The organism is Corallococcus silvisoli, from assembly GCF_009909145.1.
Classification (GTDB): Bacteria; Myxococcota; Myxococcia; order Myxococcales; family Myxococcaceae; genus Corallococcus; species Corallococcus silvisoli.
Map to the genome: position 1 here is coordinate 229,000 of NZ_JAAAPJ010000013.1, position 89,242 is coordinate 318,241.

Annotated in this window: 71 protein-coding genes, 1 tRNA gene and 1 pseudogene (1 of these 73 cut by a window edge); 37 read left to right on the forward strand and 36 right to left on the reverse strand. The window is 71.1% G+C overall.

Annotated elements, in window-relative coordinates; all coding sequences use genetic code 11:
• From GTY96_RS25725 to GTY96_RS25740, 4 genes and pseudogenes are all read right to left on the reverse strand, one after another.
• Nucleotides 1-43: the beginning of a putative metal-binding motif-containing protein gene (locus tag GTY96_RS25725; RefSeq protein WP_161666104.1), read on the reverse strand. Its footprint begins 1,433 nt before the window's first position; 43 of the gene's 1,476 nt are visible here — the first part of the coding sequence; its start codon is at nt 41-43; its stop codon lies off the left edge, out of view.
• An 11-nt stretch (nt 44-54) separates the two neighbouring features.
• Nucleotides 55-1,542, reverse strand: coding sequence for a putative metal-binding motif-containing protein (locus GTY96_RS25730; RefSeq protein ID WP_161666105.1), 1,488 nt, complete (start codon nt 1,540-1,542; stop codon nt 55-57).
• Between the two features lie 144 nt (nt 1,543-1,686).
• Nucleotides 1,687-2,028, reverse strand: a pseudogene (locus GTY96_RS25735) (RluA family pseudouridine synthase); the annotation flags it as partial.
• Between the two features lie 522 nt (nt 2,029-2,550).
• Nucleotides 2,551-4,134, reverse strand: a complete 1,584-nt coding sequence (locus GTY96_RS25740; RefSeq protein WP_161666106.1) for a CARDB domain-containing protein — start codon at nt 4,132-4,134, stop codon at nt 2,551-2,553.
• 790 nt (nt 4,135-4,924) lie between these two features.
• Here GTY96_RS25740 and GTY96_RS25745 point away from each other — a divergent pair.
• The 5 genes from GTY96_RS25745 to GTY96_RS25765 all read left to right on the forward strand — a co-directional run bounded on the left by GTY96_RS25745 (nt 4,925) and on the right by GTY96_RS25765 (nt 11,618).
• The gene (locus tag GTY96_RS25745) at nt 4,925-6,463 is read left to right on the forward strand and encodes a sensor histidine kinase (RefSeq protein WP_328701005.1); all 1,539 of its coding nucleotides are present in this window, start codon (nt 4,925-4,927) and stop codon (nt 6,461-6,463) included.
• The gene (locus GTY96_RS25750; protein ID WP_143905562.1) at nt 6,460-7,812 is read left to right on the forward strand and encodes a sigma-54-dependent transcriptional regulator; all 1,353 of its coding nucleotides are present in this window, start codon (nt 6,460-6,462) and stop codon (nt 7,810-7,812) included. Before GTY96_RS25745 ends, GTY96_RS25750 begins: the two co-directional genes overlap by 4 nt.
• A 178-nt stretch (nt 7,813-7,990) precedes the next feature.
• On the forward strand, nt 7,991-9,562 hold the full coding sequence (locus GTY96_RS25755) for a SulP family inorganic anion transporter (protein WP_143905564.1): 1,572 nt from the start codon (nt 7,991-7,993) through the stop codon (nt 9,560-9,562).
• Nucleotides 9,559-10,257, forward strand: coding sequence for a carbonic anhydrase (locus tag GTY96_RS25760; RefSeq protein ID WP_161666108.1), 699 nt, complete (start codon nt 9,559-9,561; stop codon nt 10,255-10,257). The genes GTY96_RS25755 and GTY96_RS25760 overlap by 4 nt, the downstream gene beginning before the upstream one ends.
• A gap of 287 nt (nt 10,258-10,544) precedes the next feature.
• Entirely contained in the window at nt 10,545-11,618 is a 1,074-nt protein-coding gene (locus GTY96_RS25765; RefSeq protein ID WP_161666109.1) for an energy transducer TonB, read from the forward strand.
• Between the two features lie 1,124 nt (nt 11,619-12,742).
• On the opposite strand, the gene GTY96_RS25770 is transcribed toward GTY96_RS25765, so the two are convergent.
• Complete coding sequence (locus GTY96_RS25770) at nt 12,743-13,876, reverse strand: RHS repeat-associated core domain-containing protein (protein WP_201756383.1); 1,134 nt, start codon at nt 13,874-13,876, stop codon at nt 12,743-12,745.
• A 188-nt stretch (nt 13,877-14,064) separates the two neighbouring features.
• Between GTY96_RS25770 and GTY96_RS25775 the strand changes: the two genes are divergently transcribed.
• Entirely contained in the window at nt 14,065-14,298 is a 234-nt protein-coding gene (locus GTY96_RS25775; RefSeq protein ID WP_255442211.1) for an IS3 family transposase, read from the forward strand.
• Nucleotides 14,299-14,474: 176 nt separating this feature from the next.
• Here GTY96_RS25775 and GTY96_RS25785 read toward each other — a convergent pair.
• Nucleotides 14,475-14,551: transfer RNA gene (locus GTY96_RS25785), tRNA-Pro, on the reverse strand.
• A 254-nt stretch (nt 14,552-14,805) separates the two neighbouring features.
• Here GTY96_RS25785 and GTY96_RS25790 point away from each other — a divergent pair.
• Nucleotides 14,806-15,201, forward strand: a complete 396-nt coding sequence (locus GTY96_RS25790) for a response regulator (RefSeq protein WP_143902245.1) — start codon at nt 14,806-14,808, stop codon at nt 15,199-15,201.
• Between the two features lie 14 nt (nt 15,202-15,215).
• Here GTY96_RS25790 and rpe read toward each other — a convergent pair whose 3' ends face one another.
• The gene (gene rpe / locus GTY96_RS25795) at nt 15,216-15,869 is read right to left on the reverse strand and encodes a ribulose-phosphate 3-epimerase (RefSeq protein ID WP_161666110.1); all 654 of its coding nucleotides are present in this window, start codon (nt 15,867-15,869) and stop codon (nt 15,216-15,218) included.
• Between the two features lie 172 nt (nt 15,870-16,041).
• Here rpe and GTY96_RS25800 point away from each other — a divergent pair, with 172 nt between their 5' ends.
• Complete coding sequence (locus GTY96_RS25800) at nt 16,042-17,550, forward strand: HD domain-containing phosphohydrolase (RefSeq protein WP_161666111.1); 1,509 nt, start codon at nt 16,042-16,044, stop codon at nt 17,548-17,550.
• A gap of 15 nt (nt 17,551-17,565) precedes the next feature.
• Here GTY96_RS25800 and pyk read toward each other — a convergent pair whose 3' ends face one another.
• From pyk to GTY96_RS25820, 4 genes are all read right to left on the reverse strand, one after another.
• Nucleotides 17,566-18,996, reverse strand: a complete 1,431-nt coding sequence (gene pyk / locus GTY96_RS25805) for a pyruvate kinase (RefSeq protein ID WP_143902250.1) — start codon at nt 18,994-18,996, stop codon at nt 17,566-17,568.
• 99 nt (nt 18,997-19,095) lie between these two features.
• A complete protein-coding gene (locus tag GTY96_RS25810) occupies nt 19,096-19,911 on the reverse strand; it encodes a hypothetical protein (RefSeq protein WP_143902852.1) in 816 nt (271 codons plus the stop codon).
• A 151-nt stretch (nt 19,912-20,062) separates the two neighbouring features.
• A complete protein-coding gene (locus GTY96_RS25815; protein ID WP_161666112.1) occupies nt 20,063-21,523 on the reverse strand; it encodes an NFACT family protein in 1,461 nt (486 codons plus the stop codon).
• 128 nt (nt 21,524-21,651) lie between these two features.
• Nucleotides 21,652-21,855, reverse strand: coding sequence for a hypothetical protein (locus GTY96_RS25820; protein WP_014399699.1), 204 nt, complete (start codon nt 21,853-21,855; stop codon nt 21,652-21,654).
• Between the two features lie 347 nt (nt 21,856-22,202).
• Between GTY96_RS25820 and GTY96_RS25825 the strand changes: the two genes are divergently transcribed.
• The gene (locus GTY96_RS25825) at nt 22,203-23,519 is read left to right on the forward strand and encodes a glycoside hydrolase family 1 protein (RefSeq protein WP_161666113.1); all 1,317 of its coding nucleotides are present in this window, start codon (nt 22,203-22,205) and stop codon (nt 23,517-23,519) included.
• Here the strand turns inward: GTY96_RS25825 and dusB are convergent.
• A complete protein-coding gene (dusB, locus tag GTY96_RS25830) occupies nt 23,498-24,511 on the reverse strand; it encodes a tRNA dihydrouridine synthase DusB (RefSeq protein ID WP_143902256.1) in 1,014 nt (337 codons plus the stop codon). The two genes, GTY96_RS25825 and dusB, sit on opposite strands and share 22 nt — an antisense overlap.
• 97 nt (nt 24,512-24,608) lie before the next feature.
• Here dusB and GTY96_RS25835 point away from each other — a divergent pair, with 97 nt between their 5' ends.
• From GTY96_RS25835 to GTY96_RS25845, 3 genes are all read left to right on the forward strand, one after another.
• Nucleotides 24,609-26,036 carry a site-2 protease family protein gene (locus GTY96_RS25835; protein ID WP_143902258.1) on the forward strand — a complete coding sequence of 476 codons (1,428 nt, stop codon included), beginning with the start codon at nt 24,609-24,611 and terminating at the stop codon, nt 26,034-26,036.
• A gap of 112 nt (nt 26,037-26,148) precedes the next feature.
• Complete coding sequence (locus GTY96_RS25840) at nt 26,149-26,718, forward strand: RNA polymerase sigma factor (RefSeq protein WP_201756384.1); 570 nt, start codon at nt 26,149-26,151, stop codon at nt 26,716-26,718.
• A complete protein-coding gene (locus GTY96_RS25845) occupies nt 26,718-27,491 on the forward strand; it encodes a DUF1109 family protein (RefSeq protein ID WP_143902260.1) in 774 nt (257 codons plus the stop codon). The genes GTY96_RS25840 and GTY96_RS25845 overlap by 1 nt, the downstream gene beginning before the upstream one ends.
• A 9-nt stretch (nt 27,492-27,500) precedes the next feature.
• Here the strand turns inward: GTY96_RS25845 and GTY96_RS25850 are convergent, their stop codons facing one another.
• On the reverse strand, nt 27,501-27,941 hold the full coding sequence (locus tag GTY96_RS25850; protein ID WP_143902262.1) for a peroxiredoxin: 441 nt from the start codon (nt 27,939-27,941) through the stop codon (nt 27,501-27,503).
• Nucleotides 27,942-28,118: 177 nt separating this feature from the next.
• Here GTY96_RS25850 and GTY96_RS25855 point away from each other — a divergent pair, with 177 nt between their 5' ends.
• Complete coding sequence (locus GTY96_RS25855; RefSeq protein ID WP_235685854.1) at nt 28,119-30,230, forward strand: chloride channel protein; 2,112 nt, start codon at nt 28,119-28,121, stop codon at nt 30,228-30,230.
• 108 nt (nt 30,231-30,338) lie between these two features.
• Here GTY96_RS25855 and GTY96_RS25860 read toward each other — a convergent pair whose 3' ends face one another.
• A complete protein-coding gene (locus GTY96_RS25860) occupies nt 30,339-30,914 on the reverse strand; it encodes a hypothetical protein (protein WP_161666114.1) in 576 nt (191 codons plus the stop codon).
• A gap of 222 nt (nt 30,915-31,136) precedes the next feature.
• On the opposite strand from GTY96_RS25860, the gene GTY96_RS25865 reads away from it, so the two are divergent.
• Nucleotides 31,137-34,697, forward strand: a complete 3,561-nt coding sequence (locus GTY96_RS25865; RefSeq protein WP_161666115.1) for a hypothetical protein — start codon at nt 31,137-31,139, stop codon at nt 34,695-34,697.
• 183 nt (nt 34,698-34,880) lie between these two features.
• Here the strand turns inward: GTY96_RS25865 and GTY96_RS25870 are convergent, their stop codons facing one another.
• Nucleotides 34,881-35,441: a peroxiredoxin gene (locus GTY96_RS25870; RefSeq protein WP_161666116.1), complete on the reverse strand. Its 561-nt coding sequence runs from the start codon at nt 35,439-35,441 to the stop codon at nt 34,881-34,883.
• A 60-nt stretch (nt 35,442-35,501) separates the two neighbouring features.
• On the reverse strand, nt 35,502-36,776 hold the full coding sequence (locus GTY96_RS25875) for an amidohydrolase family protein (RefSeq protein WP_143902858.1): 1,275 nt from the start codon (nt 36,774-36,776) through the stop codon (nt 35,502-35,504).
• Between the two features lie 357 nt (nt 36,777-37,133).
• Between GTY96_RS25875 and GTY96_RS25880 the strand changes: the two genes are divergently transcribed.
• The 3 genes from GTY96_RS25880 to GTY96_RS25890 are packed head-to-tail and all read left to right on the forward strand — an operon-like array spanning nt 37,134 to nt 41,088.
• Nucleotides 37,134-39,299 carry a protein kinase domain-containing protein gene (locus GTY96_RS25880; protein ID WP_235685870.1) on the forward strand — a complete coding sequence of 722 codons (2,166 nt, stop codon included), beginning with the start codon at nt 37,134-37,136 and terminating at the stop codon, nt 39,297-39,299.
• An 8-nt stretch (nt 39,300-39,307) separates the two neighbouring features.
• On the forward strand, nt 39,308-40,330 hold the full coding sequence (locus GTY96_RS25885) for an extracellular catalytic domain type 1 short-chain-length polyhydroxyalkanoate depolymerase (RefSeq protein WP_161666118.1): 1,023 nt from the start codon (nt 39,308-39,310) through the stop codon (nt 40,328-40,330).
• Nucleotides 40,297-41,088, forward strand: a complete 792-nt coding sequence (locus GTY96_RS25890; protein ID WP_328701008.1) for a carbohydrate deacetylase — start codon at nt 40,297-40,299, stop codon at nt 41,086-41,088. Before GTY96_RS25885 ends, GTY96_RS25890 begins: the two co-directional genes overlap by 34 nt.
• 1 nt (nt 41,089) lies before the next feature.
• Here GTY96_RS25890 and GTY96_RS25895 read toward each other — a convergent pair whose 3' ends face one another.
• Nucleotides 41,090-42,994: a hybrid sensor histidine kinase/response regulator gene (locus tag GTY96_RS25895; RefSeq protein WP_143902272.1), complete on the reverse strand. Its 1,905-nt coding sequence runs from the start codon at nt 42,992-42,994 to the stop codon at nt 41,090-41,092.
• A 200-nt stretch (nt 42,995-43,194) separates the two neighbouring features.
• On the opposite strand from GTY96_RS25895, the gene queF reads away from it, so the two are divergent.
• Nucleotides 43,195-43,560, forward strand: coding sequence for a preQ(1) synthase (gene queF / locus GTY96_RS25900; protein WP_143902274.1), 366 nt, complete (start codon nt 43,195-43,197; stop codon nt 43,558-43,560).
• A gap of 21 nt (nt 43,561-43,581) precedes the next feature.
• On the opposite strand, the gene GTY96_RS25905 is transcribed toward queF, so the two are convergent.
• Entirely contained in the window at nt 43,582-44,586 is a 1,005-nt protein-coding gene (locus GTY96_RS25905) for a serine/threonine-protein kinase (RefSeq protein ID WP_235685872.1), read from the reverse strand.
• A 352-nt stretch (nt 44,587-44,938) separates the two neighbouring features.
• On the opposite strand from GTY96_RS25905, the gene GTY96_RS25910 reads away from it, so the two are divergent.
• The 5 genes from GTY96_RS25910 (at nt 44,939) to GTY96_RS25930 (ending at nt 50,818) form a co-directional block, all read left to right on the forward strand.
• Nucleotides 44,939-45,526: a sll1863 family stress response protein gene (locus GTY96_RS25910; protein ID WP_161666119.1), complete on the forward strand. Its 588-nt coding sequence runs from the start codon at nt 44,939-44,941 to the stop codon at nt 45,524-45,526.
• A 143-nt stretch (nt 45,527-45,669) separates the two neighbouring features.
• Nucleotides 45,670-47,190 carry a Ppx/GppA phosphatase family protein gene (locus tag GTY96_RS25915; protein ID WP_143902279.1) on the forward strand — a complete coding sequence of 507 codons (1,521 nt, stop codon included), beginning with the start codon at nt 45,670-45,672 and terminating at the stop codon, nt 47,188-47,190.
• Between the two features lie 152 nt (nt 47,191-47,342).
• Nucleotides 47,343-48,566, forward strand: a complete 1,224-nt coding sequence (locus GTY96_RS25920; protein WP_161666120.1) for a zinc-dependent alcohol dehydrogenase — start codon at nt 47,343-47,345, stop codon at nt 48,564-48,566.
• Nucleotides 48,567-48,639: 73 nt separating this feature from the next.
• On the forward strand, nt 48,640-49,197 hold the full coding sequence (locus GTY96_RS25925; RefSeq protein ID WP_143902283.1) for a helix-turn-helix domain-containing protein: 558 nt from the start codon (nt 48,640-48,642) through the stop codon (nt 49,195-49,197).
• A gap of 136 nt (nt 49,198-49,333) precedes the next feature.
• A complete protein-coding gene (locus GTY96_RS25930) occupies nt 49,334-50,818 on the forward strand; it encodes a hypothetical protein (RefSeq protein WP_328701009.1) in 1,485 nt (494 codons plus the stop codon).
• Nucleotides 50,819-50,900: 82 nt separating this feature from the next.
• Here GTY96_RS25930 and GTY96_RS25935 read toward each other — a convergent pair whose 3' ends face one another.
• The gene (locus GTY96_RS25935) at nt 50,901-51,605 is read right to left on the reverse strand and encodes a hypothetical protein (protein WP_143902287.1); all 705 of its coding nucleotides are present in this window, start codon (nt 51,603-51,605) and stop codon (nt 50,901-50,903) included.
• Between the two features lie 254 nt (nt 51,606-51,859).
• On the opposite strand from GTY96_RS25935, the gene GTY96_RS25940 reads away from it, so the two are divergent.
• Complete coding sequence (locus GTY96_RS25940) at nt 51,860-52,402, forward strand: hypothetical protein (RefSeq protein WP_161666122.1); 543 nt, start codon at nt 51,860-51,862, stop codon at nt 52,400-52,402.
• A gap of 175 nt (nt 52,403-52,577) precedes the next feature.
• Nucleotides 52,578-53,357, forward strand: a complete 780-nt coding sequence (locus GTY96_RS25945; protein WP_161666123.1) for a hypothetical protein — start codon at nt 52,578-52,580, stop codon at nt 53,355-53,357.
• A gap of 15 nt (nt 53,358-53,372) precedes the next feature.
• Here the strand turns inward: GTY96_RS25945 and GTY96_RS25950 are convergent, their stop codons facing one another.
• Nucleotides 53,373-53,975, reverse strand: coding sequence for a 2OG-Fe(II) oxygenase (locus GTY96_RS25950; RefSeq protein ID WP_201756385.1), 603 nt, complete (start codon nt 53,973-53,975; stop codon nt 53,373-53,375).
• 87 nt (nt 53,976-54,062) lie between these two features.
• Between GTY96_RS25950 and GTY96_RS25955 the strand changes: the two genes are divergently transcribed.
• Nucleotides 54,063-54,677, forward strand: a complete 615-nt coding sequence (locus GTY96_RS25955; protein ID WP_161666124.1) for a DUF4230 domain-containing protein — start codon at nt 54,063-54,065, stop codon at nt 54,675-54,677.
• Between the two features lie 29 nt (nt 54,678-54,706).
• On the opposite strand, the gene GTY96_RS25960 is transcribed toward GTY96_RS25955, so the two are convergent.
• A complete protein-coding gene (locus GTY96_RS25960; RefSeq protein ID WP_161666125.1) occupies nt 54,707-55,948 on the reverse strand; it encodes a tetratricopeptide repeat protein in 1,242 nt (413 codons plus the stop codon).
• Between the two features lie 1,115 nt (nt 55,949-57,063).
• Nucleotides 57,064-59,106, reverse strand: coding sequence for a hybrid sensor histidine kinase/response regulator (locus GTY96_RS25965; RefSeq protein WP_161666126.1), 2,043 nt, complete (start codon nt 59,104-59,106; stop codon nt 57,064-57,066).
• A 170-nt stretch (nt 59,107-59,276) separates the two neighbouring features.
• On the opposite strand from GTY96_RS25965, the gene GTY96_RS25970 reads away from it, so the two are divergent.
• Both GTY96_RS25970 and GTY96_RS25975 read left to right on the forward strand, forming a co-directional pair.
• The gene (locus GTY96_RS25970; protein ID WP_143902301.1) at nt 59,277-60,068 is read left to right on the forward strand and encodes a DUF2270 domain-containing protein; all 792 of its coding nucleotides are present in this window, start codon (nt 59,277-59,279) and stop codon (nt 60,066-60,068) included.
• Between the two features lie 274 nt (nt 60,069-60,342).
• Nucleotides 60,343-60,762 carry a hypothetical protein gene (locus GTY96_RS25975; protein ID WP_161666127.1) on the forward strand — a complete coding sequence of 140 codons (420 nt, stop codon included), beginning with the start codon at nt 60,343-60,345 and terminating at the stop codon, nt 60,760-60,762.
• A 22-nt stretch (nt 60,763-60,784) separates the two neighbouring features.
• Here GTY96_RS25975 and GTY96_RS25980 read toward each other — a convergent pair whose 3' ends face one another.
• Together GTY96_RS25980 and GTY96_RS25985 are read right to left on the reverse strand one after the other, a co-directional pair.
• Complete coding sequence (locus tag GTY96_RS25980; RefSeq protein ID WP_161666128.1) at nt 60,785-62,704, reverse strand: HEAT repeat domain-containing protein; 1,920 nt, start codon at nt 62,702-62,704, stop codon at nt 60,785-60,787.
• An 84-nt stretch (nt 62,705-62,788) separates the two neighbouring features.
• Nucleotides 62,789-64,960: a hypothetical protein gene (locus tag GTY96_RS25985; protein WP_161666129.1), complete on the reverse strand. Its 2,172-nt coding sequence runs from the start codon at nt 64,958-64,960 to the stop codon at nt 62,789-62,791.
• A 373-nt stretch (nt 64,961-65,333) separates the two neighbouring features.
• On the opposite strand from GTY96_RS25985, the gene GTY96_RS25990 reads away from it, so the two are divergent.
• Nucleotides 65,334-66,341, forward strand: coding sequence for an isocitrate/isopropylmalate dehydrogenase family protein (locus GTY96_RS25990; protein WP_143902308.1), 1,008 nt, complete (start codon nt 65,334-65,336; stop codon nt 66,339-66,341).
• Nucleotides 66,342-66,398: 57 nt separating this feature from the next.
• Here GTY96_RS25990 and GTY96_RS25995 read toward each other — a convergent pair whose 3' ends face one another.
• From GTY96_RS25995 to GTY96_RS26005, 3 genes are read right to left on the reverse strand one after another with little or no spacing between them, the layout of a single operon-like run.
• Nucleotides 66,399-66,776, reverse strand: a complete 378-nt coding sequence (locus GTY96_RS25995) for a translation initiation factor (RefSeq protein WP_143902310.1) — start codon at nt 66,774-66,776, stop codon at nt 66,399-66,401.
• A gap of 20 nt (nt 66,777-66,796) precedes the next feature.
• Nucleotides 66,797-68,197: a vitamin K epoxide reductase/DsbA family protein gene (locus GTY96_RS26000; RefSeq protein ID WP_161666130.1), complete on the reverse strand. Its 1,401-nt coding sequence runs from the start codon at nt 68,195-68,197 to the stop codon at nt 66,797-66,799.
• The gene (locus GTY96_RS26005) at nt 68,194-68,520 is read right to left on the reverse strand and encodes a cupin domain-containing protein (protein ID WP_143902314.1); all 327 of its coding nucleotides are present in this window, start codon (nt 68,518-68,520) and stop codon (nt 68,194-68,196) included. The genes GTY96_RS26000 and GTY96_RS26005 overlap by 4 nt, the downstream gene beginning before the upstream one ends.
• Nucleotides 68,521-68,558: 38 nt before the next feature.
• Between GTY96_RS26005 and ygfZ the strand changes: the two genes are divergently transcribed.
• Nucleotides 68,559-69,638, forward strand: coding sequence for a CAF17-like 4Fe-4S cluster assembly/insertion protein YgfZ (ygfZ, locus tag GTY96_RS26010; RefSeq protein WP_161666131.1), 1,080 nt, complete (start codon nt 68,559-68,561; stop codon nt 69,636-69,638).
• Between the two features lie 431 nt (nt 69,639-70,069).
• On the opposite strand, the gene GTY96_RS26015 is transcribed toward ygfZ, so the two are convergent.
• The 3 genes from GTY96_RS26015 to GTY96_RS26025 all read right to left on the reverse strand — a co-directional run bounded on the left by GTY96_RS26015 (nt 70,070) and on the right by GTY96_RS26025 (nt 71,140).
• Entirely contained in the window at nt 70,070-70,342 is a 273-nt protein-coding gene (locus GTY96_RS26015) for a hypothetical protein (RefSeq protein ID WP_143902318.1), read from the reverse strand.
• A gap of 286 nt (nt 70,343-70,628) precedes the next feature.
• Nucleotides 70,629-70,859, reverse strand: coding sequence for a hypothetical protein (locus GTY96_RS26020; RefSeq protein WP_161666132.1), 231 nt, complete (start codon nt 70,857-70,859; stop codon nt 70,629-70,631).
• Nucleotides 70,856-71,140, reverse strand: coding sequence for a hypothetical protein (locus GTY96_RS26025; protein WP_161666133.1), 285 nt, complete (start codon nt 71,138-71,140; stop codon nt 70,856-70,858). Before GTY96_RS26025 ends, GTY96_RS26020 begins: the two co-directional genes overlap by 4 nt.
• A 108-nt stretch (nt 71,141-71,248) precedes the next feature.
• Here GTY96_RS26025 and GTY96_RS26030 point away from each other — a divergent pair, with 108 nt between their 5' ends.
• Nucleotides 71,249-71,548 carry a hypothetical protein gene (locus tag GTY96_RS26030; protein WP_161666134.1) on the forward strand — a complete coding sequence of 100 codons (300 nt, stop codon included), beginning with the start codon at nt 71,249-71,251 and terminating at the stop codon, nt 71,546-71,548.
• Nucleotides 71,549-71,638: 90 nt separating this feature from the next.
• Here the strand turns inward: GTY96_RS26030 and hppD are convergent, their stop codons facing one another.
• Genes hppD through GTY96_RS26045 form a run of 3 tightly spaced genes read right to left on the reverse strand, consistent with a single transcriptional unit; the run spans nt 71,639 to nt 74,475 of the window.
• Nucleotides 71,639-72,802, reverse strand: coding sequence for a 4-hydroxyphenylpyruvate dioxygenase (hppD, locus tag GTY96_RS26035; protein WP_161666135.1), 1,164 nt, complete (start codon nt 72,800-72,802; stop codon nt 71,639-71,641).
• Nucleotides 72,803-72,838: 36 nt separating this feature from the next.
• Complete coding sequence (gene maiA, locus GTY96_RS26040) at nt 72,839-73,498, reverse strand: maleylacetoacetate isomerase (RefSeq protein WP_161666136.1); 660 nt, start codon at nt 73,496-73,498, stop codon at nt 72,839-72,841.
• The gene (locus tag GTY96_RS26045; RefSeq protein WP_143902329.1) at nt 73,495-74,475 is read right to left on the reverse strand and encodes a fumarylacetoacetate hydrolase family protein; all 981 of its coding nucleotides are present in this window, start codon (nt 74,473-74,475) and stop codon (nt 73,495-73,497) included. The genes maiA and GTY96_RS26045 overlap by 4 nt, the downstream gene beginning before the upstream one ends.
• Before the next feature lie 486 nt (nt 74,476-74,961).
• Between GTY96_RS26045 and GTY96_RS38375 the strand changes: the two genes are divergently transcribed.
• Nucleotides 74,962-79,923, forward strand: coding sequence for an ATP-binding protein (locus tag GTY96_RS38375; protein WP_161666137.1), 4,962 nt, complete (start codon nt 74,962-74,964; stop codon nt 79,921-79,923).
• 7 nt (nt 79,924-79,930) lie between these two features.
• Here GTY96_RS38375 and GTY96_RS26055 read toward each other — a convergent pair whose 3' ends face one another.
• Together GTY96_RS26055 and GTY96_RS26060 are read right to left on the reverse strand one after the other, a co-directional pair.
• On the reverse strand, nt 79,931-80,959 hold the full coding sequence (locus GTY96_RS26055; RefSeq protein WP_161666138.1) for a class I SAM-dependent methyltransferase: 1,029 nt from the start codon (nt 80,957-80,959) through the stop codon (nt 79,931-79,933).
• A 129-nt stretch (nt 80,960-81,088) separates the two neighbouring features.
• Complete coding sequence (locus tag GTY96_RS26060; protein WP_143902335.1) at nt 81,089-81,391, reverse strand: hypothetical protein; 303 nt, start codon at nt 81,389-81,391, stop codon at nt 81,089-81,091.
• A 202-nt stretch (nt 81,392-81,593) separates the two neighbouring features.
• Between GTY96_RS26060 and GTY96_RS26065 the strand changes: the two genes are divergently transcribed.
• The 5 genes from GTY96_RS26065 to dapB all read left to right on the forward strand — a co-directional run bounded on the left by GTY96_RS26065 (nt 81,594) and on the right by dapB (nt 87,680).
• The gene (locus GTY96_RS26065; protein WP_143902337.1) at nt 81,594-81,971 is read left to right on the forward strand and encodes a SpoIIAA family protein; all 378 of its coding nucleotides are present in this window, start codon (nt 81,594-81,596) and stop codon (nt 81,969-81,971) included.
• Between the two features lie 121 nt (nt 81,972-82,092).
• Complete coding sequence (locus GTY96_RS26070) at nt 82,093-83,727, forward strand: trypsin-like serine peptidase (protein WP_161666139.1); 1,635 nt, start codon at nt 82,093-82,095, stop codon at nt 83,725-83,727.
• Nucleotides 83,728-83,923: 196 nt separating this feature from the next.
• Nucleotides 83,924-85,576 (forward strand): sensor histidine kinase, encoded by a 1,653-nt coding sequence (locus GTY96_RS38600; RefSeq protein WP_161666140.1) that lies wholly within the window; start codon nt 83,924-83,926, stop codon nt 85,574-85,576.
• A gap of 11 nt (nt 85,577-85,587) precedes the next feature.
• The gene (gene serA, locus GTY96_RS26080; RefSeq protein WP_143902343.1) at nt 85,588-86,841 is read left to right on the forward strand and encodes a phosphoglycerate dehydrogenase; all 1,254 of its coding nucleotides are present in this window, start codon (nt 85,588-85,590) and stop codon (nt 86,839-86,841) included.
• 35 nt (nt 86,842-86,876) lie between these two features.
• On the forward strand, nt 86,877-87,680 hold the full coding sequence (gene dapB / locus GTY96_RS26085; protein ID WP_161666141.1) for a 4-hydroxy-tetrahydrodipicolinate reductase: 804 nt from the start codon (nt 86,877-86,879) through the stop codon (nt 87,678-87,680).
• Nucleotides 87,681-87,701: 21 nt separating this feature from the next.
• On the opposite strand, the gene GTY96_RS26090 is transcribed toward dapB, so the two are convergent.
• Nucleotides 87,702-89,105, reverse strand: coding sequence for an FAD-binding oxidoreductase (locus tag GTY96_RS26090; protein WP_161666142.1), 1,404 nt, complete (start codon nt 89,103-89,105; stop codon nt 87,702-87,704).
• Nucleotides 89,106-89,242: the final 137 nt, after the last annotated feature.

Consider the following 89,242-nt stretch of genomic DNA (forward strand, 5'->3'; position numbering starts at 1 on the left):
TCAACAACGACACGCTGCCCAACGACTTCACGACCCATTGCATGTTCACAGACCTCAAGGAGCGCAGTAGCGGAGCGAGTGAAGGGTGTAGGCCCTGGGGGTTTCCGTGGCGGTCATCAGGAGCGCGCCCATCCACTGGCCCGGGAGCTCCTGCAGCCGAACCCAGTCGCCCTGTCGCTCCATGGGCATGCGCGCGGGTCCGGGAGTCCACTCCGTCACGACGCCCGAGGGGCTCCGGCCCCAGAGCCGTCCGTTCCACGGATAGAAGGCACTCAAGCCAGGAGTATAGGCGGCGCTCAAGGAGATCCAGGCCATCTGGAGCCCCCGGGAGGTCATCGTGGCGCCAAGCACGCCGGTCTGGCTCCACGACGTGGGCGTCAGCGTCTCCGACATGCTCGGGCCGAACAGGGATTGCACCAGGTGGACCCGGGGAAGGTGTCCGTCGGGTTCGCGGTAGAGCATCACGGGCTCCCCGACGCCGCCCTCTTCCGTGGGAGGCTGCCACAACAACATGGGAAGGGCTCCATGCGCCAGCGGGAGGAGCTTCTCTCCTTCATCCGGCGAGAGCTCTCGGTCGAAACGCTTCAGCCAGACGCGCCCCCAGAAAAAATCGCCCATGTTCTCGTTCGCCGTCATCAGGAAGCCGCCCGTCTCCAGTCCCACCACCGAGGGTGAAGAGAGAAGGAGCCCGCTCGACTGGAACAGCGCATGAGGTGGCGTCAGGGCCTGTCCGCTCGCATCCACGGTCATGCCCCGCACCTCGTAGGATTCGAAGGTGCGGGTCCAGACCACGGCGATCCGCTCCCCATCCAGGGATGGAGCCACACGCGTGAAGACAAAGGCACTCGGTTCCTCGAAAAGAACCAGGCCCTCCGGTGAGCCGATGGGCGTCCCCTGTTCATCCAGTGGCACGAAGCGTCCCTGCGTGACGCCGTCCGAATTCATCGCGGTGAAGAAGAGCGCGACACCGCGCGAGGTGCGCACCAACTGGGCATTCGTGATGCGCACGAAGTCAGGAGGCAGTGGAATGAGCGATGAGCTCCGCAGGGCGAGGGCTTCATCGAACCGGAGCACCTGGATCCCCTCCGAGCTGTCGACGAAGACCATCAGGAAGCCCCCTGCCACACGGAGGCTGTCCACGGTGTTGTCAGCGGGTGCCCACTTCATCGGAGCGACGTCCGACCAGGTCGCGGGATCCGCGACGCCGTCGCAGTCGTTGTCCAGGCCGTCGCAGCGCGTCTCTGACGCCTCGTAGTCCGCGCCATAGGAGCGTGCCGTGCATACCGGCTCGTAGGCGCCATCCACCAGCGCCCGTTTGGCACCCGCGCACACGCCCTGGGTCCGTTCGCACGGCAGGGCCTCCGCCACGCCGCTGTCGGGCATCCCCGCGTCGTCCGTGACGCCCGCGTCGTCCGTGACGCCCGCGTCGTCCGTGACGCCCGCGTCCACTTCCGTCCCAGCATCCGGCGGCTTCGTGGAGGATCCACAGCCCACGAGCAACAGGGCCACCACCAACGACACACTGCCCCACCACGATTGCATCGTCCCCTGACTCCCTGCGCCGACCAAAACAGAATTCAATGCAAAAACCAGAATTTACACTGGTTCTTCCCCAGCGTCCAAAGCCTAGCATGGCCGCCGCGGTCGCTAGAATGGATCCATGCAGGCGTGGGCCCTCCGGAATCCCTATGACCCTCGCAGCAACGCCAGCCCGCGCAGGAAGTCCTCTGGCAATGGCGACTCCACCTGGATGATCTGGCCCGTCGCGGAGGAAGGCACCTCCAGCCGCCACGCGTGTAGGGCCCGCCGTCCCACCGCGAGCGCCGCCGGATGCTTGCGCGCCTCCTCCGTGCCGTAGCGCGAATCCCCCAGCACCGGGAACCCGGCCTCCGACAGCTGCACGCGGATCTGGTGCGTGCGCCCCGTGTCCAGGTTGATGTCCAGCAGCGCCCCTTCGCGGAACCGCTCGCGCACCGTGAACGTCAGCGCCGCCCTCCGCGCGGAGGGCACGCGGGTGGTGAAGCGGCGCTTGCCGATACCTAGGGGCTTGGGGGGCTGCTGTTCATGGTGGATAGCGCGAGCAAGCACCCGACGGGTGGAGACCTTGTCCACGGGGTCATGCGGGTTTGCGGGACCCGCGCGTCGGTCAATGCATTCTTTGTCAACTGTCTCAGGCGTCACCTTGAGATCATGAACATGACCACCAGACCACCCGTGCCTACGGTCTGACGGTGCTGACCCTGGATGAGTCCCGTGCGCGGCGAGCGCTGATCGAGCACCGGCTGGTGATGCGAAGCGCGGATCTCTTCAGGACGGGCGGCGCGGCCGAACCCGGTGGCGCCGCGCTCGGCGGCCCCAGGCCGGGCATGTCCGAGCCCGGTGGCGTCAAAGAAGCCCTCCAGCTTCGATCTCCGAGGGCGCTCCTCCCGGGCCGCCCTGCGCTGACAACACCTGACGGAGGCGCGGGCCGGGCGGGGCCGCGAACGCGTCCCCGCCTCCTTCTGGCGGCACGTGGCCCCCCCTTGCCGCCATCGGCCGCGCGCCATCCGCTCAGGGGCTCACGGTGAAGGTCCGCGTGTAGCTGTTGTTCGCCTCGTTGCTCTCCTGGACGGTATTGCCATCATCCACGCGCATGGTGAGGGTGTAGGTGCCCGCGGGCAGGGGATTCAGCTGGATGTCCGTCACCCCCTGGCCCGACAGCGACAGGAGACCGGTGGAGGACGCGGTGACCAGGGAGCTGCCCTGCAGCGTGAGCAGGACGGTGAAGGGCCCCGCGTCGGCGTTGCCGAAGTTGGCCCAGGCCAGGTCGATGTAGACCGACTGGGCCGTCGTGATGACGGCGCTGTTCGTGCTCGTCCCGGGCTGGTTGGACACCACGATGGGCGCGGACCAGCCGGACGGCGTGAAGGGGGCCAGGTCGGGCAACGGGCAGGACGAGGTCACGATCCGCTGATTGCCCGGGTTGGAGGTGCCCACGCTCACCCAGGCCGCCGGTCCCGCGGTCACGTCCTCCAGGCTGTTCGACGTCCCCGAGCTCCGGCTCACCCACGACCCGGAGCCGGACGAACTCGCGATCTGTCCCCCCTGGCCGACGACGACCCAGACGCCATCCAGATACGCGCCACTGAACCAGGCCAGGGTGCTGGGCGTCGCATCCAGGGACCACGACTGCCCCGTGGTGGACTTGTAGAGCCTTCCATCCGAGGTGCCCGCCACGAACTGCCCCCCGCCGGAGGCGACGAACTTGAAGGTCGCGCCGGGCACGTAGGCGGCATAGGACCAGGTCGTCCCATTGGACGAGGAGTAGACGTCGCCCTCCTGGCCCGTCACGACGAACACGCCACTCCCGAACGCGACGCCACGGCTCGCGGTGGTCGCTCCCGACGCGGGGATGGAGTTGACGACGTTCCAGGAGAGCCCTCCGTCCGTCGACGCGATGATCAACGAGTACCAATGGAAGCTGGCGTCCAGGTAGGACCCCGTGACGACCCAGGCCCCGTTGCCATAGGCCACGTGGCCGAGCACGAAGCCCGAACCGAAGGACACGGTCCCCGTGACGGGCCCGCTCAACAGGGAGATGCGCCCTTCGGTTCCCACCGCGACGAAGGTCCCGTTCCCGTACGCCACGTCCAGATAGGAGAAGGGGCTTGAAGCGGTGGACAGGTCGCTCCAGGCCGTCCCATTGCCGGAGGTGAGGATCTCCCCGCTGTTTCCCACCGCCACATAGAGGCCGTCGCCGTAGGCGACACCGCCCAGGATCCTCCCGGGCGCCACCTGCGGCTGAACGGCCCAGGCATTCGGCTGGCAGGCCGCGAGCGCCGCCAACGCCCGCTCAGCGGTGGGCGCCGAAGCGGTGCCCCCCGTCAGGTCCACCGCCATTCCACGGGAGGTGACAAGCCTTGCCTCATCCCGCACGCGCAACGCCTGCTCCGACAGGCGTGACTGGGAGGGCGTTTCGACCTCGGCCGCGGAGCGCTCCAGGGCGGCTCGGGGCCACGCGGCCCACTCCGCGGGCGCCGTGCTCCGGGGCTCGCTCGCTGTGAGGTCGGGTTCGGCTCCGCAGCCCGCCAGGGAGATGACGGAGAGCAGCGATAGGATGGACAATCCATGACGTCGATAGGGAATAGAAGACATGGGGGCTTCTCCTGATATGGGAAAGGGGCGGGTGGGAATTCAGACATGGGGGGTTTGGTAAGGGCAAGCATGACTCCAGGCATGGCAAGAAAAGCCCTCATTCCAAGACGGGGTCCGGCCTGACTTGGGAGCCCGGCTCCCGGGACAGGAGGACCGGTCGCGCCGGGTCCTCTCCCCCGGAACGTTCGAGGTGACACCTTCCGGTGGGGGCGCGGTGTTCCCTTCGCGCACCGCATCTATCGAGGGGAAATCACCATGTCCTTGTTCGTACCCGCGCAGGTTCCCGCCGAGCATCTGGGGTGGCTCAGCGGCAAGCTGCTGGGGGTGACGCTCACCAGCCGCACCCACGCCCTGGGCCACGCGCTCGTGGGAAGCCTGCGCGCGGAGGTCCGCTCGTCATGCATTGCCCTCGCGGCCTGCGACGCTGGCCCCGGCACAGGGTCCTCCCCAGAGCGCGGGGTGTTGAGCCCAAGCACCCACAACAGGGCTCCTCTCCGTCCTCTACTTGTCGGCCCTGGTACGCGGTCACCCACTTCGCGGGCGAGCCTTTCAACTCCAGCGCCACCTTCTGGGTGCGCTCGGAGTCATACAACGCCTACTCGCAGCGGGGGCCTTCACCGCGGCCACACGGAGCGGGCCGAAATATGTTGAAGATGGGCACATGTCGCCGCCCCCGGCCCATCCCTCCCTGACCTCTCTCGTGCCTCCGCCGGGAGAGCTCCTCCGCACGCAGCAAAAAGCCGGCCGGTCCGCCGTGGTCGGGCTGATGCTCCTCTGGTGCGCCGCCTTCGTGAGTCCCTTCGTGACCTACCAGGCGGACGTGAAGGCGGCGGAGGGCGAGCTCCTCATCCACCTGTCGGACCGCGCGGGCCTCCAGGCCCAGGCGCTGGGCGCTCACCTCGGACTGCTGCGCTCGGAGCTGCAACGGCTCGCGGAGCACCCGTCGCTCAGACCCGAGGACGGAGTAGCAGGCCCCGAGCTGGCGCTCCTCGAGAATGCCTTCGGCCACACGTCGCTCTTCTCGGGGGGCGTCGCGCTGGTGTCCGCGACCGGCCAGCGCATCTGGAGCGACCCGGTGAACATGCCGCTCGGGCGCACAGCGCTCACCTCGCGCCCCTGGTTCCGGCGGATGATGGAGAAGCAGGCCGCCTCGGTGGGACTGGTGGACGAGGAAGGCGGAGGGCTCATCGCGGTCGCGGTCCCCATCGTGCGCGACGACCATGTCGTGGGCCTCCTCGTGGGTGAGCTCGCGACGGCGAGCGAGCTGCTGCCGCCCCATCGCGGGACGAACGAGTCCATGGTCGCCCTGCTCGGCGAGCGCGGCCGGCTCCTCCTCCCGGCGACGCCCCCTCCCCTCCTGCGTCAGGTGGATCTCGCCGCGCACCTTCGCCCGCTGGTGGACGCTCCAGGGGCCGTCACGCTCGGAGGCGCGCGGTTCCTCGGCGCGGCGGCGCTCGTTCCCGGAACCGAGATGCTGCTCGTCGTGCTCGAGGACGAGGCGCGGGACCGCGCGCTGCTCAAGCGCCGCTACCTGGGCCAGCTCGGGACTCACACCGCGCTGCTCGGCGGAGTGCTCCTGCTCTTCACCGTGCTCCTGCGCCGCTCCTACCGTTCGCTGATGGCCGCCGAAGAACACCTGCGGCGCCAGGAGACGATGGCGGCGCTCGGCACGGCCTCCTCGCTCATCGCCCACGAGGTGAAGAACGCGCTCAACAGCATGCAGGCCGCGCTCAGCATGATTCGCGCGAAGGGAGGGGAGACGGCCCTGCCCGTCCAGGCGCTGCGTTCCCAGGCGGACCGGCTCGGACACCTCGCCCGCTCCCTGCTGAGCTTCGCCTCCCCCCAGTCCACGCAGCAGCGCAGCTGCGAGATGCACCTGCTCGTCCAGGACGCGCTTCAAGCCGTGAGGCTCCTGCCGGAAGCAGCGGATGTCGCCGTCGAGACCTCCCTGCAGGAGGGGCTCTTCGTGAAGGGGGATCCGACGCTGCTGGTCTCCGCGGTCGACAACCTCATCCGCAACGCCGTCGAAGCGGGCGCCGTGGCTCATGACACAGGACAGCAGCCGACGCCTCGCGTCGAAGTCCGGCTCCTGCGCGAAGGCGCGGAGGTGGTGCTCCTCGTGGAGGACAACGCAGGAGGCGTGCCCCCGGCCTTCGAGCCCAGGCTCTGGGAGCCCTTCGCGGTGGGCCGCTCGAGGGGCATCGGGCTTGGGCTTCCGATGGTGCGCACGGCCATCCGCGCGCATGATGGAGGAAGCGTTTCCTATACACGCGTGCCCGGAGGCAGCCGCTTCACGGTTCGCCTCCCGCTCGAGAAAATGGCTTCATGAGCACCTCCCTGCTGCTCGTCGATGACGACAGGACCTTCTCCTCGCTCGCGGCCTCCATGCTGAGCCAGGAGGGTTTTCGCGTCCGGGTCGCGCGCTCACTGCATGAGACCCGCGTCGCGCTCGCCGCCGAGGCGCCAGACCTGGTGCTGCTGGACCGCAGGCTGCCGGACGGAGATGGGCTCGACTTCCTGCCCGAGCTGCGCGCCCAGCTTCCGGCGACCATCGTGCTGATGGTGACCGCGCACGGCGACATCGAGAGCGCGGTCGAAGCCATCCGCGCGGGTGCCCGCGACTACCTGAGCAAGCCGGTCGAGATCGACGACCTGGTGATGCGCGCACGCCGCGCGGCGAGCGACCTCCAGCTCCAGGAACGGCTGCGTCAGGCCGAGAGCGTCCTTGAAGGACGGCATCGGATGGCGGAGCCCCGCTCGCCGGCGATGCAGCGGACGCTCGTGATGCTGGAGCGGATCGCCACCACGCCGCGCAGCCCCGTCCTCCTGCTCGGGGAGACCGGGACCGGGAAGGCGGTGCTCGCCCGCCACCTCCACGCCCTGCGCCAGAAGCAGGGAGCCTTCGTGCAGATCAACTGCGCCGCGCTTCCGGACACGATGATGGAGAGCGAGCTCTTCGGACACGAGCGCGGCGCCTTCACGGACGCGAAGACGGCCAGGCGCGGGCTCGTGGAGCTCGCGAACGACGGGCTCCTCTTTCTCGACGAGGTGGGTGAGCTGCCGCTCGCGCTCCAGGCCAAGCTGCTCACGTTCCTCGACAAGGGGGCCTTCCGGCGGCTCGGTGGGATGACGGAGCTCACGAGCACCGCCCGCATCGTGGCGGCCACCAACAAGGACCTCGAAGCGGAGGTCGCCGCCGGGCGCTTTCGCGAGGACCTCCTCTTCCGGCTGAGCGTGTTCCGGGTGGACGTGCCCCCCTTGCGTGAGCGCCGTGAGGACGTGCTGCCGCTCGCACGGACGCTCGTGCAGGAGCTCAGCTCGGAGCTCGGCCGGCGCCCGGTCCCCTTCTCACCCGCCGCGGAGGAGCGCCTGCTGAGCTATCCCTTCCCCGGCAACGTCCGGGAGCTGCGCAACGTGCTCGAGCGGGCGCTCGTGCTCGAGGGCGGGCCCACGCTCGAGCTCCAGGCGCTCGCCAAGGGGGGCGGCGCGCAGGCCCCGATCGACCCCAACGCGTTCTTCGTGTCGGGCCCACCCCGGCCGCTCGATGAAGTGGAGCGGCTCTACGTCCGGCACGTGCTCGAGCAGCTCGGAGGCAGGCGCGTGGAGGCGGCCCGCGCACTGGGTCTGTCCTACCCGACCTTCCTCCGCCGCATGGAGGAGAGCCCGCCCTCGGAGTGAAGGAATTTAAAATTCGTTCATCGCCCGGACCGACGGATTCACGTTTCTTTCATCGCCCGGTCTGGAAGCGCCACGCCCCCGACGGAAGGGGCCCGGGGCGGTCTGGCACAACGCTTGCGTAGCCCCCTGTCACGTCGAGCCCCGGTTGCGGCCCGGCGGATGACAGGGAGCGCGTGCAATGACTTCGGATGTAAAGGCTGCAGAGGCGAAGCCGTCGTTGAAGGCGATCCTCGCTTCGGATTTGCCAGCTTCGCTGGTGGTGTTCCTGGTGGCCCTGCCCCTCTGCATGGGCATCGCGCTCGCCTCTGGAGCGCCCATCATGGCGGGACTCATTGCCGGCGTCGTGGGAGGCCTGGTGGTGGGCTTCCTGGGCGGCGTGCCGCTGCTCGTGAGCGGCCCCGCGGCGGGCCTCGCGGTGATGGTCTTCGGCTTCATCCAGCAGCTGGGCTTCGCCGTGACGTGCGCGGCGGTGGCGGCGGCGGGACTCGTGCAGGTGGCGCTCGGCGGCCTGAAGGTCGCGCGCTCGGCGCTGGCCATCTCGCCGGCCGTGATCCACGGGATGCTCGCGGGTATCGGCATCCTCATCGTGCTGGGGCAGGTGCACATCGTTCTCGGTGGCTCTCCGCAGAGCAATGCCTGGAACAACCTGCGTGAGCTGCCCGGGCAGATCCTCAACCTTCATGGAGCGGCCACGCTGCTGGGCCTGCTGACGCTGGGAGTCCTCATCGCGTGGGGGTTCCTGCCGAACGGGCGGCTGAAGAAGGTCCCGGGGCCGCTGGTGGCGGTCGTGGGCGGGACCGTGGTCGCGGCGGTGATGAACGCGGACGTGGCGCGGGTGCAGCTGGCGGCGGATGCGCTGGCGGCCATCAAGCTGCCGTCCCTTCCGGAGGGCTCCATGTGGGGCGCCTTCTTCGTCGCCGTGTTCTCCCTCGCCCTCGTGGCGAGCGCCGAATCGCTCCTGAGCGCGGTGGCGACCGACAAGCTCCACACGGGCCCGCGGGCGAACCTGGACCGCGAGCTGCTCGCGCAGGGCGTGGCGAACACCGTCTCCGGTCTGCTCGGCGGCCTGCCCATCACCGGCGTCATCGTGCGCAGCGCGGCGAACATCAACGCCGGCGCGAAGACGCGCTGGTCGGCGGTGCTCCATGCGGTGTGGATGCTCGCCTTCATCACCCTGCTGGGGCGCCTGGCGGCGTACGTGCCCCTGACGGTGCTCGCCGGCCTGCTCGTGCACGTGGGCATGAAGCTCGTGAACCTGGCCCACATCCGGGAGCTGCGGCACCGCGGTGAGCTGCCCGTGTACCTCATCACCGTGTTCGGCGTCGTGGGCATCAACCTGCTCGCGGGCATCGGTCTGGGACTCGGCGCGGCCATCCTCCGGCTCCTGTGGCAGCTGGGCCAGGTGCGCGTGGAGATCCGCGCCGCCAATGGCATTCATCAGGTCTGCATCAGCGGAGCGCTGACGTTCGTCGGGGTGCCGAAGCTGTCGACGGCGCTCGCGAAGGTCCCCGCGGGCTCCCGGGTGGAGGTGGACGTGGCGGTGAACACGCTCGACCACTCCGGCTTCGAGGCGCTCGAGAGCTGGGCGGACACGTATCGCAAGACGGGCGGCACCGTGACCATGGAGCCGCTCGAGGACGTCTGGACCCGGCGCAGCGCGCGTGCGGGCCCGGCGCCGGGCTCCGCGGCGCCAACCCCTTCCTCCCCCGTTCATCACGTTTCGACTCTCTCTCCCGGAGGTGTGCAGTGAAGAAGCTCATCAGAGGCCTGCTCGATTTCCAGCGTCACACGCTGCCCTCGTACCGCGCGACCTTCGCGAGGCTCGCGAAGGGGCAATCCCCTGACTGCCTCTTCATCAGCTGCTCGGACAGCCGCGTGGTGCCGAACCTGCTCGTCTCCACGGACCCGGGCGACCTCTTCACCGTGCGCAACGTGGGAAACCTGGTCCCGTCGGCCACGCCCGGCGGTCAGCCCTCGGCGGACCGCGGAGAGGCGGCGGCCATCGAGTTCTCCCTGGGCTTCCTGCCCATCGAGGACGTCGTGGTCTGCGGCCACTCGGGCTGCGGCGCGATGAAGGCCATCCTGGCCGGCGGCGCCGTGGACGGCGCTCCGAACCTCGAGAAGTGGCTCGCGCACGGAGCGCCCTCGCTCAAGAAGCTGCGTGAGAACAACTCCCAGGTGGGCGAGGGGCTGCCCGACGCGGATCGCCTCTCCCAGCTGAACGTCCTCGAGCAGCTCGAGCACCTGAAGACCTACCCCATCGTGCGCGACCGGCTCGCGGCGGGGACGCTGCGGCTGCACGGCTGGTGGTTCGACATCGGGGCGGCGCAGGTCCACGCCTACCGGGCGGACCTCGGCCGCTTCGTGCCCATCGACGAGACCGAGGGCGACCGCCTCCTGATGACGCTGTCCGACGAGCAGTCCGCGCTCCGCGCCGTCCAGTAAGGCGGCATCGAGGCAGGCAACGTCGAGCCTCGGCGAGCCCGCGTGCAGCGGGGGTCGCCGGGGCTTCGCTTCAACCCCTTGCCAGCCACCTTTCGCCCTCGGCGGCAGGGGCTGGCAAGGCGGCGAGCCGCTTCAGGGGCCCAGTGCCGTGATCGCCACGAAGCGCTGGACCTCCTCGGGCTCCGTTGCATGGAAGGTGATGGGAATGACGCAGCCTCGCGTCATCACGGCTTGCTCATGGACGCCTCATTCGTCCGGCACTGCCTCGTGGTCTAGAGTACGGACCCATGCGTTGGCGCTGGCTGTTCATGTCCCTGGTACTTGGAGTCACCGGATGTGCCCATCCGGGCATCCCGACCCTGCCCGCGAGCCATGGGCATCTGATGTCCGTGATGGAGGACTTCCAGTCGAAGAGGGGCCTCCCGTCGACAGGGCTCTGGGACCTGTCGATGGGGGACGAGGCCCCGCCCGGGCCGCCGCCCAAACTGGATCCAGCGCAGGCGCCTCGCGTCTTCGAGGAGGCGGTCAAGACGCTGCGTGGTACCCCCGGAGAGGATGCCGTCCTCCGCGCATTCCAGGACGTCTCGGCCGCGTGCGCCGCGGAGCTCGCCGAAGCTTGCACGTTCGCGTCCGGGGCGCTCACCCGTCCGGAGCCGATCTCTCCGGCGGCCTTCAGGTATCCCGAAACGTTGGTCGGGCAAGGTGCGTTCGCATTCATGGTCTTCCAGTGCCACATCGACACGGATGGCCACGTGCGTGACTGCACGGTCGTGGAAGGGGCTCGGCTTCCCGGCATCGAGCAGAACCTCGCGGCGCTTCAGTCGGCGCGATACCGTCCCGCGACCCTCTCGGGGCATCCCATGAGGACTGACTACACCTTCTACGTGCGCTTCATCCCGAGCGGGCTCACGTTGACCCGGCAACAAGAACAGGACTGGGCCCGGCTGCGGGTGCGCCAGAATCCCGATAGCCGTTCGGCATGGCTCAACCTGGCCCGGAAGCTCGCGGAGCAGGCTCCAGGAGATCCGCTCTATCCCCAGGCCGTCGCCCGCACCTGGTTCCTGGCGCCCAGGAATGGGTGGGCGGCCATCGAGTCCGCGTGGCAGTTCGTGCAGTCAGGCCAGTATGCGCCGGCCCTCCGTGCGGTGCGTCCCTTCGTGCGACGCAGCCACAATCCCTATGTGCTGGAGACCGCCGCCGCCGCGCAGTTCGGGCTGAAGCAGTGCACCGCCGCACTGGCCGAACAACAGAAGGCCGTGGAGCTGCTGCCCGCGGAATGGCCCGCGCCCGAGAAGGAACGTTTCCAGGCCAGGCTCCAGGACTACCAGTCCGCCTGCGCCACGTCCCTGGCTGCTCCCTGACGCAATGTGCCCAGGCGGGTGCTTCGGGAACTGCCGCCTCCCGTTGGGCGCGAGCTTGGCACGGGCTCTGGGCCGAGGCCGGATCCTTCGTGCGCAGGAGCGCCGCGCACGGCCGCCGGGCTTCGGCCCGGCTTGGACGCTCAGCGGGCTGCCTCCGAAATCGCGGCCCGCAACTTCTCCGGCGCTCCCGGGTTCACAGGGGAGAAGTAGCGACAAGAGCGGCCACCGGGTCAAGGCCATCAACCTCACGGAGCAGGCCATCGCCGCCGTGCGCGACGGCATCCCGTTGGACACCCCCCATTGAGCGCGCCCCGCACCGCGGTTGCTCGATCCCGCGCGAACAGCTCTTCGAACGGCCTGCTGTCCTCGATGGCGCGGTTCGCGTCGCGCAGTCTTCACGGCGCGCGACAACGCCGTGTCAGCGTTCCCCCAAGCAGGTGAGGAGGAGGCGAGCGCGGGAAAGGAGGCAGCGGCCAGAACGGAGCGGATGAAGCAGAGAACGCCGCGAGTGGACGAGGCCGAATTGCTGAGGAGGACGTTCGACTTCGACGTGTTCGCCTGCGTGAAGTGTGGAGGCCGCAGGAGAGTGCGGGCATACCTGACGGCCCCCGGTGAGGGGCGCGCCATTCTGGAGCACCTGGCATTGCCCTCGCGGCCTGCCGTCTGGCTCGACCGCTTGGGCCGGCATGTGCCCCGAGCCGCAGCACAGCCTCTGCTCCGGCACGGCGCACAGCCCGCGGCCCCCTCCAGCGGCCCTTCTTGGCCCCTCTTCACCAGCCCGCCGCCCTCACCAGGGCTCCTCTCCGTCCTATACTTCCTATACTTTGGATCAACAATGCAGCGTGGCGTTGCTGGTCGTGATCAATGGGCCTCTACGCAAATCGGCTCGTCTGCGTCTTCAAGATGGAAGCACGACTGCCCGCCTGGGCAATCCGCGTCAGAAGAGCAAGGAACTTCACAGCTGTGAACTGCTCTGAAACGTCCTTTGTCTATCTGCCTGTGGACTGTCGTGATGCATTTACGACCCACAGGGCAATCGTCTGATCGCCTGCAAGACCCTTCGTCGAAGACGCCACTCGCATCAAGCAGAAGCGCTGAGCAGAGAAGAAAGACCAGTACAGCGCCTATGGACGCCGCCCTCCGCAGCCATTGCCGGTGGAATGCCATGATGACTCCTTCCAGCACTTCTCAACGGTGTCCTCAGTGTCGTCCCAGCCCGGGCTCCATTTGCCGAACGGGGTACCCCAGCCGTCCTTGGCGGAAGGCGCCGTGATGCCAATAGTCTGACACATATGGATGGCCTCGTGTATGAGCATTTGCGCGAGCTCTTCGGTATTGTCGAACGAATACCCTGGCACGGTCGTGTTTCCGCAGAGCCAACGTGCCAGCCCGAGTTGCGTCCGGTCCGGATTCAGGCCACCACGAATCCCGCCAGTCATGTCGAAGATGCGGGCGGTAGGTGGTGTCGACTCATCCAACCACGGGCAGATATCACACGGAAGAGCACATTTTGTGCAGCTTTGCTGGGAAGAGACTCCTCCGGATTCCTTTTGACATCCCGCCTTTACCTTTGCTCGTGCGAGTGCCTCACTCCAGTTCTTGCATTCGCCTTCAGGCCGGATGAACAGACCGGTCGGATCCGAGTTCCTTACTGGATTGTTCCCCGCATATGAGTACGCAGCCCAAGAACCCGACCTGGCATCAACAGCCATCATCGGCTCCGGCTGCAGGTATCGCCCGATACTCGGGTCATAGTAACGGTTCCAGTTCTCAAAGAGGTCGGTCTCCACGTCATGGTACTGCCCCGGGAATCGCAGGGGCGTCCAGAAGGGGGACGCGCCCGTCTGGACCCGGCGGTACTCATAGCCGGAGATGACGGCGCCCTTCTGCGTCTTCGTGCCCACCCCTCCGCAGCTGCAGTACTCCGCGACGATGGTGCAGAACTTGTAGCCCGTGTTGTTGAGGGCGGCGCGGACGCCGGACGCCCCAGGGGTGAACCAGGATGTCCAGGAGCGTCCCTTGTCCCAGGGCGTCAGCGTCGCCAGGTCCGTACCGGTGGATTCATCGCGTAGGGACACGGTGTCGTTGCGGCCCTGACTGTACTCGTCCGTGCACTGCTCGAAGTCACTCCACAGGTCCAGAGCATCGAAGAGGACGCGCTGCTGGAGAGTGGTGCCCGCGACGGCAGGCTGCTTCATCACGGTGCCGAAGGGGCCGGAGGTTGCGATGGTGTACGGGTGCGGCGTCTCAACGTCCACGCTGACGCGGTTGACGTGGCCGAAGGCGTCGTACTCTCCGGTTCCTGAGACACGGCCCTGCTCGTCCAGCGTGAGGACGGGCTTGCCCAGATAGTCGGTGATGAGGTGGTAGATGCCGCAGGCGGCGGCCTCGCCTCCGCGAGTGCAGTCCGCCGTATTGTCGGGGAGGAGGAGACTACCAGCGTGTCTTGGAACGGCACGGCCTGCGCTGCAGCATGAGCCGTCGGGGCAACTGCTACGACAACGCGGCCATGGAGAGCTGGTTCAGCACGCTCAAGAACGAACTGGGTGAGGCCTTCGAGAGCGCCAACGACGCGAAGGGGAAGCTGTTCGACTACATCGAGGTCTTCTACAACCAGCAACGCATGCACTCGGCAATCGTCTACGCTTCGCCGGCCCAGTTCGAACGGGCAGCGGCATAGTCAACCTGTCCACGAGAGCGGATCACGCCCACCAGAACCTCTCCACGACCCAGCGCTACATGCACCTGAGCCCAGCGGCCAAGTCAGCGGCCATCCGAATGCTGGAGGGCATGAAGCCGGAAGCCCCAAAATAGAAACGGGCTGGAGACCCAGAAGGCCTCCAGCCCGTCACTGAATGGTCGGGGAGACAGGATTTGAACCTGCGACCCCTTGGTCCCGAACCAAGTGCTCTACCAGGCTGAGCCACTCCCCGATATCCGTGCCGCGCCGGGAACTGCCCTCGGGCCGACGAAGCGTGGGCGGATCTATCCGAGCCACTTCCTTGAGTCAACGCCCACTTTCAAACCGCCCTTCCCCACCCCTCCACCCCCTCCCCGGTCCCCCGACTGTTGTCCTACCTACCCTTCAGGACGGGACAATGTTCACCCTCTTCACAAGATCCGGGCCTTCCTGTACTTCCAAGGTGTAGCACGTTGATCCGCCCCTGTTCCCCCACAGAGGACCCTGATGCCTCCAACTGTCCTCATCTCGGATGATGAGCCCCTCGTGGTGTCCGCCCTCGCGCGGGAGGCCAAGCGCTCTGGCCTCGTGTGCGTGTCCGACACCACCTCCGAACATGTGTTGGAGCTGGCTCGCAAGCACCAGCCCGCCGTCATCATCCTGGACATCAACCAGCACCAGGACGGGCGCGATCTGCTCGCGCAGCTCAAGAAGGACCCCGCCACCCGCGACTGCAAGGTCATCATGCTGAGCGGCGTGGAGGACCAGTTCACCCGCCACGTGTGCTTCGAGCTGGGCGCCGACGACTACGAAGTGAAGCCGTGCGACCCCACCTTCATGACCCGCATCGCCCGGCTCGCCACCGCCGCCGCGCGCCCCCCCGCGCCGACCGAAGCCGCCTGAAGCCGCCTGAAGCCTCAGGGCCGCAGCGACTGGATGGCCTGGGCGTAGTCCTTCGCGCCGAACACGTAGCTGCCCGCCACCAGCACCGTCGCCCCCGCGTCCACCACGCGCTTCGCCGTCTGCGCGTTGATGCCGCCGTCCACCTCGATGTCCACGTCCAGCCCCCGCGCGTCCAACATCGCGCGCAGCCGGCGCACCTTGTCCACCGTGGACTCGATGAACGACTGCCCCCCGAACCCCGGGTTCACGCTCATCAAGAGCACCATGTCCACGTCCCCCAGCACCTCCTCAATCGCCACCAGCGGCGTGCCCGGGTTCAACACCACCGACGGCTTCGCCCCCAGGTGACGGATCTGCTGGAGCGTCCGGTGCAGGTGCGGGCTCGCCTCCTGGTGCACCGTCAGCACATCCGCCCCCGCCTTCACGAAGGCCTCCACGTACTTCTCCGGCTCCACGATCATCAGGTGCACGTCCAACGGCTTCGTCGCCACCCGCTTGATGGCCTCCACCACCACCGGCCCCAACGTGATGTTGGGCACGAACCTGCCATCCATGACATCCACGTGAATCAAGTCCGCGCCAGCGGCCTCGACGGCGCGGACCTCTTCGGCCAGACGGCTGAAATCACTGGAGAGCAGCGACGGGGCGATGCGGACGGGGCGTTTCATGGCGGCGCTTCATAGCCGCTTCCCGGAAGCCAGGGTACTCCTGCCCGGCTGGACAGAAGCCTGGCGGACAGAGGTGGACCCAGGGGGTGGTGGGTGGGGCGACCAAGACAGGGCGCGTGCTACAACCCGGTGCGCCCGCGGCCATCCGCCGCATCCCACGGAGCCCGCCCCGGTGCTTCCCCAGTCCGTGCCCGCCTCCCCCAACCTGTCCCGCCGGCTCGCGAAGCTGACCTCCATCCTGGATGTCGCCAAGGCGATGAGCGCCGAGCGGGACCTCGACCTGCTGCTGCCCCTCATCCTCTATGAGGCCACCAAGGTCGTGGAGTCGGACCGCTGCTCGCTCTTCATCCTGGACCGCGAGCGCAACGAGCTGTGGAGCAAGGTGGCCCAGGGCTCCAAGAATGAAATCCGCCTGCCCATGGGCAGCGGCATCGCCGGGCAGGTCGCCCACACCGGCGCCGTCATCAACATCCCGGACGCCTACGCCGACCCCCGCTTCAACAGCAGCTTCGACATCTCCAGCGGCTACCGCACCCACACCATCCTCTGCGTCCCCATGCGCGACGCCAACGGGGACGTGACGGGCGTCATCCAGGCCCTCAACAAGCGCGGCGGGCGCGTCTTCGACGCCGAGGACGAGGAGCTGCTGCTCGCCCTGGGCGCCCAGGCCGCGGGCGCCATCGAGAACGCCCTCCTCCACGAGGAGATCAACCGCCTCTTCGAGGGTTTTGTCTCCGCGTCCGTCGTCGCCATCGAGGCGCGAGACCCCACCACCGCGGGGCACTCCGGCCGCGTCGCGGACCTCACCGTGTCCCTGGCCCAGGCGCTGGAGCACCACACCATCGGCCCCTATGCGCTGACGCGCTTCTCCGCCGTGGAGATCCAGGAGCTGCGGTACGCGTCGCTGCTGCACGACTTCGGCAAGGTGGGCGTGCGCGAGAACGTGCTCGTCAAGGCGGAGAAGCTCTACCCGTATGAGCTGGAGACGCTGCGCGCCCGCTTCCAGCTGGCCCGCAAGGACCTTCAGCTGCGCAGCTCCCGCCGCAGGCTCGCGTCCGTGGAGGCGCGCGGCGTGGCCGCCCTGCCCGCCATCCACCAGGAGGAGGACGCGCGGCTCGCCCAGGAGCTGGCGCAGCTGGATGAGGTGATGGCCTTCCTGCTCACCTGCAACAGGCCCACGGTGCTCGCGCAGGGCAACTTCGAGCGGCTGCTGGAGCTGGGCAAGCTCACGTACACCGACGCGCACGACCAGGGGCAGCCCCTGCTGCTGCCCCATGAAATCCAATCCCTCTCCATCACCCGCGGCACCCTCTCCCCGGAGGAGCGCCGCGAAATCGAGAGCCACGTCGAGCACACCTACCGCTTCCTGTCCCAGATTCCCTGGACGCGCGCCCTGCGCCGCGTGCCGGAGATCGCCTACGCGCACCATGAGAAGCTGGACGGCACGGGCTACCCGCGCGCCATCCCGGAGATTCCGGTGCAGTCGCGGATGATGTCCATCTGCGACATCTACGACGCGCTCACCGCGAGCGACCGGCCCTACAAGAAGGCCGTGCCGCACGGGCTGGCGTTGGACATCCTCAACAAGGAAGTGGGGGCCGGCCAGCTGGACCGGGACCTGTTCGCCATCTTCGTCGAGGCGGAGATTCCCCGCCGGGCCCTCAAGAAGGGCCCGGCGTAGGCACGTCACATCACATCAGGCGCTGATGGTGTGCAGCCGGAGGCTGTTGATCTTCCCGGGCTGGCCCACCGGCGCGCCGAACACCACCACGATGCGGTCGCCCCTGCGAGCCAGGCCCCGCGACACCAGCTCCTCCTCCACGCGGCGGAGCATGGTCTCCGTCTCCTGGATGGGCTCCAGCACGCGCGGCACCACGCCCCAGAGCAGCGACAGGCGGCGGCGCACCTCCTGGTTCGGGCTGAACGCGACGATGGGCACCGTGGGCCGGTAGTGCGCGAGCAGCCGCGCCGTCACGCCCGACAGCGTGAAGGCCGCGATGAGCGTGGCGCCGCTGGCCTTCGCCGCCTCGCACGCGACGCGCGCGATGACGTCCGGGAAGTGCAGCGGCAGGCCCAGGGGCGCGTCGATGACGCGCGGCAGGTACTGGGCGCGGGCGGAGGACTCGGCCGCCAGGATGATGCGCTCCATCATCTGCACGGAGTCCAGGGGGAACTTCCCGCTCGCCGTCTCACCCGACAGCATCAGCGCGTCCGCGCCGTCGTAGACGGCGTTGGCCACGTCGCTGGCCTCCGCGCGCGTGGGGCGCGGGTTGTCGATCATGGAGTTGAGCATCTGCGTGGCCACGATGACCGGCAGGCCGCGCAGGTTGGAGCGCCGGATGATGTCCTTCTGGACGGCCGGCACTTCCTCCGGGGGGATCTCCACGCCCAGGTCGCCGCGGGCCACCATCACGCCGTCCGTCTTGTCGAGGATGGCGTCCAGCCGCGCGATGGCCTCCGGCTTCTCCAGCTTGGAGATGATGGGCACCGTGCGGCCCACCTCCGCCATGGCCTGGCGCGCGGAGTCCAGGTCCGACGGCTGGCGCACGAAGGACAGCGCGATGTAGTCCACGCCCGCCTTGAGGCCGAAGATGAGGTCCTCGCGGTCCTTCGGAGTGAGCGCGTCCGCGCGCACCGCCACGCCGGGCAGGTTGATGCCCTTGTTGTTCTTCAGCGTGCCGCCGTGGATGACCTCCGTCTTGATGAGCTGCTTCTTGTCCGTCTCCACGACGCGCAGTTCCAGCAAGCCGTCGTCCAGCAGGATGCGGTCGCCCGGGTTCACGTCCGCCGCCAGGTGCGGGTACGTGGTTGAGACGATCTCGTCCGTGCCCTTCACCGTCTCGTCGGTGGTGATGTGGAAGGTGCCGCCCGGCTTCAGCTCCGTGCTGCCGGTGATGAAGCGGCCCGTGCGAATCTTGGGACCCTGCAGGTCGCCCAGGATGCCCACCGCCTTGCGCACCTTCAGCGAGGCCGCGCGCAGCATGTCGATGTTCGCCTGATGCTGCTCGTGGCTGCCGTGGGAGAAGTTGAGCCGGGCCACATCCATGCCGGCCTCCAGCAGCGCTTCCAACATCTCCGGGGTCTGACTGGCGGGGCCGAGGGTGCAGACAATCTTTGCTCGTCGCATAGGAGCGCGAACATCCGGCTCCACCGCGTTTCGGTCAAGCAGTCCCAAGAGGAGGCCGAGCAGGTAAACCAGTAAATGTCCAGGCGGCTCGGCGGACGATCAACCGCGCAACAGCGCGCCCAGATTCTCGCGCTCCCAACGCAGCGCGGCGGCGTAATGCGGGTACGTGCGCTCGCGCTCACGGAAGGCGCGCGGGTGATGCACGCGGCGGCCGGTGCGGTTGCTGCTGGGGAACAGTTGATGAAGCATCTCGTGGAAGACGATGAACTCCACGAAGAAGGCGGGCACGTCCGGCTTGTCCAGCGCGGGGTGGATGCGGATCTCCCGCGTCTGATGGTCGTAGACGCCCAGGCGGATGGACTTGCGGCGGCGGCGAGGGGGCATGCGGCCCCAGCCGATGCGCGCCTGGATGGCGTTCTGGAAGTGCGCTTCGTTGACGCCGTTGAAGAGCGCGCGCAGGTCGAAGCAGCGGCCGAGCGGATTCAGCTCCGCGTCGGATTCGCGGCGGAGCTGGCGGATGAGCGGCTGCTGGCCTCGGATGTATTCGTCCAGCAGGCCGCCCGCGGCGCGGTGGCCCCGGCCGGCGTAGTCCGCCACCGCGCGCACCACCTGCTCCGGCGCATCCAGGAACATGTGGTGCAACCGCAGCTGGAGCACCTGCGAGCCCCGGCGGAAGGACACCATGGTGGAGCGGTTGTCCGTCACGGCCAGGCGCACGGGCATGCCCAGGTTCGCGCTCAGGCGCCACGCGAGCGACTCCGCGCGCGACCACAGCTCCTCGCGCGACGCGGTGAGGACGCGCGGCGCCTCCTCTGGAACGCGGTTGCGCGGCGGCAGGGGCGCGGGCCCTTCCGGCACGCGCTGCGCGGGAACGGAGGCGCGTTCCGCGGACGAGCCACGCGGGAACAGGGACATCTGGCGGAAGGCTTCGGGCGTCACGCGGGGGGCATCGTACCCGGCACTTCTCCGGACTCAAGGCCAGGGGCTGGACGCCCGTCCGCCCGGCGACCACGCCCACACGCAGCGCGTGACAAGCGGGGTTGATTCCCTCCCACCCCTTCCGACTTCAGGGCAGGGCCGGGTCGCCCCCGTGACGCGACTTGAGCAGCCGCTCCAGCCGCTCCGGCTCCATGCGCACCACGAAGGTCTTCTCCCGCGCGTACGTCACCTGCCCGGGAGCGGCGCCCTTCAGCTTGCGCACGAACTTCACCGGCATGTAGCTGACCTCTCCGCGCGGCTCGCCCTTCGCCCCCGAGTGGTGCAGCGCGAGGTGCGCCGCGTCCAGCAGTACCTCCTGCGCCACCTCCGCGTGCTTCTCCACCGGCACCACCACGTGGCTGCCTGGCAGCCCCCGGGCGTGCAGCCACAGGTGCCAGGGACGCGCCACCTTGAAGGTGAGCGCGTCGTTGTCCTCCGCGCCCCGCCCCACCCAGATGCGCGAGCCGCCGTGGCCCACGTACTCCTTGAAGGGGAGGCCCTCCTTCGGGCCCTCCTCTCCCTGCGTCACCTGGAGCACCTCCGCCTGCGCGAGCAGCGCGGCGTCATCCATCGCTTCAATCTGCTGGAGCGACAGCTGCGCGTGCGCGACCTCGCGCCCGAGCGTCGCCTCGCGGTGGCGGGCCGCCTCCACGCCGCGCAGCAGGCGCCGGTACTGGTGGAAGTGCCAGTCCGCCTCCTCCTTCGGGGTGCGCTTCGGGTCCAGCTTCACCTGGACCTCCTCCACGCCCTGCTCCGTATAGGCGGTGAGCGTCACCTGCGAGGCGCCGCGCTTGAGCCGGTGCAGGTTCTGCGCGAGCAGCTCGCCCACCTCGCGGTGCTTCTCCGCCTCCGGGCCTCGCTGGGCCTCCGCGCGCACCTTCTCCAGCGTGCGGGAGGAGCGCTTCAGCCGCGCCCGGTACGGCTGCGCGAGCCTGCGGCGGATGGCATCCGCGCGGCTGGTGCGGTCCTTCTGCCCGAGCACCCGTTCGGCGGCTTGCAGGTTCGGGAGCGGGTCCGCGTCCACGAGGGCCAGGCGCGAGGGCTGCGCCCTGCCCTTCGCCAGCGCTTCGGCGGACACGGGCTCCGGCGGGGACCACTGCGCGCCGGGGTAGAGGTTGCGCCGCGCGCCGAAGCCCTCGCCGGAGAGCATCAGCACGCGCTCGTTGTCGCTCAGCAGGAGCAGCCCGCCCGGGGCGCCCACCTCCAGCACCAGGCGGCGGCGCACGGCCTCGCGCTCGAACTCCAGCACCACGGCGCGGGAGGCCTCCAGGTAGCGCGCGCCCTGGAGCTTGAAGCCGGTGAGCTCCTGGCGCAGCCAGCGCTGGAAGGGGGCGGGCTCTCCCGGCGTGGGGAAGCGGTCCTCCGCGACGGACAGGCGCGACAGCTCCCCTTCCGCGCACAGGCACAAGACCACCGATCTGCCGGGGACGCGCAGCTCCAGGTAGGCCAGCCGGGGCAGCGGGCACCATGCCTTCTGGGCGACCGCGCCCACCAGCCGGGCCGCGACCTCCGCCACGACCTCCTCGAACTCAACCGGACGCAGCGACATGGACGGGCCCCTTCCGGACGGCGGGCCGCAAGGGCTTGGAATCCCTGGCCCGCAAAAGAAAAACGGCCCGGCGGGTTTCGCCGAGCCGTTCACTGGACGTCAACCGACGTCCGTCATGACGCCGTACTTCAGGCTTCCGGGGTCGCCGGGGCCGCAGCGGCCTTGCTGGCGCTCTTGCGGGTGGTCTTGCGCGCGGACTTCTTCGCGGCGGCCTTCTTGGCCGGGGCCTTCTTGGCCGTACCGCGCTTGGCGGCAGGGGCCTTGCGGGCAGTCTTCTTCGTCGCGGTCTTCTTCGACGCGGCCTTCTTCGCGGTCTTCTTCTTCGCGGCCATCGGAATCCTCCGTTCAGTGTTGAGGCCCGCGAGGACGCGAGCCCTGCACCCACTTTGGACTGAACGTGAGTGCTTGAAATGAATGGTACGGGCGACATGCCAGTGTGTCAACGCATGGTGATGTATTGCAGTGCGCGGCGAGGCCGATTTTTGGCCTCCGGGCGCTTCGAACCGTTCGTGGCGGTCATTTCGGGGGTCCGGCGCGTCGCGCGCGGAGCCGAATTTCCGGCTCCGGACGCATTTCGGGGGTCGGCGCGGCGGGTCCGGGTGTCCGCTGCCGAGCAACCCGCGCGCACGCATCGCGTCGCTTCCCGTCGTGGAGGCGAAGTCCTACGGTGCCGCCCCGCATGCGAGCTGCTGACCCGCTGACCTTCCCCGCGTCCTTCACCTTCGGCGTCGCCACGTCCGCGTACCAGGTGGAGGGCGGCATCGAGAACGACTGGGCCGCCTGGGAGCGGCAGGGGAAGTTGAAGGAGCCCGGCGCGCGGTGCGGCCGCGCGGTGGACCACTGGAACCGCTACGAGGAGGACTACGCCCTGGCGAAGGCGGTGGGCGCGGGCGCCTTCCGGCTGTCGCTGGAGTGGGCGCGCATCGAGCCCGAGCGCGGCCGGTTCGACGGGGCGGCGCTGGAGGCGTACCGCGAGCGGCTGCTGCGCCTGCGCGCGCACGGACTGCGGCCGGTGGTGACGCTCCATCACTTCACCCACCCCACGTGGTTCCACGCGTCCACGCCCTGGCACCTTCCGGAGAGCCTGGAGGCCTTCCGCCGGTACGTGCGCCAGTGCGCGCCCCTGTTGGAGGGCCTGGACGCGCTCGTCATCTCCTTCAACGAACCGATGGTCCTCTTGTTGGGCGGCTACCTCCAGGGCCTGATGCCTCCGGGCATCACGGACGGGGCGAAGACGATGGCGGCCCTGGAGAACATGGTGCGCGCGCACGCCATCGCGCGCGAGGAGCTGGGGCAGCGTCTGGGCCGGGTGGAGCTGGGCATCTCCCAGAACATGCTCGCGTTCACGCCGGACCGCTGGTGGCATCCCCTGGACCGCTCGCTGGTGCGGTTGGCGGCCCCCGCCTACAACCACGCGTTCCACGAGGCGCTCTTCTCCGGCCACCTGCGCGTCTTCATGCCGGGGGTCGCGTCCACGAACGTGCGCATCCCGGAGGCGCGCGACTCCGTGGAGTTCGTGGGCGTCAACTACTACACGCGCGCGCACCTGCGCTTCATGCCGCGCCCGCCCTTCATCGACTTCAAGTACCGCGACCCGGACGGGCGGGGGCTCACCGACATCGGCTGGGAGCGGCGCCCGGAGGGCTTCCTCCAGCTGCTCCACGAGGTGAAGCGCTACGGCAAGCCGGTGTGGGTGACGGAGAACGGCGTCGACGACCGGGCGGGCGCGGCGCGGCCGGAGTACCTCCACTCGCACCTCCAGCAGGTGCTGACCGCGCGCGCGGAGGGCGTGGACGTGCAGGGCTACCTTTATTGGAGCCTGCTGGACAACTTCGAGTGGCTGGAGGGCTGGGGCCCGCGCTTCGGCCTCTACCACGTCGACTTCGACACGCTGGAGCGCCACCCCACCCCGGCCTGCGACTACTTCCGCGCGGTGGCCACGGGGCGCGTGCTGGTGCCGCCCGCGGCCGTCGCTCAGCCCAGCGCGGCCCGGTAGTCCACCTCCGGCTCCTCTAGTGGGGCCGTGGGGTCGGTGTCCGCGCCCGCGAAGAAGCGGCGCACGCTGTCCTCCACCGCCTCCGGCGAGTCCAGCCCGTTCACCTCCGCCCGGAAGTGCGCCGCGCCCTTCAGGCCATGGGCGTACCAGGCCAGGTGGCGGCGGAAGGAGCGCACCGCGCCCAGGGCGTCCCCGACGAACTCCGCGTGGGCCTGCGCGTGCTCCAGCACCAGCGCGCAGCGCTCCTGGGGGGACGCCGGCGGGCCGCCCACCAGCTCCCGGAAGAGCCACGGGTTGCCCAGGGCGCCGCGGCCAATCATCACGAAGTCGCAGCGGGTGACGTCCAGCATGCGGTGGGCGTCCGCCACCGTCTTCACGTCCCCATTGCCGATGATGGGCAGCTCCGGGAAGTGGCGCTTGAGGTCCGCGATGTGGGACCAGTCGGCCTGCCCCGAGTAGCCCTGCTCGCGCGTGCGCGGGTGGAGGGCGAGCCCCGCGCACCCGGCCTCCTGGAGGGCCTCGGCCACCTTCAGATAGTTGAGCGTGCGCGCGTCCCAGCCCGAGCGGATTTTACAGGTGACGGGCAGGCCGGTGGCCTCGCGGATGGCCCGGACGATGGCCGCCGCGCGGGGCACGTCGCACAAGAGGCCGCTGCCGGCGCCGTTGCGCACCACCTTCTTCACCGGGCAGCCCATGTTGATGTCGATGAGCTGCGCGCCCGCGGCCTTCCCCACTTGCGCGGCCTGGGCCATGGCCTCCGGTTCGCCGCCGAAGATCTGGAGCGAGTAGGGCTTCTCCACCCGGGCGTCGTAGCGCAGGTACTTGAGGGTGCGCTGGTTCTGGCGCATCAGCCCCTGGGCGCTGACGAGCTCCGTGGGGCACAGGGCGGCGCCCAGCCGGAAGGCGATGACTCGGAACGGGCGCTCGCTCACGCCCGCCATGGGCGCGAGGATGTAGGGGTTGGGGAGCGTGTAGGGACCCAGCTTCAGCATGGCGGCGACACCCTATACCCGACGGAGGGAAACAGAAGCGCGCGGGGCGTGAGAACGGCCCTGCGCGAGTGGGGGGCAACGATTAAGGTCCCCCTCCATGTTCCGTTTTCGGCTCGGGAGCGTCCCCGTCCACGTCCACACGAGTCACCTGCTGTTCTCCGCGGTGCTCGCCTACAACTCCCTGCCGGTGCCGGGGCGGCACTCGGGTGCCGGGTGGCTGGGGGACCAGCTGGCCGACCCCTCGTCGTCCGGCCACATGGGCGCGGTGGTGGCCTACGTGCTGTCGTGGATGTTCATCGTCTTCGTGTCCGTGCTGGTCCACGAGCTGGGGCACGCGGTGGCCTTCCGCTTCTATGGATACCGGCCGAGCGTGGACCTGGTCTTCATGGGCGGCGTCACCCGGCCCAACACGGACGCGCCGCTGCCCTGGCACAAGGACGTGGTGAGCAGCTTCGCGGGCCCGCTGGCGGGGCTGACGCTGGGCGTCTTGTGCTGGGCGGTGCTGATGCAGGTGCGGGGCCGCTCGGAGATGGCGGACTTCTTCCTGGGCAACTTCTTCTTCGCGAACATGGCGTGGGCGGTGCTGAACCTGCTGCCGGTGCCGCCGCTGGACGGGGGCCACATCAGCACGGCGCTGGCGACGCGGATGTTCGGGCGGCGGGGCTTCATCGTGTCCCACGTGCTGGCGCTGGGCCTGTGCGTGGGCGTGGTGCTGCTGGCCATCAAGAGCGGGGCCCTGTTCATGGGCGTCCTCTTCGCCATGTTCGGCTTCCAGGCGTTCCGCGTGCTGGCGGAGGTGATGCGCGCGCGCAACGAGGCGAAGGAGGAGGAGGGCCCCCAGGCCCAGGGCCTGCGCGAGGCGCAGCAGGCGCTGCGCGAGGACCGGCTGGACGACGCGTGGCGGCTGGGCACCCAGCTGCTGGAGACCCCGGGCCTGTCCGCGGGCCTCACCAGCCGGGCCCATTACCTGCTGGGCTGGGTGGCGCTGAAGCAGGGCCATGGGCGGCCCGCGCTCGACCACTTCTCCCAGGTGCAGGGCCAGCCCGTGGAGATGCACGCGGTGGCGGCGGCCTTCTCGCTGGTGGGCGACGACGCCCGGGCGGTGGGCTACTGGAAGCAGGCGTGGGGGGAGTCGCAGGACCGCACCGTGATGCACGAGTACGCGGGCGCGCTCATCCGCCTGGGCCAGGTGACGGAGGCGCTGCGGCTGCCCCGCGTGGACGCGGCGGCCGCGTTCCGGTGCGCGGAGCGGGCGCTGTTCATCCGGGGGGCCTATTCGGAGGCCGCGGCGGTGAGCGAGGCGGCGCTCGGCCACGTCCCGGACGCGGGCATCGCGTACGACGCGGCGTGTGCCTTCGCCAGGGCGGGCAACGTGGCGGACGCGGTGCGCCTGCTCCAGCGCGCCGAGGCGCTGGGCTTCCGGGACGCGGCGTACGCCGCCTCCGACGAGGACCTGTCGCACCTGCACGGTCACGCCGCGTTCGAGGACTGGCTGACGCGCTTGCAGCCCACCGCCACGCCCTGACTCAAGGTCCGGTGCCCTGGACGCATGTCCGGGGCTAGAGTCCGCGCCCCCCTCCGTGAGCCCTTCGCCCCCTGTCGTGAAACCCTCCCCCGAGCCCATGCGTACCGGAGGCATGCCGGCATCCTCGGGAGGCGAGGCCGACTCGGACGAGGTGCTGATGGAGCGGTTCTGCCAGGGCGACGCGCCCGCGTTCGACGCGCTCTTCCAGCGCTACGCGCGCCCCATCCAGGGCTACCTGTCCCGCCTGACGGGCAGCCCCGCCACCGCCGAGGACCTGGTCCAGCTCACGTTCCTGTCCCTCGTTCGCTCGCGCGGCCGGTACCAGGTGGGGTCCCGCGTCCGTCCCTGGCTGTACGCCATCGCCACCAACGCCGCGCGGGACCACGCCCGGCGCCACCGCCGGCCGGAGGACCTCACGCCCGAGGGCGAGCTGCCCCTCACCGTCGTGGCGGACACCCCGGAGCCGCGCGACGTGGGCCTGGAGCGGGCCGTGCAGCACGCCCTGGCGCGGCTCCCGGAGGGCCAGCGGCTGCCCATCCTCATGCACCGCTTCGAAGGCATGGGCTTCGCGGAGATCGCCGAGGCGCTGGGCCTCACCGAGAGCGCCGTGAAGGTCCGCGCCCACCGGGGCTACGCGCGCCTGCGCGAGCTGCTGGCCCCCCTTCATCAGGAGACCGCGTGATGACGCCCGAGTGCGAACGCGTCCTGGACTGCCTGACCGGCCCGCTGCCTCCGGAGCTGGCGTCACACACGGCCGGGTGCGCGGACTGCCGCGCGCTCGTGGAGGGATTCCAGGACCTGGGCTCCCCGCCACCGCCCCTCCCCGTCGACGAAGCGAAGCTCGAACAGGCGCGGCGCCGGTCGCTCACGGAGCTGGCCGCGCACCCCCGTCCCACGCCGTGGTGGAAGGAGGTGGCGGTCCTGCTGGCCACCTATCTGGGCGTGGGCGCGGTGGGGCTGCTCGTGGTGGGCCGGCACGGGATGCTGCTCAACTCCGCGTCCACGCTGAGCATCGCGCTCGTGGCGCTGCTCATCGTCGCGGGCGTGGGCGGCGGGGCGATGGTGGCGCTCGCGCCCCGGCAGCGGACGTGGCCCCTGGGGCTCGTCGCGGTGGGCGCGCTGGCCGTGGCGCTGGCGCAGCTGGCCGGAGGCTCCGGCGTCCAGGTGAGGCCCCTGCTCACCAGCACCCTGGGGTGCATGGGCACGGAGGTGGCCCTGTCCGTGGTGCCGCTGGCCCTGGCGCTGGTCCTGCTCTGCCGCTCCGCCTTCCAGCCCATGCGGGCGCTGGCGGCGGGCCTGTCCGCCGCGGGGGTGGGCACGCTGGTGCTGCACGTGCACTGCCCCGACGGCGCGGCGGACCACCTGATGCTGGGCCACGTGCTGCCGTGGCTGGCGCTGGCGGGCGTGGCGGTGTTCGTCCGCTCGCGCCTGCCGTCCCGCACCTTCGCGCCCTGAGGCGGCGCCCTACTGGAGCCGGGCCAGCGCTTCCTGGGGGAAGGCCCGCGCGTCCACCTTGGCGTGCCATTCCTTGATGCGTCCGTCCGGCCCGATGACCACGCCCACCCGGCGCGCGTTGGCGGCCGAGGCGTCATCCGCGGCCCCGTAGGCCAGCCCCACCTTGCGATCCACGTCGCACAGCAAGGGGAAGTTGAAGCCGAACTTCTGGGAGAAGGCCTGGTTCTCCGCCGGCGTGTCGAAGCTGATGCCCAGGATGGCGGTGCCCTTCTGCTCGTACTGGGCCTTGTGGTCGCGGAAGGAGCAGCCCTCCGCGGTGCAGCCCGGGGTGTCCGCCTTCGGGTAGAACCAGAGCACCACGTTGCGGCCCCGGTAGTCCGACAGCCGGTGCGTCTGGCCCGTGGAGTCCTGCACGGTGAACTCCGGCGCCACGTCTCCCTGCTTGAGCATGTGGGATGCCTCCTGCTTCGGGTGGAAACCGGGGCCGTCGTACCACGCCCCGGGGGCAGGCGGCCGGGCACCGCTCGGACGATGTGTGGAGTGGAGTGCAGGCGGACGGCGCGGACATCACGCCGGCATCAAGAAGCTTGAAACCCACCGCCCTCGTCCGTTTAGTAGGTGCTCCAAATGAACAACTCCGACGAACCTCCGCCTGCCCAAAGGCAGCGCGTGGCCGCGCTCACCGCGTGGGCACGGCAGAACCTTTCGCGCCTCATCCTCGTGTTGCTGGGCGCCTCCAACCGCATCCGCCTGCCCACGCCGTCCGTGTTGCCCATCGCGGGGGCGGTGGTGGGCCTGTACAGCGGGCTGGCGGCGGGCATCTTCTCCAACCTGATTGGCGTGATGAGCGGCATCACGTTCAGCGCCGCGGAGCTGTCGGTCACGTTCCGGCCGCAGCGGCTGCGCACGCTGATGGAGTCGCTCGCGTCCGCGCGCTGGCACCTGGAATACGCGCTCGTGGGCGTGCCGCTGGCGCTGGGCGCGCTGCTGCTGGCGCGGGTCATCGAGCCGGGAGGGCCGCGCGACGAGGTGAAGCGGCGCCTGCGGCTGCTGTCGCTGCTGACGCTGGGCGCGCTGTCGCTCTACTACCCGCTGGTGGGGCTGGCGGCCGTGAACGCGGTGTTCGGCCACGCGCACAACCTGCCCGCGGCGCTGCCGCACCTGCCCTGGTGGCTGATGCTGCTGGCGCCCACGGTGGGCGGGCTCGCGGTGGGGCGGCTCTTGCGCGACCGGCCGGAGACGCACGGCCACGGCCTCCCGGAGGTGGTGCGCGCGGTGAAGAGCGGCGACAACGTGGTGCCGGCGGACCGGGGGTTGCTCAAGCTCATCGCGTCCGCCATCACCATTGGCAGCGGCGGGTCCGCGGGCCGGGAGGGCCCCATCGTCTATGGCGGCGCGGCGTTCGCGTCCAGCGTGGGGCGCGTGCTGGGGTTCAGCCGCAAGGAGCTGTCCATCCTGCTGGCGTGCGGCGCGGGCGCGGGCATCTCCGCGTCCTTCAACGCCCCCATAGCGGGCGCGGTGTTCGCGATGGAGATCATCCTGCGCGAGTTCGAGCTGCGCGTGTTCTCGCCCATCATCCTGGCCAGCGTCGCGGGCACGCTGGTGAGCCGGGGCGTGCTGGACGAAGCGCCCATGCTCAACCGGGTCAACTACGAGCTGGTGAGCGGCTCGGAGGTGTTCGCCTACGCGGCGCTGGGCATCGGGTGCGGCCTGCTCGCGTTCGCGTTCGTGAAGCTGCTGCACGGGGTGGAGCACTTCTTCCATGGGAAGGCGGGCGGGACGCTGTCGCCGTGGCTGGGGAAGAAGCCGCTGCCGGTGCGCGCGGCGCTGGGCGGCCTGTGCACGGGCGTGCTCGTGTTCCTCAGCCCCACGGTGTGGGGCAGCGGGCACGACTTCATCAACCTGGCGGCAGCCGGACAGCTGCCCTTCCTCTTCCTGGTGACGGCGTGCGTGCTGAAGCTCCTGGCCACGTCCCTGACCATCGGCTCGGGGGGCTCCGGCGGCACGTTCTTCCCCGCGGCCGTCATCGGCGCCATGGCGGGCGGCGCGTTCGGCACGCTGGTGCACTACTTCTTCCCGCTCTCCACCGGGCCCAGCGGCGCGTACGCCATCGTGGGCATGGGGGGCGCGGTGGCGGCGCTCACGCGCGGCCCGCTCACCGGCATGATGATGCTGTACGAGCTGAGCGGCAGCCATGAAATCATCCTGCCGCTGATGGTGACCTGCACCATCGCGTCCGCGCTGTGCCACTACCTCACGGAGCGCACCTCGCCCAAGGTGCAGAGCGACGAGGACCTGCTCACGGGCACGCACGTGCGGGCCCTGATGACGGAGGTCCCGGCGGTGCCCGCGGGCACGCCCCTGCGCTCGCTGACGGACCAGCTGCTCACGTCCGAGGCCGGCACGCTGCCGGTGCTGGACACGGAGGGCCACCTCTACGGCACGGTGCAGGTGGAGCAGCTGCGCGAGGTGTGGCGGGATGAATCCATGTACCCGCTGCTCGTGGCCAGCGACCTGGCGCGCAAGCTGCCCGCGCTGGCCCCGGATTCGGACCTGGCGCACGCGCTCCAGGTGATGGACCAGGAGGACGTGGACGCGCTGCCCGTGGCCCCCGTGTTGGGACTGGCCCCGTGCGGCCTCATCACCCGCGCCGCCGTCCGGCGCTTCCTCTTCGCCCAGCACACCCGCGCGCACGCCAGGGGCGACTACCCCATCACCCCGACCGAGGCGACGCACTGACCCTGGAGCCAGCGGGCCGACCGGCCCCAGGTCCCCACAAAGGCAGACACCCACGGCGGGAGCGCCTCCCGCCCCCGCCGTGAGAGGGATTGACCGCGGAGGCGGGCGTTACTGGATGACCAGCGCCAGCTGGAGCTGACACGTCGTGGGGTCGATGCCCGACTGCGAGGGGATGAAGCCGCACGCCACGCCCTGGGTGCCCTGGGCATAGAAGTTGATGTTCGCCTGGCACGCGCCGCCCACGAACGCGGTGGAGACCGCGTAGGTGCAGGTCTTGGCCGCGCCGTACGGGTCCGCCGGGTTGGTCGTGTAGGAGATGACCTGGCTCCACGGGCCCGTGACCTCCGCCTGGCCGGCGCCCACGAAGTTCGTGGGGCTGGACCCCATGGACGCGGGCAGCGGAACGGGGACGCTCACCCCGGTGAGGGCCGTCCCGTTGTTATAGACGACCACGTTCGTGAAGTTGGCGAACAGGAACGTCTGGTAGGTGTTCGCCGCCCGAGCCTGGGCCCCGGACAGCCCCGGACGCGACGGAACCTGGACCGCGCGGTCCAGGCTGGTCACGAAGTCGCGGGCCACCTGCTGCGAGTCGAACGCCGGCTCCGCGGCGGCGGTCAGGCCGGCCAGCAACGAGGCGACACCCAGGGCAGGAACGGCAAAGCGCTTCATTCCATGACGCAGCATGTGGGTTTCTCCAATGTCTGGGGTTGTGTCCCCCCCGGGCCACGACGCCAGCCTTCCGGCAGGGGCGGACAAATGACTAACATGCCAATCATTTGAATAGCAACCCAATAGCCGCAAAACCAACAATTCAATCTAGAGCAGATGTGTTTGCCCAAGGCGGAGGCGCCCGGCCGGGCTGGAGGGTCTGTCAGGAATCGGGGGGAGCAGGCATCCTTGGGCGCCATGTCCGAACCCCAGCTGTCCGCGCTGCGCGCCGAGCTGTCTTCGACCTTCCATGATGCCCGGGTGCGTCAAATGGTGGCCCTGGGCCGCCAGGCCCGGACGGACCCGGGAGCCCAGGCGCTGCTGGACGCGCTGGCGCGTGGGGACGCCTCCGAACGGCGGCTGGCGTTGGCGGCCCAGTTCACGCGCCGCGACGGCGAGGCGGTGCTGAGGGCCACGAAGGACGACTCCTTCCGGGTGCGCTCGCTGGCGTTCGAGCTGGCGTCCGTCGTCTGCGATGACGCGCAGGCCCTGGAGGTGCTGCGCATGGCGCACGGCATGCGCCGCGAGCAGTCCGTGCTGCGCCAGCTGCTGAAGCGGGGCCGCCGGGCGGTCATCGACGCGTACGTGGACGGGCTGGCGGAGCGGGGCGAGCACGCGGCCCTGGCGGACGCGGTGCCGCTGGCGTCGGAGGCGGCGCTTCGGCGGCACCTGGCGCGGGCGCTGGAGCGGCCCAGCCACCGGTTCTGGGCGAGGCTGGCGCGGGGGGCGCCCGCGGTGCTGGGGGAGGTGATCCTCGAGCGGCTGCGGGCGGTGACGGGCGAGCCGGATCCGGTGACGCGGTGGCAGGTGCGCAGCTCCCTGGCGGGGCTGGCGGAGCAGACGCCCGACGCGGCGGAGGCCATCGTGGCGCTGCTCCTGGAGCGGGGCATTCCCCCCGACGAGCAGGCCCTGCGGACGCTGGTGCGGCTGCGTCCGGTGCGAATGGTGGCGCTGCTGCGCCGCCACCCCACCGCGTTCCTCCCGCACCTGCTGTTCGTGAAGGCCTCGGCGTCGCTGGACGCGGAGTCCCTGGCGTGGGTCGTCCAGCGCGACCCGACGCTGCTGGGCCAGGCAGGCGCCGTGCTGAAGAAGGTGACGGATCCGCTGCGCCAGACGCTCACCGAGGCCTGGGCCGCGTCCGTGGACCGGGCCCCCTCCTGGGGCACGGAGCTGCTGGCCCGCATCCAGGACCCGGGCGAGCGCGAGCGCGTCTACCAGCGCTGGACGGTGGGGGCGCGCAACAGCGACGGCATCATCGCCCTGGAGCGCCTGGGCCACCTGCCCCCGGCGCTGCGCGAGCGCGAGGCGCGGCGGCACCTGCACGACGTGGTGGCGCTGGGCACGCGCGCGGAGACGCGCCTGCCGTACGCGCGGTTCCTGCCCTGGGAGGAGGCCCTGGGCGCGCTCCGGGGCGCGCTGGGGCATCCGGATGCCGCCATGCGCGGCGTGGCGCTGGGCGCCGTGCTGGCACTGCCCGGCCTGCGTCCGGACGAGCCCTCCTGGGTGGCGCCCGCGCTGGCGCTGGTGCTGGCCCGGAAGAACGAGCAGGACCCGGTGCGCGGGACGATGCTCCAGGCGCTGGCGGCGTGGCCCCGGCGCATGTGGCGGACCGAGCACACGGAGGCGCTGGGCCGGATGCTGCGCGACGCGCTGGACGCCGCGGACCTGTCTCCGATGACGGCCCAGGCGGCGGAGCGGCTGCTGGTGCGGGCCTTCGGGGCGGACCCCGCGTGGGGCGCGCAGTGGCTGGGCACCTTCCTCAAGGAGCGCGGCCACCTCCAGGACGCGAGGCTGGGCCTCCGGTTGACGGACGAGGAGGTGCGCCGGGCCGCGCCGTTCCTGCTGACGCTGGCGAAGAGCTGGGCGGAGCGCGAGCGCGGCGGCCCCCTGCTCCAGCTCGCGGCGAGCCTGGGCCAGCGCGCGGCGCTGGTGCCGGGCCTGTCGGAGTGGCTGGTGTCCATGCGCGACACGACGCCCGACGGGCGGCTGGCCCTGGCGTTGAGCCAGTGGCTGTCGCGGGAGGACCGGCCGCGCTTCGAGGCGACGCTCGCGGCCACGCTGCGGCGCTGGAGGGACCGGGGCTGGGACGACGAGGTCGTCGCGCTGGCGGTGGCGGAGAAGCGCGGGCAGGACCTGCACCGGGAGCTGGTGGCGGAGCTGGAGCGCGTGGCGCTGCGGATGGGCACCCCCTCCGAGACCGCGCTGTGGGTGCTGCGCCACCGCGCGGTGGCGGACTTCGACCGGATGCTGCCCGCGCTCCTCAAGCGGGACGAGAGCGCCATCGTCATCCCGGTGGTGCGCGAGTACCTGCACCGGCGGCGGCAGGACCTGCTGGGCCCGTACCTGGCCGCGCCGGTCATCACCGGCCAGTTCGCCACCGGGGCGACGCGCTGGCTGCTGCCGTTCGACTCGGGGTTCTTCCGGTGGACGGCGGAGCAGAACCGGGCCTATTCGGGCGCGCTCGCCAGGCTGTGCGCGGACCCGGAGCGGGACACGCCCGCGCTGTTGGCGGCGGTGACTCGCATGGCGGCGCTGGACTGGGCGCCCATGGACGCGCTCCAGGCGATGGTGGACGACCCCCGGCCCGCGGTGCAGGAGCGGACGCTGCGGGTGCTGGCCCGGTGCGACCAGGGCCAGGGGGTGCCCACGCTCTTGCGCTGCCTGGAGGACGGGCGCGCGCGCATCGCCATCTACGGGCTGCGCCGCGCGTTCAACGGCATGCCGCCCTCGCGGGTGCTGACGCTGCTGGCGGACGTGCCGCTGGCCAAGGTCACCGTCGCCAAGGAGGTGGTGCGCCTGCTGGGCGAGCTGCGCTCGGACGCGGGCTACGCGCGGCTCCTGGAGCTGGACGCGCTGCCCCTGCACCGCGACGTGCGCATCGCGCTCCTGCGCGCGCTGTGGGACCACCTGGACCGCGAGCCCACCTGGACCGTGTTCGAGCGCGCGGTCTCCGGCGAGGACGCCATCATGGCCTCACGCGTGGGCGACATCCCGGCGAACCGGCTGACGGAGGCGCTGGACGCGCGGCTGTCCGCGCTGCTCGCGAAGGTGCTGGCGCGGCCGGAGCCGGACGCACGCATCGACCTGCTGACCCGCGCGGCGTGGCTGTCCGTGAAGGACCGGGAGCGCGTGTTCCTCGCCGCGTGCGGCGCGCGGCTCGCGTCGCCCTTCGACGACGAGGTGCGCGCCGCGATGGGGGCGCTGGTGTCCCGGGCGGATGAGCGCGACCTGCCGCTGATGGAGCGGATGTTCGGCGCGGTGGTGGCGGACCGCCGCGCGCTGAGCGTGGCGTTGGACGCGACGCTCCAACGCCGGGAGTGGATGCGGCCCGTGCCCCTGGCGATGCTCCAGCACCTGGTGACGGACCACCTCGCGCAGGACCCGTGTCTGGCCACGCTGCGCGTGCGCTGCGCCGCGGTCGCCCTCGCGCCCCCGGCCTTCGCCAGCCACCTGGACGCGATGGGACAGGACGGGGCGCTCCACGTGGACGCGCTGGCCGCGGCGCTGACGGCGGTGTCGACCCTGCCCGTGGAGACGTTGGAGGCCGTGGGCACCCGGCTGGCGCGCAGCCCCAGTCCGGAGGCGCGGCGCGTGGCCCTCGCCTGCCTGGTGCGGGACGCGCAGGGCGGGCGCGGCTGGACGGAGGAGCGGCTGGCGAGGCTCGCCATGTTCCAGCGCGACGCCTCACCGCTGGTGGCCGGCGCCGCGCAGTTCGTGTTCCCGCCCCGGGAGATGGCGCAGGCCCCCCAGGCGAAGTGAGGCGCTGCCTCGCGACGGCGCGGACGCCCACGAGCGGCAGTGAGGCGCTGCCTCGCGGTGCCACGCGACGGCGCGGACGTCCACGAGCGGCAGTGAGGCGCTGCCACGCGACGACTCGGTCGTCCACGAGCGGACCGGGGCCCCTCCCCGAAAAGCTGGGGCCCTGGCGTCACGCCACCGCGACTACTTCGACGGCGCTTCGGCCTGGGTGGGCGGCGTGTTGCCCGCGGGGGCGGACGCGGGCTTCGCGGCGCCGCCCTTGCGCAGCGGACACGCGACGATGGCGCCCGTGGGGTCGATGGCGTCCTTGCCCTCCTCCACCTTGAGCACCTTGCGGCCCTCGCCCACGACGAAGGTGTAGCGCTTGGACACCGTCACCACCGGCATCTTCACGTCGTACGCGTTCACGACCTTGCCGTCGGGGTCCGGGATGAACGCGAAGGGCGCCTTCAGCTCCGTCTTGAAGCGCGTCAGCGTCTCCGCGTCGTCCGTGGAGAAGGCCAGCACCTGCCCCTGGGCCTGCTCCACTTCCTTGTAGCGGTCGCGGTACGCGGTCAGCTCGCGCGTGCAGCCGCCGGTGAACGCCTTGGGGAAGAAGGCCACGATGACGGGCCCCTTCTTCACCATCTCCGACAGCGTGTAGGTCGTCCCCGCGGTGTCCTTCACCGTGAAGTCCGGGGCGGTCTCGCCCACCTGGGGAATCGCTGCGCTGAGCCAACCGATGACGAGCAGGGAGTTGAGCATGCCCGGGACTTAACGGGCCCCGGGCACGGCCACAAGCCTGCCTCCCGGCAGGGCCCGGGCCTACGACATCCGCGCCCACACCGCGGCGGCGGCCTCGCGCGACTGCTCGGCCACCACGGTGGGGTTCACCGACAGGGGCCGGCGTGCCCAGACGCGCCACACGCCGTCCACCATCACCGCCTCCACGTGGCGGCTGCCCAGCCCGTGCACCACGTGCCACGCCAGCGTCTCCGCGGTCAGCGGCGTGGGCGCCTGGTAGTCCAGCACCAGCAGGTCCGCGAGCGCGCCCTCGCGCATGGGGCCGATGGCCGCCTCGAACACCTGCGACGCCAGCCGGTGGCCGTTGGCCAGATAGCGCAGCACGTCGATGGGCTGCCCCGCCTCGCGCGAGCGCAGGTACGCCGCCTGCGCCTCCGCGAAGAGGTCCGGCGACGTGCCATCCGTGCCCAGCGACGCGCGCGCCCCGAACTTCAGCGCGGGCGCGTAGCCCACCTCCTGGCCCTGGTTGGAGCGCGGCGTGTGCAACAGCCACGTCCCCGTGGCCAGCACCTGCGCCAGGTCCGCCCACGCCAGGTGGCCCGCGTGCGCCGCCATCGCCCGGGGCGACAGCAGGTTGCCGTTGAGCAGCCGGGTCACGGGCGGGTTGCCGTGCCGCTCGGTGGACAGCCGCTCGTCCAGCGGATCCTCCGCGAGCGGGAAGTGCAGCCCGGCGCCGGTGGTGTTGAGCGCCTCGCCCAGGCCCTGGAGCGCGTCGTCGCCCAGCGTGAAGCAGGCGCTGGCGCCCACCTGTCCGCGGAAGCGGCCGCGGGCCTTGCGCGCGAAGCTGACCGTCTCCTCCAGGCCCTCCTCCCGGCCCACCGCGCCCATGCGGTCCGTCACCGCGTAGGACAGCACGCCGCGCACGCCCACTTCATGGAGGCCGCGCGCCGCGCGCAGCAGCGAGCCCGTCACCGCGCGGGGCGAGGCGTGCAGGTCGAACAGGGTCGTGGTGCCGCACTGGATGGACTCCAGGCCGCTCGCCGTGGCGGCCACCTGCACCGCGTCCAGGTCCAGCGCGTTCTCGAAGGGCCAGCGCACCTGCTCCAGCAGGGCCTGGTAGGACGCCGGGGTCGGCCGCACCAGCCCGCGCGACAGCACGCTCGCGAGCCGGTGGTGGGCGTTGACAAGCCCCGGGAAGACGAGCTTGCCGGACAGCGCGACCACCTCGTCGTCGGGGCCGGGCGCCAGGTCCTCGCCCCGGGCCACGATGCGCTCACCCTCGATGCGCAGGTCCACCCGCTCCACGGACGCGGGCTCCAGTTCGACGACGAAACCACCCTTGAGGACGGTGCCCAACATCCCTCCCTGCATCCGCGACGATTCGCGAGGTTCGTGAAGGCGGCCCCCTCCCCTTAGGGGTCACGCTTAAAGCCGCGCACGTTAGCACTCCCGCCCCGCCGGACGTCATCGGGTCCACGCTTCGTTCCACCCACACCCGTCGTCACAACCGCGCCAACACGGCGCGCATGCCCCGAGGCGAGGGTTCTTCGGTGCCGGAACATCCGCGCGAGTTGGGAACAGCCGGGCAGGCGGGCCGGCAGGACGTTGGGCACCGGGGGCGCGGCCCCGTAGACTGCCGCCACCTTGGCGTCGGACCCCGACATCTCCTGGGCAGGCCGCTACCGCCTCAGCGCGCGCATCGCGACGGGCGGCATGGCGGAGGTGTATCTGGCGCGGGCCATCGCGCCGGACGGCCAGCGAGGCCCGGCGGTGGCGGTGAAGCGGCTGATGCCGCACCTCGTCGCGGACCGGCGCATCGTGCAGATGTTCCTCAACGAGGCGCGCATCACCGCGCAGGTGCGCCACCCCCACGTGGTGTCCATCCTGGAGCTGGGCATGGAGGGGGGAGAGCCCTTCATCGCCATGGAGCTGTTGGAGGGGCGCTCGTTCGCGGAGGTGCGGCAGGAGGCCGCCGAGCGCGGCCAGCGCGTTCCCCTGGGCATCACGCTGCGCGTGCTGGTGGACGCGTGCCGGGGGCTGGACGCCGCGCACCGGGCCGTGGACGAGGCGGGGCGGCCGCTGAAGATCGTCCACCGCGACTTCACGCCGGACAACATCCACGTGGGCGTGAACGGCGCGGTGAAGGTCATCGACTTCGGCATCGCGAAGGCGGATGCGCTGGGCTCCGGGACGGAGCCGGGGACGCTGAAGGGCAAGTTCTTCTACATGTCGCCGGAGATGATCGCCGGCCGCAGCGTGGACCACCGCGCGGACCTCTTCGCCGCGGGGGTGATGCTCTATGAGCAGCTGTGCGGCCGGCGGCCCTTCACGGGCATGTCCACCGACGAGGTGCTGACGCGCATCTCGGAGGGCCGGCCGAAGCCGCCCACCGCGTTCGACCCGTCGGTGCCGCAGGCGCTGGAGTCGGTGTGCCTGATGGCGCTCGCGAAGGACCCGGCGGACCGCTTCGACAGCCTGCAGACCTTCATCGCCGCCATCGAGCTGCTCGGTGGCCCCGCGGAGGTCGCCACGCCGGCGCAGGTGGCCGCGTACCTGGACACGCTGTTCCCGCCCGACAGCGACCCCAAGCGGCTGGCGCTGCGCCGGGCGAGGCTGGCGGATCCGTCCAGTTCGGGCACGGACGCCACGCAGGGCGCGGACGTGCTGCCGCCCTTCGGCGTGCGGGGCATCCCCTCCTGGCCCGTGCCGCCGGCCATGGTCCACACCGTGTCGCTGCGCGGCGGCTCCCGCCCCGGAGTCCCCGCCCCCCAGGGTCTGACGGGCGAGGGCACCGGACCCGCCCCCGCGGACGCCGGAGGGCCCGGCCCGGCACCCGCCTCGCCGACGGAGGCCGGCGCCACCGCGCCCCCCTCCCCCGCGTCGCGTCCGCCCCGGAAGTCCTCCCGCGCCCCGAAGGTGGAGGGCGGCCCGGCGGCGCCCCGGTCGCGCCGGGCCCTCTTCATCGCCCTGGGCGTGCTCGCGCTGGGCGGGCTGGGCGCGGGAGCCGCGTGGTCCCTGCGGCGCCCGGACGTCGCCCCCACCGCGCGGCTCGCCGCCGCCGAGTCCGCCACGACGAAGGAAGCGAAGGTGGCCGCGCTGGACGGGCTGGCCCGGGACGTGCGCGCCACGGCCCCCGAGCTGGCCCGCGCGGGCACCCTGCTGTTGAACGCGGGCGCCCACCCGCAGGCCCTGGCGCTGGCGGAGGCCTACACCGCGCGCTTCCCGAAGGAGGCGGAGGCGCACCTGCTCGCCGCGCGCGCCGCCACCGAGCTGCGCATGGGCAAGCGCGCCGAGCGCGCCATCGACGAGGCCACCCTGCTCGCGCCCAAGGACATCCGCGCGCCCCTGGCCCTGGCCGACCTGCGGGCCCTCCAGGGCGACGTGCCCGGCGCGCTGACGGCGCTCGCGAAGGCGTACGCGCAGGCGCCGGACTCCGCGCAGGTCGCCCCCCGCTACGGCCAGCTCCTGTCGCAAGGGGGCCGGCTGGACGAGGCCGCCGCCGTGTTGTCCACCTGGACGCGCCAGCACGACGACGCCGCGTCCCTCGCGGAGCTGGGCTTCGTGCGCTTCCGCCAGGAGAAGCTGGACGACGCGGTGGCGCTGCTCAAGCGCGCGCAGAAGAAGGCCCCCACGCTCGCGGTGGCCCACTCGTACCTGGGGGCCGTCCTCTTCCGTCAGGGCGACCTTCGCGGCGCCGAGCGCGAGTACCGGGAAGCCGAGCGGCTGGCCCCGGACGACCCCCGGGCCCTGACCGCGCGCTGCCAGCTCCACGTCCACGAGGGCGATGCCGCCCGGGTGGCCGAGGTGAAACGTACGCTGGCGGAAAGGTTCCCCGACCGCGCGTTGGCCCTCGCGGCCGAGTGCGGCTCGAAGAAATAGCTTCCCGCATGCGCCGTCCCCTGCTCCCCCTCACCCTGGCCAGCTTGCTGCTGGCCGCCACCGCCTGCGACCCCGCCTCGGGCGCCTCGCCGTCCGCCGACGCGGGGACGCCCCCGCTGGACTCCAGCGCCGGAGACGTGGCGCCCGCGGACCGCACCGCCTGCGCGGGCCTCACCGTGACCGCTGGCACCTACGACTGGACGGTCGAGCACGACGGCCGCACCCGCGCCTACCGCGTCCACGTCCCCGCCGGCTACGACGCCACGAAGCCCACGCCCGTCGTCCTCAGCTTCCACGGGTTCAGCTCCAACGAGCTGGAGCAGGAGCAGCTGACCGGCCTCTCCCCCCTGGGCGACGCCGAGGGCTTCATCGCGGTGTACCCGCGCGGCCTCAACTTCCAGGAGGTCTACGGCCGGGGCGACCTGGACTCGCGGAGCTGGAACGCCGACGCGTGCTGCGGACCGGCGCAGCTTGGCAAGGTGAACGACGTGGGCTTCGTGGACGCGCTGCTCGCGGACCTGGACACGCGCGTGTGCACGGATCCCCGCCGCGTCTTCGCCAACGGCTTCTCCAACGGCGGCTTCTTCTCCTACCGCCTGGCGTGTGAGCGCGCGCAGCGCATCGCCGCCATCGCGCCCGTCTCGGGCATGGAGGCCGTAACGGACTGCCACCCCTCCCGGCCCGTGCCAGTGCTCCACTTCCACGGCACCGCCGACGCGACCATCTTCTACGACGGGGGCGACAACCTCCTCGCGGTCGGAGGCAAGCTCTACCCGTCCGCCCCCGAGTCCGTGCGCCGCTTCGCCGAGCGCAACGGCTGCACCGGCCCCCAGCAGCAGACGTATCAACATGGCAACAGCACCTGCGTGGCGTCCACCGGCTGTCAGCCGGAGAGCGCCACCGCGAGCCTGTGCACCGTCACCGGCGGCAAGCACGCCTGGCCCGGCCAGCCGCTCTACAATGACGGCACGCTGGACCTGGACGCGTCGCGGGAGATGTGGCGCTTCTTCCAGGCCCGTCCGCGCCCCTGAAGGAGTCCGCCACGCCGCCCCGTGCACTCATCATCAACGCCGATGACCTGGGCTACGACCCGGGCATCACGCGGGGCATCCTCCAGGCCCTGCGCGAGGGCGCCGTCTCCTCCGCCACCCTGATGGTCAACACGCCCTGGAGCGAGGAGGCCGCGCGGCAGGCGCGGGGGTTCGCCATCGGGTTGCACCTCAACCTGGACCGGGGTCCACCCGTCGGCGCTGGCTTCCCGCGCCAGGGGCTCACCGGGGACGGAGGCTTCGCGGGAGCCCGGGTGGACGCGCTCCCCGCGGACGCGGTGGAGGCGGAGGCGTTCGCGCAGCTGGAGCGGCTGGAGCGGCTCCTGGGCCAGCCCGCCACGCACCTGGACGTGCACAAGCACCTGCACCGGCACCCCCAGGTCCTGGAGGGCGTGTCGCGCGTCGCCCGGCGCGCGGGGCTGCCGGTGCGCTCCCTGGACGCGGACATGCGCGCCGCGCTGCGGGCCCGGGGCGTGGCCACGAATGACGCCTTCGCCGGCGAGTCCGGCGAAGCGGCCTGGTGGACCCAGGAGCGCTTCGCCTCCGCGCTGGCGGCGCTCGCCCCCGAGGGCGTCACGGAGTGGATGTGTCACCCGGGATACCCGCCCGAGGTCGTCACCAGCCGCTATGCCGCGCAGCGGGAGGTGGAGCTGGCCACCTTCCTCCATGCACGCACGCGTGAAGCCCTGGTGCGCGCCGGAGTGCGCCCCACGGACTTCCGCGTCCTCCACGCCGGATGACTTACGCCGGGGTGACGAGCGGGGCCTCCAGCTCCACGGGCGTCAGGGCCCGGCGCCGCTCGCGCGTCAGCACGTCGCGCACGCCCGCGAGCAGCTCCGCGGGACGGTAGGGCCTGGAGCACAGCGCGGCGTCCTCCTGCGCCCACCACGGCCGCGCGTCCCCCGCGAGCAGGATGGGCACCGGCCGCGCTCGCGGCAGCGTGGCGAACGTCTCCAGGAAGGTGCCCACCTGCGGCTGCGTGGCGCTCGTCGACAGGACGATGAGGTCCACGGGCAGGTGCGTCGCCTTGCGCAGGGCCTCCGCGCCGCTCTCCACGGTGAACACCTCGAAGCCCTCGGCGCGCAGGGTGCGCTCCGCCGCGGCCTCCTGGCCCCGGTCCTCGTCCAGCACCAGCACGCGCCGGGGCAGCCTGCGCACCTCGTGCGCCGGCATGCGCGGCAGGTCCAGCGTGAAGGTGGAGCCCTCGCCCTCCAGGCTCCGCAGCGCCAGCGTGCCCCCGTGCATCTTCACGATGGAGTGGCTGATGAACAGCCCCAGGCCCAGCCCTCCGAAGTTGCGGTGCGACACGTTGCGCGCCCGGTAGAAGCGCTGGAACACCAGCGCCTGATCCGCGCCCGGGATCCCGATGCCGTGGTCCTGCACCTGGATGCGCGCCGCGTCCGCCGTGCGCCCCACCCGCACCGCGATGGGCGTCCCCGCCGGGCTGTACTTGTGCGCGTTCTCCAGCAGGTTCACCAGCACCTGCTCCAGCCGGTCCCGGTCGCCCAGCATCCAGACGCCATCGGGAGGGACCTCCACCGTGAAGGGGCGCTCGAAGGCGTGGCGGAAGTGGTCCACCACCTCCGCCACCAGCTGCCCCACCTCCAGCGGGGCCGAGTCCAGCGCCAGCCGCCCCAGCTCCAGGCGGCTTGCGTCCAGCAGGTCCTCCACCAGCCCCGCGAGCCGGTCCACCTGCCGCTTGGACTTGAGCACGCTGGCGAGCGCCACCGGCTGCCCCGCGGAGAGCCGGCGCTCCATGGAGTACAGGCCCAGCTTCAGCGGCGTGAGCGGCGTCTTCAGCTCGTGCGACGCGATGGACATGAACTCCTCGCGCACGCCCAGGGCCGCCTGGGCCTCGCGCAGCAGGCGCGCGTTCTCCACCGCCACCGCCAGCTGGCTGGCCGCCGCGCTCCACATCTCCAGCTCGCGCACGGAGAAGGACGCGCCCTGTTCCTTGTAGATGAGCAGCAGCCCCACCGTGCGGCGCGGCGCGCACAGCGGCACCGCCGCGAACACCGACCCCTCCGCGTCCCCGGAGCCGCGCTGGAGGCCCAGCTGCGGCTGGCGCAGGGCCAGGGCCTGCCGGTAGGGGTCCTCCGACGGGTCGAACGCATCCTGGGGCGCGTCATGTCCCTCCAGGTCCGACACCGCCTGGCGCTTCAGCGTCGCGTCGTCCTGCTCGTAGAGGAACACCTCCGCGCGGCGCACCTGCGCGCACCGCACCAGCGACACCACGGCGGCCGAGCAGACGCGGTCCACCTCCAGGGACTCCCCCACCGCGCGGGCAATCTCCCGCACGGCCTGTGAAAAGGCGCCCTCGTCGTCCACGCCGGAGGGCTCCATCACCAGCCAGGCCCCGGAGGCGCCGCCCGTCCGGGTGGGCCTCACCTGCACGCGCACCTGCCGGAGCGCGCGGGTGATGACGTGGCCTGAGTGCGCCCGGCCCTCGCGGAGGGCGCGCTCCAGGGCGTCCAGGCCGCGGCCCCGCTCCAGCGCGTCCAGCAGCGGACCTCCGGGCGCCAGCGCCACGCCCGTCTTGGCCGCGAAGCCCTCCTCGCACCACTGGACGCGGAGGTCGGAGCCCACGCGCAGCAGCGCTTGGGGCAGGCACGAGAGGACATCCTCGACGTCGTTGGGTGGCAGCATTCGCGGGGCGGGGACACGCTTCAGGGGTCGCCGGAGGGAGATAGGAATCCCCGAGCATGTTCGCCAACCGCCCCTGGACGTTCTCTTGTCCTGGAGTCCCCCTGCCCGTTGGAACCCGAACAGAGCCGGCGCCGGGCAGCCAGGGAGGCGACGTCCCGCGGGGCGGTGACAGCGGGCGAACGTGTGCTATGCGACAGCGCATGTCCTCTCAGCCGTCCAAGGAAATCCAGACCTTCCCCAACCCGGCCGCCGATCGCGACTATGAGATCGCCTTCGACGTTCCGGAGTTCACGTGCCTGTGCCCGCTGACGGGCCAGCCGGACTTCGCGCGCTTCACCATCAAGTACGTGCCGGATCAGCTGTGCGTGGAGCTGAAGAGCCTGAAGCTCTACATGTGGTCGTACCGCAACGAGGGCGCCTTCCACGAGAAGGTGACCAACACCATCGCGGACGACATCATCAAGGCCATCCAGCCGCGCAAGCTCACCGTGGTGGGCGACTTCTTCGTGCGCGGCGGCATCGGCACCCTCGTCACCGTCACGCACGACAAGAAGCAGCAGGCGTAGTCAGCCCGCCCGGCCCCGTCCTCAGCGGGTCAGCTGCTCCAGGAGCGGCGCCCACTGGGACTGGGACAGGTAGAGGCCGGTGCCGGCCGCGGCGGCGAGCGCGGCCAGCACCCACTTGAGCGGGCTCCGGGAGCGCGCGGGCTTGGGCGTGGAGAAGACGTCCAGCACGCCCAGCTCCTGCTGGGTGAGGTGGGCCAGGGCCTCGGTTTCGGTGAGCTTCTCGCGGTAGCGCAGGAAGGCCACGAGCAGCGCGGGGTGGGACACGCGCACCTCGTGGGCCAGGAACAGGTCCAGCTCGCGGCGCATGGCCGCGGCGTCCGGGAAGCGGGCCTCCGGCTTCACCGACAGCGCGCGCTTCACGATGCGCGCGAGCGGCGGCGGCACCTGCGGGGCCACCTTCTGGAGCGGCGTGAACTTGCCGTCGCGGATGCGGGCGAACACCTCGCCGGCGGACTTGCCCACGAAGGGGCGGACGCCGGAGAGGGATTCGTAGAGCAGCACGCCCAGGGAGAAGATGTCGGTGCGCGCGTCGATGGGCGCGCCCGTCACCTGCTCCGGGGACATGTATGACGGCGTGCCCACGGCCATGCCCTGCTGGGTGAGCGCTTCGAGGCTCACGTCCTTGGCGATGCCGAAGTCCATCAGCTTCACCTCCCCCGTCTTGGTGAGCATGACGTTCGCGGGCTTGAGGTCGCGGTGGATGATGCGGCGAAAGTGCGCGTGGTCCAGCGCGCTGGCGATGCGCGCGCCGATGACCGCGGCGACGTCCGGCGGCAGCGGGCCGTCCTTGATGAGCGAGTGGAGCGTGGGGCCGTCCACGTACTCCATGACCATGAAGAGGCTGTCGTTCTTCTCCACCAGGTCATACAGGGTGACGATGTTCTGGTGGCGGAAGGCGGCCAGCGCCAGCGCCTCGCGGCGGAAGCGGGACAGGGCCTCCTGGTCGCGCTGGCCTTCGGGCAGCAGCTCCTTGATGGCCACCTCGCGCTGAAGCAGCTCATGCAGGCCGCGATACACGAGCGCCATGCCACCCCGGCCCAGCTCTCCCAGCACGCGGCAGGCGCCTATCTTGCGGTGACGAACGGCTTTCTCATTCTTCTCGGCGGCGACGGTCACGGGCCGAAGGGTACCGATTCACGTCTCATGCGTCGATGGGCCCTCCTCCTCGCGGAGCCGTTCGCACAGGTGTGATGGAAAGACGCGGTGTCGCTGTCTCACGCCAGGGGGCCTACCTGTCGTGCGCGGGCTGGGGCCCTGGCCGTCCTCCCGGGATCCGCGCCGCTTCCCCGACGGAGCGCTCCGCCTCCCGCCCTCCCGGTCCTGCAGTCCCCCGCGAGCGTTCCCATGCTTCTTCCATTCAACTGATGGGGAGGACGCCATGTCGGAACGGGATGAATACATCCAGAAGCTGGAGGCCGAGCAGCAGGAGGCGACCGCTCGCTTCCGGGAGATCCAAGCCCAGGCGGACCTCGCGCAGAGCGAGGACGAGCTGCAGGTCCTGACGGGCGCGCGCGCGCTCCAGAACGACGTCGACCGTGAAATCCAGGCGCTCCGCGCCGCCGACCAGCGCGACTGGGAGCGCGTGAAGGAGCGCGCGGAGAAGGCCCGGCTGCGCTTCAGCGCCTACGTGGACCGCGCCGGCCTCCAGTGGAACCAGCTCCGCGACGGCTACCGCCGCAAGCGCGAGGCCGAGCTGGACGAGCTGGGCGCCCAGGTGGACGGCTGGGAAGCCACCCACCAGCGCGGCTCCGCGGAGACGTCGCTGCTCACGCGCCGGGAGCTCGAGTTCGTGAAGCGCGGCCTCCGGAGCTCCGGCGACCTGCTCCGGAACATGCGCCATTCGCGCGGGCAGGCCTGGAAGCAGGCCCGCGAAGAGTACGAGTCCGCCTGGCGCGACCTGCGCGAGCACTACCGCCGCATCCGCGCGGAAGGCGGCTCCGACGCCGATCAGGCCCCGCCCCCGTAGCACCTGGCAGGCGGGGAAGCGCGCCGGCCCCTGCATCTTCCAGCGCCACGCGGTTGTCACACGGCTACGCTAGGAATCCCCCACCCGGAGGGGATACGGCCCGGAAGGACCGTGCCCCTCCCGGGCGTTCAGCCCGCGAGCCCATGCCCCCTTCCGCCCGTCCGAACCTGCCCCCCGTCCTCGCCGCCATCGACGTGGGCACCAACGCCGTCCGCCTGGAGCTGGCCCGCCCCGACGCCGAGGGCTCGCTTGAGACGCTCCACCAGGAACGGGACCCCATCCGCCCCGGAGAAGGCGTGTTCACCACCGGCGTGATGCCCCCGGAGACCGCGGACCGGCTCCTGTCCACCCTGCGCCGCTACGCCGCCCTCTGCCGCCGCCACAAGGCCCAGGTGCGCGCCGTGGCCACCAGCGCCCTGCGCGAGGCGCGCAACCGCCAGGACATCGTGCGCCGCGTGCACGAGGAGGCCGGCCTGGAGCTGGAGGTCGTCAGCGGCAAGGAGGAGGCGCGCCTCATCTGCCTGGGCGTGCTGCACCGCAAGCCCGTCAACAGCCGCTCGCTCCTGGTGGACATTGGCGGCGGCAGCACGGAGGTCGCCATCGCCACCGGCGAGAAGCCCGACGAGCTCTGGAGCCTCGCGCTGGGCTCCGTGCGCCTCACGGAGGTGTTCGACACGTCTCGCACGGTGACGCCCAAGCAACTGCGGCTGATGCGCGGCTTCGTGGACGAGGTGCTGCACAAGACGCTCCCGGAGGAGCTGCCCGCGATGCCCCGCGTGGCGCTGGGCTCGTCCGGCACCATCCAGGCCGTGGTGGGCTTCGCCGCCGCGGAGAACGGAGGCAACGCCACCGTGCGCCAGCTCACCCAGACGGTGGAGTCCCTGGCCCGGATGCCGCCAGAGCGCCGCCGCAAGCGGTTCGACCCGCGCCGCGCGGACATCATCGTCTCCGGCGCCGTCATCCTGGAGGGCGTCGCGCGCCACCTGGGCGTGGAGTCCGTCAGCGTCGTCAACCGGGGCCTGCGCGACGGCCTGCTGGTGGACCTGCTCTACCGCCAGGACGAGACGCGCGACGACCACAGCCTCGCGGACGCGGCGTTCGCCATGGGCCAGCGCTTCCACTTCGACGAGAAGCACGCCCGCCAGGTGGCCCGCATGTCGCTGGCCCTCTTCGACGGGCTGGCCGCCCTGCACCAGCTGCCCCTGTCCGTGCGCCCCCACCTGGAGGTCGCCGCGCTGCTGCACGACATCGGCACGGCGGTCAGCTACGAGCGCCACCACCGGCACACGTACTACCTCATCCACAACGCGGACCTGCCGGGGTTGGCGGACCGCGAGCGCGACATCATCGCGCGCGTCGCCCGCTACCACCGGCGCTCCCAGCCGGAGCTGTCCCACTCCGGCATGGCCGGGCTCACCCCGTCGGAGGCGCGCCGCGTGCGCAAGCTGGCCACGCTCCTGCGCCTGGCGAACGCGCTGGACCACAGCCACCACCAGCCCATCCGGGACTTCAAGGTCACGGACGGCCGCGAGGCCGTCACGCTCCACCTGCACGCCCGCCAGCCCCTGGACCTGGAGCTGTGGAACGCCGAGCGGGAGGTCGCCGCGTTCCGCAAGGTGTTCGGCAAGCGGCTCGCATTCCAGGTCCACTCCGCCGGGCGCTAGGGGCGCTGACCTCCCGCCTGTCCTCCGGAGGGGGGAGCACCGTGGGCCCTGCCCGGGGCCCCCGCCGTGGCCAGAGTGCACGGACGGGTCCCGCGCGGCACGCGCCAGGGACCGTTCCGTCTTTCAAGGCCCTGGCGGGCAAGGAGCGCACCATGAAGGCCGTCGTATTCCACGGCATTGGGGACATCCGGCTGGACGAGGTCCCGGAGCCGAAGCTGCAGGAGCCCACGGACGCCATCATCCGGCTGAACGCCAGCGCCATCTGCGGCACCGACCTGCACATGATTCGCGGCACCGTGCCCGGGATGAGGCCCGGCACCATCCTGGGCCACGAGGGCGTGGGCGTCATCGAGGAGCTGGGCCGGGACGTGCGCAACTTCAGCGTGGGCGACTGCGTGGTCATCTGCTCCACCATCGCGTGCGGCAACTGCGCGTACTGCCGCGCGGGCTATTACTCCCAATGCAACGACGCCAACCCCAACGGCCCCTCGGCGGGCACGGCCTTCTTCGGCGGCCCGGAGCTGACGGGCCCCTTCGACGGCATGCAGGCGGAGAAGGCGCGCATCCCGTACGCGGCCGTCACGATGGTGAAGGTGCCCGAGGGCGTCACGGATGACCAGGCCCTCCTCGTCTCCGACATCTTCCCCACGGGCTACTTCGGCGCGGAGCTGGCGGAGATCAAACCCGGCGACACCGTGGCCGTGTTCGGCTGCGGCCCGGTGGGCCTGTTCGCCATCGTGAGCGCGAAGCTGCTGGGCGCGGGCCGCGTCTTCGCCATCGACAGCCACGAGGACCGGCTGAAGCTGGCGCGGTCCCAGGGCGCGGAGGTCATCGACTTCGAACGGGAGGACCCGGTGGAGACGCTCAAGCGCTTCACCCGAGGCATCGGCGTGGACCGCGCCATCGACGCGGTGGGCGTGGACGCGCAGCACGCGCACTTCGGCCCCGCGGCGAAGAAGGCCAAGGCGGAGAAGCCCGAGTTCAAGCGCGAGGTGGCGCAGGTCGCCCCCAAGCAGAACCCGCACGGAGACAACTGGGTGCCCGGCGACGCGCCGTCCCAGGCCGCGCAGTGGGCGGTGCAGGCGCTGGCCAAGGCAGGCACGCTGTCCATCATCGGCGTGTACCCGCAGACGATGAACGCGTTCCCCATTGGCGAGGCGATGAACAAGAACCTCACCCTGCGCATGGGCAACTGCAACCACCGCAAGTACGTCCCGAAGCTGCTGGAGCTGGTGCGCTCCGGCGCGGTGGACCCCACCGCCATCCTGAGCCACGTGAAGTCCATGGCCTCCGCCATCGACGCGTACCGCAACTTCGACCTGCGCAAGCCTGGCTGGGTGAAGGTGGAGCTGGAGCCGGGCGTCACGCTCCAGTAGCCCGTCCCGCGCGCCAGGTCCGGCGCTCCCATGGGATGGCATCCACGCCAATCCGTTGGCAGGATGCCGGCCCATGAGCGACGAAGACCTCCCGGGCAGGCTGGCGCGCAACCTCCGGACCCTGCGGGAGACGCGGGGGGCCACGCAGGTGCAGCTGGCGAAGCTGGCGGGGGTGCCCCGGGCCACCTGGGCGCACCTGGAGTCCGGCGCCGCGAACCCCACCCTCTCCGTGTTGCACCGGGTGGCGGGCGCGCTCCAGGTGTCGCTGGAAGAGCTGCTCGCCCGGCCCAAGGCGAGCGCCCGGCACTACCCCCGGGACAGCCTGCCCATGCGCCAGCGCGGCGGGGCCTTCCTGCGCAAGCTCCTGCCGGATCCCCTGCCCGGCATGGAGTTCGACCGGATGGAGGTGCCACCCAAGGCGCGCATCACCGGCGTGCCCCACACGCCCGGCACGCGCGAGTACCTGGCCTGCGAGGCCGGCACGCTCACGCTGGTGGCCAGCGGCGAGCGCTTCGTCCTGGAGGCCGGCGACGTCGTCGTCTTCCGGGGGGACCAGAAGCACTCCTACGAGAACCCGGGCACGCGCACCGCGGTGGGCTACTCCGTCGTCCTGCTCGCGCCGTCCCGCTGAGCCGTGAAACAAGCACGGGCTCGGAGTAGAGGCTTGCATCACCGGGCGTGAGGGTGTCAAAGGACCCGGGCACTCCACCTTGGGACACACCATGACCTCCGGAAAGAAGTCCCGTCGTCGCCTCACGAGACACGCCGTGGCGTTGCTGGCGCTGGGAGGGATGGCCTGCGGCGGCAAGGACGTGCGCCCCCCCGACACCGAGAACCCGGTGGCCGGGGACCCCTGCGCGCCGAGCACGGCGGGGGAGCCGGCCAGCGGGACGTGCGCGCCGGTGCGGCTGCAGTGCGCCCAGGACCTGGAGGGCTTCAAGACGGACCGCTACGTCTGGCGCGACCGCGACTGCCACGTGCGCTCGGTATCGCTGGTGCGCAACGACGCGGCGGACCCCGCGGGCTGGAATGGCGGCTACATCCGCCGCTACACGTATGAGGTCGCCAACGCGGAGCGCGTCTGCGACGGCCAGAATCCGCAGGTGCCCGGCTGGGGCATGGTGACCAGCCACCTGAACGGAGGGCAGACGTGGGGCGCGTGGACGCAGGACGTGCGCGGCACCGGTCGCGTCGTCTTCAAGGGCGCGCACCACGCGCTGCATGAGCTGAAGTGGCCGCTGTCGCTGGACGGGAACGTGGTGCGGGTGACAGTGCAGTACCTGTTCGCCACCGGCCAGGACCACCCGCTCTACGCCATCACCCACGACGCGTCCGGCTTCCCCGCGGACCGGATTGAAGCCGACGTGCGCTCGCCCTACGGCGACCTGGGCTTCGACGGCAACGCCAACACGGACATCGCGGGCCTGGGCTGGGGTGACCGCTACCGCTTCGTCACGCTGGGCTCGCCGGTGACGCTGACCACCGGCTGGGACTACCGCGAGCCCAACGTGGTGCCCTACACGCGCATGTGGACCGACGCGCCGGACGCGGAGATGGGCGTGGTGCAGACGCAGACCTGGGAGCAGAAGGCCGCGGGCGGCTACTGGCTGTATGGACAGTGGGGCACGCGCCACGCCAACGGCCCCATGCCGGAGGACTACAACTGGGCCTACCAGCTCAACCAGTACGAGCTGCCCTTCGTCACCAACTCCCACCGGCTCGCGTGGGGCAGCAACTTCGGCGCGGTGGGCCGCGCGCAGTACCCGCGGCTCGGGGACGACGGCACGATGCTCTCCGGCCATCCGTACCAGAGCTACTCCGTCTTCATGGTGCTGGGCACGCACGCGGCCAACCCGGTGCTGTCGCGGGTGGCGGAGGTGGAGGCCTGGCAGGGCGTGAAGCTCACCGCCTCCGAAGGCACCGTGCGCACGCGCGGCCCGGGCGGCGTGGGGCGCACGGACGCCGTGGCCTATGACGTGGCCGGCTACAACCCCGTCTATGCCACGTGGGAAGCGGACGCCGCCGCCAACCGCGTGACGCTGACGTTCGACACCGCGGGCCGCACGCTCACGCACCCGATGCTGGTGGTGCACGGCTACACCGCCACGGACGCGCCGAAGCGCCTCACGCTGGACGGCCAGGCGCTCACCGCGGACGCGGACTACTTCGCGTCGGTGGACACGCAGGGCCAGGCGCTCTGGCTCACCCTCCAGCGCGACCTGAAGGGCTCCGCCACGCTGCGGGTGGAGTAGGCACGCCCTTCCGCGAACGGGACGGGCCCCTGGCACTCCACGGTGCGAGGGGCCGTCCTTGAAGTCCTCAGGCCATCAGGCGTCAGTCGGCGGCGCCGCTGCCGCCGTAGCCCTGCGGGGCCTGGGAGCGCAGCCGCTGCCACTCGGCCCGGGCGTCCTGCTCCACGCGCTTCTGCTCCTCCACGCGGTGGCGCGCGCTCTCCACGTCGCGCTTGGCCGCGGCGACGGCGGACAGGTAGTTGGACTCGGACAGGTCCTTGGCGCGCACGTCCCCGCTGCGCGCCAGCGCCTGGTACTGGGTCAGGTTGAGCTGCGTGTCCGCCACCTTCAGCTCCGCGTCGCGAAGCTCCTTCTGGGCCTTGAGGGTGTCCGTCTTGCGGTCGTGCCAGGAGACCTCGGCGCGGGCCGCGTCACGCCCCGCCTCGGCGCCCTGCAGCCGCGTCCTCGCCTGCGCGATGGGGCGCTGCTGACCGGTGGCCTCGGCGGCCTTCACGGCGGCCTTCTCCGCTTCCATGCGGCTGTCCGCGGCGTCGCCATTGCGGCGGGCCACCTCCGCCTCGCGCTCCGCGTCGCGCACGGCCACCTCGGCGCGCGTCACGTTGTCGGCGGCCTGGGTGCGGGCCATCTGCGCGTCACGCACATCGCCCAGCTGGTCCTCGGGGATGCGCGCCATCACCGAGTTGTCCACGCGGGCGGCCTTCGCACCGCCGCAGCCGGCGAGGAGCACCATCGACGCCCCCATCGCCAGACCCACCATCCAATGCCGCTTCATCCTGTTCTGGAACATGCGCTCACTCCCCCGTACGAAGATGACTTGGGGAGAAGCTAGACACGCCCAGGCCGGGAGGCAGGCGCCACGGACCTCGCCGTCCCCCTGGAATCCACCCCGGCGCGGGGGCTGGCCGAGGAGCAGGCAGCCTGCCCTCCTCCCACCTGGCGCCATTGCGGCGCGCCCCCTTCGTGCGCGGGTCATGTCCCATCCCGATGGGGTCGCGTGTCGGAAGGTCGCGGCGAATTCGCGCCACCAGGGAGAGGGACGACATGAAGCGAGCCAGCTGGGGAGTCGCGTTGGGAACGGGCTGCGCGTTGATGGTCGCGGCTTGCGGATCCGGGGTGGAGGAAGACCCGCTCCCGGGTGACCAGACCGTGACGATGCGCATCTCCCTCGCGGGAGACGCCTGCGGGGTCGTGGCGGCGACAGCGACCGTGACCGCGCCGGACTTCCCGCCCATCGGACCTGAGTCCCTGTATGTCTGGAACGGGTACATCGAGGGGTACGTGAACCCCGTTCCCGTCGGGCGGCAACGGCTGGTGGACGTGCGGGCCTACAACCGAGACGGGCAGGAGGTGTACGCCGGGAGCACCGCGGTGGACGTGTACGAAGGCGAAGTGTCGTACGCGCAGATAAGGCTGCTTCGCAACGCGGAGCTCTGCCCGGGTGGGATGGGGAGCATCTACCTCACCGGAGTGCTGGAGAACGGCACCGGTTCGTCGGATGGCGGGCCGGTGTACGACGCGGGACCCGGACCGTCCTTTGACGCGGGCACCGTGTCCGACGGCGGCGCAGCGTTCGACGCGGGGTAGGCCGGGGCCGAAGCCCCGGATGTCTTGAGAGCCTCTCTCTCCCTGGAGCGCGTCACGCCACTCCAGGGCGGTCTTCCTCCAATCCTTTGTCAGCCTCTGGAGGAGGACCTCGTAGGTGCGCGGGCGCCATTCATTGTCTGTCAGGCGCACGCAAATCCAAGAGAGGAGGTTCATCATGAGACGAAGCATTCTTCATGCATTCGCGCTGTCGACGTGTGTCACGGCGCCGTGGGGCGTGGCCTGCACTCCGCCGGATGAGACCGTGGGCGGGCCGCCGGAGTTCGCTCAAGGCGCGCAGGGGCTGTCGCGCACGAACAGCCAGGCCCCGGCCGTGGATGGGGCCGTCGGAGATCACATGGACAGCCTGCTGGAGGCCTGCGACATCGATGATCCGGCCACCTGCGCCTTCCTCTTGCCGCTGCTCCTCGCGCGAGGCGCCCACGCCACGGAGGTGTTGGACGCTGACCCGGCGCTCGTCGTCGGCGTCGGTGCCTGCACGCACGGCGCGTGCACCCAGGGAGGGCCGCTGACCCAGGGTTGCAGCAGCTGCGCCAACACGGTCTGCAATGTCGACTCCTATTGCTGCACCATCACCTGGGACAGCATCTGCGTGAACGAGGCGAAGCAGCTGTGCGGCACGACGTGCGCGATAGGGGGGAGCTGCGCACCCGCGACGTGCGCGGCGAAGGGGGTGATGAGCTGCGGCAGCACTCCGGATGGGTGTGGAGGCATGCTCAACTGCGGCACGTGCGCCACCGGCTCCACGTGCACCAACAACGTCTGCATGGCACTCGCCTGCGTCCATGGCGAGTGCGCCTCGGGGCAGGCGCTGGCTCAGAACTGCAGCAGCTGCGTGAACACCGTCTGCGCCGTGGATGGCTATTGCTGCACCACCGCCTGGGACACCATCTGCGTGAACGAGGCGAAGCAGATGTGCGGCAAGACCTGCAACTGAGGGTGAGCCCCTTCTCTACTGCCCCCTGCCGTAGAACCAGGCGGTGAGGGCCAGGCGGGCGGCGTGCACGGGGAGGACCTCGTGCTCCAGCCGCTCGCTCAGGAACACCACCAGGCGGTCCAACACCGGCGCCACGTCCACCGGGGCGCCGGTGTCCTCCGGGAAGAGGCGCAGCACTCCGCCGTGCTCCGGCTTCCAGTCCGCGTTGGCGTACCAGATGGCGGTGAGCCGCCGGTTGGACTGGCCGGGGAACGCGTCGCGGTGACGGGCGTAGTGCGTACCGACAGGGTAGCAGGCGAGCTGCATGTCGAAGCGCCCCAGGCCCAGGTACGCGCCAGAGGACACGGCGTCGCCCAGGGCCTGGAAGCGGAGCCACAGCGCTTCGAGTTCGGAGGCCGCGCCGGGCATCACCCATTCGATGTGGTCGCCACGCTCGGCGGCGTCGAGCGAGCGGTCCGCGCCGCGCCGGATGCCCGCGGGCCGGAGGGTCCCTGCGTCCACGCGCGCGAGCGCCGCGGCCCGCGCCGCGAGGGCCTGTGCATCTCCGAGGAAGCCGTCCCGCACGAAGAAACCATGCGAGCCCAGGGCTTCCACCTCCACATCTGTTAGCGCCACCATGTTCCCCTTCCGGGCGCCCGCCAGGAGCCCTGGCCGACACGCTGCCCCAGGACGCCCCCGTTTAGGAAGCGAGTAGACTTCCCACCCATGGCGAACGTCTCGCGAGCCCTCTCGGTTGTCGCCGCCGCCGCGCTGGGCGCGCTGGCGGCCTGGGCGCTGCTGCGTCCCGCGTCCCCCCGGCTGCCAGACACGGCGGCGGTGGTGGAGCAGATGCGGGAGGTGGCGCGGCTGGAGACGCTGGACGTGTCGCTCTACAAGAAGGTCGTCTTCACACCGGAGCCCCAGGCCACGGACGCGCTGTGGAAGGACGTTCTGCTCTGGGCCAGCTACACGCTCCAGAACCCGCACGGCCGCGCCATCGTCTTCGCGGACGCGCATCTGGGGTTCGACTTCCAGCGCTTCGACTCCCGCCACCTGCGCGCCGTGGGCACGCGCGTGGACGTGCTCCTGCCTCCCATGCAGGTGACGGTGGCGCTGCGGCCGGGAGAGACGGAGATCATCGACTCCAACCTGGACAGCGCGCAGACAGCGCAGTTGCTGGAGAAGGCCCGCCTCGCCTTCGAGAAGGAGGTCCAGCAGGATGCGCGCCTCAAGGACAAGGCGCGGCAGTCCGCGGAGCGCTCGCTGCGGGGGCTGCTGCTGACCCTGGGGTTCCGGGAGGTCCACTTCGTGGAGACCTTGCCGGTGGGGAGCGCGGGCTGACGGGCCGCGGGCCTTGCATCAGGGAGACCTCACGCGACGCGAAGGGTGTCCCCGTCCAACACATACAAGCCGGGGACGCCGTCGGGTGCGTGCCCCAACGAGGCGAGCCGTCGCACCGAGTCGCTGTCCGAGTCCCGGCACAGGAGCGCCATCTCGCGCCGTCCCAGGCTCACGCGCAGCGGCCCTCCGCCCGTCGCGTCGTCCAGCCTCCGGCGCTGCGCCTTCGTGAGCAGTCGCGCGCCGTCATGCCCGTCGCCACCCATCACGGCCCACACCCCGGAGAAGGCCTCCGCCAGCCGCACCTCGCCCTGGTCGATGACGACGGGCCGCACGTCGGCGGGACGCGCCTCCAGGTGGTGCCAGGCCGCCGCGTCCACCGCTTCGGGCGTGAGCCCCACTTCGCCCAGCGCGGAGGCCGGCAGGTAGCGCACGAACTCCGCGTCCTCCAGCACGTAGAAGACCTCCAGCCCCGCGGGGCCCGGGCGCAGCAGCGCGCCCTGCGCTCCCGCCACGAAGCCCGCGGGCCGCAGCACCGGGCGCAGCGCGTCCAGCGACACCCCCGAGGACAGGCCGCCCAGCCGCGCCGCCAGCGCCTCCACGTGCGCGGTGAGCCCGTGCGCTCCCGGTGACTCGCGATACGCGGCGTAGAGCGAGCCCACGTCCACGCGGCCCACGCCTCCGGAGGACAGCTTCACCAGCAGGTCCCGGCCCTGGCGCCGGAAGCCCACGCCCGCGCGGCCCAGCGCGGCGGTGAGCGCGGCGGTGAACTCCGGACGCAGCACCTGCTCCTCGGGCGCCGGGGGCGGAGGCAGGTCCGCGGCCTCCAGCTCCGCGCGCAGCAGCTTCGCCTCCGCGTCGAAGGGGTCACGCTCCACGGCCTCGGCCACGTAGGCGCGGGCCCGCGCGCCTTCGCCCTGTCGCAGCGCGAGCACCGCGAGCACCTTGAGCGCCTCGGGATCCCCAGGGCTCAGGACCAGCGCGTCCCGCAGCTCCACCTCCGCCTCGCGGTGCCGCTCCAGGCCCAGCAGCGCCCGCGCGAGGCCCAGGCGCACCTGGAGGTCCTTCGGGAAGTCGCGGCGCAGCGACTGCATCCAGGGAAGGGCTTCACGCTCCGCGTCCGCGTTGACCAGCGCGTGCGCCACCGTGAGGCGCAGCGTGGGCCCGGGGCTCCTCGCGGCCTCGGCGCGCAGCGCGTCCAGCTCCGCGCCGCTGAGCACGTCTCCCGCCTCCACCTTGCGGCGCAGGCGCTCCAGTTCCGCCGGGGAAATCACGCGCGGACTCTAATGGTCCGAGCCGGGAGCGCCCAGCCCCGCCTTCCCCTCCCCTGTCTTCACGGCGACGGGGAGAGGTCGTGGAACCCGCCGGGCCTGACCCGGCGAGAGGAAGTCGTGGCGCTCCAATAGCCAATGCGCGTCGTACCGGTGGGCCCACTCCAGCAGAGCCTGCCGGGGTCCCTCCACGATTTCACAGGTGCACCCCCAGAGGAGTTGCTCCTTGAGGGACACCGATGCGTGGATGCCGACCACTGGGCATGACTTCTCCGTCGAATGGACGGGGCTCGTCTATCGGACAGAGGGCAACCAGTGTTTGAATCGCGGATATGACTCCACGACACCACAATCGTTGGCCAACAAGGACCTCGCGAATAGGACATCAGCGCCTTGCAGATGAGAACATGAAGCCCGAATGGCCTTTGCTGGTGCTTCTGATTCTCCTTTCATCCTGTGCTGCGAGCCGTGGTCCCAAGATGGCCCAAGCACATGTTCAAGATGGAGGGAGCTGCAAGAGTAGCGACGTCTGCGAGGAGGGGCTGGAGTGCATGTTCTGGCCGCTGACAACACCGGGGTCGGCAGGTACGTGTCAGCGGGCGTGCAAAGAGACTTCGGATTGCCCGAGCGGAGAGCAGTGCGGCGGGGGATTTCTTATGGATGGGCCGGGGGATTTTTGCACCCCTCCGTTCGTCAACTAATGGAGATGCGTTCAGACATGCCTCATTGGCACAACCTCCAGCTTTCGCCCCACCCACGTTCCCAGAGGGGGCTCAGGCCAGGGAGCCGACCCCAGGGTCTTGCCACAGCTGCCATACCCTCCACGCAGTAGCTCTTCGCGGCAATCCAGGGTCATTGAATCACCCCGGTCATCGGCTCCGAGGCCCGTCCGCGGAGCGCGGACCTGCTCACGACATCGGCTTCATCGTCCTCGGCCGCGGCAGCATGCGCCTGCGTCGCCGCTGTCCTGACGTTCATCAGAGGCTGCAAGCCTGGATGCCAGGGAAAACAAAACACATACATGCGCATCCGAGCACAGCCCATGTCTGGGCAGAAGACCTGACAGCGCTTCAGGGCGCCGGGCGAAAGAGTGAAAGGCCGCCGAAGTCTCACGCGGCTCAATGCGTAGCGTCGTGTGGGGCTGCTCCCTCGGCGAGCTCTTCCTCGGTGCGGCTCCGTGAGAGGAAGTCATCCAGCGCGCCCACGTCGATGGGCTTGCGAAACACCGCGTCCACCTGCGCGAGGCTCGCGCGGTTCTGCCCGCGCACGTCCATGCCGGTGACGATGGCGAGCAGGGTCTGCGGCGAGCGTCGCCGCAGCTCGCGCGCCAGCTCCCAGCCGGTCATCTCCGGCATCACGGCGTCCAGGAGCGCGGCGTCGAAGGGCTGTTTCTCCCAGATGCGCAGCGCCAGCTCCGGGCTGTGCGCCACCTGTACGTCATAGCCTTCCTCACCCAGGACCTCGGCCATCATCCGGGCGTTGTCCAGGTCGTCGTCCACCACCAGCACGCGGCGCGCGGGCCGCATCAGGCGCGGCACGCCGCCCGGAGCCAGCGGCGGCGGCGCGGGGGCCCCGGGGACTTCGGCCCGGGCGTCGCTGACGCGCGGCAGCCTCACGATGAAGCTCGCGCCCGAGCCGTCCCGCCGGTTCTCCACCGTCAGCTCTCCTCCCCAGCGCTGCACCTGGGAGCGCGCCACCGCGAGGAACAGGGAGAACTGCGGCGCACCCGGGTCCCGGCGCAGCGGGTCGAACAGCCGCGCCAGTTCATCCTGGGCATAGGGCGGGCCGGCATCCTCCAGGCGCAGGTCCAGCCAGCCCTCGCCCTCCGGGCGCGTGCGCACCACCAGCGTCCCGCCGCCCTCCATGCGGTCGCGCGCGGACAGGAGCAGGTTGACGATGAGCTCTCGGAAGAAGCCCGCGTCCACCTTCACCTCCCAGGGGAAGCCCAGCTCCAGCTCCGCGTGCACGGGGTGCTCGCGCTGCTCCAGCTCGCCCCGGGCCAGCTCCAGCGCCTCGCGCACGGTCTGGTCCACCGGCACGTCGGCCAGGCGCTCCTCGGTGCGCTGCACGTTGAACTCCTGGAGCCGCGCGACCAGCTCGCCAATCTGGCGCACCGTCTTGTCCAGTGCCTCCACGTGCTCGGGTTTGTATTCGCGTTGCAGCAGCGTGATGCGCAGCCGCAGCACGTTGAGGAAGTTGTTGAGCGCGTGCGCGGCGCCGCTCGCCAGCTGGCCCAACGCCTGCTGGCGGGTGCGTCGCAGCAACTGCCCCTGGAGCCTGCGCACCTCGTCGTGGGCGTTCTCCAGGGCCTTGGTCTTCACGGCCGCCTCGGTGCGGTCGCTGAAGGTCTGGATGACGCCGGCCAGGCCCTGGTCCTCTTCCCACACCGGCGTGGCGCTCATCTCCAGCGTGGCGTCGCTGCCGCCCGGGCGCTCCACCATCATCATCACGCCGCGCACCGGGCCCTTCTCGCGCAGCGCGCGCAGGAAGGGCATGTCATGCACCTTGAACGGCTCGCCGGTGGGGTGCCGGGCGTTGACCTGCGTGAGGACGGGCCCCAGGGACGCGGTGGCGCGCGCGCCCACCACCGCGCGCATGGGCACGCCCATCAACCGGCTCACCGGCGGCGAGGCGAAGGACACCATGCCGTCCGTCTCCGCCAGGAGGATGCCCACCTCCACGTGGTTGAGCACCGACTCCATCACCGCCGCCTCGCGGAAGCGGACCTCCTCCGTCTTGAGCACGCGCGCATAGGAGGCCTGCGCGGACGCGTCCGCCTCCCAGATGAGCTCCGACACCAGGTCCGCCACGTCCGCGTCGATGACGCCCCCGTTGCGGCGCGCGTACACGTAGAGCAGGACCTCCTGGAGCGACTTGAACTCGCGCGTCAGGTCCTCGGGCTCGAAGTTCTGGTCGTACCGGAAGGCCCCGTGCGAGCGCACCACCTCCGGCCACAGCCGGATGGCGTCTTCCCCTCGGTCCTCGAGCAGGCGGACAAGCTCGTCCAGCAGGTGGCGCAAGGGGGCGCGCAGGTCGCGGCCGGGGACTTCGACTTCATAGGTCTCCGCCCGCAGGCGCTTGGCCCACAGGCGGGTGATGCGCTCGCCCTCGTCGGAGAGCAGGCCCGACAGGGCGTTGATGGCGATCTCGGAGGAAGGCACGTTCAAGGGCGCACGATGCGCACTCCTCGGGCGTCCAGCCACCCGGGCCCTTCCGGGAGCCTGGGAGTGTCTGGCTTCGCACGGACGTGGGGCCGCCGGTGGCTTCGAGCGCCTGGCGGCCTGTCAGCCCTGGCCGGAGGAGGCGGTCGTCCCCACCTTTCCGGGCACGGATGAGCGGCAAAGAGCGCAGGCAGAACGACCTGGAGCAGCCCGAGGTCTCCCAGCAGGCCATGGCACAGCTCTTCCGTGGGGAGCTGAGCCGTTCGGACACGTGGCGCACGCGGCTGGACACGACGACGAACTGGGCGCTCACGACGACGGCGGCGGTGATCTCCTTCGGCTTCGCGACACCGGGGAGTTCCCACGTCACGTTCCTGGTGGGCATCTGGATGGTGGTGTCCTTCATGCTCATCGAGGCGCGGCGCTATCGCTATTACGACTTGTGGAACCGGCGCGTGCGGCTGTTGGAGGACGGCTGGTGGGCGCCGATGTTGCGGCGTGAGCCGGTGGATCCCGACGCGCTGCGCGAGCTGGCGGCGGAGATGTCCCGGCCGCAGATCCAGCTCTCGCTGGGGTCTGCCATCGCGACGCGGCTCAACCGCGCGTACGGGCCCATCCTCATCGTCCTGCTGGTGACGTGGTTCTTCAAGGTCTACAGCCATCCGCGTCCGCCCACCGACCTCGCGGACTTCGCGGAGCGGGCGCACGTGGCGTGGATCCCCGGGCCGGTGGTGATGGTGTCGCTGGTGCTGCTCACGCTGGCGGCGGGCTATTTCTTCACCGCTTCGTTCTTCATCCGGGCCCCGCTGGGAGAGCTGCGCACGCGGCCCCGGGGGCGCCGGGCCGCGCTCTGGGAGAGCTTCTACCGGCCCTACGCCATCCAGCGCCGCAAGCGCCCACGCACCACGACGGGCACGCGCCCCCCACAGCCCTCGCGCCCGCCGTCACCCTTCAATCACTGACTCACGGCGCGGAGGCGCCCGCGGCGTGGATCAGTGCCGCCAGCCCAGGACCTTGAGCTCGTTGACGGACGCGAGGCCCCACTGCCGGTTGGAGTTGTTGACGCGGATTCGGAGCAGGGACGTGGTGACGGCGTTGAACTCGACGGTTCGTTCTTCCCGGAGGGGCGTGTTCGAGCCCCAGGAGCTTGATCGGGCTCCTGAAGTCGGAACTCGACAAGGACCTGGGTGTCGTCACGCCCGTGGAAGAAAGTTAGCGTCCCTTCGCGGGAACACCATGAACCAGTTCGCTCTCCTGCTCATGACCCTTTCGCTGACGGGGTGCGATCTCTTCCACCGCCCATTCCGACCGACGCATGCGCCTCCAGCGGAAGCCGCGGCGTTCCAGTTCCCACTGGGGTTTCCCCCTGGAGAGCACACCTTCATCCCCAGCACCCTCGCCGCCGCCGTCCAACTCGCGATGGACGACTTCCTGCCTCGCGACGCGAAGCCCCCGCGAAACGCCTCGGCGGATGAACTCTGCTTCATGCGCCGCGAGTCCTATGACGTCCTTGCCAAGAGCCTGTCCGATGGGGTCGTCCTCGTGGCCTTCACGCCCGGCAAGGGCGTGTGTGTCACGGAGGGCCTGACGTTGGACGTGGGCGCCACCTACGCCGTGGACGTGCGGGGATGGCGGATCCCCGCCGTCCAGCGATAGCGCTCCCGTCACACCGGGTGCGTCAGCCCCCAAGCTGCGCGCCCACCTGCGCCATCAATGACAACACATGGGCGCGCGTGGGGCCCTGCATGCCCGGACGCAGCGCGAGCGCCTGGAGCATCTGGAAGACCGGCGCCCCGCCATCCAGGTGCTGGGCCGCCACGGCCACCAGCGCGGCCTCTTCGCCCGCCGCCAGACGCCCGGCCACCACCCAGGCCCGCAGGTGCTCCAGCGCGGAGGCGTCCAGCGGCCGCGTGTTCAGCGCGTCCAGCAACGCCCGCTGCACGCCCCGGTCCGTCTCCGTCTCCAGCGCGTCCAGCATCAGGCGCGTGGCCAGCTCCTGTGGCGCGCGGCGCAGCGCATCCGCCGCGGCGGACCGCACCTCCGGAGACTCCGCGCGCAGGTGCGGCGACGCCACGTCCACCAGCCGCTCCGCCCCCGTCCCGCCCAGGGCTCGGAGCGCGTGCGCCCGCGCCTCGTCACCGGTGGCCTGCGCCAGGCCGTTCTCCAGCGTGCGCAGCGCGTCGCGCGCCTCCGCCGAGTCCGGCCGCAGATGCGAGGACCACGCCCCCAGCGCGTAGGACGCCGCGCGCTCCACCGGCACGTCATGCTCCGCCTTCGCCCGGCCGAGCAGCCCGTTCAGCATCACACCGGTCTCCGGCTCCGGCTTCGTCAGGAACCCCGCGCGCTGAACCATCATCACGTACGCGCCCGCGTGCTCCCGGGCCTGCGGCGACTGGAGCAACGTGCGAAGCGTGGCCTGCGCCTGGGCATGGCCCGCCCCCACCAACAGGTCCAACATCAGCTCCCGCATGCCCGGGTGCGCGCCCGGCTTGAGGAACAACCGCGCCAGCTCCTGGCTGCGCCCCGGCTCCAGCTTCAGCGCCGCCACCGCGCGCCGCGCGAACACATCCAACCCCGCGATGGCCTCCGGACCGCTGGCGTTCTCCAGCGTCTCCAGCAGCTCATCCACCGTCATCCCATCCGCCTGCCCCTTCAACGCCGCCATCTCCGGGTCCACTTCAAAGGCAATCTGCGACGGCGTGCGAATCACCCCCTTGTCCTCCCCCGAGGGCGGCAGGGGCCGCATCTCCCGCGACTGGTACGTCAACCGCAATCGCAGCCGCCGCGACACCAACGTGCGTCCGTCCACCCCCATCGCGTCCAGCACCTCGTCCTGCGTGACCGCCACGAGGTGTCCGTCCCCGTCCCGGTCGAAGCTCGTGAGCGACCCCAGCTCCTGCTTCGCCACCGTCGCCCCCCCCGCGGCCCGCAGCATCTGGTAGCGCGTCCTCCGGCGCGTCAGCCTCGCGGCATCGTCTCCCTCGAACGCGAACGCCGCCTCCACGTCCCCCGTCTGCGTGGACTCGGTGGCGGTCCACGAGGCCGCGTCGCGCAGCTCGGAGGGGAACAGCTCCGCCGCCAATGTCTGGGCGAACTGGCGGAACAGCGGGGGCTCCGCTTCGGAGAAGCGCACCGCCTGGAGCCCGCCGCGCGCATCCAACTCCAGCCACGCGCTGGCGGTGGCCGGCAGGTGCGTCTGGACGGCCGCCGCGTCGGGCAACAGCGGCTGGCCCGCGAGCAGCGCCTCGTGCCGCTCCAGCCGCTGCAACGTCAGCCGCAGCCGCGTGCCCGTGGCGCGCGACTCCAGCGCCTGGAGCGTGAGCTCGCCATCCAGGTGGAACGCACCTTCGAGCAGGCTCGGCCGCGAGGCGTCCGGGCCCGTCATGGGCAGCGCCACGCGCGTCAGGTCATCCCAGACGAGATGGAAGGTATGCGCCTCGCCCACGCGCCAGCGGGACAAGGGCAGCCGCCGGGAGGACTGGGCGGTCTCGACCGCCGCGGCGGATGGGGAGGACGGAGACAGCCAGACGGGCAGCGCCCCCAGACACAACAGGGCACCCAGGCCAGCCACGCCACGAACGAGGGTCGAGCGACGCATGAAACACTCCAGCGAATCAGTCGGGAAGAAAGGGGAACCACGCCCGGGGCCGTGGGAGGCGGCCCCGGGGTCCTGCGGGTGCGGCTAGTACAGCTGCGCGAGCGGCAGGGCGTACTGGTCGTTGAAGAGGCGGGTGGTGGTGCCGAAGCCCGTCCAGGACACGATGGGCAGCTCCGCCTTGATGAAGAGCGCCTCCACGAAGACGGCGATCCGCCCATCCAGCGTGCGCAGCGTCATGTCCAGGCTGCTCCCCAGGGTGAGGAACAGCGTGTTGGGGTTCGTCGGGTGCGTGGGAGAGCTCAGCGCGACGCCGATGCGGCCCTGCAACGGCAGGTCGAAGCGCACGAGGAGCACCTGGCCGCGCACGCCCACCTGGAAGCCCGGGACGCCGATGGCCACGGACGCGAAGCCGTTCGCGGCGGTGTACGGCCCCACGTCGCCAATCAGGTCCAGCGTGATGAGGTTGCGCGTGCAGTCACGGCCGAGCGCCCCACCCAGCGACGCGTGGAGGCCCACCTCCACGGACATGCCGCCCGTGACGGTGACGGGGATGATCCACACCATGAACGTGGCGGACACCTTGGCCGCGTCCTTCTCCACGATGGGCTTGTTCTCAATGAAGGTGAAGCGCGCCGGGTAGGAGCGGTCGAACGTGTAGACGGAATAGCCAAACAGGCGCGCGCTCAGCTGCGCACGGATGGAGGAGGTCTCCGTGGAGGCGCGGCCCTCCAGGTGCGCCACTTCCTTGCGCACGGAGCTGAACACGTTGGCGTAGATGTTCAGCTCGCTGAAGATGCTGGCGTTGGTGTCACACCAGTTGCCATTGAACGCGGTGCCGGGCGTGGTGAGCTCCCAGCCGGCCCGGAACGAATAGCCGCCACCGAAGCGGTTGTCGCCCGAGTAGCCGCTCGCGGAGAAGTCCTTCGAACGGCGCTTGGTCATCGTCGCGGGCTGCACCGGCTCCTGAAGCGTCGCCAGGTATTCCAGCAGCGCCTTGAGGTAGGTGGTCATCGCGACGGGGCTCACCGTGTAGTCCTTCAGCTCCAGCCCCTTGATCTTCAGCCGGTCCGCGTTGCGGATGAAGCTCTCCGCGCCGAAGTCGTTGCCGGTCGCCGTCAGGCACTGGCCCAGGTTCAACTCACGGCGGGGCACCATGACCGCGTCCACCATCGCCTTGTAACGGCGCGGGCTCCAGTCACACGCCGTCACCCTGTCCGCGACGAGGCACCCCTCCGCGTCCGCCTTCACCAGCGACTCCTCCAGGGCCTGGTCCAGGCCGTACAGGCGCTCGGCGGCCTTCACGTCCAGCTCCGCCGTGCTGAGGTCGCGGCCACGCAGCGCCTCCGCCGCGCGCTGCCACCCGAGGTAGACGGCCTCGCGCTGCGTGAGCAGGGCCACGAAGGTCTCCTGCCGCTGCTGCGACTCGTTGAGCACGTCGTCCGCCACCTTGGCGAGCGACTTGCTCATGGCCTGGTGCCACGCGTCCGACGGCAGCACCGCCTGGCGGGCCTCCACGTTGTTCGCCTTCTTCGCCGCCTCCGACGAGAAGGAGTAGGCCTTGGTGCCCTTGGGGTACGCCCCCGGCACGAAGCGGAAGTACGCGTTCTTCTCCACGCGCGTCTTGCCGTCCCAGAGGGGCGCCAGCTTCTGGCCGTCCTTGCTGTACAGCGTGCGCTCCGCGATGCCCTTGGAGCCGTAGGCGAAGTCGAACACCGCGCGGAAGTTGTCGCCGAACGCGCCCGCGTCCTGCTCGAAGCGGCTGTAGTCGTAGTACTTCTCGTGCACGTACTCCTGGCACGAGCGCGCCACGATGCCGTTGCCGTCCCACTCCTCGCGCTGCTTGTTGTACGCCTGCTCCGCCTTGGTGAGGTTCTTGTAACCCTTGCGCGCCAGCACCTGGCCGCGCTGCACCTGCCCCAGCACCGTCTCATCCGAGCCGGAGAAGAGCGTGTCGGTGACGGGGTCGTCCTGCACCGCCACCTGCTCCACGCCGCCGCCCATGCTGTCGGGCACGAGCGCGTTGCGCTTGGGCGCTACCTCGTAGCGGGCCTTCCACTCCGACTCCAGCAACCCCTGGCAGGACCCGTCGTTGACCTTGCCGCACTCGGAGGCGCGGTAGTCCACGTCGGTGCACTGGGTCAGCGTCGGCTGGGGGCAGTCGGCCGCCAGCGCCTGGGGCGCCGCCAGCGTCACGGTGGACAACACGGCCCACCGCACGGGGCGCGGCAGCCGGAAGGGAGTTCTGCGCAAGCTCATGGAAACCTCATCCTGGGGAGTGCGACGGGCCAGGACGGCCCGCCGGTCGCGGGAGCCCCTGAGCACGTGGCGTGCCGAGCCTTCCCGGCGCGCGCTCCAGAGAGGACGCAGTCAGGCGATGAGGACGCCCAGACCACACGAGGCATCACACGCGTTGCTCGCGAGGCAACGACAGACATCCAGACACCGCCAGCCCGGGATGCCCCCGGCGGCGAGCCGTGTTTCACGCGAGGGGGAGCACGTCCTACCCCTCCCCGCCCGCCTGGCGGCCAGGGGAGAGGGGCCCCCGGGCTGATGGGGGCCATGCCCTTGGGTGAAGCCGGGCCGCTTTCGTCCTTCCGGCCCCCCCGGATTTGTGGTGTGAACCGCCCCCATGGCGAACACGCGCACTGTGACGGTCATCAACGGCGACGGCATTGGCCCGGAAGTCTCGGCGGCCACCATTCGCGTCCTCGAAGCCCTCAAGGTCCCCCTGGAGTTCGAGTTCAAGGACGCGGGCGCGGAGGTCGTGGCCAAGTTCGGCACCAACCTCCCCCACGAGACGGTGGAGGCGGTCCTCCGCAGCGGCGTGGCCCTCAAGGGCCCCACCGGCACCGTGGTGGGCGGCGGCCTGCCGTCCGCGAACGTGGGCCTGCGCAAGCGGCTGGACCTGTACTCCTCCCTGCGCCCGGTGAAGAGCGTCCCCAACGTCAAGACGCGCTACGAGAACGTGGACGTGGTGGTGGTGCGTGAGAACACCGAGGACCTGTACGCCGGCCTGGAGCACATCATCGTGCCGGGCGTCGTGGAGTCCCTGAAGATCATCACGGAGAAGGCCTCCACGCGCATCGCGCGCTTCGCCTTCGAGTACGCCAAGAAGAACGGCCGCAAGAAGGTGTCCGCCATCCACAAGGCGAACATCATGAAGCTGTCGGACGGCCTCTTCCTGGACTGCTGCCGCAAGGTCGGCCGCGAGTTCCCTGAGATCGCCTACGACGAGGTCATCGTCGACAACCTCTGCATGCAGCTGGTGAAGGACCCGACCCGCTTCGACGTGATGGTGCTGGAGAACCTGTACGGCGACATCGTCAGCGACCTGTGCGCGGGCCTGGTGGGCGGCCTGGGCATGGTGCCGGGCGCCAACATCGGCGAGCGCACCGCCGTCTTCGAGGCCGTGCACGGCACCGCCCCGGACATCGCGGGCAAGGGCATCGCGAACCCCACCGCGCTGATGATGTCCGCGGTGATGATGCTGGAGTGGCTGGACCTGAAGGAAGAGGCCCGCCGCATGTCCGGCGCCATCCAGAAGGTCTACGGCGGCGACGTGAAGGTGCGCACCGGCGACCTGGGCGGCAGCGCCACCACGCGCGAGTTCACCGACGCCATCATCGCCGCGCTGTAGTCCTGGCGGCGGTTCCCCGGGTGGAGGCCCTCCACCCGGGACGTCCCACCGGCGCCGTCAGCCGACGATGACCTTGCGGACGCCCCGCGCTTCCAGGAGCGCGGGGAGCCGTTCGCGCTGGTCGCCCTGCAACACCAGCGCGTCCTCCTCCACCACGCCGCCGCAGCCCAGGCCGCCCTTGAGCGCCTTGAGCCAGGTGTCGAGCTGGGCCGCGGGCAGCCCCAGCTGCTCCACCACCGTCACCTCCTTGCCGCCCCGGCCCTTGCGCTCCATGCGCACCACGGCGCGCGCGGGGCCCTTGGGTTCGGGCCTCTCCCGGGGAGGCGGCGGAGGCGGCCCCGCGGGCAGCGCCTCGCGCTGCGCGGACAGGGCGGCGAAGGGGTTGTTGAAGGGCCCCGGCGGCGGGGCCTCCTCCTTCTTGTCGCGCTTGCCCATGGCGTGCGGCGCCCCCTCCCTTACGGGTGGGCGTGGCCCTCGTGGCCGTTGCCCGCGCCGCGCGCGCGGGGGGGCGGCAGGGTGGCGAAGGCGGGGGCGTTGGTGTTTCCGGCCGCCAGCACCATCGCGTAGATGAACGCCGCGGACGGGGGCACCTCCCGGCCGTTCACCAGCACCAGCGGCGTGCCCTGGATGTTGTACTTCAGGGCGTACTCGACGTCCTGGCGCAGCTTGCCGATGGTCTCCGGCGCGGACATGCACGCCTCCAGCTGCGGGCGCGCCACGGAGCCGGAGCTGGCGATCTCCATCACCTTGTCGGTGTCCAGGAAGGCCTGCGCGGCGAACAGCTTCTCGCGCAGCGTCCAGAAGTCCTTCGCGCCCTCCAGGCACACCGTGGCGCGAGCGGCGGCGCAGCGCACGCTGAGCGCGTCCGGCCCGCGGTTGGGGATGGCCGGGTTGCACTGGCCATCCAGGGGGAACTGGCGTGCCTCCACGGACAGCATGCCCGCGGGGGCGTGCTTCTTGATGAGGGCCAGCTCCTCCACCAGCGCCTTGCAGTGGGGGCACTTGCTGTCGGTCCACTCCAGCACCTTCACCGGCGCGTCCGCGGGACCGAAGAGCGTGCGCGGCGAGTAGGCGGCGATCTTCGGCGTGGCGGCCCGGTACATGGCGAGCACGTCCGAGATGAACTGCAGCTGATCCGGCGGGAGGCTGGCGAGGAACGCCTCCAGCGTGGCCGGCGGCGGGGGCGCGGACGGCACGTCCGGGCTGGAGGTGCCCGGCGACGTCGCCGGAGTGGACGCCACGGGCGGCAGGAAGGCGCCCGCCTTCGGCGCGTGAGGGGTGGCCCGGCCGGGCATCTGCATGGCGACGAAGGCGACGATGGCGAGGCCCACGGTCCACTTGAGCGTGTCGCCCCACTCACCCGCCTGGGGCAGCAGGGCGCCGGGCAGGCCACGCCACGCGACGCCCGCGAAGGCCAGCACCAGCGCGTAGGTCCCCATGCAGGTGGGGCACACCACGCCCAGGCGGGCGCTGACGATGGCGAAGACGGCCACGGACCCCACGCCCGCGAGCGCCAGCAGGCGCAGGCCGTTGGCGGCGGGACGCACGGTGCGGCCCGCCTTGGCCCACGCGAGGTACAGCGCGGCGAGCCCCACGGCGGTCAGCCCCCACACCAGCCCCAGGCCGGCGATGGGGACGCCCAGCGTGTCGTGCACGGCGCTGGCGAAGTCGGAGTTCCAGACGGTCTCGCAGTTGACGTGCTCGCTGATGCCGCAGCTGGTGGAGCCGCCGGCGCGCAGCGTGAGCAGCTCCACCCATTGGTACACGGCGAGAGCGCTGGTGAGGATGCCCAGGACCAGCAGCGCGAGTGCGCCACGGGTGGGGACGGGGGCCGGGGTCGGGGCCTTCTTGCTCATGCGTGCTCCGGAGGCGGGGTCATCAAGACGAGGAGGCGGGCGTTGTCCGGGCCGTCATTGACGACGCCGTGTTCGGAGCCCGCCGGGGCGAAGAGGGTGGCACCGGCGCCATGCGTGGCTTCCTCGTCGCCGATGCGGAAGCGGCAGCTTCCCTCCAGCACGAGGTATACCTTGTCGGACGTGGCATGCCGGTGGGGCTTCTGCGCCTGGCCCGGGGCCAGGCAGTAGACGTCGAGGAAGAAGCGACCGGACTGGAAGACGGAGTGCTTCTGGAGCTTCTCGGGGGAGAAGCCCTGGAAGGCCGCAAGCTGCTTCACATCCATCGTGGCATTCGCTCCTGCGCCTCTATATAGCGACGGGCATGGAACCGCTGACGCTGCATTTTGTTCACGAGCAGGCGGGTGCCCGCTTCATTCCGGTGGGTGGCCGTGAAGTGGTGGCCGGGTATGGAGACGTGGGCGCGGAGTATGGCGCGGCGCGCGACGCCGTGGCACTCCACGATGCGTCCTACCGCGAAATCCTCCGGATAACTGGGGAGGATCGCGCCTCCTTCCTTCACGGCATGGTGACCCAGGAGGTGAAGAACCTCCCGGTGGGCTCGGCCGCCTACGCCGCCTTCATCACGGTGAAGGGCGCCATGGTGGGGGACGCGCGCATCCTCAAGCGGGCGGACGACCTCCTGTTGGACCTGGAGCCCGGCCTGGGCGCCAAGGTGCGGGAGTTCCTGGACAAGTACCTCATCTCCGAGGACGCGGAGCTGCACGACGGCACCCCGGAGCTGGGCTGGCTCAAGCTGCTCGGTCCCCGGACGGCCCAGGTGCTGGCCGCTGTCCCGGGGGGCCCCCTGGAGCCGCCGGCGCCGCTCTCGAGCCGCCGGGCGACGGTGGCGGGGCAGGATGTGTGGCTGGTGGGGACGGCGCTGCCGGGCGGGCTGTCCGGGGTGGACGTGCTGGTGCCGCGCGCAGGGTTGGAGGCGGTGTGGACGGCGCTCGCACAGGCGGGCGAGGCGCACGGGCTGAAGCCGCTGGGGTTCGACGCGCTGGAGCTGGTGCGGGTGGAGGCGGGGGTGCCGCGCTACGGGCAGGACATGGTGGACACCACCATTCCGCTGGAGGCGAACCTCACGAACGCCATCGCGTACAACAAGGGTTGCTACATCGGGCAGGAGGTCATCGCCCGGGCCACCTTCCGGGGGCACATGAACCGGAAGCTCGCGGGGCTGCTCCTGGGCGAGGCGGACGTGGCGCCCGGCACGGAGCTGCGCCGGGGGGAGAAGAAGGTGGGTTGGGTGACGAGCGTGGTGCGCTCGCCGGTGAAGGGCCAGCGGGTGGCGCTGGGGTACGTGCACCGCGACTCACTGGAGCCGGGCACGGAGCTGACGCTGGCGGGGGACGCGGGCACCGTCACCGTGGCCGCCCTGCCCTTCATCGCCACGCCGTAGGGCGGGACTTCGCAGCGACCGCCCAGGGAGGAACAGGCCCGGGCGCGTCGCGGTCATTGTCTACCGCACCGACAATGACTCACGAAACCCATCCATCATCCTCCAAAACACCTCCCACGCCTCCTCCTCGGTTTTCGTGGACCTGAGGACAGCGGAAACCGGGCCACAGGCCGCACTCCACCCTTGCGTCCGGTAGAGATACCTCGCGAACTGCTGAGTGAAATCAGCAACAATCCCTTGCACCCCCTGATCGCTCAACGCCATGGAATAGCCACGCAGAAAACTCTCCAGGCTTCGCAGCTGATCACCGCGCCGAGAATTATCCACAGCAGAAACCAGCTCCGGATATTTCCGAGCCTCATCAAGCACGCTAAAGATATCTCGCATAGGCGACTCAAACATAGCTCAGCCTGATGCACCGGCCGAAGCCATCAAGAGCCCTCCGCTTCCCCGAGCAGCCAGACCTCCGTGCCCAAGGGCACATCCTGCTTCGACAGCGTCTGGAAGCAGAGCACGTGATGAACATGCCGCACCCGGGCCCCGCCCGAAAGAAGCGGGACCTGAGCCAATGCGTCGGCATGCAGCACGCCACCCTCTGGCCTCCGCAACGCCACGTGGAGCGACACCTGCGACCGCTCCCCCAGGTCCACGTCGGGAACAACGAGGAGTCCACGCCGCTCGATGGCGAAGGACTGCTCGACCACCAGCAGCAGGCGGGCCCCGTGCGCCGGAGGCTCTCGGAGCGTCGGGGCGTCGACCTCGCTGGCGGTAATGCGACAGAGCCGGACAGCGTCCGAACATCCATCGCACTGGATGCCGACAGAGGTCCGTCCTGAATGGAGGGTGTATTGAATCTGGAGCGGTGCACCACAGCGCGGACAAAGCACCGTGTCGGGAAGTGGCTCCCTCAGCGCAACCTTGCGCTCCAGCTCCTCCCAGTCCCGGGGCTGCTCTGGCGATGTCATGAGGAGCCAGGATACCAAGGCGCCGTCAACGAGGCTTCTCCGGTGGGGCCTCGCGTGCCCGGCGACGTCCCCGCTCCACCAGCGAGAACACCCCCGCGAGGAGGAGCAGCAGCAACGGACCCGTCAGAGCGCCCAACACGACACCCGCCAGCAGGCCGCCCACCGCCCACCCGACTCCAGACGCGAAGCCCCACACCGCGCCCATCGCGCCTCCGACCACGGCGCCCGTGAGGATGACGGGTTCGATGAGGTTCATCCGGGATTGGCGTCGCAGTAGACGTACTTCGTCCCGGGAGAGCAGCCCGCGGTGGCGCACTGCGGATCCTTCGCCGCCTTCTGGTCCGCTTCAATGAGCGCCTGGAGGTCGTCGCCGTTCGCGCACGACAGGCAGGTCACCTTCGGCTCCGTCCCTCCGCAGCAGCCGCAGCCACAGGCGACGTAGGTGGCGCCGCAGTCCAGCGCCTTCGGCCGCTTCTCAGCGGTCTGACATCCCGACCCCATCAGGCCCGCCAGCAGCAGCGGCAAGAGCATTCGCATGGGGAGAGCCTAGACGACCCAAGCCCTCTTGAGAGGATGGGTACTGGATGAGTTCCCAGACACAAGCGAGACAGAGTAGCAACTCACAAAATCCGACCAAGACAAAACATGCAAAAGCACATCATCTGCGGACTTCTGTCGTTGGAACCGCTGGCGGTCTGTGGCGGCGTCGAAGCGGACCAGGACGCGGACATGGGGGAGGAAACCCCACTCTCGACGCGTGAGGACGCGCTGGACCTCTGCACTGCCACTTTCAACGTCCAATACTACAGCGATGCCACCTATGCGACGCAGGTGGGCATGGAGATTTGTCTGGTTTGTAATCGCCAAGTCGGCCGGAAAGGCGTCAGGACCCAGTTCGCCAAGTGGCTCATGCCCCTGGAGGTATGCGCGCCCTACGCGCCCTAGCAGGGGTCCAGGGCAGCCCGAGCGCGACCCATGGCCCGCAGGCCCGCATGCGTCGCGGGAGGACAGCCCCCCGCGACGCGAGGCGCGAGGCTAGACGCGCCCTTCCGCCTTCTGCGCGCGCTCGATGCTCTCGAACAGGGCGCGGAAGTTGCCGCCGCCAAAGCCCTGGTCGCCCTTGCGCTGGATGATTTCGTAGAAGAACGGGCCCGCGTCCGCCTGCTTGTAGAGGCTCGCCGCGTCCTTCATGAAGATCTGGAGCAGGTAGCTGCGCTCCTTGTCCCCGTCGATGAGCACCTCCAGGTCGCGCAGGACGCTGATGTCCTCGTCGATCTTCTTGATGCCCATGCGCTGGATGCGGTCCGGCAGCGCGTCGTAGTACGAGCCCGGCGTGGGCATGAACTGGATGCCCGCGTTCGCCCGCATGTCCTTCACCGACGTCAGGATGTCCTTCACCGTGATGGCCAGGTGCTGCACGCCGTCACCGCGGTGGTCCTCGTTGAAGAGGTTGATCTGGCTGGCCTTGAAGAACGGGCGGTAGGGCTCGTTGTTCGCGAACTTCACCCCGCTCTTCGGGTCCCACATCACCTCCGACTTCAGGCCGCTGCCGTGGTCCCGCTTCTGCTGCGACGCCACGTCCTCGGTGTGGAACTCGATGTGCCAGAACGCCTCGAAGCCCATCACGTGCTCCATCCACAGGAGCATCGGCTTCATCGTCTGGAAGTTCGACGTGACGTGGTCCACCCGGCCAAAGCCGTACTTGTTCTGGCCACCCTTGGGCTGCGCGTGCACCTGGAAGCCCGGGTAGATGGACTTGTAGTTGTCCCGCTGCAGGAAGCGGAACGTCGTGTCACCGAACGGCGTGGTGATGGAGAAGAACGCCAGCTTGCCGCCCGCGGGGTCCGTGAAGCGCTGGATGTCCGTGATGAACGTGGCGCCGCGCGACTCCAGCAGCTTGAACGTCTTCTCCACGTCCTCCACTTCGAAGTTCAGCGTCCCCACCCCGTCCGGGTGCTTGCGCAGGTAACGCCACGCCCGGCCGCCCTCGCCCACCGGCTGGCTCACCACCACCGCGATCTCCCCCGCCTGGAACAGCGCCGACTTCTGCTTGCCGTGCGCGTCCAGCTCCGGCCCGGACACCGCCACCTCCGCGAAGTCCAAGCCCTTCGTGTAGAACTGGCGGCTGCGCTCCAGGTCGTGCACGTACCAGTGGATGCTCTCCAGGGCCTTGATGCCCAGCGATTCCTGCTTGCCCATGTCGCTGACTCCTCGTGATGAAGAAGATGGTGGGGACTACACCGGCTGCGCGTCGGGCTGCCGGTCTGGCTGCGCCGCCTGGAAGGCGGGAAGTTCGTTGCACGCCGCCTCGATGCGCAGCAGCGTGGGATAGGGCTTCAGATCTACACCGAAGCGGCGGGCCCCGTAGAGCTGGGGAACCAGCAGGACGTCCGCGAACGACACTGCGTCCCCCACACAATAACGCCCCACCGTCGCCTGCACCGCCGCCTCCAGGGCCGTCAGCCCGTGCGCGTTCCAGTGCGCCGCCCAGGCCTTCTCGTCGCTCTTCAACACGTCCCTGACACGCAGCGTCACCGACGTGTTCTGCAGGGGCTGCATCCCCGCGTTCACCATCTCCGCCAGCATCCGCGCCTTCGCGCGCAGGTACGCATCCGCGGGCAGGAGGGCAGGCGAGGGCACGCGCTCTTCCAGGTATTCCAGGATGGCCATGGACTCGGAGAGCGTGCGCGCCTGCCCGTCCGCTTCCGTCCACTCCAGGGAGGGGACGCGGGCCATGGGGTTGAGGGCGCGGTAGGCGTCCGAGAACTGCTGCCCGCCATCCTTGAGCAGGTGCACCGCGACGTATTCGAAGGGGAGGCCCTTCCAGTTCAGCGCGATGCGCGCGCGCCAGGACGCGGACGAGCGCCAATAGCTGTGCAGCCGCAGGTTTCTCATGGCGCCTTCACCACCGTCTGGGAGATGCGGCCGAAGAGGCTGTGCCCGTCACCATCCCGCATCTCGATCTCGATGGTGTCCCCGGGTTTCATGAAGGGCGTCCTGGGCTGGCCCGAGTCGATGGTTTCAATCATCCGGCGCTCCGCGAGGCAGGAGATGCCCCGCTCCCGGTCCGCGTTGGACACCGTGCCGCTGCCCAGCACGGTGCCCGCGGTGAAGGCGCGCGTGCGCGTCAGGTGCTGGATGAGGTCCAGGAAGGAGAAGTGCATCTCCGGGCCCGCGTCCGTGTCACCCACCAGCTGGCCGTTGAGCGTGCTGCGCATGCGCAGGTGCACCCGGCCGTCCCGCCACGCCGCGCCCAGCTCGTCCGGCGTCAGCGCGAAGGGACCGAAGGCGGTGGCGGGCTTGCTCTGGAAGAAGCCGAAGCCCTTGGCCAGCTCCTCCGGGATGAGGTTCCGCAGGGACACGTCGTTGGCGATCATCACCAGCTTGATGTACCGGCCCGCGTCCGCGGCCTGCGTGCCCATGGGCGTGTCCCCCAGGATGACGCAGACCTCGCTCTCGAAGTCCAAGCCCCACGCCTCGTCGCGCAGGGGGATGTCCTGGGTGGGCGCCAGGAAGTCGCCAGAGCCGCCCTGATACACCAGCGGATCCGTGCGCAGCGTGGCGGGCGGCTCCGCGTTGCGCGCCTTGCGCACCAGCACCACGTGGTTGATGTACGCGCTGCCGTCCACCCATTCGTAGGCGCGCGGCAGCGGGGCGTGGAGCGCCTTCACGTCCAGGGGGCGGCTCTGCACCGTGCCCGCCTCCAGCTGCTGCGCCAGGGCGCGCAGCTGCGGCTCCTTCGCGTCCCAGTCATCCAGCGCCGCTTGCAGCGTGAGGGCCACGTTGGTGGCCAGCGCGTAAGCGGAGTTGTCCCGCTTGACGACGATGAGCCGCCCATCGCGGGTTCCGTCCTTGAGCGTCGCGAGCTTCAATTCCGGGCTCCCTCGGCGGTCTGTAGGGGGAGGAAGCGGAGACCGCCTGAACCCATCGGCTTTTCCGCCGGGCCCTCAGGCGAGTCAAGCGCGCCCATTGAACGCGGCGCGGCATTCCGTTTCCCTCCAGCAACGCTGCTGGCCGCTCGCATTCGCGCGGCTGTCGGCGCGCGACCGGAGCGCGGACTTCCTCACGGCCGCCGTGGTGGAAAACCACGATGTCCATGAAGGCCCGGGTGCGCGCTTGACGCCCGCACGGAGAGCGAGGCCTCGGCAGGCTGGCTGCTCCACGAACGGACCAGGGGCCCTGGGGAAGACCGCGGCGAAGCGCGGACGCTCCGACTGTTCAAATCCCAAGCAGCACCCGCGGGGCATGGGGCGCGGCCCCTGGCGGTGACCCAGGCGGCAACCCAGCTTGTGGAAAGGGACGTCCGGCCGACCGCGCCGCGTGGGAGCGGCAGGGTGGAGGGCTCGCGAGGGTACGGCATGGCGCAAGGCTTCCAACAGGCCGGCGACACCCCTGGGGAGCCACGCCCGGGCCAGCGGCTGGGCAACCGCTACGAGCTGCGCCAGCGGGTGAAGACCGGCCGGGGCATCTCCACCTGGCAGGGGCTGGACCTGCGCACCCGCGAGCGCGTGGCCGTGAAGGTCACCTCCCTGTCCGCCTTCGTCCCCACCGCCCGCCACCGCCTGGAGCACGAGGCGGAGGTGCTGTCGCGGCTGCGCGCGCCCGCGCTCGTGCCCGTGCGAGACCTGGGCACCAGCGACGACCTGCTCTACCTCGTCACGCCCTGGATCGAGGGTGAGCCCCTGGAGGCGCGGCTGCGGCGCGGTCCCCTGTCGCTGCCGGAGGCCATCACCCTGGGCCAGCGCCTGCTGGGGGCGCTCGCGGAGGCGCACCGCGGGGGCGTCCTGCACCGCGACGTGAAGCCCTCCAACATCCTGGTGCGCGACACGCCGCTGTCCGCCGCGTGGCTCATCGACTTCGGGCTGTCGCGCAGCGAACGGTTGGATCCCTCCCTGCGCGAGCTGCCCGTGGGCACCGCGCGCTACCTGTCGCCGGAGCAGGCGGGGCTCCTCAACCGGCCCGTGGGGGCCCCGTCGGACCTGTACGCGGTGGGCCTGGTGCTCTTCGAGGCGCTGTCGGGCCGCCCCGCGCTGGAGGGCGCGTCGGTGGGCGAGGTGCTGCGCCTGCACCTCACCGCGCATCCGCGCCTGAGGCCGGTGGGCGTGGAGGTGCCGCTCGCGCTGGAGGAGCTCATCGGGCGGCTGAGCCAGACGGATCCGCGCGACCGCTACCAGTCCGCGGAGGCCGCGCTCGCGGACCTGGACGCGCTGGAGGACGCGCTGTCGCGGGGCGAGGCGGAGCCCGCGCTCGTCACCGGCGCGTACGACCACCGCCAGAGCCTCACCGAGCCATCTTTCGTGGGCCGCCGCGAGGAGCTGGCGACGCTGGAGCGAGCGCTGTCACACGCGAGGGAAGGAGGCGCCCGCGCGGTGGTGGTGGAGGGCGAGTCCGGCGGGGGCAAGAGCCGGCTCCTGGAGGAGTTCTCCGCGCGCGCCGCGGGCCAGCGCGCGTGGGTGCTGCACGGGCAGTCGCAGGACCAGGCCGCGCGGAGGCCCTTCCAGCTCTTCGCGGGCGTGGCGGAGGGCATCGCCGCGACGGCGCGCGAGCAGCCCGCGCTGGGCGCGCTGTTGCGCGAGCGGCTCGCGGGACAGGAGGCCGGCCTGTGCGCGGTGCTGCCCCCGCTCAAGGAGGTGCTGCTCCCCGGCGCGCTGGCGCCCCAGTCGAAGGCCCTGGGGCCGGAGTCGCTGAGTGAGAGCCGCAGCGTCTGGAGCCTCACCGCGCTGCTCCACGCGCTGGGCACGCCGGACGCGCCCGCGGTGGTGGTGCTGGAGGATTGCCAGTGGGCGGACGCCCTCACCCTGCGCGCGCTGGAGGCGTGGTCCCAGGGCCGGCGCACCGGCGAGGGGCGCGTGCTGCTCATCGTGTCCTTTCGCAGCGAGGACCTCCACGCCGGCCACGTGCTGCGGCGGCTGACGCCGGGCGCGCACCTCAAGCTGTCCACCCTCGGCGCGGACGAGGTGGCGCGGCTGGCGGAGTCCATGGCCGGCGTGCTGCCCCTGGAGGCCCTGGAGCTGGTGACGCGGCTGGCGGAGGGCAACCCGTTCATGGCGTCCGCGGTGCTGCACGGGCTGGTGGAGGACGGCGTCCTCATCCCCGGACCGGAGGGCTGGCGGGTGCAGCCGGAGGCGATGGCGCACGCGCGCTCCTCGCGACAGGCGGCCACCTTCCTCGTGCGGCGCCTGCGCCTCCTGCCGCCGGAGTCCCTGCACGTGCTCAGCGTGGGCGCGGTGCTGGGCAAGGCGTTCGACGCCCGGGCGGTGGCGGCCCTGTCCGGCACGCCGCCGGAGGCCGTCCACACCGCCCTGGAGCCCCCGCGCCGGCGGCACATGCTGTGGACGCAGGGCACGCGCTCCACCTTCGTGCACGACAAGCTGCGAGAGGCGCTGCTGGACCTGCTCTCCCCCGAGGAGCGCCGGGAGCTGCACCGGCTGGCCGCCCGCGCAGCCCAGCAGGCCTCGCCCACGGACCCCTTCGAGCTGGCCTACCACTTCGACGCGGCGGGAGAGCCCGCGCTGGCCCTGCCCTACGCGCTGGTGGCCGCGGAGCAGGCGCGCCAGCGCTTCTCCCTGGACACCGCGGAGCTCAACTACCGCATCGCGGAGCGCGGCGCGGCGGGCGCGGACACCCCCACCCGCTACCGCATCGCGTCCGGGCTGGGCACCGCGCTGATGATGCGCGGCCGCTACGACGAGGCGCAGCGGCAGCTGGAGGCCGCGCAGCGGTTGGCGGGCGACCGGCTGGACCAGGGCCGCACGCTGGGCCACCTGGGCGAGCTCGCCTTCAAGCGCGGCCAGACGGTGCAGGCGAACGCGTACCTGGAGCAGGGCCTGAAGCTGCTGGGCCGCTGGGTGCCACCCGATGCGCTCACCACCGGCGCGAGCGCCGCGTGGGAGATCCTCACCCAGGCCGCGCACACCATCGCGCCGCGCCTGTGGCTGGGCCGCAAGTCGCTCGCGCGCGGAGAGGAGGACCTGCTGGCGATCAACCTCTACAGCCGGCTCGCGTACGGCTACTGGTACCAGCGGGGCCGCGCCGCGGTGCTGTGGGCCCACCTGCGCGACATGAACCTGGCGGAGCGCTACCCGCCCACGCCGGAGCTGGCGCAGGCGTACTCCGCGCACTCGCCCGCGCTCACCACCCTGCCCTGGTTCCAGCGCGCGTATGCGTACGCGGAGAAGTCACTGGCCCTGCGCCAGCAGCAGGGCGACGTGTGGGGCCAGGGCCAGTCGCTGCACTTCTACGGCCTGGCCCTCTACGCCTCGTCGCGCTTCCGCGAGTGCATCGAGAAGTGCCGCGAGGCGGTGCGCCTGCTGGAGCGCACCGGCGACCCGTGGGAGGTGAACAACGCCACCTTCCAGATCGCCATGTCGCTCTACCGCCTGGGCCGGCTGAAGGAGGCCGCGGCGGTGAGCCAGAAGCTGCACGCGGCGGCGCTGGAGTTGGGGGACCGGTACTCGCTGCGCCTGGGCCTGGAGGCGTGGGTCAAGTCCACCGGGGGCCGCATCCCCTCGGCGCTGCTGGAGACGGAGCTGGCGGCGCCCACCGCCACCGACCCGCAGTCCTTCGCGGGCGTGCTCCAGGCGGAGGCCCTGCGCCTGCTGCGCGAGGAGGAGCCGGCGCGCGCCGCGGAGGTGCTGGAGCGCGCCGAGCACCTGGTGGAGGAGGCGCACCTGCGCCAGGAGTACGTGGCGCCCATCACGCCGTGGCTCGCCACCGCGCGACGGCGGCTGGCGCAGCAGGCCAGCCCCCTGAACCCGAGGCGGCGCGACGCGCTCCTGGACGCGGCGGAGGCCGCGGCGAAGCGGGCCCACGCCGTGGCGCGCACCTACCGCAACAACCTGCCCCACGCCCTGCGCGAGCGAGGCCTGCTGTGCGCGCTGCGCGGCCACCCGGCGCGGGCCCGCGGACACCTGGATGAATCCCTGCGCGTGGCCGAGCTGCTCCAGATGCGCCAGGAGCGCGCGCTGAGCCTCCAGGCCCGGGGCGAGGTGGGCCAGGCCCAGGGCTGGCCCGACGCCGCGCGCGACCTGGAGGCGGCCACGCGCGAGCTGGCCGCCATGGAGGAAGGCCTGCACCCGGAGGCGGAATCAGCGGTGGCCGGCGTGGGGACGCTGTCGCTGGCGGATCGCTTCCCGCGCGTGCTGGAGGTGGGGCGCAGGCTCGCGTCCGCCCTGTCGCGCGAGGCCGTCTTCGAGACCGCGCGCCAGTCCATGCTGGAGCTGCTGCGCGCGGAGCGCTGCGCGGTGGTGGACCCGCGCACGGTGGTGTCGGAGGAGGACGCGAAGCAGCAGGGCCTCGGCCGCACCGCGCTCGCCCGCGCGCTGGAGACGGGGGGCATCACCGTCCTGGGCCAGGGCCTGCCCGGCGGCATCAGCGAGAGCCTGGAGCTGTTGGGCGTGCGCTCCCTGCTGTGCGCGCCGGTGCAGGTGCGCGGCAAGACCGTGGCGTGCCTGGTGGCCAGCCACCGCAAGGTGGGCGCGCTGTTCGGCGAGGACGAGGAGCGGCTGGCGTCCTTCGTGACGGTGCTCGCGGGCGCGGCGCTGGAGAACACAGAGAACTTCGAGCGCGTGGCCGCCCTCTCCGAGGAGCAGGGCCGCCTCTATCGCGAGGAGCAGGAGGCGGTGCGCCGCCGCGACGACTTCCTCTCCATCGCCGCGCACGAGCTGAAGACGCCGCTCACCTCCTTGCAGCTGCACATCCAGGGGCTCCAGGCCAAGGCGAAGGGCGCGCCCCTGGCCCCGGAGAGGCTGACCGCGAAGCTGGAGTCCGCCTACGCCCAGACGCAGCGGCTGGGCAGGCTGGTCAACGACCTGCTGGACATCTCCCGCATCGCGCAGGGCCAACTGCACATCCAGCGCGACGCCGTGGACCTGGTGGCGCTGGTGCGCGCCCAGCTGGAGCGCAGCCGCGAGTCCCTCTCCCGCGCCGAGTGCGAGCTGCGCTTCCACGTCAACGCGCCGCGCCTCATGGGCCACTGGGACGCGCTCCGGCTGGAGCAGGTGGTGGGCAACCTCCTGACCAACGCGATGAAGTACGGCGCGGGCAGGCCCGTGGAGGTGACGCTGGAGGGGGACGCGTCCAGCGTGCGGCTGGAGGTGCGCGACCACGGCATCGGCATCGCGGAGGAGGACCGGGCGCGCATCTTCGGGCGCTTCGAGCGCGCGGTGTCCGTGCGCCACTACGGCGGCTTCGGGCTGGGGCTGTGGATCGTCCGCGAGGTCGTCCAGGCGCTGGGCGGCACCATCGACGTGAAGAGCACCCCGGAGCAGGGCTCCACCTTCACCGTCACGCTGCCCCGCTCCGGCGCCCCCGTGCACTGACGGCCGGCTAGCGCCGCGTCACTTCCAGGTAGATGACGTTGTCCTGCGAGTCGCGGAACAGCCGCACGTTGGAGACCTGCGCCAGCGGCGTCTCCGACAGCAGGCCGCGCATGCCGTCCTCGTCCCGGTAGGTGAGCCACCAGTCCATGAAGGCCTCCATGTAGCCGGTCTCCGGCGGGTGCACCGCGAAGTTGGCCACCAGCAGCCGCCCCTCCGACCGCAGCATCTGGAAGAGCAGCGCGGTGAGGCGGCTGGCCACGGAGTCCGACAGGTAGTCGTACAGCCCGGCCGAGTACGCGAAGTCCAGGTCGTGGAACGTCGCCTTGCCCGCGAGCAGCGCGCGCACGGAGCCGCACACCGGCCGCACGACGCCGTCCGGGTGCAGGCGTGAAATCTCCGCCAGGCTGACCGGGTCCTGGTCGAACGCGATGAGCTCCTGGAGCCGGCGCTCCGCCACCGCGCGCGACTGCTCCGCCTCCCGCAGGTGCCCGCACGCCACCGACAGCACGCGCCCGTCGGGCCGGCGCGCCGCGGTCTCGTCCATCATCCGCGCGAGCAGCTCCCGGCGCTCGCGCACGCTGCGCGCGCTGGGCTGCCCGTGCATGTACCGGTAGATTTCGCGGCCCGCGTGCAGCTCGTCCGCCGCGCGGTCCATGTAGAGGTAGTCGATGAGCGCCGCGTCCCCCGCGTAGCCGCGCGGCCGTTCGAAGGCGTGCCGCGTGAAGGGGCACTGGTGCAGGAAGGGCCGCATCGGGTGCTTGCGCGCCAGCTCCTGGCAGAAGCGCTTCCACACCTCCGGGCTCCACTGCCTGCGCCGCGCGATGAGGCCCCCGTGCAGGGCCGTCATGCCGTGGTGCAGGGTGTCGTCCGGCCCCTGCACCATCCGCGCGTGCAGCGCGTCCAGCCACTCCTGGGCCTCGACGAACACCGCTTCTGGGGGGACCTCGTCCCGGGGCGGATTCACCAGGACGAGGTCGTTGGTTTCGGGCGCGACCGGGAGAGCCGCGCCGTGGACCGACAGGATGGGCTGGCGCATGGACATCATCCTGACAACCCGGGAGCGGGGGGCATCCACTTCCCGCGCCCCCGCACCTCGCCAGGCCCGCCCCCAGCCAGCCGGGCGGGGGCCCGGCGGGGCCACGCACGCGCCCCGCCGGCGCCCCACTCAAACCCTGAGCGGGCGGGCGGTCTCCGGGCACTCCCAATACGTGTACTCGCAGGTGGCGCGCGCCGGATCGCAGGGCACCGCCACGACGGTGATGAGCTCGCACGGGTGCATCTGCGCCTCCGTGGAGCGGGTGCGGTGGCCCGCGTCCGGCGCGTCGGGCGGGCGGCGCGGCGGCGTGCCGGTGCCCCCGTCCTCTGGCCGGGTTTCCAGTGACGGTGTTCCGCCCGCCGCGAACAGCGCCGGCGGCGGACCCGAGGCCGCGCCCAGCACGGCGCCCAGGACATACAGCGTGGTTCTCATGACTTCCCCCTTGGCCAACCGCGGTTCCACCGGGGCGTGAGTCGTTACGCACCGGGTCCGGTCGGGCTGGCAGGGACGGTTCTACCAGCAAGGTCTGACAATCCCTGGCCCTGGCGGGAAGGGAATGCGGGCGTCCGGTATCCGACGACAGGCACTGCGGCTAGGATGGCGCGCCCCGCCTGGAGAGAGCCGCAAGCCGCGCATGAAGATTGAAATCGCCCACCTGCCCCACGACATCATCGAGATCATCTATCCGTCGGAAGTGACCCCGAAGGACGTGACCGAGTACGTCGACCAGCTGAAGAAGGACATCACGGCCCGGGGCGGCGCGGAGTGGTCCGCGCTGGTGGACCAGTCCCGGCTGCGGGTGATGCCCTCCACGGTGGTGGGGGAGATGGCGCGGCTGAACGCCTACGCCCAGCAGCGCGGCATGAAGCGCTCCGCGCGCGTGGTCAGCGACCCCGGCAGCGGCCTGCAGGCGTGGCGCATGACCAAGAACGCCGGCCTCACCATCCCCGCCAAGACCTTCGAGTCGCGCGCCGAGGCGCTCAGCTGGCTCGAGGCCCCCGACGCCGACTGACCTCCCCTGAAGTCCCCCGGCAGGGGCCCCGCCCTGCGACCGCCCGGGTCCGCCTTCGTCTTCCAGTAACACCCCATTCCTTCGCTGTGTCTGTCGCCGTACCCGTCAGGAGTCACCCCGCATGTCCGTGTCCGCCCCTGCCTTCCGAGCGAAGCTGCTTGGCACCCTGTTCTGTACCCTCACCGCCCTGGCCTGCGGGCCGGCCACCCAGCCGGGCGCGCCCGAGGAGCCTCAGCTGTCCGAGGCGTCCGCGCCGGTGGTCTACGGCAACGACGACCGCAAGGACGTCTATGAGCACCCCAGCGCGGCGCTGCAGGACCGCGCGCGGCAGTCCACGGTGGCCCTGATGTACCCGGAGTCCATCGACGCCTCGGACCCGAACCACGTCATCCTGGACGGCACGACGCTGGATGACTACGAGAACCTGTGCACCGACCAGCGCTTCCGGGACGACCCGGCGCCGGCCTGGTGCTCGGGCACGCTCATCGACGATGACCTGGTGCTGACCGCGGGCCACTGCGTGGAGACCGCGGCGGACTGCGCGGACACGCGCTTCGTCTTCAAGTTCTACAAGACGGCGGATGGCGTGCTGGAGAACATCACCAGCGCGGACATCTTCTCCTGCAAGAGCATCGTGGCGCGCAAGCTGGTGGAGAGCGGCGACCGCTACGTGGACTTCGCCATCATCAAGCTGGACCGTCCCGCCGCGCCGCGCTTCACGCCCGCCCCCATCCGGCCGGGCAACGACGCGCTGGCGGTGGGCCAGAACGTGGCCGTCATCGGCAGCGGCAGCGGCATCCCGTTCAAGATCGACTCGGGCGGCTCCGTGCGCACGAACAACGCCGCGTATAAGGACTACTTCATCGCCACGACGGACACCTTCGGGGGCAACTCCGGCTCCGGCGTGTACGAGACGGTGAACAACACCGTGGCGGGCATCCTGGTGTTCGGCGACGACGACTACGTGCCGCGCCCGGGCGCGGGCTGCAACGTGGTCAACGTCTGCAAGGAGACCGCGTGCGGCGGCGAGGGCATCATCTACGTGAACCAGGCCATCAGCGAGCTGTGCGCGCGCACCACCAGCGCGCGGCTGTGCGCGCCGGTGCCGGCGACGAAGTACGACTTCCAGGCGTCCAACACCTCCAGCGCCACGCGCAACACCATCGACGGCGCGGTGACGCTCGCGGCCGGCCAGAAGATCACCGTGGGCACCTGCGGCATCACCGGCGCGGCCTTCACCGGTGACACCTACGTGCGCCTGCGCGGCCCGTCCGGCACGGAGGTCGCCTTCAACGACGACGCTTGCGGCGGCACCGGCTCCCAGGTGACGTACACCGCCACCGTCGCGGGCACCTACGTGGTCCGCGCCGGCTGCTACCAGAACGGCGCCTGCGGCGGCACCGTGGCCTGGACCATCGCCCAGGCCGGCACGGCCACGCAGGGCTCCTTCGACTTCAACGTCAGCAACACCGCCAACGCCACGCAGGGCACGGCGAACCGCGACGTGACCCTCAACGCGGGCCAGACGCTGTCCTTCGGCAGCTGCGGCGTGGCGGGCGCGTCCGGCACGGGCGACACGGTGGTGCGCCTGTACAACGCCGCGGGCCAGCAGGTGACGTTCAACGACGACGCGTGCGGCTCGCTGTCCCACGCGGCCTACACCGCGCCCACGGGCGCGGGCGGCACGTACCAGATTCGCGTGGGCTGCTTCGGCAGCAGCGCGTGCAGCGGCACGGCGGCCTGGACCATCCAGTAGTCGGCCTCCCGTCTCCCCCAGCCGTACCCGGGCCCGTCCCTCCCTGGAGTCAGGGGAGGTGGCGGGCCCGTCGTTTCGGGCCTCGGGCTCCGTCCAAGAAGGCAGCCAGGGGCCGGTGCCCGAGGCGGTCGGGAGCCCACCGGCGACCTACCTTGAAGGCTCAACCACCCCGAGCCCCTTTTTTCCGAGGCACCGCGTGCAAGGAGCGGACGCGCGACAGCAGGTACTCTGGCGCCGGGCACGCACGCTGGCGGCGATCTCCGCGGGCCTGACGCTCGTCCTGGGGTTCCTGGGGCTCTGCGGCTGGGCGCTGGAGAGCGTGCCCCTGACACAGCTCTGGGACGACCTGCCCGCCATGGTGCCGCTGTCGGCCCTGGGCCTGATGCTCGCCGCGGGCGCGGAGCTGGCGCTGGGCAGGCGCCAGGAAGCGAGGCGCCGGTTCGGGAGGCTGCTGGCCTTGGCGGTCGTGCTGTCGAGCGGCTTCCTGCTGAGCACCTACCTCTGGCTCCCGGACGACGCCGTGTTCCAGGGGCTGGGAGGGCGCGTCTCGCCCCAGTCCGCGTCGGTGTTGCTGCTGCTGGGCCTGGCGCTGCTGTTCCGGGACGCGCCGGGGCGGGGCCGGTGGCTGTCCCCAGCGCTGGCCCTGGGCGCCCTGCTGGCGTCGTTCACCCTGCTGGTGGCCTACTCGTTCCAGGAGCCCCGCTTCTACTGGTTCGCGGGCCAGGACACCGGCGTCGCGCTGCACACCACCATTGGCCTGTTGATGCTGTCGGTGGGGGCCCTGCTGCTGCGCCCGGAGCGCGGCTTCGTGGCGGACCTGCTGCGGCCGGGCGCCGGGGGCCTGATGGCCCGGAGGCTGCTGCCCGCGCTGCTGGTGCCGCTGCTGGGCACGGTGGGGATGAGCCAGCTCTTGAGCCACACGCACGCCCAGCCCCGCCTGGCGTGGTCGCTGCTGGGGGTGACCCAGACGGCCGTGCTGGCCTGGGTGGTCTGGCGCGCGGCCACCCGGCTCAACGCCCTGGACTCCGAACAGCAGCGCGCGGAGGCGCGGGCGCGGGAGGACGCACGCGCCCAGCGCCGGCTCGCCGAGGAGAACGCGCGGCTCTACCGGCAGGCGGAGCAGGCCTCCCGCGCGCGCGAGGACGTCCTGGCCGTCGTGTCGCACGACCTCAAGAATCCGCTCTCCACCGTGCGGCTGGGGGCCTCCATGCTGGCGCGGCGGCTCCCGGCTCCGCCCGAAGGCGCGGCGCTCCAACGGCAGGTGGCGGCCATCAACCGGGCCGCGGGCCACATGCAGGACCTCATCAGCCGGCTGCTGGACGCGGCGCGGCTGGACGCGGGCCAGTCCCTGGTGATGGACCTCAAGCGGGAGCTCCTGGACGGGCTCGCCGTGGAGGCGCTGGCCCTGGTGGAGCCCCAGGCCCAGGGCAAGGGCATCCGCCTGGAGCTCCAGGTCTCCGAGGGGCTGAGCGCCTGCTGCGACCGGCCCCGCATCCTCCAGGTGCTGGCCAACCTGCTGGGCAACGCCCTCAAGTTCACCCCGCCCGGAGGCCGCGTGACGGTGTCCGCCGCGCACGACGCGGGCATGGCGCGCGTGAGCGTGCGGGACACCGGCCCCGGCATCTCCCGGGCCGACCAGGCCCACCTCTTCCAACGCCACTGGCAGGCACACGACACCGCCCACCAGGGCAGCGGCCTGGGCCTCTACATCGCCAGCGGTATCGTCACCGCCCACGGGGGCCGCATCTGGGTGGACAGCGACGAAGGACGCGGTACGACGTTCACCTTCACCCTGCCGGATACGCCCTCCGCCCACCCGAGGCTTGACAGCCCCGAGAGGCACGTCTAACGCAAGGCGCCATGAGCACACCTCGCTTCCCGCCGTCGCCCCGCCGTCCGGTCAGCACCGAGGGCCCGCTGCGTGTCCTGCTGCTGGAGAACATCCATGCCTCGGCCCACGAGATGCTGACGGCGGAGGGGTTCCAGGTGGAGCGGCTGTCCTCGGCGCTCAAGCCGGAGGACCTGGCGGAGCGGCTGCGGGGCGTGCACCTGCTGGGCATCCGCAGCAAGACGACGGTGCCGGAGGAGTCGCTGCGGCACGCGGACGACCTGCTGGCGATTGGCGCGTTCTGCATTGGCACCAACCAGGTGGACCTGCTGGCCTCCAGCGTGCACGGCGTGCCGGTGTTCAACGCGCCGTTCAGCAACACGCGCAGCGTGGCGGAGATGGTGCTGGCGGAGGTGGTGGTGCTGACGCGCCAGCTCTTCGACCGCAGCCGCGAGGTGCACGCGGGGCAGTGGCGCAAGGTGGCCACCGGCAGCCACGAGGTGCGCGGCAAGACGCTGGGCATCATCGGGTATGGGCACATCGGCTCGCAGCTGGGCGTGCTGGCCGAGGCGCTGGGCATGCGCGTGCTCTACTTCGACGTGATGACGAAGCTGCCCCTGGGCAACTCGCGGTCGGTGGCGACGCTGAACGAGCTGCTGGCGGAGTCGGACTTCGTGACGCTGCACGTGCCGGCGCTGACCTCCACGCACCTGATGATGGGCGCGGAGCAGTTCGCCGCGATGAAGCCGGGCGCGTGCCTCATCAACGCCAGCCGGGGCACGGTGGTGGACATCCCGGCGCTGGCGGAGGCGCTGCGCTCCAAGCACCTGGGGGGCGCGGCGGTGGACGTGTACCCGGAGGAGCCGGAGGGCAACTCGGACGGCTTCGTGACGCAGCTGCAGGGGCTGCCCAACGTGGTGCTCACGCCGCACATCGGCGGCTCCACGGAGGAGGCGCAGGCGTCCATCGGCAAGGAGGTGTCCACGTCGCTGCTCAAGTTCGTGAAGGGCGGCGCGACGACGGGCGCGGTGAACTTCCCCAACGTGGAGGCGCCCATCAACCCGGGCACCCACCGCATCATCAACGTGCACCGCAACACGCCGGGCGTGCTGCGTGACATCAACCGCATCGTGTCCGACCTCAACGCCAACATCCACGCGCAGGTGCTGAGCACCGACGCCAACGTGGGCTACCTGGTGATGGACCTGGACCAGGACGTGTCCCGGCAGGTGTGCGAGGCCATCGCGGGGTTGGAGACGGACATCAAGACGCGCATCGTGTCGTGAAGCCGCCGGGGGTCTCCCCGGGGAAGGAGCCGGAGATGACGCTGAAGGTCTGCCTCGCCGGGGCCACGGGATGGGCTGGCTCCGAGCTGGCCCGGGGCATCGCGGCGGTCGAGGACCTGTCGCTGACCAGCGCCGTCTCGCGCGGTCACGCCGGCAAGGCGCTGGGCGGCGCGCTGGGCGACAGCCGCATCGTGACGCCGGTGTTCGCCAGCGCGAAGGAGGCCCTGAGCGCGCACGCCTGCGACGTGTTCGTGGAATACACCCGGGCCGACAGCGCCAAGGCGAACATCCTCGCCGCGCTGGAGCACGGGGCGCACGTCGTGGTGGGCGCGTCGGGGCTGAGCGACGAGGACTACGCGCAGGTCGACGCGGTCGCGAAAGAGCGCCAGCGGGGCGTGCTGGCGTGCGGCAACTTCGCGCTCACGGTGGTGCTGCTCCAGAAGTTCGCGGAGCTGGCGGCGAAGTACATCCCCACCTGGGAGATCATCGACTACGCCTACGCGGGCAAGCCGGACGCCCCCAGCGGCACCGCGCGCGAGCTGGCGGGGCGGCTGGGCCGGGTGCGCCAACCCGAGCTGGCCGTGCCCCTGGAGGACACGCTGGGCGCGCGGGAGGCGCGGGGCACCACCCTGGCGGGGACGCAGGTGCACTCCGTGCGGCTGCCGGGCTTCGTGATTGGCGCGGAGGTGCTCTTCGGCCTGCCGGACCAGACGCTGAGCCTGCGCCAGAACTCGGGCAGCAGCGCGAAGCCCTACGTGGACGGCGCGCTGCTGGCGATCCGCAAGGTGTCCACGCTCGTCGGCGTGCACCGCGGCCTGGATGCGGTCCTCGACCTGTGACCCGAGGCGCGCGGGGGGCGCTCAGGCGTCCAATATCTTCCCCGGGTTGAGGATGCCTGCCGGGTCCAGGGCGCGCTTGAGGGTGCGCAGCAACTCCAGCTCACCGGGCGCGCGCGTGTAGCCCAGGTAGTCCTTCTTGAGCAGGCCGATGCCGTGCTCCGCGGAGATGCTGCCGCCGTGCTTGCGCACGAGGTCGAACATCGCGTGGTCCGCCTGCTTCGCGTGGGCGAAGAAGTCCGCCTTCTCCACCGCGTCCGGCTTCATCACGTTCACGTGCAGGTTGCCGTCGCCAATGTGGCCGAAGAGGCAGATCTCCCAGCCCGGGTAGCGGCTGGCGAACACGGCGTCCAGCTCCGCGCAGAACGCCTCCAGGTTCGCCACCGGCAGGGAGATGTCGTTCTTGTGCAGCACCCCCGTGGCGGAGAGGCTCTCGCTGATGGACTCGCGCAGCGACCACAGCTCCGCGGCCTGCCCCGCGCCCTGCGCCTGGGTGCCGTCGGTGACGAGCCCGCGCTCGAAGAGGGAGGACAGCCACGCCTCCACCGCCGCCGGCTCCCCGACCTCGGACTCCAGGAGCACGTAGCAGCCGCTGGGCGCCTCGAAGGGCGAGCGCAGCTTGCGGTGGCGCTGCACGCGGGCCAGACACCTGTCGGTGAAGAACTCGTAGGCGGACAGCGCGAGCGGGGCCTGGCGCGCGTCGCGGAACAGCCGCAGCACGGCGGCCACGTCCGGCACGGCGAAGAGGAAGACGTCCTGCTTGCCCGGCAGGCGCGTCAGCTTGAGGGTGGCCTCCGTGATGATGCCCAGCGTGCCCTCGCTGCCGATGAAGAGCTGGCGCAGGTCCACGCCGGTGTTGTTCTTCTCCAGCGCGCCGTTGAGCTCCAGCACCTGCCCCTCCGCCGTCACCACCTGGAGCCCCAGCACCCACTGCCGGGTGAGGCCGTAGCGGATGACCTTCACGCCGCCCGCGTTGGTGGCGATGTTGCCGCCCACGGTGCTGCTGCCCTTGGAGGCGAAGTCCACCGGCCACGTGAGCCCGTGCGGCGCGCAGTGCTGGTGCACCGCCTCCGTGACGGCGCCCGCCTGCACGCACACCGTGTTGCCGAGCAGGTCCACCGGCGCCATGCGGGTCATCCGCTTGAGGGACAGCACCACCTCGCCGTGCATGGCCACCGCCCCGCCCGCCAGTCCGGTGCGCCCGCCGGAGGGCACCACCGCGACGCGGTGCTGGTGGCAGAGCGCGACGAAGCGGGCCACCTCCTCCGTGGTGCGGGGGAAGACCACCGCCCCCGGCGCGGGGGCGTACACGCGCGTCCAGTCGCGGCCGTACTCCTGGAGCTCCGCGGGCTCCCGGGTGAGGAAGTCCGCGGGAAAGGCTTCGGCGATGGCGCCGAGGAAGGCAGCGGGCAGCGCGACGGTGGACATGGGTCCAGACGTATTGCACCCCCTCCGCCATGACAAGCCCGGCGGTGCGCCGGCGAGCCGCTAGGCCGTGTCTGATGGATGCAGGTGGCGCAGGTAGGAGAAGATGAGCGCCACCTGCACCAGGGCCAGGTAGTTGA

Coding starts and splice junctions, on each gene's coding strand:
- GTY96_RS25730 (WP_161666105.1), bottom strand. CDS start 1,542: ATGCAATCGTGGTGGGGCAGTGTGTCGTTGGTGGTGGCCCTGTTGCTC.
- GTY96_RS25740 (WP_161666106.1), bottom strand. CDS start 4,134: ATGTCTTCTATTCCCTATCGACGTCATGGATTGTCCATCCTATCGCTG.
- GTY96_RS25750 (WP_143905562.1), top strand. CDS start 6,460: ATGAGCACCTCCCTGCTGCTCGTCGATGACGACAGGACCTTCTCCTCG.
- GTY96_RS25755 (WP_143905564.1), top strand. CDS start 7,991: ATGACTTCGGATGTAAAGGCTGCAGAGGCGAAGCCGTCGTTGAAGGCG.
- GTY96_RS25765 (WP_161666109.1), top strand. CDS start 10,545: ATGCGTTGGCGCTGGCTGTTCATGTCCCTGGTACTTGGAGTCACCGGA.
- GTY96_RS25790 (WP_143902245.1), top strand. CDS start 14,806: ATGCCTCCAACTGTCCTCATCTCGGATGATGAGCCCCTCGTGGTGTCC.
- rpe (WP_161666110.1), bottom strand. CDS start 15,869: ATGAAACGCCCCGTCCGCATCGCCCCGTCGCTGCTCTCCAGTGATTTC.
- pyk (WP_143902250.1), bottom strand. CDS start 18,996: ATGCGACGAGCAAAGATTGTCTGCACCCTCGGCCCCGCCAGTCAGACC.
- GTY96_RS25810 (WP_143902852.1), bottom strand. CDS start 19,911: ATGTCCCTGTTCCCGCGTGGCTCGTCCGCGGAACGCGCCTCCGTTCCC.
- GTY96_RS25815 (WP_161666112.1), bottom strand. CDS start 21,523: ATGTCGCTGCGTCCGGTTGAGTTCGAGGAGGTCGTGGCGGAGGTCGCG.
- GTY96_RS25820 (WP_014399699.1), bottom strand. CDS start 21,855: ATGGCCGCGAAGAAGAAGACCGCGAAGAAGGCCGCGTCGAAGAAGACC.
- GTY96_RS25825 (WP_161666113.1), top strand. CDS start 22,203: ATGCGAGCTGCTGACCCGCTGACCTTCCCCGCGTCCTTCACCTTCGGC.
- dusB (WP_143902256.1), bottom strand. CDS start 24,511: ATGCTGAAGCTGGGTCCCTACACGCTCCCCAACCCCTACATCCTCGCG.
- GTY96_RS25835 (WP_143902258.1), top strand. CDS start 24,609: ATGTTCCGTTTTCGGCTCGGGAGCGTCCCCGTCCACGTCCACACGAGT.
- GTY96_RS25840 (WP_201756384.1), top strand. CDS start 26,149: ATGCCGGCATCCTCGGGAGGCGAGGCCGACTCGGACGAGGTGCTGATG.
- GTY96_RS25845 (WP_143902260.1), top strand. CDS start 26,718: ATGACGCCCGAGTGCGAACGCGTCCTGGACTGCCTGACCGGCCCGCTG.
- GTY96_RS25850 (WP_143902262.1), bottom strand. CDS start 27,941: ATGCTCAAGCAGGGAGACGTGGCGCCGGAGTTCACCGTGCAGGACTCC.
- GTY96_RS25855 (WP_235685854.1), top strand. CDS start 28,119: ATGAACAACTCCGACGAACCTCCGCCTGCCCAAAGGCAGCGCGTGGCC.
- GTY96_RS25860 (WP_161666114.1), bottom strand. CDS start 30,914: ATGCTGCGTCATGGAATGAAGCGCTTTGCCGTTCCTGCCCTGGGTGTC.
- GTY96_RS25865 (WP_161666115.1), top strand. CDS start 31,137: ATGTCCGAACCCCAGCTGTCCGCGCTGCGCGCCGAGCTGTCTTCGACC.
- GTY96_RS25870 (WP_161666116.1), bottom strand. CDS start 35,441: ATGCTCAACTCCCTGCTCGTCATCGGTTGGCTCAGCGCAGCGATTCCC.
- GTY96_RS25880 (WP_235685870.1), top strand. CDS start 37,134: ATGGCGGAGGTGTATCTGGCGCGGGCCATCGCGCCGGACGGCCAGCGA.
- GTY96_RS25885 (WP_161666118.1), top strand. CDS start 39,308: ATGCGCCGTCCCCTGCTCCCCCTCACCCTGGCCAGCTTGCTGCTGGCC.
- GTY96_RS25895 (WP_143902272.1), bottom strand. CDS start 42,994: ATGCTGCCACCCAACGACGTCGAGGATGTCCTCTCGTGCCTGCCCCAA.
- queF (WP_143902274.1), top strand. CDS start 43,195: ATGTCCTCTCAGCCGTCCAAGGAAATCCAGACCTTCCCCAACCCGGCC.
- GTY96_RS25905 (WP_235685872.1), bottom strand. CDS start 44,586: ATGGCGCTCGTGTATCGCGGCCTGCATGAGCTGCTTCAGCGCGAGGTG.
- GTY96_RS25910 (WP_161666119.1), top strand. CDS start 44,939: ATGTCGGAACGGGATGAATACATCCAGAAGCTGGAGGCCGAGCAGCAG.
- GTY96_RS25915 (WP_143902279.1), top strand. CDS start 45,670: ATGCCCCCTTCCGCCCGTCCGAACCTGCCCCCCGTCCTCGCCGCCATC.
- GTY96_RS25920 (WP_161666120.1), top strand. CDS start 47,343: ATGAAGGCCGTCGTATTCCACGGCATTGGGGACATCCGGCTGGACGAG.
- GTY96_RS25925 (WP_143902283.1), top strand. CDS start 48,640: ATGAGCGACGAAGACCTCCCGGGCAGGCTGGCGCGCAACCTCCGGACC.
- GTY96_RS25935 (WP_143902287.1), bottom strand. CDS start 51,605: ATGTTCCAGAACAGGATGAAGCGGCATTGGATGGTGGGTCTGGCGATG.
- GTY96_RS25940 (WP_161666122.1), top strand. CDS start 51,860: ATGAAGCGAGCCAGCTGGGGAGTCGCGTTGGGAACGGGCTGCGCGTTG.
- GTY96_RS25945 (WP_161666123.1), top strand. CDS start 52,578: ATGAGACGAAGCATTCTTCATGCATTCGCGCTGTCGACGTGTGTCACG.
- GTY96_RS25950 (WP_201756385.1), bottom strand. CDS start 53,975: ATGGTGGCGCTAACAGATGTGGAGGTGGAAGCCCTGGGCTCGCATGGT.
- GTY96_RS25955 (WP_161666124.1), top strand. CDS start 54,063: ATGGCGAACGTCTCGCGAGCCCTCTCGGTTGTCGCCGCCGCCGCGCTG.
- GTY96_RS25970 (WP_143902301.1), top strand. CDS start 59,277: ATGAGCGGCAAAGAGCGCAGGCAGAACGACCTGGAGCAGCCCGAGGTC.
- GTY96_RS25975 (WP_161666127.1), top strand. CDS start 60,343: ATGAACCAGTTCGCTCTCCTGCTCATGACCCTTTCGCTGACGGGGTGC.
- GTY96_RS25980 (WP_161666128.1), bottom strand. CDS start 62,704: ATGCGTCGCTCGACCCTCGTTCGTGGCGTGGCTGGCCTGGGTGCCCTG.
- GTY96_RS25985 (WP_161666129.1), bottom strand. CDS start 64,960: ATGAGCTTGCGCAGAACTCCCTTCCGGCTGCCGCGCCCCGTGCGGTGG.
- GTY96_RS25990 (WP_143902308.1), top strand. CDS start 65,334: ATGGCGAACACGCGCACTGTGACGGTCATCAACGGCGACGGCATTGGC.
- GTY96_RS25995 (WP_143902310.1), bottom strand. CDS start 66,776: ATGGGCAAGCGCGACAAGAAGGAGGAGGCCCCGCCGCCGGGGCCCTTC.
- GTY96_RS26000 (WP_161666130.1), bottom strand. CDS start 68,197: ATGAGCAAGAAGGCCCCGACCCCGGCCCCCGTCCCCACCCGTGGCGCA.
- GTY96_RS26005 (WP_143902314.1), bottom strand. CDS start 68,520: ATGGATGTGAAGCAGCTTGCGGCCTTCCAGGGCTTCTCCCCCGAGAAG.
- ygfZ (WP_161666131.1), top strand. CDS start 68,559: ATGGAACCGCTGACGCTGCATTTTGTTCACGAGCAGGCGGGTGCCCGC.
- GTY96_RS26020 (WP_161666132.1), bottom strand. CDS start 70,859: ATGAACCTCATCGAACCCGTCATCCTCACGGGCGCCGTGGTCGGAGGC.
- GTY96_RS26025 (WP_161666133.1), bottom strand. CDS start 71,140: ATGCGAATGCTCTTGCCGCTGCTGCTGGCGGGCCTGATGGGGTCGGGA.
- GTY96_RS26030 (WP_161666134.1), top strand. CDS start 71,249: ATGCAAAAGCACATCATCTGCGGACTTCTGTCGTTGGAACCGCTGGCG.
- hppD (WP_161666135.1), bottom strand. CDS start 72,802: ATGGGCAAGCAGGAATCGCTGGGCATCAAGGCCCTGGAGAGCATCCAC.
- maiA (WP_161666136.1), bottom strand. CDS start 73,498: ATGAGAAACCTGCGGCTGCACAGCTATTGGCGCTCGTCCGCGTCCTGG.
- GTY96_RS38375 (WP_161666137.1), top strand. CDS start 74,962: ATGGCGCAAGGCTTCCAACAGGCCGGCGACACCCCTGGGGAGCCACGC.
- GTY96_RS26055 (WP_161666138.1), bottom strand. CDS start 80,959: ATGCGCCAGCCCATCCTGTCGGTCCACGGCGCGGCTCTCCCGGTCGCG.
- GTY96_RS26060 (WP_143902335.1), bottom strand. CDS start 81,391: ATGAGAACCACGCTGTATGTCCTGGGCGCCGTGCTGGGCGCGGCCTCG.
- GTY96_RS26065 (WP_143902337.1), top strand. CDS start 81,594: ATGAAGATTGAAATCGCCCACCTGCCCCACGACATCATCGAGATCATC.
- GTY96_RS26070 (WP_161666139.1), top strand. CDS start 82,093: ATGTCCGTGTCCGCCCCTGCCTTCCGAGCGAAGCTGCTTGGCACCCTG.
- serA (WP_143902343.1), top strand. CDS start 85,588: ATGAGCACACCTCGCTTCCCGCCGTCGCCCCGCCGTCCGGTCAGCACC.
- dapB (WP_161666141.1), top strand. CDS start 86,877: ATGACGCTGAAGGTCTGCCTCGCCGGGGCCACGGGATGGGCTGGCTCC.
- GTY96_RS26090 (WP_161666142.1), bottom strand. CDS start 89,105: ATGTCCACCGTCGCGCTGCCCGCTGCCTTCCTCGGCGCCATCGCCGAA.